This window comes from Caulobacter hibisci, assembly GCF_016135805.1.
Lineage (GTDB): Bacteria > Pseudomonadota > Alphaproteobacteria > Caulobacterales > Caulobacteraceae > Caulobacter > Caulobacter hibisci.
This window is the reverse complement of record NZ_JADWOX010000001.1, coordinates 221278-330021: the sequence shown is the minus strand read 5'-3', so window position 1 is coordinate 330021 and position 108744 is coordinate 221278. Positions and strand designations below refer to the sequence as shown.

Here is a 108744-nt window from a genome sequence, read left to right as displayed (position 1 = left end):
TCAGCGGGGCATTGTTGAGCGCGGTCGAGGTAGAGGTCTGAAACACTCGCGTCGCGTTGTTCCGCTGGAAGGAAATGCCGCTCGAAGACAGGCGGCCGGCGGCGAAGAACCCCGAGCCGTCCGTAGAGAGGCCCGCACCCGCGCCAGACACCGCCGCGTTGTTGATCCGGCCCGAGAAGGTATCCGACCCAGACCGGGGCGTCAGGGTGACGCCGTCCGTGCCATCGTACCAGCCGGCCGAAGCCGCCGCGACTTGAGCAGCGGTCAGCGACCATTCATCGACGTATGCGCTATTCTGAGCAAACGCGGGGGTGGTCGCCGTCGTCGGGTTGAAGCCGGTGTTCAGAGCGCCGGTGACGCCGTCGCCCTGGAAGCTCTTGTCCGCCGTCCAAGTAAGCGTGCCTTCTTCCGTCGCGTTGAAATTCGCGGACTTCCAGTTCAGGCGCGCGGCCTGCCGGTCGTGGGCGGCGAAGACATAATCGACGTCGCGCTTGGCCCAGATGTTCACGCCGCTGAACCAACCCACCTTCAGAGAGCGAATGCGGGCGTCGATCAGAGCCCGGCGGGCGGTGCTGGGGGCGACGGTCATGCGAGCGACGAGCGCGGCGGTTTCCGGCTGCTCGCCGAGCGTGCCGGCCAACGCGGCCAGGGCGACGGCCGATCCCATCGGGTGATAGCCCGAGCTGTTGGGGTGCAGCGTGTCGCGCATGAACCCGGCCGCATCGGCGACAGCGTGCGTCACCGGCCCCGCGCCCTTGATCGGGTTTAGCGCCGCGCGGAAATCGACCACGGGCAGGTTGCCGTTGGCGGCGGCCAAGGCGTTGATGTAACCGACGTAAAGGTCTTGTGTCGCCTGGGGGGCGCTGCCGATGGCGATGCCGTTTTCGATGCAAAGGATGACACTGCCGCCGGTCGCCTTGCCCGCGTTGATCATCGCCTGATAGCCAGCCTTGAAGGCGGCCTCGGAGGTCGGGACCTTCTCGTCGTTGATCTGGATACCAATGATCGTGAGGTCGGGCTGAAGATAGGTCGTGCTCACGGTCGGCGAGGTCGCGGGCGACGTCTGGTCATTCCAGTCGGCGACAGTCGATTGCGACCAACCAGCGTTGATGACGCGGATTTGACGAGCCGTCGTCTTGTACGGAATGAGAGCGAGGATCTTGACGCTGCCGCCGACGCCGTTGCGGGTCAGGGCGATCGAGTGCGAGCCGACAGCGCCGAGATTGAGCGTCGTCTTGGCCAAGCCGTTCGCGCCGGCAGTGTCGATCACAGTCGCCGCGCCGCCGTCTACACTGGCCGAGACCTGACCTGCCGCCGAGGCGGTCAGATAGACCACGTCGCACCGGTCACAGTCAGGCAGGGTCGCCGTGAACGTCGCCGTGTCGTTGTTGAAGAACGGACGACAGCCCGCCGTCTTCGTGCTCGTTTCGTTGAACCACGTCGCGCCCGCGACGACCATGTTGTTGTACTGGGGATAGTTGGTCAGGCAGTTGTTGTCGCCGCAGATGGCGTCCCAACGCGCCGGGTATCCATAGGCCGTCAGACGCTCGGCAAGGCGCGTGGGCCAGGACGCAGTCCGATCGTTCGCCGTGAACGTGGTGGACAGGGCCCCGTAACCCGCAACGACGCTTTCGCCGATCGCCATGACGATCGGGTCTTTCGTGCCAGCTTGCATGGCGGTCAGGGCGGACCTCCAGGCCGTTAGGGCGTCGTCGCCCCCCGCTGCCTTCGTCGCGGCGATCGTCGTGTCGTGCGGAGAGTTGGTCGCGCCGGCCAAGGTTTCGCGCAGCCTTACCGGCAGGGAGCCGGCGGCGGCTTGCGGGTAATTCACGCCGGCCAGGAGCTTCGTGCCTGCGCCGTTGACAGCGTAGACGTTCGACGTATCGCTCGGCGCGATCGTGATCGTCGAGCCGGCTGTCTTGCCGGTGATGTCGGCAAGTTCCGCGCCCGCGAGCGCTCCGTTCGCAAAGCTCGTGGCCGACAGCAGAAGGTCGGTCAGGGTCGGAAGAACACTGGCGGCCGTCACCACGATATCCTGGGTCACGCTGTAGAACGGGCTGGCGCGCTCGGCCTTGATGCGCGCGGTCTGGGTCGAACCCGCAGCGCCAGCGGCCTGGGACAGGACCAGGTCGTTGGACCCGTTCAAGGTGAAAGGGCCTGAAACCACGCTAAGGGCCGCGCCAGACACCGAGGTGAAGAGGCGCGCAACAACGGTTCCGATCGGAGCGTTCGCCGCGACGGTGGCTGAGGTGGGCAGGATGGCGCTATCGCCGCCGGCGAGCTGGACCGGCACGGAGTCGACCGGCTGGCCCACAGCGTTCGTGGCTACGGCGCCCGGAACCACCCTTACCGGCACGACATCCAGCGCTCGGCCGTCGGCCGTGGTGTAGGTCAGGTTCGAGACCACGAACACCGGATCGGCCATGGCGCGTCTTCCATCTCAGGGCATGCGGCGTCATCCGACGGCGCTTAGGTCAGGTATGCCGTGAGAGGGAGGGCTTGGCGAGGGGTCAGAGATTTTCCAAGGTGTAGCTTGACCCAAGGGCCACGATTTCGAAGGCACGCGACGTGCTGTCCGCGTCGTCGTCGTGCTTGGCGGTCGGGAACCCCTCCAGGGCGGTGAACCACTTCTCGTTCCACGGGCCGCGCAGCACATCGACGTTGCCGTGCTCGGCCTGGGAAGAGAACAGCGAGAAGCGGGTCACCTTGTCGCCGGTCTCAGTGGACGACTTCACGGTGTAGCCGCTGAGCATTTTGACCAGGCCCGCGACCTGGCTCTTGCCGGCCTGGCCGGGATCTTGCGGCAGCGAGATCGTGCACATCAGGCCGTCTTGCGAGGCGGTGTTCAGGATCAGCCGCTCGACGCCTGCGGGACTCAGCGCGTCGCTGTGATTGTCGACCACGATGTAGCGGCCATCCGGCGTGCGGCCGATCTTCGTGCTGCTGGTCTCGTCAGGGTCCGGGCTTTCGGCGGTGCGCGGCGTCGCGGCCAGGTCGTAGCCGCGGCCGAAAACGGTCCCGGCCGGAACGGCATCGACCACCCTGCACCACGATCGCTGGAAGTAGAGGCCGGCGGCGGGCCGGATCTTCCAGTTTCCCCCTAGTAGGCGCTCGCGCTCGACCAGCGGCAGGGCCAGCAGCGACGCCATGTAGGCAGGGTCCGCCGCCATCAGCGCCTTGTTGTCGGTCAGCTTGGCCGGGATGAAGGTGAGCGACTTCGCCGGGATCGGAACAGTGTCTCCGTCCTCGTTGACCATCGTGTAGATGGCAAGATCCTCCGGGCTGTTGGCCCACTTCAGGTCTTCGCCGACCCGGACGAACCAGCGAAGGACGCCGGAGCGCTCGGGGATCGGATACCCGGTGTCCTGGTCAATCCACCACTCGATCAGCGTGGCGACCCAGCTGTCGGCGTCAGGGTTGCAGGTGGCCCGGATGTAGGGTCGCACGCCGCACATGGAGCGGTTGCGGCTGACCATGTACCAGAACTGCACCGCCGTGAAATGCGTCAGCTCGTCGAACTTGATCAGGGGGATTTGCGACCCCTGCCAGTTGAAGCGGGTCTTATCGTGCTCCAGGTGGGCGAAACTGGACGTGGCGCCGCTGGGCCACTTCCATGACAGGACATGCTCCTTCGGCATACCCCCCACCAGCGGGTAGAGCTTGGCGCTTTCGTCCCAAAGTCCGCCCTCGTTGCGGATCTGGACGGTGGAGCGCCTGAACGTCACCGACCCGAACCCCGGATTGTCGATGTGGCGCAAGTCCTCCATCAGTAGGCCGAACGTCTTCCCGCCGCCGGCGCCGCCGCCGTAGATGGCGATGTCGGCTGGCGTTGCGAGGAAGGCGGTTTGCGGCCCGACCTGGGGAAGGATGGTTTGGCCTGGGACGATCTCGAGTTGCTTCTCAGCCCACGCGACGGCTGCGGCCATCAGTCCCGCCCGTTGCTCGGCAGGGCGAAGATCGCGACCGCGGACACCGGCGGCGCCATGGGCAGGTCTTTCCCGTCCTTGCCCGTCAGCTCGCGGCGGTTCGTGTAGGCGTTGCCCATCTCCTTGGCGATCTGCTCGTACAGCTGGGCGGCGACGACGACGTTGCCCTGGGTCTCTGCCCGCTGGGCCATGCGTTCAAGCGCCCTTAGCCGGACGGCCTTGTGACTGGCGCCGATCCGCGAGGTGTCCTCCAGGAAGGTCTTTCGCGTCTCCTCGAACAGGGCCCGCCACTTCGCCGACAGCTTTCGGCCGGCGCGCTTGGTCGGGTCGTAGGCTTCCACGCTCTGGGGCGTGATCTGCAGGCCGAATTCCTCCCTGACAGCCTTGGCCACGACGCCAGGTGGATCGAAACACGCCAGGGACGCCACGACATAGGCGCGGGCCTCTTCGGTCAGGGTGGGTTCTGGGCGTTTTGCCATCAGGTCAGTCTCAGGCCGCCCTCAGCATGCGACAGGTGCCGCACGCTTGGGCGATTTTCACCGAGGCGACTTCAGGGCGACGTGAGGCCGCATCGACCAGGGCCTGGGTCGCGCCGGCCGCCGGGCCTGCGCCATAGCGACGAACCACGCCGACGAACTCCTCGACGTCATGACCCTTGATCCCGAACTTGGGTCGTCCGTCCCTGGTGAACTTCGGGGCTCCGTAGATGTCTCGCTCCTGGGCGGCGTGGTAAAGCTCGTGCTCGATCAGGGCGCAGAACTCGGCGTCCTGGCAGATCGTGGCGTAGTTGGCGTCGATCGTGATCAGGAAGTCGGGCAGGCCGTCGAACCAGTCGGCGATCTGTTGCTCGGCACGGGCGCGTTGCCACTTCCCCATGGCCATCGGCGGCATGGACTCGCACTGGCCGGCGACCATGTTCCCTCCCCTGGAGTTGGAGACCGTCGTCCAGACGAAGCCAAGGGTGGCCCGGTTCAGGTGGTCGTGGTCCTCGTTCCAGAGCGTGGCGCCGTGCTCGATGAAGGTGGCGCGCGCCCATTCCTCAAGCTCTGGGCTCGGCATGAACTGAAGGTCCATGCTCTGCATCAGCTCGGGCGGCGGTAGCGGGCGCGGGAGGCCGGTCATAGGGTTGGGTATGCCTCTGCTTGGGGTGGTCGTCACGGGGAGGGTTGCAGGCGAACTGCGATTGCTTGGCTGGGTGGGGTCGGTGGGGGTGCATGGTGGCCTCTGTTGTTGAGGCCGAGATGATCGCCCGGGAGCGGACAGGCTTCGCGGCGGTTCGCGTGGCGTTACGATGTGTCGCGCGATCCGGTAGCGGAATCGACTTGACCGCGCAGACTCGACCATGGGTCTCGGTACGGCCCCTTGTCCTGGGCCGGGCGGTCGAAGGTCAGGACGGTCGCGCGGGGCGGCGGCGCGCTCCCGGCGGCGGGCGCCGCGGTGTGATCCGACCCCCATGGACTCCAGCAGCCGCTGCGCCATCTGCCGGCCGTAGTTGGCCTGGTCCTGGGCGTCAGTTCTTGGCGTGCCGCACAGGACGATCCTGTGCTTGGCCCCGTCGATCCCATTCACCACGACGAACGGGTGCTTTCCGCCATGGCCTGATTTCCACGTGAGGCCGGCGTCGTTCAGCACTTCGCCGATGGCCTGCAGGGCGAGGCGGTGGGACTGCTTCATGCCGCCCTCCCCTTATCCTGCTTCTGGGCAAGGTGGGCCCGCATGGCTGGCGTGACGCCGGTTTGGTCAGGCGCGCCGCTGGTGTCGGGCATGTCGGCGCGGCGTTGGGCCTTCTCGGCGGCCTTGCGGGCCTCGTCCTGCTGCGCGAACTCTCGCGCCCAGGCCTTTACCCGGGCGCGGTCTTCCTCCGACGGTTTGGGGGGCTTGGCGGTGACGATCGGCGGCAGGCCGACCTTGGGCTGTTCCGGCGGCCGGTCGGCAAGCTCTATGGCCTGACGGGCGCGGTCGAAGGCGCGGACGGCCCGGTTCTCCGTCAGCATGGCGATCTCTCGCAGCTTGGCGGGCTTGGGCAGGAACTCGATCTTCGGGTCGCGGATGATCGCGTCCATGGCCGCTTCCAGCGCTGAGGCCGGCACATCCTCGAGCACGGCCTTGTAGTCGGCCCAGAACATCGCCCACTCGCCGTCGCTGCGTTCGGGCTGGCGATAGGTGGCGAACTTGGCGCCGATGATCCGTTCGACGTCCTTCGGGCTGGCGGGCGCCTTGGCCCGAGCCTCGATCGCCGGCAGCGACGCCCTCACCTCCGCCAGCAGCGCCGGCGTCCTGGCGATCTCACCAACCGCCCTCAGATTGCTCGGCTCGAAGGCGAGTAGCGATTTCAGCCCCGGCGACAGCTCGCTCAAGGTTTGCCTGATGGCGTTGGAACTTGTCGTTTGCGTGAGGCCGGTCATGGCGCACCTGCGGGTGGTAGGTTTCGGGGGGGCGGGTTCGGGCGGCGTGGGCGCGGCCGATGGCCTCGGTGAAGAACTTCCAGGTCGACACGGGATCTGGCTCGGCGCGGTGGCCGTGGGCTCGCACCACCGGGACGACGTCGAGCTCCCAGCTCCAGCCTTGCTGGCGCCAGCGGGCCACCTCGCCCATCGACGTGATCAGGCCCGGCTTGCGATTGACGTCGATGTTGCGGTCCATCGTGGCCAGCCGGGCGGCGTGGTCGGTCGCGCTCTCGCCGGCCGGCCAGTCGTCCGCCTCGCGTACGCACGGAGTCACACCACCACGGGTATGGGTGGGTGGTTGGGGGGTCTGGGGGGAAGGAGGGAGGGAAAGGGCCTCAGCGTCACTCTGTGCGTCACCCGCGTCACAAGTGACGTCACATGGCGTCACATTGGCGTCACGGGCGCGCTTCCGAGCCATGCGCTCGGCCGATCCCGAGCGAACGCGGGCCGGCGCAGCAGCTTGCGCCGACTCCATGGCCTCAACAGCGATCGCGATCACCTCTGGCGACGCTCCCGCTTCCACGAGCCTACGGACGAGGTCGGTTATGCTCACGCGGCCTCCATCCAACCGGCCTGCTCAGCCACACGGCGCTCATGCGCCCGGATGCCGAAGAGGACCGTCGTGTGGTCGCGGTTGAGAAACCTGCCGATCATCGGCAGAGACAGGTGAGGAAGCCCGTTCATCAGCCACATGGCGTGCTGGCGAGCCAACGAGATCCGGCGTTGCCGCTTTGGCCCCCTCAGCTCTTCGACGCTGACGCCGTAAGCGCCGCTGACCGCCTCCAACACGATAGGCATTGTGATGCGGCCAACGCCTGTGATGGAGCCTTTCCAGAGCGAGAAGCTTCCAGGAACCGGAAGTTCGACCATCGGGATTGGCGGGGTTGGATAAGCCTTGGTCATGCGGCCTCTCCGTCAAGCAGCGGCGCGCCTGGCTTTCCGTTGAAGCGCTCCACGTCACCACGGTCTGTCAGACGTGCTTTAGTGCCCGGCGGTATCGGAAAGACGGCCGGTGGCCCTTCGGCGCCCTTTCGCCAGATGAACCAGGCGTAAGCAGTCGCGCTTGACGCGTCGGGGTCCCAGCGGCCCTTGACCATGGGAACGCGCTCGCTGAACGGCGCCACCACCGTCAGGGGGCAATCGACATGCAGCAAGCCATGACGGGCCTTTCCTTCCAGGAAGACGAGGCGCAGCAGCATGGCGACGCCACGCCGGGCGCGCTCGTAGGCAGCTCGGACGAAGGCATCGCCCAGCACAAACGGCGGGTTGGTGACGATCCAGTCGACCTCCGGCAGCGAGCGCGCCGCTTCCTCGGTCAGGAAGTCCACCACGAACTGCGGCGCGCCGCCCTCGTGCCGGTGGATGTCGGCCTCGATCACCTGGGCGAAGTACGGACGCAGGCCGTGAGCCATGTGGCCGCCGCCGGCCGCCGGCTCAAGCGCAGTCCAGTCGCCAGGATCCAGACGCGCGATCAGCTCGCCGCCGGCTCGGGCGGCCCAAGGCGGCGTGGGGAAGTAATCGAGGCTGTCGTCGGCTGGCGCGCGGCTGGCCATGACCGACGTGTGACCCGACGGACGAAGGTCTAGCTGCATGTCGCCCCCCCCCCGGTCGAGAAGTGGAGTGGCGCCCAGCGTCTTGTGACGTCGCGCCATGACGGCGGTGGAGTCCTGCTCGCTCACGCCGACACCATCACGCGGCCCAGCCCGCGCTCCCGGCTGATCTCGTGGAGCGCCAGGGCGACGCGGCGGACCTCGCCGTCCGTCCAGCGCTCCATCTGGTCGCGGGTGGGCCCTGCCTTGAGGATGGTGATGGAGCGGCGGCCCTCGCGCTTGATGACGCCGCGCTGCTCCAGCAGAACCAGGGCGGCGTGAACCGAGCTGACGCCGGCGCCGACATGGACGCCGATGTCGCGAACGCTGGGTGAGATCTCGTCTCGCGTCAGGTCGCGGATCGCGGCCAGGACGGAGGCTTGAAAGGGGGTCATCGAGCCCACCTCATGACGGATTTGATGAAGGCGGCGGGCAGAAGCACGCCGGTGCGGAAGGCCCTGCGCTGGTGCGTGGGGCAGTAGGGAGAAGGCTCGCCGTCGGGGCGCTTGCCCTTGCGGGCGCCGCAGAACCGCTCCTCGCCGTCGAACTCGACGATCCACCGGCAGTGGTGGTCGCGGACCTCGGCGATGGGCACGGGCCGGGCGTTCGGCAACGGCTCGCAGTGATAGCGGACGTGGCGCGGCGGCAGGATGGCGGCCTGGGCCTTGCGCTCCGGCTCGACAGGGTCGGCCGGCGCCGGCGGTGTGGCCTCGACCAGACGCGGACGCGGAACCGGCGGCGCAGGCGTGATCGCCACGGGCGCCGGCGCCATCATCAACTCCAGAAGGGCCGGGAGAGCGCTCATGCAGTGCGCTTTCCGCCGACGAGGCCGGCGGCGCGCTCGGCACGAAGGCGGGCGTGCAAGGCGTCCCGACGCTCGGCCTGGGTCAGGTCGGCTCGTTGCCGAGCCTCGGCGGCCTTACGCGCCATGACCTGTCCGGCCTCGTGAGCCGTCATGACCGGCCGCAGCCAGCGGATGGAGAACAACTCGCGGACTCGCGAGGTGAGGCTTCGCGACTTCATCGCGTGGCTCCGAAGAAGGATTGGACGACCCAGGCGAAGACGGCCCAGACGGCGACGCAGTAGAGAGACATCGCCAGCCAGACCTTGGCGCGCTGGCCGTTCGTGATGGGCTGGCGGCGCATGGCTCAGATCTCGCCGATGGCCGAGAGGTAGAGGTCGAGGATCGCGTCCTCTTCCTGGCGCTTGGCGCGGTCCTTGCGCCGCAGCGCGACCACCTTCTTCAGGATGGCCGGATCCAGCCCGTTGCCCTTGGCCTCGGCGTAGACCTCTTTGATCTGCTCGGCGATTTCCGCCTTCTCGACCTCGAGGCGCTCGACGCGCTCGATGATCGACTTCAGTTGGCCCTGGGCCTGCTGGTTCAGGACGTCCGCATTCGTGGTGGCGTCGTCGGCCATGTTCTGGTTCTCCCTGGCGCCGGTCGGGTTGCGCCCCGGCGCTTGGCGCGTGGGGTCAGCCGACGGCGCGCAGGTGGCGGGTCGGGGTCAGGCCGTTGGCCACGTCGTGGGCGCGATCGACCTGCTGCTTGAGGGCGGCGAAAGCAGCGCGCACCTCGTGGATCTCGCCGACGTCGCGGTGGCCGTCGGCCTCCATCTCATGGGTCGCGGCCAGGGCCTGGGTGGCCCGGTTCATGGTCTCGACCATGGCCGACAGGATGTCGCTCTCGGGGTCTTCCTTGATCGCCCGGCTGGCGGCGCCGGTGACGATGTCGGTCTGGGCGGCCGCCTGCAGGGTCAGGATCGCCATGAAGGGCATGACGTCGGGGTGGTTGGCGTTCTGATACTGCGACACCCGCTGGTGGCTTACGCCGAGCATGATGCCGGCCGGCACCACGCCGCCGACCGACGCGACCAGTTGGTGCGTCAGGGCCTTCACTTCTTCGACCGACAGGGCGCGGCTCATTGCACAGTTCCGATCTTTGCAAGGGGACGTGCGGCGATGCGTCGCGGCATGTTGCGCCGCACAACCGAGGGGATATCGAGTTGAGTGATTTCGAACTGGCCCTGAGCCACGCGGGCAAGGCCGCCGCGCTGCGCGAAGAGGCCGATGGCGCGCTGGCCCTGGCCGACTTCCATTCGGCGATCAGCCGTGCGCACCTGCGAGACTGGATGGCGCGGCAGGCGGTGGGGGGGAACCCGCCCGCCGCGCCGGTTCACCGCCCGGGGAGAGGCGGCGAAGCTCGTGGGTGAGGCATGACCAAGTCGAAGATCGAACAGGCCATCGTTTACGGCGCCAAGGCCGCGGCCCTGCGCCAGGAAGTCGACGCCACCGACCAGGTGACCGACGAGACCGAACACCTTGCCCTGGTGGGCGAGTTCTACGGTCTGCTGTCGGAGACCTTCGCCACCGAAGCGGGCGAGGAGGAAACGTGAGCGGGCCATTTCAGGCGGCCTGCGGCTGGTCTTCGACGTCCCGTGCGATCGTGGTCAGCTCAGAGATCGAAAGGTCGATCCCATGCTGAGCAGCGGCGGCGAGAATGCTGGCGTGGCGCCAGGCGGGGATTTGCCGCTTGGCGTGCCAGCTTTTGACGGTGGACGGCGGGACGTCGCCGAGCTTCGCGGCCATGGGCCGGATTCCGCCGAATTTCTGGAAGACGCTGGCCACGGGCCGCTCCATGCCGAGAACGATGTGCGATTTGCGCACCGTAATCGCACATCGCACGTGCGTCAATCGCACTCGTCGAAGCCGTGCGAACTTCGCATTATGTCGGGCATGACAGCCGAGCAAATCGTCGCCGAACTAAAGCGGCTCAAGGTGCCTCACGACACGATCGCGAACGCGATTGGCCGCGACCGCACCGCCGCGACCAAGATGCTCGCAGGCACTCGATCAGTGAAGTTCAACGAGATCCCGGTTCTGGCGCAGCTCGTCGCGGACCTGGGTGGCGCCACAACGCCGCAGTTGGCGCCGGTTACGACCTTTCCTGTCGCCCCCGCTCTGAAGGATGTGGTGAGGCGTATCCCGGTTGTCGGCGACGTCGAAGCTGGAGTGTGGCGAGAAACTGTGGCCCGAGAGACCTACGACATCAGCGATTTTTTGCCGCTGGACGTCCAGGGCTACGAGCAGGCCAAGCTTCGAGCCATGCGCGTGCTTGGGCCGTCCATGAACAGATTTTATCCGCCGGGCCGCTTTGTGGTCGTAGCTGACCCGGCCGAAGCGGGCCTGCACGACGGCGATCATGTCATCGTTGAGCGCCGTCGCGGCAGCATGACCGAAATCACGCTCAAGGAATACGTTGTGGAGCCCGGAGGGCGGATTGCCTTGTGGCCTCGCAGCGACCACCCCGATTTCCAAGAGCCGATCTATCTGCGCTCGAGCGACGAGAGCGACCAGGATGGCGCGGCTGTGACGGGCGTGGTGGTGGCGGATTATAGTCGGAGGTCACGCGGGCGGTGAGTGAGCGGGATGCTGAGATAGCCGATCTGAAGGCGCGGCTGGCGGCGCTGGAGTCGGCGTCTTCCAGGACCAGCGCCATAGCCGCTCCGCCGGCCTCCGTTAAGGACCACACGGTCCGAAACCGGTGGATCGGCATCGGCATCGTTCTAGGCATTATCTTGCTCCTGATGTCGCTTTGCCAGGTCCCAGACGACCCGGTCGCCAGGATCGAAGCGTCGTGCCGCCGCGAGTACGCGGACCGTGGCGAGGCGGCAGTCTTGGGCTGCAAAACCCAGCTTATGGTGGAAGAGCTAGAGCGGAGGGAATCGGCGAAGGCTGCGCGGGCGCGCGACGGAGCCAGGTAGATCGGCCCGCCAAACAGCACCGCACAAAGTGCGATTTGATGTGCGATTTTCATTTGACCTAAGTGCGATCATCGCACAATGTGCTCCTGTCACCGCACAGGAGCCACCCAGTGGTCACCCCCGCCGAATTCACCGTCCTGGCCGCGTTCGATATGCGCGATCCGGCCCAGCGCCAGGCGCTGCAAAGCCTGATCGCCATCCCGCCGAAGCGTAAGGCGGAGATCCGCCTCTCAGCCGCTTCGAACGCTCACCGCGACTACGCCATGGCGGCGATGTCCTTCGCGGCCGGGTTCGCCTACCTGCACAGCAAGGGCGCCCCGCTGCCGGCCGATCTCGCGCCGGTCCATGTCGAGCGCCTCGCAGCCCTGAAGGCCGAGGTCGAAGGTCTCCGTCAGGAGCTGCTGGCGTTCGATCGCCCCGCGGCCTCCAGCGCGAAGGCGGCCTGAGCCATGGCCGCCACCCGCCTAAACACCGTCGGCGAGAGCCTGCGCGCCCAGCTGCGCCCCCTCGCCCTCTCCGTAACGCCCGGCGTGAACGGATTCCGTGTCGCCTACGTGGGCGGCCAGTATTTCGAGACCGTTCAGACCGACGTCGATCCGTGCATCGCTGCTGACCTCCGCTCGGAGGCCCTCGGCGCCACCGCCGCGCTCATGGCGCGGGTGTTCGGGGAGCGGGCGTGATGGAGGATCAGCACACGCCAGGGCCGTGGAGCGTCAGCGCAGGCGATTTGATCCGTGTGAAGCCGAAAGCCTCCAACGAGGTTGTCGCCGGCGTGCATCGGATCGGCAAGCACAGCGGCAGGCCTGAGGCGGAGGCCCTCGCTAACGCCCGCCTGATCGCCGCGGCGCCCGAACTTCTGGCGGCTGCCCGCGAGTTCATGCCGAAGGGGCTGGCGATCGGCAACGGGAACGTTCCCGACGAGACCGTCATCCCGATAGACGTGACGATGGGGGAACTGCGGAAGTTCGAAGCCGCCATCGCCAAGGCCCTTGGCCAGGACGCGGAGGGCGTGTCGTGAGCATCCCGGCTCTCTTCACGGCTCGCGGCGGCGTGGTCCTCTTCCGCATGCGTCCGGTCCCTGACTGGGTCGTCGAAGATCTCCGCAAGGCCATCGTCCGCGAGGGGCTGAATGTCCCGATGCAGGGCGACGCCTTCGGGGTCTGGCAGGGCGCCCTCGAACAGCTGACTCAGGCCGACGATGCCGCCCAGAGCCAGCGCCGCCTCACCGACAACCCGCCGCCCCGCGCGGCCTGACCCAACCACCAGAGGAGCCCCACCATGGCCGTCGCCATCCCGCCGGACCTCTACGAGTCCGCCGCTTCCATTCTCGCCCAGGCCGGCCGCGTCGAGCGGACGTGCCAGCGGTTCACGTCGGAAACCCAGCTGCAGAACGCCCTTCGCGACCTCGCCACGATCAAGCACGAGGCCATGAAGGCCCGGCGCCACATCCGGGGCCTGATCGCCGAAGCGCGGGCCGAGGCCAAGCGCGTCGCCGCGCTCGCGCCGGCCATGGCCAACAGACCGTCGATGGAGATTGCCGCGTGAAGGCCCTTCGCTTCCTGGCCAAGCGCCGGTTCAACTACATCGACGCCGTCTATCTCGGGATCGTCGGCGGGCAGACAGCCGTCGGGCACTACGCCGTCGCGGCGATCACCTTCGGCGCTGGCATCCTGGTCTCCATCGCTCTTGAGGGCCTCGACGCGCGAGGTGACGCGTGACCGGCGCCCTCTCCACCGCCTGCATCGTCAACCGCATCGTGGCGCGCCACCTCGACGTCGACCCGTCCGACCTTGGGCCGGGCCTGATCTTCGCTGACGCCGGCGTCTGCGACCTCTCCATGATCGAAGTGCTGATGGAGGTGGAAGACCTCATCGACGCCGAGATCGGGGACGACCAGGCCGAGCAGGTCAAGACCGTCGGCGACCTCGTCCGGCTGGCCCAGCGCCTGACCGGCGACGTCCCTGCGGCCGCGTGAGCGAGGACGCGTTCGTGCAAGCCCTCGTCTCCCTCTGCGTCGGCCTGGCCCGGTCCACCGACGACCTCACCGCCTGGGGCAAGGCGAACGCCGCCGCCCTCCAGAGCCACCCCGAAACCCTTCCCGCCAACCGTGCCGCCTATGCCGCCCGGATGGCTGAGCTTCAGCAAGGAGCCGCCTCGTGACCGATGCCGTCGAAACCACCGACATGATCGCCCTGGTCGCTGAAAACCCGTCGGTCGTCCTGACCGATCCCAAGGCCTACGCGGCCTGGAAGGTCATGGTCGAGGCTGAAAGCGCCAAGGCTGGAACCGACGTCTCCACGGCCAAGGCCCGCGACGTGATCCGCGCCGCCGCCGCCAAGGTCGTGCGGTCCAAGACCGCCATCGACGCGGCCCGCAAAAGCCTGACCGAGGACTACCGGGCCAAGGTCAAGGCGATCAACGACGTCGGCGGCGCCATCGTCGAGGAGGTGGCGGAGATCGCCGCCCGCGTCCGCCAGCCTCTCACGGACTGGGAAGAGGCGGAGAAGGCGCGCGAGACCGCCGCCACCGACCTCTTCGCCCGCCTGAAGGCCGCCGCTCAGGTCAGCTTCGACGACACCGCCGCCGGCGTCTCAGCCCGGCTGGCTGAGGTCGAGGCCATCACGATCGACGCGGAGGCCTATGGCGACTTCACCGACGCCGCCCGCGAGGCCTGGAGCAAGACCACGGCTGACCTGACGGTCGCTGTCGAGCGCCTGACCCAGGCCGAAGCCGAACGGGCGGAGCTGGAACGGATGCGCGCCGCCGAGGCCGAACGCCTCGCCCAAGCCGAAGCCGCCCGGATGGAAGAGGAGCGCAAGGCGCGCGAAGCCGAAGAGGCCGCCGCCCGCGAGCGCGCCGCCGAAGAGGCCCGCTTGGCCGAGGCCGAGCGCGTGGCCCGCGCCGCTGAGCAGGCGCGGCAAGACGCCCTGGCCGAGGCCGAGCGCCAGCGGGTCGCCGCCGAAGAGTCCGCCGCCGCCGAGCGCCGCCGCATGGAAGAGGCCCACGCCGCCGAACTGCGCCGCGTCGAGCAGGAGGCCCAGGCCGAACGCGACCGTGTCGCCGCCGAGGAGCGCCGAAAGGCGGAGGAGGCCGCCGAGGCCGCCCGCGTCGAAGCGGCCCGGCAAGCCAACCGCGAGCACCGCTCCTCCGTCATGGGCGCCGCCAAGGTCGCCCTGATGGGGATCGAAGGCGTCGACGAGTTCGCCGCTGTCGCGATCGTCAAAGCCATCGTGGCGGGCTCGATCCCCGCCGTCACCCTGCAGTTCTGAGGACGCCATGACCGCTCAACCCGACCTCCTCGACGTCACCCCTACGGCGGCCGGCAAGCCAGAGCGCGCCCTGAGCGCCGCGCCCCGCCAGCAGTCCGCCCAGGTGATCAAGACCGACAGCGACACGCTGATGGCCGTGATCACCAAGGCGGCCAAAGACCCGGACATGGACGTCGACAAGCTGGACAAGCTGATCACGCTCTATGGCCGGATCACCGCCAACCAGGCCGAGCAGGATTTTGACGAGGCGATGAACGCCGCCCAGGCCGAGATCGGCGTGGTCGTCACCGACAAGGCCAACAGCCAGACCAGCAGCCGGTACGCCAGCTATCCCGCGCTCGATCGCGCGGTTCGGCCGATCTACACCCGCCACGGCTTCAGCCTGAGCTTCAGCACCGGCAAGGCCGAGCGACCCGACGACGTGCGGGTGATCTGCAAGGTCAGCCACAAGGGCGGCCACAAGTCCTTCCCCTATGTGGACATGCCCGCCGACGGCAAGGGCGCCAAGGGCGGCGAGGTGATGACCCGCATCCATGCGGCCGGGTCGGCCTATTCCTACGGCCAGCGCTATCTCCTGAAGCTGATCTTCAACATCGCCACCGGCGAGACCGATGACGACGGCAACGGCGCCAGCGGCGGCCGAGCCCTGGGCGCCGCCGCCCAGCGGGCCGTGGCGGACATCAACGCCTGCGCCAACGGCGCCGAGTTGAAGGCCTGGAAGGACCGCCACGCCGACGCCGTCGAGAAGCTGGTCACGCCCGCCGAGAACCGCGAGATCATCGCCCTGTGGAACCGCCGCGCCCGTGCCGAGCGCGAGAAGGCGGCCGCCCATGGCTGAGATCACCGCCCTCCGCATCATCGACTGCGACCAGGGCACGCCGGAGTGGCTGGAGGCCCGCCGTGGGCTTCCGACCGCCAGCATGTTCAAGGACATCATGTCGCCCGGCCGAGGCGCGGCGCCCAGCAAGCAGCGGCGCACCTACATGCTCAAGCTGGCGGCCGAGATCATCTCGGGCGAGCCCACCGAGGGCTTTTCGACGGTCCACACCGAGCGCGGACACGAGCAGGAAGCCGAAGCCCGCGAGTGGTACGCCTTCAAGCACGACGTGGATCCGCAGCAGGTCGGCTTGATCGTCAACGGCGTGGCCGGCTACTCGCCGGACTCGCTCATCGGCGCGCCCGGCGCCCTGGAGATCAAGACCAAGCTCGGCTTCATGGCGATCGACGCCATCCTGAACGACGAGTTCCTGGACGAGCATAAGCCCCAGTGCCAGGGCGGGCTCTGGGTCGCCAAGCGAGAATGGATCGACCTCACGGTCTGGAGCCGGGGCATTCCGCCGTTCGTGAAGCGCGCCGAGCGGGACGAGGTCTACATCGTCAAGCTGGAGCGTGCCGTCGTCGAGTTCACCGAAGAGCTGGCGGAGATGGTCGCCAAGGTGCGCGCCTACGGCCTGCCCAAGATCTCGGAGGCTGCATGATCGGCCCCACCATCATTCTGGAGAGCCGGACCCGCCGAGAACAGGCCCATCGGCTGATCGAGCAGGCTCCCGACGGCGCCGTGCTGGAGATCCGGCCGGCGACCCGCACCCTGCCCCAGAATTCGCGGCTGCACGCCATGATCACCGACGTCGCCCGTCAGGTGGAATGGCCGGTCGGCTCGGGCACCAAGCGCAACATCGAGGCGTGGAAGGACATCTTCACCGCCGCCCTGCGCAGCGCCAACCACGGCCTGGACGTCGTCCCCGGCCTGAACGGCGGCTTCGTGCTCCTCGGGATGCACACCAGCCGCATGACGAAGGACGAGCTCGGGGAGCTGATGGCCCTGATCGAGGCCTTTGGCGCCCAGCACGGCGTGACCTTCCACGAGCCGGATAGGAGCGCGGCATGAAAATCGCTCCGCACCATATCGCCGGCACACCGGAAGCGGCTCTGTCAGCCGCGCTCGGCACGCACGTGGACTATCACCCGATGTGCGGATGGCCGGACGACTGCATGGTCCAATGGGGCCACGGCATCATCCCCTCGACGCCGTTTTTTGAGGCGTTCCCGGCCGGCACTTTCATTCGCGGCGAAGGCGAGACCATCGAGGCGGCTGAGCGGCAGGCCTTTGCCAAGTGGGAAGCGGACCGCAACTGCGACCACCGGTGGGGGCGCGCTCGTAGCGCCGGGAACACCTACACCAACGGCGCCGGCTGGTGCCGCCGGTGCGGCGCCTTCCGCAGCAGCATGTTCGCACCGGTCGTCACCTTCGGCGCGCACCGAAAGCCGCTCGGCAAGTCGGAGTCCTGGCTGCTCAGCAGCATGGAGACCGACGCCGATATGAACGCGCGCATGGACGCGCGCTACCCCGCCGAGCGAGGCCGCCGCGCCAAGCAGAAGCGCATCCTCCAGATCCGCCGGAAGCTGTTCGGCGAGCGGAGCGACAAATGGTTTTGACCCGCTCCGCCGAGGACCGTGAAGTCCTCACCGCCGCCGCCGCTATCAAGCGCCGGGAGAACCGGGAAAAGCGCCTGGCCCGCAAGGAAGCCGCGCGCGACCACATCCGGGCCATCGTCGCCAGCCAGGCGCCGGGCAAGCGCCAGCCGCGGGAAGTCGATGCCGGCTTCATGTCCTGGCTTCACCAGGACGTCCCGTGCATCGCCTGCTTGATCGAGGGGCCGGGCCCCGCCGAGGCGCGTCACATCGAGGCCGCGCATCAGAAGCTCGCCATTGCCTCCAAGGGGTGGTCCATCGGCGGACTCGGCCCACGCGTCTCTGACGCCCGCTGCGTCGCGCTGTGCGCCTGGCATCATCGCCTCGCGCCGAACTCCTGCGACACCGGCGGCCAGCGGAAGTTCTGGGATCGCCTCGGCATTGGAGACGGCGTGGCCGATCTCTGTCGATCGCTCCATTCGGCCTTCCTCGCAGGTCAGGACGGCGCGCCGATCGTCCGACGCTTTGCGGAGGGACGCTGATGCCCGGCCAATGGCACGCCAACCGCTTTATTGAGGACGCCGCACGGCACCACTCGCCCTGCATCCGGTGCGGCCGCTCAATGTGGCTCCCAGCCAGCAAGCTTGGGATCTATGTGCGGTGCAGCCCGGAATGCAAAGCCGCGGCCGCGGCCGCTCAGGTCCGCGCGAGATCTCGTCCTTGCGAGACCTGCGGAGGCCTCTTCGCGCCCCGCCAAGTTCAACTGAACAACGGCGGCGGCCGCTTCTGCTCTCAGAAGTGCAATACGGCCGCCCGCGCAGCTTTGCAGGCGCCCGAGACCAAGCTGCTAGCCGCCCGGAGGCTGCGAGAGGACTGGGCAAGCGGAAAGCTGACTGCTGTGTCAGGCCCAGCCAAGCCGAACTGGAAAGGCGGAAAGGCAGCTCGAAAGGAACGGCTGCGAACACCTGAAGCGAGAGCCGCCCAGGCCGCCACTCTGCGCGCCTACCGAAAGGCCAATCCGGACAAGGTTCGTGAGTTCGTTCAGTCGCGCTCACGGCGCCAGCACGGCAAACTTCCGCGAGGCACCGTGAAGCGCCTTGGCGAAATGCAGGCCTGGCGGTGTGCGATCTGCCGGGTAGGCGTCAAGCGCGGCTTTCACCTCGACCACATCATGCCCCTCGCCCGTGGCGGCGAGCACGCCCCACGAAACCTGCAACTGCTCTGCGCGACCTGCAACGTCCGCAAGAGCAGCCGCGACCCCATAGAACACATGCAATCGCTAGGGAGGCTCCTTTGAGCGCCTACGACAACGCCGCCCGCTTCTATGCCGCCTTCCTGGCCGGCGAGCCTGCTGTTCGTCGGTTCGCCGCGGCTAATGATGGAGGGGTGAAGTGAGCACCGTCGCCGCCCTCTACGTCGAAACCGATGGCGCCTATGTCGGCCTGCCGGACGTCGATCCGTGGGACATCGTCCGCGACGCCCGGACCTACGCTGGTCCGCACCCGGTTGTTGCGCACCCGCCATGTCAGCGGTGGGGACGTTACAGCGAAGGCTCGCCGAGGAAGCCTCACCAGTACAAGACCGGCGATGACGACGGCTGCTTTGCCGCGGCGCTGGCGGCCGTTCGTCGCTGGGGGGGGGTGTTGGAGCACCCGGCCGACAGCAAGGCCTGGAACCCGGAGTGGTTCGATCTGAACAAGCCGGCCCGCGGCGGCGGTTGGGTCCGCGCCGACTGGCATCAAGGCTTCAACGGATGGACCTGCTACGTCGAGCAGGGCCAGTACGGCCACTTTTCCCGCAAGCCGACTTGGCTCTACGCGGCCGGCGTAGAGTTCCCGTCCCTCATCTGGGGTCAGGGCGCGCAGCAACTGCCGCAGTGGATGATCGATCGGTACGGCTACGCCAAGGCCCGCCGCATCGGACAGATGGCCATGGTGGGCGGCAAGGACAAAACCCGGATCCGCAACGCCACGCCGGCACCGTTCCGCGACCTGCTGCTCGAGATCGCTCGATCGGCCTACTCGGTCCGCGCCCACCTCTCCCAGCAAAGGCCTGCCGCATGAGCGACCAGAACAAGGGCTCATCCCAGAGCCAGCCCGTCTCCGCGCCCGAGAGCGCGGCCCGCAACTCCAGCGCCTCGATGGACATGAGCAAGACCACCACCCCTGACCTAGCCGCGCGAGTGGGGGAGGCCATCCGCAAGCTTAAAGCTGAACATATGGATGGATGCCCCTTGTATCCCGTGGACCGAGAAGCGACGGAACGTCTCTATCGGGACCTCCTCGACGCCTATGCAGAGCAGACCCGCGAAATCGCCGCGATCGGCGATCTTCAGAACGAGTGCGCCAACCTGACCGAGGCGGCGCTTCGAGATGCAGCCACCATCGCCGCCCTAACGGCAGAGGTGGAGCGGCTGAAGGGACAGGCGTCCCAGGCGAGCACGCTCATCCGCGTCGCCATGAACACCGAGGATGCTGACGCCAAGACGGCCCTCATTCACGCTGCTCTGGACTTCGCCAGCGACGACACCGAGGCGCTCGCTGAAGGCGCTAAGTGGGCGCCCGTTGATCTCACCGCCCAAGGCGAGGGCTAGGTCGATGGAAGAGCATCCGATCCAACAGCCGATCCGCGAAATCGACGTCTACCTCTCCGACGAGGGGTCCACCGTCTACACGGTTGGACGGCGCGGCGTCACTCGCATCGAGGCCTGCCAGAAGTCAGGACTGCACGCCAACATCCCCTATGTGCGCGTCTGGAAGGGTGACGTCTGCGAGGCGGAGTTCTGCCAGCACAACATCGTCGGCGTCTACTTCGAACCGCAGGCGGAGGCGTAACCATGGCCCTGTCACCCGCAGAATGGGCGATGATCGAAACTGAGATCAACGCCAAGAGGAACCGCTTTTCCCGTCCTTTGGAGGTCAGCGACCAGTGCGCCTGTCTGGAGTGGTGGGAGGTCGCGAACCTCATGGACGCCGCCCGCGCCCAAGGCCGCCAGCAAGCAACCACCAGCACCGGTGAGCTGCGCCCTCTGTCGCCGGCCAACGCCGCCGCCGTCGAAGCTGTGTTCGGCAAGCCCGTCATGCTCGACGAAGAGGGGGAGGACTGGAACGCCCTGCTCGACTATGTCCGCGCCCAAGGCCGCGCCTCCCTAGAGGAGAGGTGCGCCGCCCTGGAGGAAGGGCTTCGAACCGCCATCGACATCGGCGGGCTGCATTACCTTCAGCGCCTCCCGGCCAACGCCTGGTACTGCGACAAGGTCGATGAGATCCGCGCCCTTCTGGCCACCCCTGGGGAGCGGGAGAATGGGTAGTCGATATCCAGTGGCGACGTTCGGATGGAACCAGGCGCGTCTGTCGGAACACTCGATGGAAGACCTTCAGGCCCTCCGCCGGGCCGTCGAAGATGATCCCGCGAGCGCCAACCCTCAGCGCGCGGCTGGCCGGTCAATCTACCTCTTCACACCGGCCGCTCGTCGCAAGCTCGACGCGATCACATGGGCGATCACCACAAAGCTTAGAGAGCGTCGATGCGGCTCGTGTGCCGACTGGCGACAAGGCGGCTGCTGGTCTGGTGATCGCCTCGACGGCGACCTCTCCAAAGGACCGGCCGCAAACACCACGGCGAACCAGACCTGCGAGGCATGGCGCGCCCTCACCACTACGGAGCCCTCCGCATGAGCGCCGACATCGAAACCGTTCAGACGGTGAACCCAGACCGCTGGGAAGAGCTCGGTGACTTCGTAACCGCGTTGTTCGAGTGGGGCTGTGAGGACCCGAACGACATTGCCGACGAGGTGAAGCGCTTCCTCGTCTCTGATGACGGCCTTTGGCGCTACCGCGACCTCGAACAACAACCGATCGGAAGGGCCTGACATGACCCAGAACACCACCCTCAGCGAGCGCCTGGAGCCCTGTCCGTTCTGCGGCGGCGCGGCGAAGCTGATCAAGGACACCTACGGCTGTCATCTGCCTGATGAATACCCAGAAGGCGGCCGGTCGTGGGTCGTGTGCCCGCACCTTGGCTGTAAGTCTGGCCACAAATTCAACACGGCATCGCAAGCCGTCTCCGCTTGGAACCGCCGCGCCCCAATAGCGCCGGCCGAGCCGGTGGCGACGGACGACCCCCTCTTGGTCAGCTACGAACTGCTGAAGGATCGCGAGGGCGAGCTGATCAGCATCGGCATGCAGCTTGAAGCGGCCCTGCGCGTGGCTCGTGAGTACGTGCGGGACGCCTCTGCCCTTCGGCAAAAAGCTTCTGACGACCTGAAAACCATCGACGAGGCGCTCAGGAAAAAGCCACACGCCACCCCCGCCCAGCCCTCTACGGTCACGGCCATCAAAGACAAGGACATTCCGGCGCTGTTGAAGGCGGCGATCGTTCGCCTTGAGCGCTACGACGCGCCCTCGCGGCCCGCCATGCTCGACCTCGCGTCCCACCTTCGCGGCGTGCTGGAAATCCCGCACGAAGCAGAGGAGGCCGTGCGTCGCTGCGCCAGTATCGACAGCAACGGCTACATCGCCGAGAAGTCGGCCGTCATCGCGGCGCTGCGGGCCGGCGCCATCAACACCCCGCCCGCCCCCTCTCCGGTTACGCCCTCGCGGATCGAAATGGAGGCGGAAGTCTATCGCGAGATGCACGCCCTCGCGACCAAGACGCTCGGCTACGAGTGCATCCTGACGGCCCTGGAAGACCTCGCGCGCCTGAAGGAAGCGGCCTCTCCGGTTACGGGGGCTCTGGAAGACGGCGGCAGCACCGCAGACCCACAGCGCTGGGTCACGATGGACCGGCAGGGCATGATCGAGACCTTCCGTGGTTGGGCTGACGTCCTGATGGTGATCCACGACAGCAAAGTCACCACGACGGCGCAGAGCGAGCGCGACAAGGCGTTCTGGCGCGCCGACGCCCTGTACGAGGCCGCCGCCGAAATCGAAGAGGGCGCGTTCGACCCCGTCCGTCCGGTCGCCGCACAGAAAGCGGAGGGCTGAGCCGTGGGGACCTGGATCGAACTCAGGTGTGAGGATCGATGCGAAGCCGACCGCAAGAACTGCTGGTCAGACGTCAACGCTGGTCCGATGGACCTCGCGGAAGACACCCTGAAGGGGGCGGCGGCCGTCATTCGCAGCCTCTACGCCGACGCCAAAAAGGCAGGCTGGAAGCGGATCGAGGAAGGCTGGGTCTGTAAGAGCTGCGCCGCGCGCCGCGCCCAGGCCTCCGCCCTTGGTAGGGGGGGGGAGTAGATGGCCGTCGCCGCTTTCGAAGATGCCTGGCTTGAGGCCGCTTATCCCGACGAGGAGTGCGGCTGCCCAGTCGAGGAATGGGTGTGCTGCGGCGTCAGCCTCCAAATCCACTACGAGCCGGACGGGTCCATGGAAGTCTTCGCCGACACCGGCGATTGGGACCACACCTTCGCCCTGAAGGCCTCAACCATGGAAGCGGCCCGATCCGAAGCTTTCGCCTGGGCGCGAGGGCTTCCGTGTTCCGACGACATCACCGGAGGCCCTGCTAATGGCTAGAGAGAAGATGACCGATCTCCGACCCGGTCAACAGCGGATAATGAAACTGTTCTCTGGCTCGAACCACGACGTGGTGTTCATCCCGCACGACGTGTTTGATCTGCGCATCTGCAATGCCTTGGTGGAGCGCGGCATGCTCAGCCCGTTCGAGCATGAGGAGGGCTCCGGGTACGAGTTGACCGACGCCGGCCGCCAAGCCCTGGCTGAGGAGCAAAGTGATGGCTGAGGAAATTCTCACGCTGCGCTCAATTATGAGCACCATGAAAACAGTCCCGAAGTTTAGCGGACCCAGCGAGATAATCGAAACTGTTCACGCCCTGTCTGCTCCTCGCGAGGATTGGTCTGATTGCCGGTCAGTTTCGCGCTCCAAGCGTCGTCACGCTCAAGGCAAGCGCACTCGGATGAGGCTTGTACGAGACCCAGCCTGCTACGTGGCTGGTGATGCTATGTACGTCCATCCGGCGATCATGAAAAAGATGCGAAACCGAATGGCCGATGCCATACGCAGGAAAGAAGATGAGTTCTTCAGATCTGCGCTTTCCGGCAGCAGGCCGGAAATCAGTCTCCAATCGAAAGGCCCCAGCAATGGCGCTGAGTGAGCAAGAGATCGCCGGCATCATCCAAAAGCACGTGCGGCAGAACACCTGGCAGCAGGTGCTTCCGAACGGCCAGAAGATCGGGCCTGTTCACATGGGGCTTGGCCTAGTCGGCGTCGAGGGCGCTGCTTCTGAGATCCTAGCCGCCGTTCGCGCAGAGGGGTTTCTTGCAAAATCTGCAAACAACTTGGTCGGGGGGCAAATTGCAGAAAATGCAAAGTGCTCCAGCCCAGTAGTCAAGGAATCCTTGATCGCTGACCAGTCCGTAAGCCCGGCTGACCAACTGGCGGCGGAGGCGGGCCATGGCTGAGCCCGACGCGATCTCCGATGTTGAGGCCGCCGCGCGCCTGGGATTTCCCCTGCGCACTATTCGGCGGGTCATCGACCAGCACGCCCTCTGCATGCGCGCCGGCCGCCGCCGGCGCCTGACCCACACCCAGTACGAAGCCCTGAAGGAAGTCCTGACCCCGCAATGCCGCTCAATCTCTACCCCCGGCCGAACGGCATCTGGCACATCCGCGGCACGGTCCAAGGGCGACGTGTTGACCAGAGCTCTCGCACTCGCATCAAAGCCGAAGCCGAAGCAATCCGGGCGCAGCTCGAGGCCGACCTCTTCAAGCGCTCGGTCTACGGCGACAAGGCGGTAGCGACCTTCGCCGAGGCGGCCACGGTCTATATGGAGGCGGACAAGCCGACCGACCACCTGACGCCGCTGCTGGCTGAGATCGGCCTCACGAAGCTTTCCGACATCGACCAAAACTTCGTCGACCGTTTGGCCAAGCGCATGAAGCCAGGCGCCGCGCCCGCGACCATGATCCGGCAGGTCTACACCCCGATCTCCGCCGTCATGAACTTCTCGGCGCCCAAACTGTGCGACCCGGTCAAATTCGCCAAGCCCAAGGGCGCCGGCCAACGGGTCGACTACCTCACGCCGAGGGAGGCCGCGATACTGCTGGGCTTCCTCCCCGAGCACCTGGGGCGCCTGGTGACCTTCTATCTCGCCACCGGTTGCCGGGCGAGCGAGGCATTGGGCCTTGAGTGGCGCGACGTTTCTCCAGATGGCCACCGGGTCGTGTTCTGGGACACCAAGAAGGAATATCCCCGGGGTGTTGACCTGCAGCGTCGGGCCCGCACCATGCTCCCCGACCGACTGGACGAGGCCCAGGCCCTCGTTTTCCGCAACAAGGCCGGCGAGCCCTGGCACGAGTACGACGCCGTGAACCTCATGCTCAAGCGCCATTGCGCACGCCATAGCCCGACCGGCAAGCGGCTGACCAAGGCAGAAGTAGACGCCGGCGCGCTGACCTTCCGCCCGGTCCATTGCCACCTGTTTCGCCACACCTGGGCGACTTGGGCCTACGCCGTGACGCGCGATCTGACCTTCCTGATGAGCCAGGGCGGTTGGCGATCAGCGACGATGGTTCTCCGCTACGTCCATACCGCCAGCCCCGATTTGGCGAAAGCGGTCAAGCGAGCCGGTTGGGAGATTGATGGGAGGTCGATTTCCGGAGCGCGGCAATCCCTTACGGCGTAAGGGGTAGCAAGTTTCGATATCTACCTTGGTAAGGCTGAGGTCGGCAGTTCAATCCTGCCCGGCGGCACCATCGGGACCCAAGCCCTTGAAAGGCTTGGGTCCCGACCAGTCCCAGACATCGCGACGAGATATTACCTCTGCTCAGAGCGCGCCTTCGCGCGGCCTTACAGGCGCCCCGACTCGCCGGTCGGGACGGGTCCCTGCACGAACTCGATCAGGTTGCCGGCCAGGTCGCGGATGAAGCAGGCCGTGGCGTGCGGCATCACCTTCAGCCAGACGATGTCGGCCCCGCGGGCCTTCAGCTCCTCGGTCAGGGCGACGACGTCCGGTGCGACGAAGGCCACGTGCTTGACGCCGTGGGTGTGGACGTCGCGGTCGGGAATGCGGCGATCGTCCGGCAGGGGCGCGGCGCCGGGGACCTCGAACAGCTCGATCCGCAGGTCGCCGTTGGCGATCATCGCCACCTCGGCCGGGATGGTCGGGATCGGGAAGCGGCGCTCCAGCGAAAAGCCGAGAACGCGACCGTACCACTCGATGGCGGCGTCGAGGTCGGGGACGCTGATCCCGCCGTGGTGGAAGCCGTAGCTGAAGCCGCTCATCGAAGGATCGCCCGCTGAAAGTCGCTGGCATTGTCCGCAGGCGCGGGCCGGGCGCCACGCGTGATCACCGACCGATCGCACAGCGAACGATAGCCTCTACTCATCGTCATCCCGGCCGCAGCGCGCAGCGCGGAGAGCCGGGACCCAGAGGCCGGCGCAACGCGGGTCCCGGATAAGCCCTGCGGACTTTCCGGATGACGGCCTAAAAAATTGCCGCGCGGCGAGGGATCAGAACATGATCTTCCGCACGCCGACGCGGAACACGCGGCCCAGCGGGTCGAGATAGTCGGGTTGGTAGGTCAGCGGCAGGCTGCCGTCGCTGCTGGTCACCCGGGTGCGGGCGTCGAACAGGTTGGTGACCTCGGCGGTCACCCGCACGCCGCGCAGCCAGGGCTGCTTCTGCACCCACTCGCGCCGCTGGGAGAGGTCGGCGAACAGCCGCAGGTTCACGGTCGCCAGGTCGCCAAAGCGGTAGTCCGGGGTGGTCCCCTCGCCTTTCGTGACCGTGCCCGATTCCCACTTGGCGTTGACGAAGCCGCCGACGCCGCGCCGCGAGGCCCCGACCTGCAGCTTGACCTCGTGCTCGGGCTCGCCGCCGGAACCGGAGATCGAGTCGCCGTCCAACAGGTCGAGCACCGGCGAGCCGTCGCGGACCGTCACCTCGTCCTTCAGCCGCCAGGTGTGGGTCAGGGAGACGTTGAGCATGCCCTGGCCCGGCCGGATGTTCGCGGCCGGACGCCGACCGCCCGGACCGCCGCCGGGAGGCCCGCCGGGACCGCCCATGCCGGGCGGAGGCCCGCCGCCGTCGCCCGGAGGCGGACCGCCTCCCTCGCCTGGCGGAGGCCCGCCATCCGGGGGACCGCCGCCGGGCGGGCCAAAGCCCTGGCGCGGCGGGAACTGCATCGGCTTGCCGAAGGCCTGCGAGAAGGTGAAGCCCCAGGCGACCTCTTCCTTGACCTCGCGCGCGATGTTGATCGGGCGGGTGTCGATGCTGGTCAGGGTTCCGTCGAGGGCGCGGGTGAAGCGCTCGGGCAAGGCGTCTTCCAGGCCGGCCGTGACGCCAGTCAGGCTGGTGATCCCGTCGAGCACCTCGGTGCGGGTCCAGTTCAGGTTCATCTGCAGAGCGTGCTTGGACGTCGGGGTCCAATTGACGCCGAAGTGCAGGATGCGGTTCTCCGGCGCTTCCAGGTCGGCATTGCCGCCGCTGCGCTGGGTGACCGACACCGTCTTGCCGGTCAGATAGTCGAACACCGCGACATTAGGCGTGGTCTCGTCGGGATCGTTCAGCTGCGACAGGGTCGGGGCCGTGGTCTTGGTGGTGTAGTCGCCGGTGAACACCAGCTTCTCGACCGGGGTCCAGTTGAGGCCCGCGCCCAGGGTGCGCAGGGTTCCGAAGTCCGACACCTGGGCGGCGGCGAGGTTGAAGTTGGCCGACACCGCGCCGATCCGGTCGCCCAGGCCGTCGCCGGCGGCGGTCAGCGGCAGGTCGACGCTGGCCTGCACCGAACCCTGATCACGCGAGACCTCGCGCTTGGTGAGGTCGATGCTCTGGCTCTCCAGGCTGGAATGCTCGCCGCCGGCCTTCAGCGAGACCCGCAGCGAACCGGCTGGCAGCGACAGAAGCGCGCCGTTGGTGACGAGGTCGCCCTTGACGCTCTGGGCCACGGAAGAGGCGCGGGTCGGATCGGCCGAGGTCTCGCGATCGGTGGCGGAGTCGGTGTCGATCCGCTGATAGGCCAGGCTGCCGGTCCAGGCCCAGGCGCCGAGGAAGCCGTCGGCCAGGGCGCCGAGATCGGCCGTGGTGGTCTTGGTCTGCTTTTGCAGGGTGGCGGACAGGCCGTCCGCGCCGTCGCCCAGGCGGCTGACCTCATCCACCGACTTGAGGCCGCCGCTGACCGTCAGGCCGACCTTGTCGGTCAGGTCGCGCTTCATCACGCCTTGCAGCTGGGCCTGGCGGATACGGGGCGCCAGCGTGCGGCCGGCCGTGGTCTCGCCGGTCTCCGAGCGGTCGATGTCGCGCTCATCTTCATAGAGAGCCGACTGGTTCTTGAGGTCCAGGCCCAGCGACCAGCGATTGCCGCCCTGGATGCGCAGGGCGTTGGTCCGCGAGGTCCCGACCGTGCGCCCGCCGCCCTCCGGCCGCTCGGCGTCGACCTGCTCCGACAGCGAGCGGAAGCGCTCGCGCAGGATGATGTTCACCACCCGCTGGTCGGCGCTGTAGCCGTAGGACAGGGCCGTCTGCTCGGGCAGGATCTGGAACTGCTCGATGGCCTCGGTCGGCAGGCCGCGCAACTCCTGGAAGCCGGAGATCCGCCGGCCGTTGATCAGGAACACCGGCGAGCCGCCGCGGGCGCTGGTGGTCTGGGCCTCCAGCAGCTCGATCAGCTCGTCGACCGTGGCGGCCCCGAAGGCCTGGATCTGCAAGGGGTCGTAGGCCACCAGCGGCGCCTGGCCGCCAAGGGCCTCGCCACGCTTGGCGGCCGAGACCACGACGCCGGAAACGTCCGTAGGCGTCGCCGCTGTGTCGGCGGCCGGCGCGGCCATGGCGGCCAGAATGACAAGCGATGCGACGGCCATGGAGCCTCTTCGTCCAGGATGAGCGAAGGAGGGCTCCTAAGGTCAGAGTTGTGCAGCACCATCACCGGGCCGAAACAATCGCCGGGATCTTTCAGGCGCCTTGTGCGCCGGGCCGCCGGTCCTCGACGACGAAGCGGGCGAGGCTGGACGTCGTCGCATTTGGATCGGCCTGATCGGAGACCGCGCGCAGGTCGACCTCCAGCCGGTCGGGCCGGGCGTCGAGCAGCAGATAGCCGGACCGTTCGATGTCGGCGAACCGCAGTTGCGGGTTGCGGGAGCGGGCCTCGCCGTAGCGGGCGCGCGGCGCGTGGCTGGCGGCCAGGCAGGTGGTGACCAGCTCGGTGGCGACCACTGGCGTTTCCGGCCGTTCGGGCGTCGCATGCAGGTCGGCGACCAGGAAGGCGTGGATGTCGCCGCCCAGGGTCACGGGATTGCGGACGGCCGGCTGGGTCAGGGCGCCGATCAGCCGGCGGCGGGCGGCGGGATAGCCGTCCCACTGGTCGGACATCACACCCTCCGGAGTTTCGATCGGCGCGATCGGGGTCTGCTGGGCCAGCAGGGTCCAGCGGGCGGTCTCGCGTTTGAGGCCGTCGGCCAGCCAGGCCTCCTGGCCCGGGCCGAGCATGGTGCGGTCGGGGGCCTCGAGCTCGAGGCAGTCGCGACGCGGGCGGTTGCCGGCCTGGCGCGGGCCGTTGCAGGCCTGGGTCGAGCGATACTGGCGGCCGTCGAGGATCGGCAGGCTGACGAGGTCGCCCCAGGCCAGGCGGCGATAGAGCCTGGGCGCCCACAGGCTGGGCCGCACCGGCATGTGCTCGAAATAGGCCTGGTAGGCGGCCTGGCGGCGGCGCGCGAAGACGGGCGCCTCCAGCGCCTTCAGGTTGGCGAGATCCGCATAGTCGTTCTCGACCTCGTGGTCGTCCCAGGTCACCGCCCAGGGCAGCAGGCGATGGGCCTCGCGCAGGTCGGGGTCGGACTTGTAGAGCGCGTGGCGACGGCGATAGCCGGCCAGGTCCATGGGCTCGGGACCGTCGAAGATGCGGACCTTGGGAAACTGGGCGTAGCTGTTCTCGTAGATGTAGTCGCCCAGCTGGACGACGAGGTCCGGCGCGGCGGCGACGAGGTCGCGATAGGCGGTGAACCAGCCGAGCTCGAAGTGCTGGCACGAGGTCGCCGCGATACGTGCGTGGCTGGCCTGGCACGGGGCGGTGGCGGTGCGGCCGACCGGGCTGACCGCGCCCAGGGCGTGGAACCTGTACCAATAGGGCCGGCCGGGGCGCAGGCCGGCGATCTCGACGTGCACGGCGTGGGCCAGGGAGGGCGAGGCCGCCCGCCGGCCCTTGCGGACGATGCGGGCGAAGGCCTCGTCCTCGGCGACCTCGTAGGTCACCGGCACAGAGGGCGCATCCAGCGGCGCGCCATCGGCGCTGAGTCGGGTCCACAGCACGAAGCCGTCGAGACTCGGGTCGCCGCTGGCGACGCCGAGCGCGAAGGGATCGAGGCCCGCCTTGCGGTCCATCTCCAGCCCAAGCACGGCGTCGGCGCGCGCCAGGGCCAGGGCGGCCGAGGCGGCGACCAGGCCGCGGCGGGTGAGATGGGACATGGCGGGCCTCCTTTAGTTCACGACATCAGAAGTCGAACCGCGCGCCGACGCCCCAGGTGGCCGGGGCCCCCACGAGACGGGCCGCGCCGTTCAGCTCGGGGAAATAGACCTCGTCGGTGATGTTCTTGCCGTAGGCATAGAGCGTCCAGTTCGACGGGGTCGCCAGCTCCATCCGCAGATTGACCAGGGTGTAGGGCTGGGCGGTGTTGCCCGGCAGGGCGTTGAGGCGGTTGCTCTCCTCGCCGTGGTGGGTGACGCCCAGGCGGCTGCGAAGGTTCCAGCCGCCCTCCAGGAACAGCACGTGGTTCAGCGCCAGGGTGGCCGAGACGTCCGGCGCGCCCGGCAGCGGGTCGCCGACCGTCGCCAGCACGTCGGCCACACGGTTGGAGCTGAACGACAGCACCTCGGTGTCGAGCCAGGTGGCGTTGGCGTCTAGTTGCAGGCTCTGGCGCTCGCTGCGCAGGACCTGGACGTTGAGGCCGACCTCGACGCCCTCGCTGCTGGCCTTGCCGACATTGGCCCGGCCGTTGGTGTCGTTGGCCAGGCGCGTGGTGGCCTGCAGCTCGCTGAACCGGTAGCGGAAGGCGTCGAGCGACAGGCGCACGCGGCCGGTGGTCCAGCGAAGGCCGGCCTCGTAGGCCTTCACGGTCTCGGAGGCGAAGGGCTTGGTCTCGGCGACGGTGAAGATCGAGGTGCCGTCGAAGCCGCCGCCGCGATAGCCGGTGCCCGCCGAGACAAAGACGTTGAGGTCGTCGGTGACGTCGTACTTGGCGGTCAGGCGGCCCGAGACGTTGTCGTCGTTGAAGGTCTCGTCCCAGGCGAAGTTGGCCGTGGTGGCGAAGGTGGTCGTGAAGGTGCTGATGCCCCACGGATTGCGGTCCACGTTCTTGCCCTTGTAGTCGGCGTCGTCGCGCGTGTAGCGCAGGCCCGCCGAGATCTGCAGGCGCTCGATCGGCCGGTAGTCGACCTGGCCGAACAGGGCCAGGCTGGACCGCTGCTGCTTGTGCAGGTTGTCGTAGACGGTCAGGGCCGTGTAGCTGATCCAGTTGGTGTCGAACTGCACCTCGTCGGTGACGTAGAAGGCGCCGGCGATCCAGTCGACCTTGCCGCCGGTGTCGTCTGCCAGGCGCAGTTCCAGCGAGGCCTGGCTCAGCTTCTCGTCGGCGTCGAAATAGGAGGCCGGATAGGGCGAGCCGTCGCCGTTGCCCTGGATCGACCGCGTCGAGCCCTGCCAGCCGCCGACGGCGGTGAAGTTGAGGTTCTCCTTGACGCGATGGGCCAGGGTGGCCGAGCCGCCGTAGATGTCGATGCTCTGGGTCGGATAGCCGGTCGAGTAGAACTCGTAGGGGTCGGCGTTCTCGCCGGCGTTGGCGATGGTGGCGTCCTTGCTGCGGGCGATGCGGTCGTACTGGCGGGTGTCGCCACGATCGCGGCTGCCGAACAGCTTGACGGTCAGGTCGGTCTCGGGGGCCAGGGCGAGGTCGATGGTGGCGCGGGCGGCGAACAGGTCCTTGTCGCCGAAGCCTTCGCGGCGGCCGGGATCGGTCAGGGCCGGGACCTGGGTCTGGACCACGCCACGCACCGAGGGCTGGTAACCGGCCAGGGTTCCTGCCCCCGCGCCGGTCATGAACCCGCCGCCGTTCTGGGCCAGCACGGCGATGCGGACGCCGAGATTGTCGCTGACCGGACCGCCGGCCGAGGCCTCGAACTCGGTGTAGTCGTAGCTGCCGTATTCGACGCGGGCCGAGCCCTCGAGCTCCTTGCCGGGGCCGCGGGTGATGGCGTTGATCACGCCGGCCGTGGTGTTGCGGCCGTAGAGCGTGCCTTGCGGGCCCTTCAGCACCTCGACCCGGTCGAGATCGAACAGCGGCATGCCGAGATAGGCGTTGGAGGTCTGGTAGACGCCGTCGACATGCAGGGCGACGGACGGGTTGCCGTTGGGCTTGTAGTCGTCGGCCCCGCCGATGCCGCGGATGCTGATCAGGCCGTAGTTGGTGCCGCCGAAGGCGTAGTTCACCGACAGGCCGGCCACCTCGTCGACCAGGTCGGTGACGCTGGTGATGCCCCGGCGGGAAGCGTCGGCGCCCTCGACCACGGCGACGGCCATCGGCACGTCCTGGATGGCGGCCGAGCGCTTCTGGGCGGTGACGACCACCTCTTCCAGCTGGCTGATCTCGGCGCGCTCTTCGGCGGCGGCGGTGATGGTGAAGGTGCGCTCGCCGGTGGCGACGGCCTTCAGGCCCGTGCCGGCCAGCAGGCGCCCCAGGGCCTCGGCAGGCGTGCGGGCGCCGGCCACGGCCGCGCCGCGCTTGCCGCGCACCAGGGCGGGCGCATAGAGCAGCTGGACGTCGGCCTGGCGGGCCAGGGCCGGCAGGGCCAGCTCCAGCGGCTGGCTTTGCAGGCTCAGCGCCGCGACGCCGCCCGTCTGGGCCAGGGCCGGAGAGGCCAGGCCCGACGCCAGGCCCAGCGCGGCGACCGCGCCGCAGGCCAGCAGGTTGCGTCGAAGCGCGCGTGAAGTGAAGCTCGTCATGACTATGGTCCCAAACAGCCGCCGGCCCCTGACCGATCGACTCCAGGAACCGTCGCCGTGATCGAACCCTCATCCCGTCGTGAAAATTTCACGCAACGAACGGCGGTCTCTAGGTCGTGGAGGCCGCCGCGATCGACCAGGTCGAGGCCCCGACCTGACGGACGCTGAGACCGAAGGCCGCCTGCATGGCCTGGGCGAACTCGCGCGCGCCGTCGTAGCGGAACGAGCCGGAGATGCGGATCGAACCCAGCTCCGGCTGGGCCAGCACCAATTGGTCGCGGGAATAGCGGTTGAAGGCGGCGACCACGTCGTCGAGCGCCTCGTCGTCGAACACCAGCCGCCCGCTGCGCCAGGCGGTCAGGCCCTCGGCGTCCGTAGTGGTGGTCACAGCGGGAGCCAGGGCCGGACCGGAGAGCAGCTGGCCGGCGCGGATCGCCAGTGGACGGGCGCCGCCCGCCTCGGCGGCGACCTGCAAGGCCCCCTCCTCCAGCAGGATCTGCGCCCGCTCGCCGTCCAGCGAGACCTGGAAGCGGCCGCCGGCGCATTCGGCGACCTGCTCGCCGGCGATCAGCTTGAACGGCTTGCCCTGGCGGATCTCGAAATAGGCCTGGCCCTCGTCCAGCCGCGCGGCGCGCTTGGAGCCGCCATAGCCGACCCGCAGCTTCGACAGCGGCGCCAGGGTGACGCGCGAGCCGTCGGGCAGCGAAGTCGTCAGCCGCTCACCGAGGCCGGTGCGGATCGTGGCCTGGGCCGCGCCGGCCATCATCAGGCCGATGCCGCCGGCCGCCGCCGCGGCGGCGGCTCCACCGGCCATGCCGAAGATCGCCCGGCGGCTGGGACCGGAGGCCGTGCGCAGGGCGGCCGAGCGCATGCGCAGCAGCTCGCGGTCGCCGCCGGCCTCGCCCAGCGCTTCCCAGCCCTGTTCGAGTTCGTCGAAGGCCCGGGCGTTGTCGGCCTCGCCCAGCCAGTCGGCGAAGGCGCGCTGTTCGTCGGCCGTCAGCCGGCCGCCCTCGACCTTGGCGAACCAGCGGGCCGAGGCGTCGGGCGCTTTGGGGGAGCCGGCCATCAGACCTCCTCCCGCAAGGCGTCGCGCAGCACGATCATGGCCCGGGCCAGGTGCTTTTCGACGGCGCTGACCGAGATTCGCAGGCGGGCGGCGATCTCGGCGTGGGTCATGTCCTCGAACCGGCGCAGGATCACGATGGTCCGAGCGCGGGGCGGCAGCGACTTCAGGGCCGCGCGCAGCCGCGCCAGGTTCTGGCGGCCGCCGACCACCTGTTCGGCGCCGGGCAGGTCGTCGGCCGGATCCAGCGTCTGAAGGTCCACGGGGCCGCCGTCGAGCCGCGCCCGGTCGCGGCGGGCCTTGTCGCGCAGCAGGTTGGCGGCCGCCTCGAAGACGTAGCCGTCGACGTTTTCCAGCGCCATCAGACCCCGGCGGCGCAGCAGGCGCAGGAACAGGTCCTGGACCAGTTCCTCGGCGTCGAGGCGCGAGCCGGTGCGGCGGGTGAAGTAGCTGAGCAGCGGCGCACGCAGGCGGCGGGTCAGGGCCTCGAACCCCGCGCCTTGCGCTTCGCACGTCAGGTTGAGTGGTGGACCGCAGGTCGGAGCCGTTGAGCGCATGAGCGGCGCATGCCATCGGCGCGCGACAATCGCGTGACGGCCGGGCCTCATGACAGGCCGAAGCTCAGCGCCCGAAACGTCTCGCCGGTCAAGTTTCAAGCTTGAATGTGAACGTAAAATCTTGACCAAGCTTAAGCGAAAACATCCGAAATGTAGACTTCACGACATAGATAAACAGCAACTCAATGCGCTGTCCTGCCGCATTACGCGATTCAGCACCGCCCTATACATACTCATTAAGCATATTTTTTAACCACAACCATTCGGGAGCGTCGATGACGTTCGATTTCGCCCGCCAGGCCGTGAGCTTGGCGGCCCTCGCGATCTGCTGTCTGCTCGCCGCCCCGGCCGCCGCCCAGGTTCTGGAGATCGGTGACGAAGGCGAGGTCACGCGCTTCGAAGGCCCGGCGGTGTTCACCGACGGCGCCGTCGAGACGATCGCGCCGCCCAAGGCCGCCGTGGTGGAAACGCTGGCCAGCGAGGACGTGCGGCGCGAGCTGCACGCCGCCGCCGCCGACTACGCCCTGGACCCCAAGCTGGTCGAGGCCGTGGCCTGGCGCGAAAGCCGCTTTCGTCCCGCCGCCCGCTCGCGCCGCGGCGCCATGGGCGTGATGCAGCTGATGCCGGGCACGGCCCGCGACCTGGGCGTCGATCCGGCCGACATGGCCCAGAACATCAAGGGCGGGGCGATGTACCTGCGCCAGATGCTCAACCGCTTCGGCGGCGACGTGAAGCTGGCCCTGGCCGCCTACAACGCCGGCCCCGGCGCCGTCCTCAAGCACGGCGGCGTGCCGCCCTACGCCGAAACCCAAGCCTATGTCGCCTCGATCCTCGGCCGGATGGCCGTGGCCGGGCCGGCCCTCGCCCTTCCCGCCCTCGGAGCCCCGAACTGATGCGTAAGTTCCTCAACGCTCGCGCCGCCGCCCTGGCGACCGTCCTCGCCGCCGCCGCCAGCCAGGCTCACGCCCAGGTCGCGCAAGCCGACCCGCAAGGCTCTTCGGCCGTGCTGTCGGGCGTGCTGTGGCTGCAGGGCACGCTGATGGGCAACGTCGCCACCGCCGTGGCGGTGATGGCCGTGGCCGCCGTCGGCTTCATGATGCTGACCGGCCGGATGAACTGGCGCTACGGCGCGACCGTCATCGTCGGCTGCTTCATCCTGTTCGGCGCCACCACCATCGTCAGCGGCATCCGCACCGCCTCGGGCGCGTAAGCCCGATGGCCGCTCCCCTCGATCGCGACGTGGTGTTCGGGGCACTGACCCGGCCCCAGATGTTCGCCGGCGTGACCTACAGCTACTTCGTCGTCAACGGGGTGGTCACGACCGAGCTCTTCCTGATCACCAAGTCGTTCTGGGCCCTGCTGGCGGCCCTGGTGGTCCACGCGATCGGCTACGCGGCCTGCCTGCGCGAGCCGCGCATCTTCGACCTGTGGCTGACCAAGGTCAGCCGCTGCCCCCGTGTTCCCAACTTCCGGGCCTGGCGATGCAACAGCTACCAACCGTGAATCCGAAAAAGGAAGCGTCGGCCGGCAAGCGCCTGCCCTACGCCCGTCACCTGGACGAGCGGACGCTGGAAACCCGCGACGGCCTGCTGATCCAGGTGATCCACCTGGCCGGCCTGCCGTTCGAGACCGCCGACAGCGAGACGCTGAACTATCGCAAGGCGGTGCGCGACGTGATGCTGCGCGGCCTGGCCAGCTCGCGCTTCGCCGTCTACCACCATATCGTCCGCCGCGAGGCCCGCGTGGGCACCGAAGGCACGTTCGCCGACGCCTTCAGCGCGCAGGTGGACGCCGACTGGAGCGAGCGCCTCGCCGGCCGCAAGCTTTACGTCAACGACCTGTTCCTGACCCTGGTGCGGCGGCCGCTGCAAGGCCAGGGCGGCCTGATCGACAAGGCCCTGCGCCTGGCCAAGGGCTCGGCCCAGTCCGCCACCCAGAAGACCCAGGACCGCCGCGAGCTCGACGCCGCCCGCGACAGCCTGGTCTCGGCCCTGGCGCCCTACGGCGCGCGGGTGCTGGGCCAGTACGAGGGCGCGAACGGCAAGTGCTCCGAGCCGCTGGAATTCCTGTCCTGCCTCTATAACGGCGAGATGCGCCCGGTGCTGGCGCCGGAAGGCGACGCGGGCGAGTACCTGCCCTATCGCCGCGTCAGCTTCGGCCACGAGACGCTGGAACTGTCGCGGGCCGGCGCCCTGGCGCGCGGCTTCGCCTCGATCGTTTCGGTCAAGGACTACCCCGCCCAGACCACGCCGGGCATGCTGGACGACCTGCTGCGCCTGCCTTGCGAGATGGTGGTCACCCAGAGCTTCGGCTTCGTCGACCGCCAGCCGACGCTGGACAAGATGAACCTGTCCCTGCGCCGCATGCGCGCGGCCGACGACGACGGCGTCAGCCTCAAGGCCGATTTGCTCCGCGCCAAGGACGACGTGGTCAGCGGCCGCGCCGCCTTCGGCGAGCACCACCTGTCGGTGCTGGTGCGCGGCGAGAGCCTCGACGGCCTGGACCAATCGACCGCCGAAGTGCTGTCGGCCTTCACCGAGATGGGCGCCATCGCCGTGCGCGAGGACGTCAATCTGGAACCGGCCTTCTGGGCGCAGTTCCCCGGCAACTTCAAGGATATCGCCCGCCGGGCGATGATCTCGACCGCCAATTTCGCCGGCTTCGCCAGCGGCCACAACTTCCCGGTCGGCAAGGCCCTGGGCAACCACTGGGGTCCGGCGGTGACGCTGCTGGAGACCACCTCGGCCGGCCCCTACCACTTCAACTTCCACAAGGGCGACCTGGGCAACTTCACGATCATCGGCCCGTCGGGCTCGGGCAAGACCGTGGTGCTGAACTTCCTGCTGGCCCAGGCCCAGAAGTACAAGCCGCGCACCGTGTTCTTCGACAAGGATCGGGGCGCCGAGATCTTCCTGCGCGCCATCGGCGGCCGCTACGAGGTGCTGCGTCCGGGCCAAGCCACGGGCTTCAACCCGCTGGCCCTGGAAGACACCCCGGCCAACCGCCGCTTCGTCGCCGACTGGATCGCGCGCCTGGTCTGCCGTCCCGGGGAGACCCTGACGCCCGACGACCTGGCCCGCATCAAGGACGCCGTCGACGCCAATTACGACCAGGCGCCCAAGCTGCGCCGCCTGCGGTTCTTCGCCGAGCTGTTCAAGGGCTCGCGCCGTCCGGACTCCGCCGACCTGACCGCGCGCCTGGCGCCGTGGCACGGCAACGGCGAGCACGCCTGGCTGTTCGACAACGCCCAGGACGGCCTGGATCTGTCGGCCGCCACCCTGGGCTTCGACATGACCCAGCTGCTGGACGACCCGGCGCTGCGCACCCCGGCCATGATGTACCTGTTCCACCGCGTGGAGCAGCGCCTGGACGGCCACCCGACCCTGATCGTCGTCGATGAAGGCTGGAAGGCCCTGGACGACGACGTGTTCGTGGCCCGGATCAAGGACTGGGAAAAGACCCTGCGCAAGCGCAACGGCCTGGTTGGCTTCGCCACCCAGAGCGCCCAGGACGCCCTGGAAAGCCGCATCGCCAGCGCCATCGTCGAGCAGGCCGCCACCCAGATCTTCATGGCCAACCCCAAGGCTCAGATGAAGGACTACTGCGGGGGCTTCGGCCTGACCGAGCACGAGTTCGAGCTGGTTCGCAGCCTGCCCGACACCGCCCGCTGCTTCCTGATCAAGCACGGGACCGACAGCGTCGTCGCCCGCCTGAACCTGGCCGGCTCGCCCGAGCTGCTGACGGTGCTGTCGGGCCGCGAGAGCACTGTGCGCCAGCTGGACGCCCTGCGCGAACGGCTCGGCGACGCGCCCGAGGCCTGGATGGCCAAGCTGGTGAGGGACGCCGCATGACTCCGCTCGCTTGTCCCGCCGCCGACGCCCCGTTGGTTCAGGGCCTGATCGGCTCGGTCGACTGCCAGGTGCATGGCCTGGCCCAGGCCGGCTACGCCGCCCTGGCCGCGCCCGGCTCGCCGGTCTCGACCCTGCTGACGGTGCTGATGACCGTCTATGTCGCCTTCATGGGCTATCGGCTGGTACTGGGCCGCGGATCCTTGCGGATCGGCGACGCCACCATCGCCGTGGTCAAGATGGCCCCGGTCGTGGCCCTGGCCACCAACTGGGCGCTGCTGGAGACCCTGGCCTACGACGCCCTTTTCAAGGCTCCGGCCGAACTGGGCGGCCTGCTGCTGGGCAAGCTGGGCGGCGAGGCCGGCAAGGCCGATCCCTATCTGCGCCTGCAAGACGCCTACGACGCCCTTCAGACCGCGGCCCAACACTTCGCCAGCCGGGCCGGCGGGCGCGACTCCGCCCTGCAGGGCGGGCCGGGCTTCGCCGCCTTCGCGGCCAATATCGGCGGCCTGACCATGCTGCTCACCAGCCTCGGCGCGGTGCTGGCCTGCAAGGTGGTGCTGTCGGTGCTGCTGGCCCTGGCCCCGCTGGTCGCCGGCCTGCTGCTGTTCGAGACCACCCGCGGCCTCGTCGAGGGCTGGATCAAGGCCATGGTCGCCCTGGCCCTGCTGCCGATGATCGCCACCATCGGCCTGGCCCTGGAACTGGCGATGATGACCCCGTCGCTGAAGGCCCTGGCGGCCCTGAAGACGGCCCAGCAGTTCGCCCCGCTCGACATCGCCCCGGCGGTGACGGTGCTGGTGCTCAGCCTGGTCTTCGCCGTGGTCCTGACCGCCGCCGCCATCGCGGTGTCGGTGATGGCCGCCGGCCTGAAGCTGCCGCGTGAACAGCGCGCCGGTCAGGGCGCGGCCTCGTCCGCCGACGCCGGCCAGGCGGCCACGCAGGTGGAGCCGCTGTCGCGGGCCGCCCATGTCGCCGCCGCCGCCGCCGCCATGACCCGGCGCGAGGACCAGGCCGCCGCAGCCGCCGCGACCACGACGATCGGCCCCCGCCGCCTGGTGGTGGTGTCCGACCGCTCGGCCGCCACGCCGTCAACGACCTCGGCCCCGTCCACCGCCACGGCCGCCGCGCCGCTCGGCGCCAGCTATCGCCGCCCCGCCTCGCCCCGCCGCAGCGCCGCCGGCGCCCGGAGAGACCAGTGACCTTGCTTTCCCGTACCGGAGTTTCGCCCGTGAAGCGCTCGCTTCTCGCCCTGTCGCTCGCTCTCGGCGTCGCCGCACCGGCCCTGGCCCAGACGGTCGCTCCGGCGGTCGTGCATGCGGCGGCAGACCCGCACATCCGCACCTTCGCCTATGACCCCGACCGCGTGCAGCGCCTGACCGGCGTCATGGGCTTCCAGACCATGATCGAGTTCGGCCCGGACGAGCGCATCGAGAACGTCTCGATCGGCGACGCGCTGGGCTGGCAGGTGACGCCGAACAAGCGCGCCACCCTGCTGTTCCTCAAGCCCGTCGACCGCGCCCCGGCCACCAACATGACCGTGGTCACCGATCGCCGCCGCTACGTGTTCGAACTGTCGGTGGCCCCGGCCAAGGCTTCGACCGCCGACGCGGCCTATGTCGTGCGCTTCCGCTATCCGCCGGTCGCTGTCGAGGCCCCGCCGCCTCCGGCCAAGCCCGCCGCGCCGATCGCCCACAACAGCGCCTACAGCGTCCAGGGCGCGACCGGCCTGGCCCCGTCGCGGATCTTCGACGACGGCCGCGCCACCTATTTCGCCTGGCCGCAGCAGGCCGACCTGCCGGCCATCTTCGTCGTCGGCGCCGACGGGGCCGAGGGCCTGGCCAACGCCGTGGTCAAGGACGGCTACCTGGCCGTCGACCGCATCGCCCCGCGCTTCGTCCTGCGCAGCGACAAGGCCAGCGCCACCATCGTCAACGCCGGCTGGACCGCCCCTTCCGCGGAGATCGCCCGATGACCGATATCGATCCCCGCCAGCAGCCGGACGTCGTCGACGATCTGGCCGCCGCCGACGCCCAGGCCCGCCCGACCGTGGCGCGCGGCGCCGGCGTCTCGAACATCGCCATCCTGGCCGGCTTCGGCGTGCTGGGCCTGGGCGTCTTCGCCTGGCTGTCGGCCCACCGCGCCGACGCCCAGCCGCGTCCGACCGCGCCTGTCGCCGCCGTCGCCCGGCTGGCCGCGCCGCCGCCCGCCCCGGCCCTGCCGGCCGCCGTCCCGGCGCCGCAGTTCACGGTCGACAACAGCGTGCCCGACGCGCTGCCCCCGGCTATGGCCGCCCTGCCCGCGCCCGTCGCCACGGCTCAAGCCGTGCCCGTCGACCTGTCGGCCCGCCGCCGCGCGCCGACCCTGATCGTCGACCTGGGCGGCGATCGCCCGACGGCCAAGCCCGCCGTCATCGACAAGGACGGCAAGCCGGCGCCGATCAAGACCGCCGCCCTCTCGGCCGAGGAAAGCTTCGCCGACCGCGTCGGCCTGGACGAGGCCTCGCCGGCTCGCGCCACGGCCATGCAGGACCTGGACGCCATCGTGCCGCAGGGCGCGGTGATCCCGGCGGTCATGGAGACGGCGATCAATTCCGACCTGCCGGGCCTGGCCCGCGCCATGGTCACCCGCGACGTCAAGAGCTTCGACGGCTCGACCGTGCTGATCCCGCGAGGCAGCCGGGTGATCGGCCAGTACAAGTCGGGCCTGTCGCAAGGCGCCTCGCGCGTCTTCGTGATCTGGACCCGGGTGATCCGTCCCGACGGCGTGTCGATCCAGATCGGCTCGCCGGCCGCCGACCCGCTGGGTCGCGGCGGGATCGAGGGCAAGGTCGACAGCCACTTCTTCACGCGCTTCGGCGGCTCGATCCTGACCTCGGTGCTCAGCGCCGGCGTTGCGGCGGTCAGCAACACCCGGGCCAATTCGCAGATCTACATCGGCTCGGCCTCGGACATGGCCAACCTCGCCAGCAGCGCCAAGGCCAACACCACCTCGCCCACCATCAAGACGCCGCAGGGCGCGCCGGTGACGATCTTCGTCGCCCGCGACCTCGACTTCTCCGGCGTGCGGGCGGGCCGATGACCCACCACGCCCCGATGGGGGTCTATCTGGAGGCCTACCTGGCGCCGCTGGCGCCGTGGTTGGCCGATCCGGCGGTGACCGACCTCTATGTCAACGGCCCTGGCGAGCTGTGGGTCGAGCGGCTGGGCGGCGCGGTCGCCAAGGTCGCCGTGCCCGAGCTCGACGAGACCAACCTCTGGCGCCTGGCGCGCCAGGTGGCGGCCCTCGCCCACCAGGGCGTCAGCCGCGAGCACCCCCTGCTGTCGGCCGTGCTGCCGGACGGCGCCCGGGTGCAGGTGGTGGCCCCGCCCGCCACGCGCGGCGGGATCGTCATGGCCATCCGCAAGCACGTGGTCTCGGACCTGTCGCTCGACGACTACGCGTCGGCCGGCGCCTTCGACCAGGCGACCACCCCGCCGGTCCGTCCGGACGCGGCTCTGCGGGCCCTGCTCGACGCCGGCGACGTGCGCGGCTTCCTGTCGGCGGCCGTCCGCGCGGGCAAGAACATCGTGGTCAGCGGCGGCACCTCCACCGGCAAGACCACCTTCCTCAACGCCCTGCTGAAGGAAATCCCGCGCGATCAGCGGCTCGTCCTGATCGAGGACGCCCCGGAAATCCGCCTGGTGCATCCCAACGCCGTCGGCTTGGTGGCCGCCAAGGGCGATCAGGGCCAGGCGCGAGTCGGCACGGAGGACCTGCTTCAAGCCAGCCTGCGCCTGCGGCCCGACCGGATCATCCTGGGCGAGCTGCGCGGGGCCGAGGCCTTCAGCTTCCTGCGCGCCGTCTCCAGCGGCCATCCCGGCTCGATGACCACGGTGCACGCCGACGATCCGCGCGGCGCGGTCGAGCAGCTGGCGCTGATGGCCCTGCAGGCCGGCGCCAACCTGCGACGCCAGGACGTGGTCGACCACGTCGAACGCGTCGTTGACGTCTTCATCCAGCTCCATCGCCCGGACGGCGTCCGCGCCGTCCGGGAGATCCTGTTCATCGACCGATAGCGGCCGCCTCCAACCCTTTTTCTTTGTGTTCAGCACGCCCGTCCCGCGGGCGTGATCGGGGATCTTTTGTCATGCGTACCAGACTTCTAGCGTCGAGCGCCGGGATCGCCCTGGCTCTCATCCTCTCCGCCTGCGGCGGCGGTGGCGGCGGCGGTTCGTCGTCGTCCGAAAGCGGCTCGCCCACCACGCCGACCACGCCCACTCCGACGCCGACCACGCCCGTGGCGCCGGCGGTGATCACGGCGGCCGAGGCCTCGCGCCTGGCCAAACAGGCCAGCTTCGGACCGACCCCGGCCCTGATCGAGCAGATCGTCGCCGCCAAGAGCGCCTCGGCCTGGATCGACCAGCAGCTGGCGCTGAGCGACAGCACCTATGCCGACATCGCCGCCAAGCCGGTGAAGAGCACCCACTGCACCGACCAGAACCTGACCGGCACGGATCTCAGCTACTGCAACCGGGACAACTTCGGCGCCATGCCGGTGGCGATGCGGTTCTATTCGAACGCCATGGGCAAGGACGACCAACTGCGCCAGCGCGTGGCCTTCGCCCTGTCGCAGATCGTCGTGGCGTCCGACCTCGAGGTGCACACCACCGCGGGCCTGGCGACCTTCAACCAGATCCTGCTGGCCAACGCCTTCGGCAACTATCGCGACATCCTGGCCCAGGCGACCCTGAACCCGTTCATGGGCAACTACCTGGACATGGTCGACAGCAGCAAGTCGGCGCCCAACGAGAACTACGCCCGCGAGCTGATGCAGCTGTTCTCGGTCGGCACCGTGATGCTGAACATGGACGGCACGGCCAAGACCGGGTCGGACGGCGCGACCATCGCCACCTACAGCAACGCCGACGTCAAGGACGTGGCCCGCGCCCTCACCGGCTGGACCTATCCCAAGCTCGAGGCCGGCGGCGACTGGACGAAGATCGACTACTCCAAGCCGATGATCGTCATCAGCACGCGGTTCGACACCGGCGCCAAGACCTTCCTCGGCGCCACCATTCCGGCCGGCGCCACCCAGCAGGCCAATGTGGACGCCGTGGTCGATGCGGTGTTCAAGCACGCCAACACCGCGCCGTTCGTCTCCAAGCGCCTGATCCAGCAGCTGGTCACCGCCAACCCGTCGCCGGCCTATGTGGGCCGGGTCGCCGCCGTGTTCGCCGACAACGGCTCGGGCGTGCGCGGCGACATGAAGGCGGTGATCAAGGCGATCCTGACCGACACCGAGGCGCGCGGCTCGTCGACGACGCCGGGCAAGGTCAAGGAGCCGGTGCTGTTCCTGACCAGCCTGGCCCGCGGCATGGGCCTGAAGTCGGACGGCTACGCCTTCTATTATCGCGACACCACCCTGGGCCAGATGCCGTTCCGCTCGCCCTCGGTGTTCAACTTCTATCCGTACGACTTCCCGCTGCCGCTGGGCTCGGGCCAGGTCAGCCCGGTCAGCAAGCTGATGACCACCTCAACCATCATCGCCCGCCACAACCTGGCCTGGGACTGGACGATGGGCGGCGAGCAGACCCGCACCGAGTTCCAGGTGCAGTCGAGCATCTCCGGTTCGACCGGCCTGCAGACGGCCTGGACCGACTGGGACGCCCTGGCCGCCGACGAGAGCAAGCTGCTCGACCGTCTGGACCTGGTGTTCCTCAACGGCACCATGACCTCGGCCCAGCGCAGCGCGCTGTCGGCCGCCATGGCCACCGTCAAGAACACCGACGCCGCCGCCCAGGCGCACAAGCGCGCGCAGGTCGCCCTCTACATCGTCGCCACCGCCCCCAACTTCCAGGTCGACCGCTGATGACCCTCTCCCGTCGTGATTTCGGCCGGCTCCTCGCCGGCGCCTCCGCTACCGCCGCCCTCGCCCAGATCGGGATCTCGGCGGCCATCGCCGACACCTCGAGCTATCGGGCCATGGTCGGGGTCTTCCTGTTCGGCGGCAACGACGCCTGGAACATGGTCGTGCCCACCGACGACCGGTACACGGCCTATGCCAGCCAGCGCGCGGCCATCGCCCTGCAGAAGGACAGCCTGGTGCCCCTGAGCGGCACGGCCTTCGGTCTGCACGCCGCCATGGCGCCGCTGAAGGACGTCTGGGACGAAGGCGCGCTGAGCGTGGTGCTCAACAGCGGCACCCTGTTCCAGCCTCTGACCAAGACCCTGTACCAGAACCGCCCCGATCTGCGGCCGCTGAACCTGATGTCCCACGAGGACCAGCAGAACCAGTGGCAGGGCATGCGGACCCGCGAGAAGAACCTCGACGGCTACATGGGCCGCATCCTCGACCGCGCCGACGCGGCCGAGTCGCCGCCGCTGGTCTCGATCGCCGGCTCGCAGCTGGCCCTGATCGGCTCCAGCAAGTCGCCGCTGATCCTGCCCTCGACCGGCGGCATCGCGCGCAGTGGCTACAACGCCGCCAGCACCGACGCGGCCGTGATCGCCCGCCAATCGGCGCTGAACACCTTCTCGGACGCCACCGCGTTCGGGGCGGTGACCGACATGACCAGCCGCGGCATGTCGTCGGCCTACGCCCAGGCGGCGACGGCCAACACCATCATCACCTCGACGACGTCGACGGTGGACCAGTACTTCAAGAACCCGACCACGGGCGCGACCCTGACCAGCGACATCTCCCGCCAGTTGCTGCGGGCGGCGCGGATGATCGAGGCCCGCAACACCCTGGGCCACGCCAAGCAGACCTTCTTCGTCAGCCAGGGCGGCTACGACACCCACGCCAGCGAGCTGTCGACCCACGCGACCCTCTATGCCGACCTCGCCCTAGCCTTAGCGGCCTTCTATAAGGCGATGAAGGCGCTGGGCCTGGCCAACAACGTCACCGCCTTCACGATGTCGGACTTCGGCCGCGTCTACACGCCGAACGGCAACGCCGGCACCGACCACGCCTGGGGCAACAATCACCTGGTGATCGGCTCGGCCCTGGCCTCGCGCAAGGTCCACGGCCGCTATCCGGACACCACCCTGGGCGGGCCCGAAGACGCCTATACCGACGGCCGCTGGATCCCCAGCATCGCCGTCGAGGAATATATCGGCGCCATCGCCCAGTGGTACGGCGTCTCGGCGACCGACCTGCCCTACGTCTTCCCCAACTGGGCGACGTGGAACGGCGGCGGCCGAGGACCGGTGCCGCTGTTCGGCTAGGCTCCTTCTAATTCCACCAGACCCTGCGCGCGCGTGACGACCAGCTCATAGCCGAGCGTGGCGCGCGCCTTGGCGATGTTCAGCGTCACCTCGACCGCCGAGGTGGCGTACACCTGACGGCTGAGCGGACCCGTGATCCGCCCGCCGCTGAGGGCCGCGAGAGCGTCGCCGATCGTGGCGATCACCCGCAGCACGCCGCCCGGAACCGTCTTGTCCGGCGGCGTCAGGCCCTGGGTGGCCAGGAGCTGCGTGGCGAAGGTGCGGAACTCGACCGGCTCGCCGTCGGTGACGAAATAGGCCTGGCCGCCCTGCCCCCTGGCCAGGGCCAGGACCACGCCCTCGCAGAGATTGGCCACATGGGTGGTCGAGGTCGCGTAGCGGCCGCCGTCGATCCAGGCGAAGGCGCCCGAACGCACCGCTCCGGCCAGCTGCGGCAGGGCCGTGGTGTCGTCGCGCCCCCAGACGAAACGCGGCCGCACGGCCACGACCTCGAAGCCGGGTTCGCTCTGCGCCAGCGCCAGCCGCTCGGCCTCGCCCTTGGTGCGCGAATAGGCGCCCGCCGGATGGCGCGGATAGGGCTGGTCCTCGGTCGCGTCGTGCAGGGGAGCGCCGTCGAGCAGCACGGACTCCGTGCTGATCAGCACCACGCGCGACACGCCCGCCGTCCTCGCCGCCGCCAGCACGGCGCGGGTCCCCTCGACATTGATCCGCCGTAGCCGCGCCTGCACGCCCGCGCCGTGGTCGGTGTCGGCGGCGGCGTGGACCAGGGCCTGGCAGCCGGCCATGCCCTGCGCCAGGGCGGGATCGAACAGGTCGCCCGCGAAGGGCTCGGCGCCGAGGCCGCTGACCGTCGCGATCGTCTCGGGGCTGCGCGCCAGGGCCACCACCTGGACGCCGTCTGCGACGAAGCGGCGGATCAGGTTGCGGCCGACATAGCCGCTGCCGCCGGTGAGAAACAGGCGCGTGGGGGCGCGCCCGCCGGCGGCGGGTTCGATGGAAGTCATGGTCTGTGGTCCTAGTGGAGAGGTGTCAGGTCGCGGTCGGCGACGGCAGCGGCGCATCGCCGTCGGGCGCCGTCGTCGCCAGCCAGTTGATCTCGCGCAGGATCCGGGCGCGCTCGTCGTCCGGCCAGGCGTGGTAGTCGAGCGCCTCGAGCAGCTTAAGCCCCTCCAGCGCCAGATAGGCCAGCAGCGCGCCGCGCGGGCTGGCGGCGTTGGCGGTCAGGTCGGCGATGACCGTCCGCTGGTTCTCCTGGATGCGGCCGCGCAGGCCGGCGTCCTGGGCCAGGGCGGCGCAGAGATTGAGGGCCACGGCGCGGAAGTCGTCCGGCAGCGGCGCGGCGGCCGCCAGGATCCGTCCCTGGATCACCGCGTCCTGGCGCGGACCCAGGCTTTGCGTCATGGCGCGATTGAAGGCGTTGTCGCGATCGACGGCCCGCTGTACCACCGCGTCGATCAGCGCCGCCTTGGTCTTGAAGTCGTAGAGCACGGTGGCCTTGCCGATGCCGGCCTGCTCGGCCACGGCGTCGAGGGTCAGGCGCGCGGCGCCGTCCCGGGCCACGACGGCCTCGGCGGCGTCGAGCACGGCGTCACGATCGACGATGCGTTTGCGGCCCATGGCCAACCTCATTTATAACCGACCAGTCGGATATAAATGAGTCCTCGCCGCCCGGCAAGCCTCTCCGGAAACGACGACGCCCCGGAGCCTTGCAGCTCCGGGGCGCTCTTCAGTCAGAGGAGCAAGCGCCTCAGAACTGGATGTTGGCGCCGAAGAAGACGGTCCGACCGCTCTTGGTGTGGTTCCACAGGCGCTGGGCGCCGGGCTGGGTGACGTTGATCTTCTTGACCGTGTCGTAGACCCAGAAGCTGTTGTACTGGGCCTCGCGCTCGTCGGTGAGGTTCACGCCGTCCAGGGTCAGACGCACGCGCGGCGACAGCTGATAGAAGGCCGCCGCGTCGACATAGGTCGTCGCCTCGAAGCCGCCGTTGTCGATCGTGTAGTCAGAGCGATAGTTCGACGACACCCGGCCGCCCCACTTGGCGGTCTCGTAATAGACCGTGATGTTCGAGTTCAGGTCGGACATCCCGTAGATCTCGCCCTTGATGTCGAGGCCGTTGATCCTGTTGACCGTCTCGGAGTCGATCAGCGTCAGGTTGGCGACCACGCCCATGTTCTTAAACGGACCCGGCAGGAAGAAGAAGTCGCTCTGGGCGCTCAGTTCCAGGCCGGTCAGCGTCGCCTCGTTGAGGTTCACCTGGCGGGTATAGGCCGCGACGCTGGTCGTGCCGGTGACGCCCGGATAGAGCCCTTCGGCCAGGCCCGTGCTCGAATAGGGCACGTTGTTGACGGTCTGGCTGCTGACCAGGCCGTCGATCTTCTTGTGGAACACGCCGGCCGTCAGCATGCCGACGCTGCCGAAGTACCATTCGGCCGACAGGTCGAACTCGTCCGAGGTGTAGGGGTCGAGGTCCGGATTGCCGGTCGACACCGTCACCGTCGAGCCGTCGACGCTGATCGTGCCGTTCATGGCGTAGGCGGCCAGGGCCGGGCGGTTGATGTTCTGGGCGGCGGCGGCGCGGATCTGGAACTGGTCGGAGACCTCGAGCACCGCGTTGAAGGACGGCAGGACGCCGGAGTAGCTCTTCCTGACCGTCGCCGGGACGTTGTAGGAGACGCCCCCGGTCAGCCGGGTCGTCACGCCCGAGGAGGTCAGCTCGGTGTCGTAGGCGCGCGCGCCGACATTGCCGCGCAGCGACATGCCCGCCAGTTCGGTCTTCCAGTCCAGCTGCACGTAGCCGGCCTTGGTCTCTTCCTCGACCTCGTAGATGGACTTGGGCGCGCTGAGGGTGCGGGTGACGTTGTACTGGGCCAGGGCCTTGTCCCAATCGACGATCAGCCAGGACTGGTCCTTATGCTGGCTGAAGATCTTGTAGTAGTTGGTGACCCGATCATCGAGCGTGCCCTTTTCCCAGGCCGTCTTGTTCACGTCGTCATTGGTCTGGGTGTAGCCCGAGTTCTTGAAGCCGCGGAACGACAGGCCGCCCTTGAGGACCACGTCGTCGGTGAACTTGTAGGCCCCATTGAACTCGGCGTTCTTCAGCTCGGTCGTCTGATAGGTGGCCGAGAAGTCGATCTCGTGGGCGCGGTAGTTGTTCGGGTCGGTGGTGTTCCAGCCATAGGTGTTCTTGGCCGTCTTGCCGCGGTAGTCGGTGATCAGGTCGCCGAACGCCTCGGTGTAGAACTTGTCCGAGATCGGGATGTCGTAGTCCGAGGTCTCCTGGCCGATGTGGCCGTCGAACTTCAGCTTGTCGGTGACCGCCCATTCGCCGGTCAGGACCAGTTGCTTGAAGGTGTTCTCGGTCTCCTGGCGCCGGGTCTCGGTGGCGAACACCGTGTTGGCGACGTCAGCGTAGAGGATGGTGCTGTACTGGTCGTACTGGATCGAGCGCAAAACCGGGGCGGCGGTCGACGTGCCCGAGTGGGTCGTGGCCGCGCCGAGGATGGTCGAGCCGACGCTGGCGCGGGTGGCCAGATGGTTCTCGCTGCGGTCGTTGGAGAACTTACCGTACAGGGCGTCCAGCGTGAGGGTCACCGTCTCGATCGGACGCCACTGCAGCGCGGTCGTCACGCCCAGGCGCTCGTTGTCGGCGCCCCAGACCGACAGGCGGTTGCCGCGCTGGAAGATCAGTTCGCCATTGGTCGCCTTGAGCGCGTCGGCGGCGCTGAGATTGACGACGTTGGCGGCGTTGGCCTTCTGCTGGCCCGCGCCATAGGTGTTGTAGCCCTGCTCCTCGACCTTGCGCTTGGAATAGGCCACCGAGACCAGGACGCCGAACTTGTCGTCCCAGTTCTGGCTGAGCATGCCGGCCACGCGCGGCTGGAAGTCTTTGGTGGCGCTGTTGGTGCCGCCCTGCAGCGACAGCGCGGCCTTGCGGCCGCCATACTCTAACGGCTTGGCGGTGTAGAGGCCGACGGTGCCGGCCATGCCGCCCTCGTCCTGCTCGGCCGAGAACGACTTGCGCACGTCGATCTTCGAGAACAGCTCCGAGGCGAAGATGTTGAAGTCGAAGGCGCGGTCACGCGAGGTCTGGCCGCGGCTGTCCATTGGCGAGTCGACATTGCCCAGCACTTCCATGCCGTTCAGCTGGACGCGGGTGAAGTCGGGACCCAGGCCGCGCAGGCTGACCCGGCGACCTTCGCCGGCCTCGCGGTTGATGGCCACGCCCGGCAGGCGCTGCAGCGACTCGGCGAGGTTGAGGTCGGGGAACTTGGCCATGTCCTCGGCGACGATGACGTCGGCGACGATGCTGCTGTCGCGCTTGGCCTGACGGGCCACGCCCAGCGACTTGCGGAAGCCCTGGACGACGATGGCCTCGACCTCGGACGCGTCGGCGTCGGGCGCGGTGGCGATCGGCGCGTCGGCCGACAGATCGGCGGCGTAGGCCGGCGCGGCGATCATGGCGAAGGCCAGGACGGCCGAGGCGGCGCCGAGCGACAGCGCCTTCTTGTTGGTGGACATAAAACCCCCTGCAACTGGATCGCCAGGGGTCCCAAAGCGGACACCGGCGGCTGGCGCGGCGGTTAGGGCGAAATTGTGACAGCGTGTTGCAGTCTTGATAACAACCAGATGAAGCCGAACATCGAAAGCTCGACCGCCCTCGGATTATTGCCAACCGGTCGCGAGGCGGGGCCGTGGCACTGACGTCGAACCGTCATGCGGCGTCGCTAGAGAGGCCGCTTGTTATGACGGAGCGTGACGGATGCTGGGCTTGATGGCGGTTGTGGCGATGGCGGCGGCGCCGGAAGCGGCCGCGCCGCTGCGGATGAACGACCTGCTCGCCGTGGGCACCCACAATTCCTACAAGCAGGCCATTCCCGCCGACGAGCTGGCGGCCATGGTCGCCGCCCGCGGCCAGCCGGTGCTGGCCCTCGACTACGCCCACCGCCCCCTGGCCGAGCAACTGGACGCCGGCGCCCGGCAGTTGGAGATCGACGTCGTCAACGATCCTGCCGGCGGCCTCTACGCCAGGCCGCTGACGGCTTTGGGCAAGGGCGCGGTGCTGCCGCCCCGCGTGGCGCAGGCCCTGGCCAAGCCGGGCTTCAAGACCCTGCACATGCCCGATATCGACTTCCGCAGCTCGTGCGTGACCTTCGTCGAATGCCTGTCGCAGGTCCGCGCCTGGTCGGACGCCCATCGCGACCACGCGCCGATCCTGATCATGCTCAACGCCAAGGAAGGCGCGGCCACCGTGCCGGGCGGCGTCACGCCCCTGGCCTTCGACGACAAGGCGTTCGACGCCCTGGACGCCGAGATTCGCAGCGTGTTCGGCCCCGACCGGCTGATCGATCCCGACACGGTGCGCGGCAAGAAGCCGACCCTGCGCGAGGCAGTGCTGGCCGGCGGCTGGCCGACGCTGGAGGCCGCGCGCGGCAAGGTGTTCTTCGCCCTCGACGAGGGCCCCGAGAAGGTGGCGCTCTATCGCGGCAAGCGCGCCTCGCTGGAAGGCCGGGCGATGTTCGTCAACACCGACGAGGCCTCGCCGGCCGCCGCCTACCTGACGCTCAACGATCCCGTCGCGCAGAAGGACCGCATCGCCGCCGCCGTGAAGGCCGGCTTCATCGTCCGCACCCGCGCCGACGCCGACACCTGGGCCGCCCGCGCCGCCGACGTGACCCAGCGCACGGCCGCCCTGACCAGCGGCGCGCAATATGTCTCGACCGACTATCTGTGGGCCGACTCGCGCCTGGCGGGGAACTACACCGTCCGCCTGCCCGGCGGCGAGGCGGCGGCCTGCAACCCCGTCCGCGCGCCCAAGGGCTGCGAAGGCGCGCTGGAGCTGACGGCCGGCGCCTCGGCCACGGGCTATCTGGCTCCGGCCCAGCGCCCGGACCTGACCAAGGTGCTGGCCGCCCCGCCGGCCCAGGGCTCGCCCCGCGCCCTCTCGGACGCGGCGATCTTCGACGCCAGCCGCGCCCTGAAGGACACGCCGCGCTGGGCTCTGGCGACTTCGGATGTCAGCGGCTCGATGTTAGACCATTTCGCCGACGCCCTGGGCGTGCGCCTGACCCCGCAGGAGGCCCCGATCCTGGCCGCCCTGCTTGACCGGGCCGGCGACGACCGCTCGGTGGTCGGCGTCGCCAAGACCTTCTGGGGGACCAAGCGGCCCTATATCGGCAAGGACGCCGCGCCGATCTGCGAGGCCAGGACGGCGCACCTGGCCGGCAATCCCGACTATCCCTCCGGCCACTCGGCCCATGGCGAGCACGTGGCGATGATCCTGGCCGAGGTCGCGCCCTCGCGCGCCGACGCCCTCTACGCGCGCGGCCGCGACTATGCCGAGAGCCGCTGGATCTGCGGCTCGCACACGGTCAGCGCCACCGAGGCCGGCTTGCAGGCGGGCGCGGTGATCTACGCCGCCGAGCACCGCTCGGCCGCCTTCCGCTTCGACATCGACATGGCCCGCGCCGAGGTCGCCGCCGCCCTGGCCAAGGCAGGCGCCAAATAGCCGAACCCAAGTCGGCGAACACCGCTTGCTAAAACGATAGTTATAGCTAGCATCCTCCTCGTACGGACATGCGGGGGGTTGTAGTGCGCAAGCTGCAAGTGTTCGCCGGGGTCGCCAGCGTCGCCTTGATGGCGGCGGCGAGCTCTTCCTGGGCCCAGACGGCTGACAATGCCGCCGTGGCTCTCGACGAGATCGTCGTCACGGCCCAAAAACGGGCTGAGAACCTGCAGGACGTGCCGGTCTCGGTGACCGCCATGACCGGCGCCCAGCTCCAGAACCAGCGGGTCGGCGACGTGCTGGCCCTGTCGGGCCTGGCGCCGGGCCTTCAGATCAAGACCGACGACAACGCCGCCAATCCGCGGATGTTCATCCGCGGCATCGGGGTCAACGACTTCAACCCCGGCACGGCCAGCGCCGTCGGGGTCTATGTCGACGGGGTCTATATCGCCTCGCCCCTGGCCCAACTGGCCGGCTTCTACGACCTGGAGCAGGTCGAGGTGCTGCGCGGGCCGCAGGGCACGCTCTATGGCCGCAACACCACCGGCGGCGCGATCAACATCACGACGAAGAAGCCGTCGGGTACGCCGGGCGGCGACCTGGCCGTCGAGTACGGTCGCTTCAACGCCGTCAACGCCCAGGGCGGCTTCGGCGGGCCGATCGTCGGCGACACGCTGTCGTTCCGGATCAGCGGCCTCTACGACAAGAACGATGGCTATACGACCAATCGCCTGACCGGGAACAAGGGCAACGACGCCGACCGCTGGGCGCTGCGCGCGGCCCTGCGCTGGAAGCCCGACGACAAGCTGACCGCCGACCTGTCGCTGAGCCTGAACCAGTCACGCGGCGGCTCGATCTGGACCTACAACCGCTCGATCCTGCCCCAGACGGCCGAGGCGGCCGGCGCCGATGGTTTCTGCAAGGCCGGGTTCTACACCTCGGGCCAGTGCACCAACGTGCTGGGCTACGCCAACACCAGCAAGAACCTCTACGAGGGCGACTACCGGTTCGAGGGCCAGGACATCGTCAAGCTGTTCGGCGCGACGGCCAGCCTGTCCTACGACCTGGGCGACATGACCCTCTATTCGATCACCAGCTACCAGCGCGCCGCCCGGGACGACTGGGAGGACACCGACGCCAACCCGTTGCAGGTGATCAGCGCCCGCTACGTCGCCCTGCAGGAGACGACCAGCCAGGAGCTCCGGCTGCAGTCGAACGGCCAGGGGCCGACCCGCTGGGTGGCCGGCCTCTACTGGGCCAAGGACGACCTGGCCAACGACAGCCACTACGACGTGCTGGCCGACGCCCGCCAGCCGACGCCGGACAATCCGACCGGCATGGATCCTGCCGGCAGCATCGGCGTGTTCGGCTGGCCCCTGACCCTGAAGTCGCGCAGTTGGGCGGTGTTCGGGCAGTTCGACCACGACCTGACCGACCGCCTGACCTTCACCGGCGGCCTGCGCTATTCGGTCGACGACAAGAGCATCCACTACCTCAGCGACGTCGATTACGGCCTGCTGACGCTGTTCGAGTACGACGGCGACAAGAGCTTCAAGTCGCTGTCGGGGCGCCTGGGCCTGCGCTACGCCCTGAGCGACGACGCCAACCTCTATGCGACCTATAATCGCGGCTACAAGAGCGGCGGCTTCTTCACCGGCCAGACCGCCTCGATCGAGGATCTGGAGCCCTATGACGACGAGACCGTCGACGCCTACGAGGTGGGGGCCAAGAGCGAGTTCCTCGACCGCCGCCTGCGCCTGAACGCGGCGGCCTTCTACTACGACTACAAGGACTTGCAGGTCTATACGACGATCCAGCGCGGCCTGCTGACCGTGCAGTACTTCACCAACGCCTCGGCCGCCCGGGTCTATGGCGCGGAGGCCGAGGTCGAGGCTAGGCCGGTGCGGGGTTTGTCCCTGACCCTGGGCGCGGCGCTGCTCAGCGCCGAGTACAAGGACTTCGTCTCGGTGGGCGACGACTATTCGGGCAACCGCCTGCCCTCGGCCCCGAAGCTCAGCGTCAACGGCGCGGTGCGCTACGAGCACCCGCTGCCGGTCGGCGATTTCGCCGGCCAGCTGGACTTCACCCACCGCTCCAAGGTGTTCTTCGACACCGCAAACACCGGCCGGCTCAGCGACGAGGCCAGCACCTTCGTCAACGGCCAGCTGGGCTGGAAGCTGGACGGCGGCCGCTACGAGCTGGGCGTCTGGGGCAAGAACCTGTTCGACGAGACCAACATCCTCGACATCACCGCCATCGAGGGCCTGGGCTTCGACGCCTTCAGCATGGGGCCGCCGCGCACCTATGGCGTCTATCTGCGGGCCCGCTATTGAGCGGCGAGGCCTCACCGCCGCTGACCTGGATCGGTCCGGCGCCGAGCCTGACGCAGCGGCTGTCGGTGCTGTGGATCGGCGTCGTGGGCGTTCTGTTTCCCGGCGTCGGGCCGCTGTTGCTGGGCGGGCTGGAGAAGGCCGGGCGCCTCTCGGCCATGGAGATCGGCCTGGCCGGCATGGCCGAGCTGGCGGCCATGGGCATCGGGGCGGCCCTGCTCGGCCCGGCCTTCGGCGCCAAGAGGCTGCGGCCGGCGGCGATCGCCTGCGGCTGTTTCCTGGCGGCGCTGAACCTGTTTTCCGTCCAGGCCGAGGGCGTGGCGCTGGTGCTGATCCGCGCCGCCGCGGGCCTGCCGGCCGGGGCGCTGATCTGGGTGGTGACCGGCATGATCGTCCGCTCGCCGCGTCCGGACCGCTGGTCGGGGATCTATCTGACCGTCCAGACCCTGGCCCAGCTGGCCGTCGTGGCGGCGCTGAGCGTCTTCGTCGTCGACCGGTTCGGACCCAGCGGCGGCTTCGTCGCCCTGGCCGGCCTCGCCGCCTCGGCCGCCCTGGCCGGCTTCCTGTCGCCCCGCGCCTGGAGCGCCCTGCCCCAGGCCGATGATGCGTCCCCCAAGGCGGACAAGGGCGGTCTGCCCAGCCGGCGCGGCTGGGTGGCCCTGCTGGCGATCTTCTGCTTCCAGGCCTTCATCCTGGCCCTATGGATCTATGCCGAGCCGCTGTCGCGCCAGTCCGGACACGCGCCGGGCGTGGCGGGCCTGGCCTTCTCGATCTCGCTGGCCGCCCAGGTGGCGGGCGGGTCTGCGGCGACGGCCCTGGCGGGACGGGTCTCGTGGTTCGTCTCCCTGGCCGTGGGCGTGATCGCGGCGGCCGCCTGCCTCTTGGTGTTCGCCGCCCTGCCGTCGGGGCCGGCCTTCATCGCCGCCTCGGGCCTGTTCGGCTTCGCCTGGCTGTTCGCCTCGCCGTTCCTGACGCCCCTGGCCATCGAGGCCGACCCCAGCCGGCGCGCGGCCCTGCTCGGCCCTGGCGCCAGCCTGCTGGGCTGCGCGACCGGCCCGCTGCTGGCCGCCCTGATCGTTGGCGAGCGCGACGTGCGCCCGGCCGTCTGGCTGGCCGGCGGCCTGGCGCTCGCCACCCTGGCCCTGATCGCCGGCCTGCACCTGACCCGCCCCGACGCGAAACGGCGCGAGGAACTCCGGGCTTAGCGGCTCCGTTGGCTTTGCGACCGGCGCCCCGCAACGCGCCGGCCAGGAGCCGCCATGACCGAGCCGACGCCCCAACCCCACAAGGTGGAGCCCAGAAAGGGCATGCCCAGCCCCCGGCTGGACGAGGCGACGTTCCGCCAACGGTTCCTCTCCCGCTATGTCGATCCGGCTTTCGAACCGCTTCAGGCCGAACTCGCCAGGATCGCCGACGCCGCCTGGGACGCCTATGACAACCACCGCAAGTCGCCCCATACCCGCAAGGCCGGTCCGGGCTATCACGACGCCGACTACGACCTGGCCGTCGACTGGCTGCGGGCCAAGGCCGACATCGAGGCCGCGCAGGCCCGCCACGACGACAAGGACGGCCCCTGCCGGGTGCTGATCGTCAACGCCTCGTCGCGCAGCGAGCACACCTGCCCGGGCGAGATGTCCAAGTCGTTCCGGCTGGCGGAACTGGCCCAGGACGTGTTCGAGGCCGACGACATCAGCGTCGAGATCCTCGACCTCTCCCGCCTGACCTCGGAGTTCGGCCGGACGATCCATCCGTGCAAGGCCTGCTTCTCGACCGCCGCCCCGCTCTGCCACTGGCCGTGCTCGTGCTACCCGAACTATTCGCTGGGCCAGGTCGACGACTGGATGAACGCCATCTATCCGCTGTGGGTCGAGGCCCACGGGGTGATGATCATCACCCCCGTCAACTGGTACCAGGTCTCCTCGCCGCTGAAGCTGATGATGGACCGGCTGGTCTGCGCCGACGGCGGCAATCCCGACCCGACCCTGACCCACGGCAAGACGGCGGACGAGGCCAAGACCGTCGAGCTGGCCGGCTGGGACTATCCCAAGCACCTGGACGGCCGGGTGTTCTCGGTGATCGTCCACGGCGACGTCGAGGGGGCCGAGAACGTGCGTCGCAGCCTGTCGGACTGGCTGAGGTTCATGGACCTGGTCCCGGCCGGGGTGAACGCCGAACTCGACCGCTACATCGGCTACTGGCAGCCCTACGCCACCAACCACGAAGCGCTCGACACCGACCACGCCATGCAGGAGGAGGTGCGCAACGCCGCCCGCACCCTGGCCGAAGCCGCCCACGCCAACCATGCCGGAACCCTGCTGATGGCGGGGCGCGCGCTCAAACCGCCACGCCAGAAGTGAAGGTTGGGGAAGAGGCAAGTTGACCATTGCGAGCACGCCCGCCGTCTGATAGCCATCCGCCTCTTCGCCGACGCAACCTTGTGTCGACCCGGTGGCCCGGTGGCGGAGTGGTGACGCAGCGGACTGCAAATCCGTGCACCCCGGTTCGATTCCGGGCCGGGCCTCCACCCTTTCTTCCTTCTTCAGTTCAGCGCGGCGGAGCGCTTCCCATGCATCCTTCTTCCTGAGGGAGAAGGTGGCGCGAAGCGCCGGATGAGGGGTTAGGGACTGTAGACGGCGTGCCGGCACGCCGTTTGGCGGCGTACGCCCTCACCCTCCCACCGCTTCGCGGCGGGCCCCTCCCTCTCCCCACGGGAGAGGGAAATTACCGCTAAACCACCACCTCGTAGAACAGCGGGTCCTCGGTGATGCGGGGGCCGGTGACGCCGTTTTCGTCGGCGCGGACGAGGCCTTCCTTGGCCTGCTCGCGCAGGGCCGCCTCCAGGGACGGCAGGGGGATGTGATCCCAGCGCTTCTTGCCGGCCATCACCTCGTCGACGGGATTGAGGGCGATGCGCAGCCGCTCCATCGACAGCAGATAGTCCTTGAGCGTGGCGTTGTGGCTGCCGTGGTGGCCGACCTTGTAGACGATGGTGCGGCGTACGAGATCCAGGCCCTCGACGTCGGCCTCGCCTTCCGGCTTGGTCCACTTAACGCCCTTCCATGACAGCCAGTTGCCGACCTGGGCGTCGGCGGCGAACAGCAGGACGTCGCGACCCGGGTCGCTGCTGACGCTGTCGCCGTCGAGCTCGATGGCCAGGACGAGGCTGGTGTTGTTGGTGTCGTTGTCGAGCTTGATGGCGAAGTCGAGCGCGCTGGAGGCGACGTCGTCGATGCCGCGCCAGCCGGCCTCGCCCGACTGGTTCCAGTAGCGATCCTGGAAGAACGGCAGGGTTTGAGCCACGTCCAGCGGCAGGGTGAACAGCGGCGAGAACGGCCGGCCCTCGACGCCCGGCGGCGGCGATCCCTGCGGGGCGTCGGCGGCCATGTCGAAGGTCTCGGGGGCCTTGGTGCTGGGCGTCGACTTGCGGATCAGGTCGTGATCGCGCGGCGGCCCCAGGACCATGATCCGAGCCTTGGCGCCCGGCGGCCGGTAGGGATCCTGGCCGGGCTTGCAGTAGACGAGCTTGCCCTCGGGGGCGAGTTCGCGGGCCACCTGCACGGCGTCTTCCGTCGTGGCCCGGCTGCCCGCCGCCCCGAACGGCACGTCGTCGATCCCGAAGAAGTCCATCAGCCCGGCGATGCGCTCGCCGGCCGCCGCGTCGCCCGCCGCCTGCATGTCGCCGGCGACGGCCTGAAGGGCGTCGACCGCCCGCCGCTTGCCGCCGCCGTCGAGCAGCGACTTGGCGAAGCTGTCGGTCGGATCCTCGGTCCAGGCCATCCACACCTGGCCGACCTCGAGCTTGCGGAAGATCGGCTCGGCCTGGAGGAAGCCCGAGACGTGGTCGCCATGGGCGTGGGTCACCACCAGGAGGTCGATGACGTTGCCTGTCTCGGCGACGACGTTCTCCATCACCCGGTTGATCTTGGCGCGGGCGTCGCTGGTGCCGAGGATGACGCCGCAGTCGATCAGGATGTTGAAGTCCCGGTCGCCGTCGCGGGCCAGGCGGACGAGCAGGCAGTCGCCCAGTCCGTGGCGATACATCCTGACCTTGGCGCGGTGCTCGGTCATCGCCCCTCCCCCTCTCAACAGCAGTCGTGAAGCATGGCGAAGGGCTCGCGAGCGCCCATGACGCCGAAATAGGCGCTGCGAGCCTTGCCGGGAGAGCGTGGCGGCGGGGCGGCGGCGGTCTCTGCCCAGGCCTGGGCCAGGTTGGCCACCCGCTTCCGGATCAGGTAGCGCGCCTGGTAGCTTTCCAGGTCGAACAGCACGGTGCAGCCGCCCCGGCGGGTGATCCCGCCGCTGTCGGTCCATTTCTGGGTGATCTCGACGACGATGTCGCTGACGGTGACGCCGTCGGGACCGGTGCGCCGGGCCGGCCGCACCGAGTGGACCTCGATCTTGCCGATCTCGACCTCCTCGTGGAAGGTCTCGCCGTTCTCGACATAGTCGATCGTTCGCGGCCCCGGCTCGCGATAGAGGCCGAAGGCCTTGAGCTCCAGGTCGGTGGCCTGCTCGTCTGCCGGCAAGGCGACCCAGGCCCCGCCGTCCCAGCGGCGGCCCGACAGCCAGGCATGCAGTTCGCGGGCGTTCTGGCGCGACAGCTCCCAGGACTGGCGGCGCTTGTTGCGCAGGTTCCAGCCCAGGTCGAGCCTGGGCAGCAGCTTGGCGGCCGTGGTGATGACCGGCGGCGGGGCTTCCCAGACCAGGCTGCCCGGCGACAGGTGCGGCACGTTCTGCGGGAAGATGCCGCGCTTGGCGAAACCGCCGATCAGGGCCAGGCGATAGCCGCGCACGTCGTTGGGCGCCACGTCGCGGTCGGCGGTGATGATCGCCCGCAGATAGTCGCCGAAGGTGGCGTCGACCGGCGGGCAGTAGTCCAGCGCCCGGATGCAGATGGTCAGCAGCTGGCCGGCCAGCTTGCTGGCGGCGCGGGCCAGGGCCTTGACGAGAGGCTGGGGCAGCCGGCCCTCGGACAGCACGCCGCTGCCGCCGGTGGCCAGCACGACCAGCTCTTCCTGGCGGGCGGCGTAGAGGGTCAGGAAGGCGTCGAACACCGAGGCCACCAGCATGGCCCCACGATCGTGGGCCTCCATCGGCAGCTCGGGCGCGACGCCCTGCAGCTGCGTCAGCTTCTCCTGCGACAGGTTGTCGACGGCCTCGCGCAGGGCCTTCTGGAACTGGCCCTCGCGGCTGTTGGCGCGGCCGAACTCGACGGCCAGCTGCACCAGCGGGCCGCCGCCGGCCAGGTCGCCACGGCTGCGGGCGATCTGGTGCTCCAGGGCCTCGGGCAGGGTGAAGTGCTGGAACAGGGCGACGATGTCGGAGAAGGCCTCGTGCAGGGCCATGGCGTCGGGGTGGGTCGATTCCCGATAGCGCGGATGCAGGCCGTCGAGCAGGGCGTGCGAGGTCTCGTGGGCGACGATGTCGTGCGACAGGCAGCTGAAGGTCATCTGGCCGGCCGGGGTGTCGCGCCAGTCGCCGCCGGCGGCGGGGAAATAGCCGAACAGCAGCGCCTTGCGGTCGGGGCTGTAATAGGCGTTCGCCCCCCGGAAGGCGTGGGGATAGATGCGCAGGCGCTGGACGTATTCCTCGCGGTCGCGGCGCTTGGCCGGCTTGCCGGGATCGTCGCCGACGGTCTCCGTCGGCTTGTCGCCTTCGGACAAGCGGCGCGAGGCCCATTGCGCGGTGCGTCCCAGGGCCCGCTCGAAGTGGCCGATGGTCTTCATCGCCACCGCATAGACCATCTGCTGGTGGAAGCGCGGGTCGGCGGGGGTGGGCGACAGGCCGTCCTGGCTGAGCAGGTGCGGATGGTTGAGGTCGACCGGCGCATAGGCCGCGTCGCTGACCGGATCGATGTCGATGACCTCGAGATATTCGCCGACCGGCCCGGGCTTCAGATTGGCGTCCCAGGGCACTTCCAGCCGGGCGACATTGATCGCGGCGGTGTCCTGCGAGGCGCTGAACGACGGGTCGAAGGCGTAGACGCGCAGGCGGCGGGCCGGCGGCTCGCGTACGGTCGGGGCCTTGGCGTGCTCCAGGTGGAGCTGGTCCATGTCGCCGCGCGAGGCCGAGGGAGGCGGCGGGGCGGCGGGCTTGGCCGGCGGCTGCACGGTGCGATCGGCGCGCAGGAAGCTCTTCAGGCGACGCGACGCATTGGGCTGGTCGGCCAGGGCTTCGCGCAGCTTGCGGCGGCCGGTCTCGGTTTCCGGCGGATCCTCCGGATCGGGCATGATTGCCTCGATCGCGGCCGACTGCGACAGCTGCAGGATCTCCAGCTCCAGCATCCGCTGCTCGGCCGGGCTCAAGCGCGGCAGGCCGGCCGCGCCTAGGCCGGCGGCCAGGCGGATCAGGGCGAAGGCGGCGTCGTCCTCGGGCGACTTGCGCAGGGTGTTGGCGGCGGCGGGCTTGATCCCCAGGGCCTTGTCGGCGCGCAGCAGGCCGGCGCCGAAGGTGCTCCGCGCCCCGGGCCGAGCGCTGGAGAACAGCGCCTTGCGCACGGCCTCCACCCGCATCCAGCCCTCGGGATAGGCGTCGACCTTGGCGCGGTTCTCGGCGATCCACAGGGCGGCGGCGGCGGCGACCTGGGGCGTGGCGCACGAGGTGCCCTGGCCGCTCCAGTCGACCAGCCCCTCGCAGCCGCCCACCGCCCAGGGGAGGTTCGGCGTGCAGGCCGACAGGGCCGCGACCATCTTGCTGTCGGGGCCGTAGTTGCCGGCCATCCGGCCGGGGCCCAGATCGGCATAGGCCGAGCCATCGGCCATCACCCCGCAGGCGGCGACCACGCGATTGAAGCGGGCCGGATAGACGACGTTGCGGGTGGGAAAGCCGTTCTCGTTGTTGCCGGCGGCGGTGACGATGAACACCCCGGCCTCGTACAGCCGGTTGACCGCCTCGGCCCAGGCCTGGGAGGCCAGACCGCCCATGCTCATGGTGATGACGTCGATCCGCGTGCGGGGATCGCCGCGCAGGCCGTAGACGTAGTCCAGGGCCTTGGCGAAGGTGCTGGAGCGGAACAGCACCACCCGGTCGGCGATGCGGATCGGCACGACCTCGGCCCCGGGCGCGCCGCCATACTGCGCGCTGGCCAGGATGCCGATGGTGCCCATGCCATGGCCGTCCTGCACGAACAGGCCCTCGGAGCGGTCGCTGGCGTCGCCCGGATGGCCGCGATCGACGAAGTTGCGCTGCAGGTCCAGCCGCAGATGCTTGGGCAGGGCCTGGTGGGTCGGGTCGTAGCCGGTGTCGATATGGGCGATGCGGGCGCCGGCCCCGGTCTGGTGGGTCTCGCCGAAGCCCGAATGGGCGCCGTTGCGGAACCACAGATTGTCGCCGTCGATATGCGGGAAGTTGCGCCGCTGCGGGGTCGGCTGGGGCCGGCAGGCCGGGGCGGCCGCGCCGAACTGCGGCGGCGGGGCCGGATAGGTCCACTGCTGCTCCAGGTCGGGCTCGGCGAAGGCGACGCCGGCGTCGCCCGCCGCGCCCAAGCCCGTGCCGCCCTGGCTGGCCAGGGCGTGGCACAGGTCCCACAGGCTGCGGTCGTCGCCCTGTTCGAGGGTCAGCTTCTGCCACTCGGCTCCAGCGCCGGCCTCGCCGGTGACGCCCAGGTCGCCGCTGGACTGGGGTTCGATGTTCTCGAACAGCGGCTCGGCCTTCAGCCGGACGGGCGCGGCGCCCAAGCCGCCGGCGAGGCGCAGGCTCTGCGCCTTCAGCGGCTGGGCCTTGATCAGGACGGCGGGGGAGCGATCGGTCGCCATGGCGCCCTCAGGGCTTGGTCTGGATGTGGGCCCGGAACAGGCGCAGGTAGAAGGTGAAGATGATCCCCGCCCAGACGTAGTCGAACACGGCGAACCACAGGAAGCCGCCGCCGCAGAACACCCAGACCGTGCCCATCCAGATCCGGCCGAGGATGCCGATCAGGTTGGGCGCGCGCTTGTGGACCGGCTCCAGCAGGCCAGGCACGTAGAGGGCGGTGACCAGGATCAGGGTCGCGCCCCAGCCGCGCGTCCAGCCGGCGACGTTCGGCGCGTCCAGGCCGACCGTCTGCGACACGAAGTTGGGGGCGAACATGCACAGCAGGCCGACCACCAGGTGCAGGAACATGTTGAAGCCGAGCACGGCGCGATAGACGTCGCGCGCGCGCTTCTCCTGCTCGTTCGACCAGCCGATGCTGAGGCCGTCGCTCATGGTCGCTCCCCCTTCAGAAAGTCAGCAGATAGGCCAGCAGGTCGGCCTTCTGGTCGGGCGTCAGCCCGACGCCGTAGACGTGTCCGCCGTTGCCGTTGCCGGCCAGGGCCGTGTCGTAGCAGGCCGTCCCGCGCGGGGTCGGCTGGCCGGGCGTGCAGGGCGTGGCGCGGAAGCCGCCATTGACCGGATCGACCACGTCCTGGCCCTGGCCGCGCAGGAAGGCCCTGGGCCGCTCGGCCGGAGGCTTCAGCAGGTCGGCCAGGGTCGGCACCGAGCCGTTGTGCAGATAGGGCCCGCGCAGCCACAGGCCGTCGAGCGGCTGGTTGGCGTAGCCGTCGGTCTTGCGGAAATGGCGGAACTGGTAGGGCGTGCCGGCGAACATCTTGTCCAACTGCTGGGCCCGGAACTCCTTGGTGTAGGAGTCCAGTCGCGCGCGGTCGGTGCCGATCAGGGCGATCGGCGTGACCTTGCCCAGCTTGGCGCCCTTGAAGACGTAGCCGGAAGCCTCCTGCGTCCCATGGCAGGCGGCGCATTCGGCGGCGTAGGTCTGCTTGCCGCGGGCGACGGCGCCCAGGTCGGGATAGTTGGGGCTCTCGGGGGCCGGCAGGTCCATCAGCCAGCCGGCGACGCGGCGGAGCGAGGCGTGGTCGACCGTCTTGGGCGTGACCCCGGCGCCGATGGCGGCCGACAGGTTGCGCTCCTGCAGCGAGGTGTTGTTGCCGTCCCAGTGCAGTTCCATGCCCTCGCGCGGGCGCTGGTTGAAGATCGCCGGGAAGTCGGAGACGCCGTGCACCTCGGCCTCGGTCAGGCTGGCGGCCGGGGTGCCGAACTGGATCAGCTTGTAGGGGTTGAAGGTGTCCACCCGGCCCGGGCCCCAGGGCGACTGGCGCTTGAGCAGCGGATCGAGGCGGCCGCGCACCCGGATCAGGCCCTCGCGGAAGCGCGGCATGACGGCGGCCTGCCAGACCAGGCGGTCGAACCAGTCCAGATGCGCCCCGGCCTTCTCCATCGGCCCGAACAGGTCGGCCGGCTCCAGCCGTTCGTCGGCGGCGGCGACCAGCAGCACCGATACGAAGCGGTGGAAATCGAGATTGTTGGACGGCATGCCCGGCACGACATGCACGGGACCACCGGCCGAGGCCCGCCAGGTGCCGGTGTGGCAGGTGGCGCAGTTGAGCCAGACCACGTCGACGCCGTTGACCTGGCGCTTGGAGACGCCGATCGGCAGGTCCTTGCGATGGCCCTGCGCGTCGGTCTCGTAGAGGAAGCCGAAGGCGGTGTAGTCGTTGCGGCCCTCGAACTGGGCCGGATACAGCGCCGGCAGGGCCTTCCAGACGGCGTAGGGCACGCCGCTCTGGGGCTCCGAGCCGATCGAGCCGTACTTGAAGTGATCGACGTCGGAGGCGTAGCGCGGCGTCGCCGAGCCCGACAGCCGCAGGGCCGCGCACAGGCCGACGCCCAGCACGACCACGGCGAATGCGATCAGCAGGGCGACCACCGCCACGCCCAGCCGCAACTGCCAGCGCGTCGCCGCAAGATGGGCCTCGACCGCCGTCACCGCTTGCTTGGCCGCCATCCTACAGCTCCCCGGCCAGGGGGATGCGCATGTCGGGGCGCGGCTTGTAGACGCTCATGATCTCGTCGATCATCGCCTCGCGCGACGGGAAGCGGGCCTCTTCGTAGCAGCCCATCGGGTTCTTCGGCGCGTTGGCCAGGCACTTGTTGCAGTAGGTGCAGGGCCTTTCCGGCAGGTCGGCGCCGGCCGCCCACTGCTGGACCAGATCCTTGTTGGCCATCAGCGAGCGGGCGATCGAGACGCCGTCGACCACGCCTTCAGAGATGGCGTCGCGCACGAACGAGGCGGTCTGGAAGCCGCCGGTGCACAGCACCGGCACGTTCACCGCCGCCTTGATCGCCCGGGCTTCCTCGAGGCTGACGCCCTCGATCGGATGGCCCTTCTTCATGCGGAACCAGATCCAGTGGAAGATCGGCCGCAGCAGCGGATAGCGGAACAGCAGGAAGTTGCGGAAGCCGTAGACGCCCGAGCTGATCATGGCGTCGTAGGTCACCGCCAGGATGTCGATCGGCAGGTCGCCCGGCGGGTTCAGCGGGTGCGGGAACAGCGAGCCGGACGAGACGTGGATGGCGTCGGCCCCGGCCGCCTCGACCCACTTGGCCACCTGCACCGTGTCGGCCAGGGTGTTGCCCTTCTTCTCCCACGGGATGACGTTGTTGCGGTCGATGGCGCTGAGCTTGACCTGCAGGTGGAAGTCGCGCCCCACCCGCGAGCGTATGGCGCTGATCACGTCGAGCAGGAAGCGGGCGCGGTTCTGCAGGGCGCCGCCATATTCGTCGGTGCGGTCGTTGATCCCCGAGCTCAGGAACTGGGTGAACAGGTAGCCGTTGGCGGCGTGCAGCTCGACCCCGTCCAGCCCCGCCTCGCGAGCGCGCCAGGCGCCGGCGGCGAAAGCCTCGATGGTGTGCTCGATGTCGCCCTTGGTCATGGCCCGGCACAGGAAGCCGTGCAGGGTTTCCCGGTTGCTGGTCGAGGTCAGGCTCGGGCGCATCTGGTTGTGCACGCCGGGCAGGTCCATCTGTCGGCCCGAATGGCTGAGCTGCATGATGTACTTGGCGTCGAAGCTGTGGATCGCCTCGCCCAGCTTGGCCCACAGCGGGATGAACTCGTCGCGGTGGACGGTGGCGTAGCCGGCGATGATCCGGCCTTCCATCAGCACCGGCACGTAGGACGAGATGATCGCCCCCACGCCGCCCTTGGCGAACTTGCTCTCCCAGTTGATCCGCGTCTGGGTCAGCGAGCCGTCCTGGTTGTCGAAGATGCCCGAGATGTTGGAGCGGAAGATCCGGTTCTTGACGGTCAGGTTGCGGAAATGCAGCGGCTGGAAGATCGGGTCGCCCGCCGCCGCCGCATCGGCGGGGGTGCGGATGATCGGACCGGCGGCGCGCGGCGGCAGGACGTCGGTCATGGCCGGCCTCCCGGAGCAGAGGCGCCAGCCTTGGCCTCGCGCCAGACCGCGCCGAGCAGCGAGGCGGTCCAGTGGTGGGCGGGGCAGCGGCTCCAGCTGTCGGTCATGAACACGATCTGGTGGCTGGGGCTGCGATAGCGGGCCGCATCGAGCTGCAAGAGCGTGATGGCCCCGGCCTCGACCTCGCCCCACAGGGTGCTGGCCGGCGACTTCCACTGGCGCAGCACGGTGGCCGGCGCGACGGCGCATTGGCAGATCACCGCCTCGTCGGTCAGGCTTTCGCGGGCAAAAGGCTGCCTCCAGAGACCGCGCATGATCTTCAGCCCGCGCACCAGGTTGTGCACGGCGACACCGGTGGCGTGGACGGCGGCCGGATCATTGTCGACCGGAGACGCCAGCGTCTTGCGGGCCCGGTCGACGGCCCCGGTCAGGCCCCACCACAAGAGTTGCAGCGGGTTGAACGAGCGTGGCGCGGCGTCCAGCGTGCGAGCCGCGTTCCAGCGGTCCTTGCTCGCCGCGTAGCCCGGCGCGAACAGCTCGCCGACGGCGGCCTGGGCGGTGGGGCCGAGCACGCCCTCGCCCTTCTCGCCGCGCACATAGGCGGCCAGGATGGCGCGCTGCTCGGCGGTGCCCAGCTGGGCGTTCTGCAGCTTCTGCTCCAGCAGGGCCTGGAGGCGAGCGCGGTCGGGCGCCTCGCGCGGGGCCACAGCCGGCAGCGGGTGCGAACCGACCCGCAGGATCCTGCGGATGCGCCCGGCCAGCAGCCGGTTGATCAGCGGCCCTTCCTTCTTGAAGTCGCGATCCAGGCGCGGGTCGGCGACGATCGTCTGGATGGCCGCCGGCTCGTCGAGCCGGATGACGTCGACGAGGCCGGGAATGCGGATCCGGCTGCTCATCCGGCCGTCCCCTTGGCCCAGGGGAAGAACATGCTGCGGGCGTCGGCGAAGTGAGGCGCCAGGCCCGGGACGTGGCGCTCCATCACCTGGCGCAGGCCGTTGTCGCGCACCCAGGCGAAGCCCGCCGGGGTGTAGACCTTCTCGTTGAAGTCCTCGCCGTAGAAACGGTCGCTCTTCAGGCGGCGGGTGGCCATCAGGATGAAGATCCGGAAGGCGGTGTCGGAGAAGCCGAAGCCCGGCGGGGTGCCGTTGCGGCTGCACTGGCTTTCGGCAAGCGTGCCGACCAGCAGATCGACCTTCTCGACGTCGCCGTAGATCTCCTCCAGCTCCTTCTGCCAGTCCTTGTTGTCGGTCAGTTCGGCGAAGGTCTTGGGGGCGCGCATGCTCATGTGGCGCCGGAACTCGCAGTAGCGCGGCACGCCGCGCTCGCGGTCGCGCAGGATGTCGGTGGCGGCCAGGTCGGTCAGCACGTCGTTGTCGCGCTTGGGCGGCAGGTTGCGCAGGGTGTTGGGATAGTTGTGCAGGCACAGCGCCCCGGGGTGGCTGGTGGCCAGCGAGTAGACGACGTCGTCGAAGGTGGCGTGCTCGTAGACGCTGGAGGCCTGGCCGCGGGCCACGCCGATCAGGTCGCGCTGCAGCAGTTCCCTGTCGTTGACGTGGCTGCGGAACGAGTAGTCGTCCGGCATCAGCGGGTGCATGCGGTAGCAGGCCGCGAATTCCTCGGTCATGGCGTAGGGCGCGGCATGGTGCTCGACCGGCGAGCCGGCCACCCCGAACAGGATCTCGCTCTCGCCGCGACGCCCGAAGGCCCGGTGGAAGGTCTCCCCGGCCAGGCCCCACCAGTTGGCGCGCATGGCCAGGCGCCCCTCCGGGCTGTTCATCAGGGCCGGGGTCCATTCAACGGTGTGGATCTTGGCCAGCAGGGCCGAGACCACCAGCCGGGCCTTCTGGAACAGCCATTCGCCAGAAGCCTCGGGAAAGTCGATCTTCAGCCGGTCGACCACCGAATTGTGCTCGCGCACGAAGACGGTGTGCATCACCGACAGGCCGATCCACCAGTTGCCGTTGACCCCGGCCAGCTCCAGGCCCGGGATCTTGGCGCGCTCGTCGAGCGGCAGGTGGCCGTTGGGCTGCAGGCCCAGCTTGCCGTCGGTCAGGAACTGGCCGGTGGTCGGGTCGGTGCGGATGCGGACCTGCCGCGCCAGCGACGAGCCGTAGATCTGCGAGCCGTCCCACCAGTGGGTCTCGACATTGGTGTAGGCCTGGGGCCGCCCGACGTCGCCCGAGCGATCGGGGTCGCGCAGGGTCTTGAGAATCTCCATCACCCCGCCCGGCCAGCTGTCGCCGTCGGGGATCGGCACGTAGAACTTGTCGTTGGGGTCGTTCTCGCCGTGGCTCAGCCAGTCGTGGACCATGAACTGCAGCCAGGCGCCGGCCAGGGCGTTGAGGTGCGGGACCGGCACGAATTCCTTGCGCGCCAGCAGCCGGTTGCTGATCACCCGGGGATTGGGCGTCATCAGGGCCGGCTCTTCCTCGCCGAAGGTGCGCTCGATCGGCATATTGCGGCCGAAGCGGGCGCCGGTCATGCCCATCCAGGGCTTGGCCAGGTCGTTGTAGCTGCCGTCGGCGGTGCGAGCCTCGCGCACGTCCAGCGACCCGGGGAGCGCCCCGGCCGCCGGCTCGGGCGCGGCGATCCGGGGCTCCATCTCGCAGTCGAACAGGTTCTCTTCGCGCATGTTGACGCGCAGACCCGCCAGGGTCGGCACCGCCAGCATGGTCGGATATTTGTGCCACGGCTGGAACCGGCTCAGCACCCGCGCCGCGCCGCCCAACAGACTTCCCAGTAACGAAGTCGCCACTCGTCGCCCTCCCCGCAGGCCACGCCCGATATCTTTGCAACTCCGAGCTAAACATGGATTCGGTGCAACCGCGAGGAGAATATCAATGTTCGACGAATGGATATTTCAGTTCCCGGATTGACCGGTTGAACAGCCCGGCCGCGGCGCTGGACGGGCGGTGAAATTGCCCTCGGCGCCACCAGCGGGCGAACGCGAGACGGTTCAGCCTGAGGGTGCTTGTGCGCGCCCCGACCGGGCCTCAGTCTCAAGGCGAAGCTGGAACCCCGCGATGCGTCCCACGTCGACGTCGCCTTCCGCCAACACCGGCGCCGCCCGTCTCGACATCCTGAACCGGCGGCTGGAGGGCCTGCGCGCCCTGGCCGAAATCCAGGCCCTGCTGGCCCGCAGCGACGTCGATGTCGACGAGTTCATGCGCATCGTCGTCGACAGCGTCCATCGGCTGCTGGGCGGGCGCGGCACCGTGGTCGAGCTCGTCGATGGCGACGAGATGGTCTATCGCGCCGTCAGCCAGGACTACGCCCGGCACCTGGGCCTGCGCCTGCCGCGCGCCGGCAGCCTGTCGGGCCTGTGCGTCGAGCAGGCGGCGATCCTGGTCTGCGAGGACAGCGAGGCCGACTCCCGCGTCGACCGCGAGGCCTGCCGCCGGGTCGGGCTGCGGTCGATGGTCTGCGCGCCGCTGTTCGACGGCGACCACGCGGTGGGCGTGCTGAAGGCCATGGCCGACGAGCCCGCCGCCTTCCATGTCGAAGAGATCGAGCTGCTGCGGCACATGAGCCAGACCCTGGGGGCGGCGATCACCAAGCAGGCCAGCGCCAGCGCCCTGCGCCGGCTGCTGCAGGAGCGTACGGCGGCGCTGGAGCGGGTGGAGCGGCGCAACCGCCAGCTGGCCGTGCTGACCGGCGAACTGGCCGAGGCCAAGCGCGGGGCCGAGGCCGCCAATCGCGCCAAGTCGGAATTCCTGGCGGCCATGAGCCACGAGCTGCGCACGCCCCTGAACGGGGTGGTCGGCTTTTCCGAACTGCTGGCGCGCGACGACCTGTCGGGCGAGCAGCGCGGGCGCTATCGCGGCTTCGTGCGCGACGCGGCCAGGGCCCTGCTCGCCATCGTCGACGACATCCTCGACCTGTCGCGGGTCGAGGCCGGCAAGCTGGTGCTGGAGGACGGGGTGGTCGAGCCGGCCCGGCTGGTCGAGAGCTGCGCGGCCATGGCCCGCGCCGACGCGCAGGCCAAGGGCCTGGAGCTGCGCGTCGAGATCGCGCCGGAGACGGCCGAGGCGATCGCCGGCGATCCCACCCGCCTGCGCCAGGTGGTGCTGAACCTGCTGACCAACGCCGTGAAGTTCACCGCGCAGGGCGGCGTGGTCCTGGCCGTCGCGCCGGTCGCAGACCGCCTGCGCATGACGGTCGCCGACACCGGCCCGGGCATAGCGCCGGAGGCCAGGGCGCAGCTGTTCCAGGCCTTCGCCCAGGTCGATTCCAGCATCCACCGCCGCTATGGCGGCACGGGATTGGGGCTGGCGATCTGCAAGCGGCTGGTCGGGCTGATGGGCGGCGAGATCGGCGTCGACAGCATCCTCGGCAAGGGCTCGACCTTCTGGTTCGAGATCCCGGCCAGGCCCGCCGTCGTCGAGGTCGAGGACGAGCCGCCGTTGATCGCCGCCAACGAGGCGCTGCGCATCCTGGTGGTCGACGACGCCGAGATGAACCGCGCCCTGGCCCAGGCCGTGCTGTGCTCGGCCGGGCACGCGGTGGACTGCGTCGACGGCGGGGCCGCCGGGATCGACGCCGTGCGCGACGGCGACTTCGACCTGGTGCTGATAGACGTGCGCATGCCGGGCATGGACGGGCTGGCGGCGACGCGCGGCATCCGCGCCCTGCCCTTCCCCGCCTCTGGCATCCCGATCCTGGCCCTGACGGCCAATGCGGTGAAGACCGAGATCGAGGCCTGCCTGGCGGCCGGCATGGACGGCCACGTGGCCAAGCCGATAGACATCGCCACCCTGCTGACTAGGGTGCGGGACGCGGCGGGTCTGCGGCGGGTTCAGGAGGCTTCGGCTTGACCCTCAGGCGAGCCGGCGAGGGAACGCCCATTTCCCCTAAATCCGTCCTTCCCCGCGAAGGCGGGGATCCAAGCTGGCTTTCAGGAGGAGGCGCGGCCTTAATTCATCACCAGACTCGGCTTGGATCCCCGCCTTCGCGGGGATGCTCGGTGAGAAAATGCGGGGGCGCTGAACGCCTCAGTCCCCAATAAACCGATACCCGACGCCCGGCTCGGTCAGCAGGATCTTCGGGTGGGCCGGGTCGGCCTCCAGCTTCTGGCGCAGCTGGCCGACGAAGACCCGCAGGTACTGGGTGTCGTGCATGTGGGCCGGGCCCCAGACCGAAGTCAGCAGCTCCTTGTGGGTCAGCACCTTGCCGCGGCCCAGGGCCAGGCGGGCCAGGACCTCGTATTCGCGCGGCGAGACCTTCACCACCGTCCCGTCGCGGGTGACCAGGCGCTTTTCGAGATCGAGCTCGACGGCCCCGGCCCGGATCGGACCGGCCGGCGCCTGGGTGGCCGCCCGCTGGCGCAGGGCCACGCGCAGCCGGGCCAGGAGTTCGCCGACCCCGAACGGCTTTTCGACATAGTCGTTAGCGCCCTTGTCCAGCGCGTCGATCTTCTCGATCTCGCGGTCGCGGGCCGACAGGATCAGGATCGGGCCGTCATAGAAGGCGCGGGCCTTTTCCAGCACCTCCTTGCCGTCCATGTCGGGCAAACCCAGGTCGAGGACGACGGCGTCGGGCGACCACAGGGCGATGCCGCGCAGGCCCTCCTGGCCGCCGTCGGCGCGCAGCGGGTCGTAGCCGGCCGCGTCGAGCGCGGGGGCGAGGAACCGGTGGATCTGCGGCTCGTCGTCGATGACCAGGATGCGGGGTCGAAGCGCGCTCATGATCCCGTCATAGCAGATGGTGGGGCGTGGCGACGCCCTTGGGCAGGCTGATCAGCATCCGCGTGCCCTTGCCGTCGTGGATCGGGCTGGCGGCGGCGATGCGGCCGCCCATGGCCTCGACGAAGCCCTTGGCGATGGCCAGACCCAGGCCCACGCCCTGGCTGGCGTTGGCCGAGCGGTCGCTGGGGTCCTGCAGGCGGCGGAACTTCTCGAACACCCGCTCCAGGTCGGCGGGGGGAATGCCCCGGCCCTCGTCCTCGATGCTGATGACGACGTGGGCGCGGTCCTCGTAGGCGGCGACCTCAATGCGCGCCCCCGGCGGGCTATAGGCGATGGCGTTCTCCAGGATGTTGACCGCCACCTGCTCCAAGAGGCTGGGGTCGGCCTGGACGAGGCTGAGATGCTCGGGGAAATCGCGCACCAGCACCCGGCCGTCGAGGCGGCGGGCCACGCGGTCGGCGGCGGCGGCCAGCACGTCGCGCACGTCGATCCAGTCGGTGCGCAGCTTCAGGCCTCCGCCCTCGATGCGGGTCATGTCCAGCAGGTTGGCGACGTAGCCGTTGAGGCGCTCGGCCTCTTCCTTGATCCCAACGGCGAGGTCGGCGCGGGCCGGCGGGGCCAGCTTGTCGCCATAGTCGATCAGGGTGGTGGCCGCGCCCAGCACCGTGGTCAGCGGCGTGCGCAGGTCGTGGCTGATGGAGTTCAGCAGGGCGTTGCGGAAGCGGTCGGAGCGGCGCAGGGCCTCGGCCTCGACGGCCCCGGCGGCGAGGTCGGCGCGCTGCAGGGCCACCGCGCCCTGGTCGAGCAGGGCCAGCAGCAGACGCTCCTCGTCGGAGCCGGAGACCAGGGTCCCGGCCTCGATCCCGGCGACCCCCGCGCGGGCGCCCAGGCCCTCCAGCGGCCAGAAAGTCCAGGCGGCCTGCGGCAGGGTGCCGGTGCCTGCGCCGGCCGGCTCGCCCTTCTCCCAGGCCCAGCGGGCGGCGGCCATGGGGGCGGTCCCGAGATCGATGAGATCGGGCGCGCCGGCGGCGGGGGCCAGCTCGCCGTCTATCGGCAGGAAGACCACGGCCCGCGCGCCGGACGCGGCCGCCGCCTGCTCGGCCAGGGCCTTGGCCACGGCGGCCTTGCCCGAGGCGGCCGACAGGGTACGGCTGGCGGCCAGCAGGGTGGTGACCCCGGCCGCCCGCTTCTGCGAGCCCAGGGCCTGATCGCGCACCCGCCCCGCGAGGCCGCCGGTCGCCAGGGCCACGGCCCAGAACACGATCAGGGTCAGCACGTCGGTCGGCGAGCCGATGGCCAGGCTGTAGCGCGGGGCCAGGAAGAAATAGTTGTAGACGAGGAAGGCCGCCGTCGCCGCCGCCAGGGCCGGACGCAGGCCGTGCATGACCCCCGCCGCCAGCACCGCGGCCAGGTAGATCATTCCCAGCTCGACCCGGTCGAAGGCCGTATCGAGCGCCCAGGCCACCAGGCTGGCGGCGACCACGAAGCCGCCGCCGGTCAGGTAGGCGGGCCAGTCGAAGCGGCGCGGACGCGCGGCCGGCGGCTCGGCTGTCCCCTCCCCGGCCGCGCCGGTGACCACGTGGATCGCCTCACCCCGCGCCTCGCGCAGCAGGGCCGCGGCCAGGGAGCGGCCGGTAAGCTGCTTCCAGCGCGAGTCCGTGGATTTGCCGATGACGATCTGGGTGACGTTGTTGCGCCGCGCCCAGGCCATGACCGTGGCCACGACGTCGGTCCCGGTCAGGACCACGGTCGAGCCGCCCAGCTGCTCGGCCAGCTTCAGTGCCTCGCGGGTACGGGCCGCCGAGGTCTCGGGCGGCGGCGGACGGTCGGGACGCTCGACATGGGCCAGGGTCCAGGGCGCGTCCATCATCATGTCGGACAGTCGCCGGCCGGCGCGCACCAGGGTCGAGGCCATGGCGTCGCCGCCGGCCAGGACGAGGATCCGCTCGCCCGCCGCCCACGGCCCCTCGACGCCCTTCTCGCGCATGGCCGCGACCAGCTGGTCATCGACCGTCTGGGCCGCGCGGCGCAAGGCCAGTTCGCGCAGGGCGGTGAGGTTCTCGACCTTGAAGAAGTTCTCCGAGGCCAGGCGCGCGGTCTCGGGCACATAGACCTTGCCCGCCGCCATCCGCTCGCGCAGCTCGTCGGGGGTGATGTCGATCAGCTCGATGTCGTCGGCGCGGGCGAGCGCGCTGTCGGGCACGGTCTCGCGCTGGCGGGCGCCGGTGATGCGCAGGACGACGTCGACCAGGCTTTCCAGGTGCTGGACGTTCAGCGTCGTCCAGACGTCGATGCCGGCCGCCAGGATCTCCTCGACGTCCTGCCAGCGCTTGGGATGGCGCGAGCCGGGGGCGTTGGAGTGGGCGTACTCGTCGACCAGCAGGAGCTTGGGCCGCCGCTCCAGGGCCGCGTCGAGGTCGAACTCCAGATAGCTGCGCCCCCAGTTCTCGACCGGGCGGCGGGGCAGCACCTCGAGCCCGCGCAGCAGGCTCTCGGTCTCGCGGCGGCCGTGGGTCTCGACGACGCCGACCAGCAGGTCCTGCCCCTCGGCCTTGCGGCGGCGGGCGGCGCGCAGCATCTCGTAGGTCTTGCCCACGCCGGGCGCCATGCCCAGGAACACCTTGAGGCGCCCCCGGCGGGCCTTGTTGGCGGCCGCCAGAAGCGCCTCGGGGTCGGGGCGGCCCCTTTCGGGGTATGCAGAGGAGTCGCCCGCCAACGACTAGCCGACCATCGGGAAGCGCTCGTCCAGGGCGCGGTTGAGCTCGAGCACGTTGACGCGCGGCTGGCCGATGAAGCCGAGCAGCGGCGGCTTCACGGCGGCGTCGATCATGGCCAGCACCTCGCCGCGCGGGGCGTTGCGGGCGGCGGCGATGCGCGGGGCCTGCAGGCGGGCATAGGCCGGCGAGACGTCCGGATCCAGGCCCGAGCCCGAGGTCGTGACCGCGTCGGCCGGAATGACCGCGCCGGGAAACTCGGCCCGCAAGGCGTCCGCGTCGGTCTTCTCGCGCGCGATCAGCTTGTCGTTCAGCGAGCCCATGTTGGAGCCGCTCGAAGCCGACGCGTCGTAGCCGTCGCCGGCGGCCGAGGGGCGGCCGTGCAGATACTCGGCCTTGACGAAGACCTGGCCGATCAGCGCCGAGCCGACGATCTGGCCATTGCGATCATGGACCAGCGAGCCGTTGGCCTGGGCCGGGAAAGCCGCCTGGGCCGCGCCCGTGATCGCCAGCGGATAGGCCAGGCCCAGAAGGACCGTGAACAGGCCCATCGAGACGAGGGCCGGACGAAGATGGGAGAGCATGAGGGGTGAGTCTCCTAGAACTAGAGCTTAGGCCAGGCCGAGGGCCGAGACGACCATGTCGATCAGCTTGATGCCGACGAACGGGGCGAGCAGGCCGCCCAGGCCGTAGATCAAGAGGTTGCGCGACAGCAGCTTGCCGGCGCCGATGGCGCGGTACTTCACGCCCTTCAGGGCCAGGGGGATCAGGGCGACGATCACCAGGGCGTTGAAGATCACCGCCGACAGGATGGCGCTCTGCGGGCTGTGCAGCTTCATGATGTTCAGCCCGCCCAGGGCCGGCAGGGCGATCACGAACATCGCCGGGATGATGGCGAAGTACTTGGCCACGTCGTTGGCGATCGAGAAGGTGGTCAGGGCGCCGCGGGTGATCAGCATCTGCTTTCCGACCTCGACGATCTCGATGACTTTCGTCGGGTCGCTGTCGAGATCGACCATGTTGCCGGCCTCGCGGGCGGCCTGGGCGCCGGTCTGCATGGCCACCCCGACATCGGCCTGGGCGAGCGCGGGCGCGTCGTTGGCACCGTCGCCGCACATGGCCACCAGCCGTCCCTTGGCCTGCTCGGCGCGGATCAGGCGCAGCTTGTCCTCGGGGGTGGCCTCGGCGAGGAAGTCGTCGACGCCGGCCTCCGAAGCGATGGCCGCGGCGGTCACCGGGTTGTCGCCGGTGATCATCACCGTGCGCAGGCCCATGCGGCGGAGATCCGCGAAGCGGGCCTTCACGCCGGGCTTGACCACGTCCTTCAGGTGGATGACGCCGACCAGGGCGCCGTCCTCGCTGACCGCCAGCGGCGTGCCGCCCGAACGGGCGATACGGTCGACGGCGGCGGCGACTTCACCGGGGATGCGCGCGGGATCGATGGCCAGGCTGCGATAGACCGCGTCGACCGCGCCCTTGCGCCAGGACTGGCCGGCGAAGTCGAGGCCCGACTGGCGGGTCGTGGCGCTGAAGGCGATCGAGGTCGCGCCGGCGGGCGCCTCCAGGGCCAGGCCCTGCTGGCGACCCAGTTCGACGATCGAGCGGCCTTCCGGCGTCTCGTCGGCCAGCGAGGCCATGACGGCCGCGCGCAGGGCCGCGTCGGGGCGCACGCCGGGGGCGGCGATCACCTCGGTGGCCATGCGGTTGCCGAAGGTGATGGTGCCGGTCTTGTCGAGCAGCAGGGTGTCGACGTCGCCGGCGGCTTCCACGGCCCGCCCCGAGGTGGCCAGGACGTTGACCTTCAGCAGGCGGTCCATGCCGGCGATGCCGACCGCCGAAAGGAGCCCGCCGATCGTTGTGGGAATGAGGGTGATGAACAGGGCACCCAGCACCAGCGGGTCGAGCGCCACGCCCGAGAACTTGCCCAGGCCCAGCAGGGTGACCACCGCGATCAGGAAGATCAGGGTCAGGCCCGCCAGCAGCACGGCCAGGGCGATCTCGTTGGGCGTCTTGCGGCGGTCGGCGCCCTCGACCATGGCGATCATGCGGTCGAGGAAGGTCGAGCCGGGGGCGGCCGTGACCCGCACCTTGATCCAGTCGGAGACGACCGTGGTGCCGCCGGTGACGGCCGAGCGGTCGCCGCCGCTTTCGCGGATCACCGGGGCGCTCTCGCCGGTGATGGCGGCCTCGTTGACGCTGGCCATGCCTTCGACGATCTCGCCGTCGGTGGGGACGACGTCGCCGGCCTCCACCAGGACGATCTCGCCGGGGACCAGCTTGTGGGCGGGGGTCGGGATCACCGTGCCGGCCTGGTCGTCGATGATCAGCTTGGCCTTGGTGGTGACGCGGGCGGCGCGCAGGCTGTCGGCGGCGGCCTTGCCCCGGCCCTCGGCCACGCTCTCGGCCAGGTTGGCGAAGAGGACGGTGGCCCAGAGCCACAGCGAGACCTGCACGGCGAAGCCGGCCGACTGCTGGGCGACGATGGCGGCCACGGCCGAGACCGTCGACAGCAGCGCCACGATCCAGGTCGCGAAGATCACCGGATTGCCGGTCAGCTTGCGCGGGTCGAGTTTGAGGAAGGCGTCCTTGGCGGCGCGCGCCAGGATCGGGGTGGAGAGGCCGCCGGCCAGGCTGGCCGGCTTGCGCCGGCCGCCCTCGCCCGCAGCGGTTTCATAGGTGGTCATGTGTGTCGCTTTCGATCAGCGGCTGGAAGCGACGAAGGCGAGCGCCTGGAAGTGCTCGACGATCGGCCCCAGCGCCAGAGCGGGGAAGAACTGCAGGCCGCCGAGGATCAGGATCACCCCGATCAGCAGGCCGACGAAAAGGCCGCCGTCGGTCGGCATGGCGCCGGCCGTGGGGGCGAGCTTGGGCTTGGCCGCCAGGGCGCCGGCGATGGCCAGCACCGCGACGATGGGGGCGAAGCGCCCGAACATCATCGCCAGGCCCAGGGTGACGTTCCACCAGGGCGCGTTGGCCGTGAGCCCGCCGAAGGCCGAGCCGTTGTTGGCCGTGCCGGAGACGTAGGCGTAGAGGATCTCCGACAAACCGTGCGGTCCGGCGTGCATCAGGCCCTTCAAGGCTTCGGGCAGGATGGCGGCGACGGCGGCGAAGCCCAGCATGAACAGCGGGATCACCAGCACGGCCAGCATGGCGAACTGGATTTCGCGGGCCTCGATCTTCTTGCCCAGATATTCCGGCGTGCGGCCCACCATCAGCCCGGCGACGAACACCGCCAGCAGGGCCATGACGACCATGATCGCCACGCCCGATCCGATGCCGCCCGGCAGGATCTCGCCCAGCTGCATCAGGAACATGGTGATCCCGCCGCCCAGGGGCATCAGGCTGGAGTGCATGCCGTTGACCGAGCCGTTGGAGGCGCCGGTGGTCATGGCGGCCCAGGCGGCGGTCGAGGGCGCGCCGAAGCGGACCTCCTTGCCTTCCATGTTGACGCTGGCGTCGACATGAGCCGCGACCTGGGCCGGAGGGGCCTGGGTCTCGGTGACGTAGATACCGACCGCGCCGGCGCTGAGCAGCACCATGGCGGCCACGACCAGGGCGCGGACGTCCTTGCGAGCCAGGACGCTGCGGCCGAAGGCGAAGAAGGCGGCCCAGCCCAGCACGTTGATCGACACCGCCGTGATCAGGTTGGTCAGCGGGGTGGGGTTCTCGAACGGGTGGGCGGAGTTGACGTTGAAGATGCCGCCGCCGTTGATGCCCAACTGCTTGACGGCCAGCTGGCTGGCGGTGGCGAACAGCGAGATCTTCTGCTCGCCGCCCTCCAGCGTGTGGGCGGTGACGCCGGCGGCCAGGGTCTGGGGCACGCCCAGGGCCACGAGCACGATGGCCACGACCACGCACAGCGGCAGCAGCACCCACAGCGTCGTGCGGATGACGTCGCTCCAGAAGTTGCCGACGTCGTCGCCCTTGTTGGCCAGGAAGCCGCGCGCCAGGGCCGCGGCGATGGCCGCGCCGGTCGAGGCCGAGACGAAGTTCTGCACCGTCAGCACCAGCATCTGGCTGAGCGTCGACATGGTGGTCTCGCCGCCATAGCTCTGCCAGTTGGTGTTGGTCACGAAGCTGACGGCGGTGTTGAACGCCAGGTGCGGCGACAGCCCGCCAAAGCCCTGCGGGTTCAGCGGCAGCACGCCTTGCAGCCGCAACACGCCGTAGACGAGGAAGAAGCCGACGGCGTTGAAGGCCAGCAGCGCGCCGGCATAGCCGATCCAGGTCTGGCCCTTGCGCGGGTCGATCCCGCCGGCGGCGTAGAACAATCGCTCGACCGGCGCCAGCAGCGGATCGAGCCAGGTGCGCTCGCCGTTCCAGACGCGCGACATGTAAACGCCCAGCGGCCAGCCCAAGCCGACCGCCAGGCCAAGCGTCAGGGCGATTTCCGCCCAGCCTTGCCAGTTCATTTTGCGATTATCCGAAGAGCGTCAGAAACGGTCCGGCCGCATCAGGGCCGTGACCATGTAGGCCGCGACGACGATCGCCCCGGCCCCCCACAGCGCGTTCACGAACAGGGTCATGCGCGCCTCAATGCAATGGCGAACAGGCCGAAGGCCGCAAACAGCCCTCCGCCCAGCGCCAGGAATATGATGTCAGCCACCTTGGGCCTCCTTCCGGTTCGGACGGAAAGGACCACGGCGCCGCGTAAGGGCTCCATTCGGGAGGCGTATGGGCGGCATAAGGGCGGTATAAGGATTGGCGCAGAGACCCTCCCCCTGAAGGGGGAGGTGGCCCTAAGGGCCGGAGGGGGAAGCGGCTGCTGAAACGCCGCGTTCACTTCCCCCTCAGTCGCTCCGCGACAGCTCCCCCTTCAGGGGGAGCATCTTGAGCCCTACGACTCCAGCTCGATGTCCCAGTAGAGGTAATCGAGCCAGCTGGCGTGCAGGTGGCCGGGCGGAAACTTGCGGCCGCGATCCTGGAGTTCGTGCATCGAGGGCCGGCGCGCGGTGTGGAACGGGTGCATGCCCGCTTCGCGCGGCGTGCGGCCGCCCTTGGCGAGGTTGCAGGGCGCGCAGGCGGTGACGATGTTCTCCCAGGTGGTGCGGCCGCCGCGCGAGCGGGGGATCACGTGGTCAAAGGTCAGGTCGTCCGGCGAGGCGCAGTACTGGCAGCTGAAGCTGTCGCGCAGGAACAGGTTGAAGCGGGTGAAGGCCGGCGGCCGCTCCTGCGGCACGTACTGCTTCAGCGACACCACGCTGGGCAGCTTCATCTCGAAGGACGGCGAATGGACCACGTGGTCGTAGGTCGAGACGACGTCGACGCGGTCGAGGAACACCGCCTTGATCACCTCCTGCCAGGGCCAGAGGGACAGCGGATAATAGCTCAAGGGCCGATAGTCGGCGTTGAGCACCAGGGCCGGCATGCCGGACGGGGGACGGGTCAGCACCTGCATCAGGGCCTCCCGCTCATGGAACCGACGAGGTCCCTATGGGGCTGGTACGCGGTCGGACTGAAGACGGGCCTCCTTCCTACGCAAATCAGGGAATCGGCATTCATTCCCGGACGCATCCAAAGGATGATCCCAATTGGCGACAGAACCAAGACGCAGTTAGGCCTCTTCTAACGAAGCTGCGGCAACCTCCTCCGAAGATTGCAGAGGTCGCCATGCTCGCCACAACTATCGCCACGCTGAAGACCGCCGGCCGGGTGACCGAAGCCGACGTCGTCGCCCTGCGCGGGCTGGTCTATCCGGACATGGTGCTGTCGCGGGCCGAGGCGCAGGCGCTGCTGGCGCTGGACGAGGCGGTCGAGGAAGCCAGCACGCCCTGGCGGCATCTGCTGACCGAGGCCATCGTCGACCATCTGGTGCATCAGGCGCGGCCGGCCGGCTATGTCGACGCCGAGGCGGCGGACTGGCTGATCGCGGCGGTGTCGCGCGACGGCCTGGTCAAGTCGGCGACCGAGCTGGAAGTGCTGATCCGGGTGCTGGAGACCGCCAGCGAGGTTCCCGAGGCCCTGGTCGCCTTCACCCTGGCCCAGGTCAAGGCAGCCGTGCTGCACGGCCAGGGTCCCCTGGCTCAAGGACGCATGGAGCGCGGCCGGGTGACCGACGGCGAGGCCGCCCTGCTGCGCCGGGTGCTCTACGCCCAGGCCGGCGACGAGAACATCGCCATCACCCGGGCCGAGGCCGAAATCCTGTTCGACATCAACGACGCCAGCGTCGGGGCCCGCAACGCGTCGGACTGGACCGAGCTGTTCGCCAAGGCCGTGGCCGCCAGCGTCATGACCGTCTCGCACTACCGCGCCCCGTCGCGGCAGGAGGCCGCGCGTCACGAGGCGTGGCTGGCCCAGCCGGCGGACGTGCCGGGCTTTCTTGCGCGGATGTTCCAGGGCGCGCCGGGCGTCTGGCGCACGATCGACAACGCCGAGGCGCTGAACAGGATCATGAATCCCGACCGCGAGATCCATGACGCCTGGGAAGCCCGCAACCGCGAGCAGGCGGCCGTGGCCCTGGCCGCCGAGACCATCGACGCTGAAGAGGCCGCCTGGCTGGTCGAGCGGCTGGAGCGCGACGGCGTGTTGGACGCCGCCGAGAGCGCCCTGCTGGCCTTCATCGCGCGGGAGTCGCCGCAGGTGCACCCCGCCCTCGCCGCGGTGATCGCCCGGGCCAAGGCCCAGGCCGAAGCCCGATCGCCTAAGCCGTTCGGCCGTCGAGGCTGATCTCGCCGCGCCGCACGCCGCCGTAGCAGGCCCACAGTAGGTGGGCGGCGACGCCCCGATAGGGCTTCCAGGCCTCGGCCCGGACATAGGCGGCCTTCTCGTTGGGACGCACCTCCAGGCCGTCGGCCCAGCGCATGGCCTCCTGCAAGGCGACGTCACCGCCGGGGAAGACGTCGATGCGGCCCTCGCAGAACATCAGGAAGGTCTCGGCGGTCCAGCGGCCGACGCCCTTGATGGCGACCAGGGCGGCGACGGCCTCGGCGTCGGGCAGAGCTTTCAGGGCGTCGAAATCGCAGGCGCCGGACAGGTGCGCCCCGGCGATCTCGCGCAGGTAGCGCACCTTGGGTCGGGAGAGGCCGAAGCCTTGCAGCGCCGGATCGTCAAGGGCCATCAGGGCGTCGGGCGTCATGTCGGGCAGTCCGGCCTGCACCCGCGCCCAGATCGAGGCGGCGGCGGCGACCGAGATCTGCTGCTCGACGATCATCCGGGCCAGACCCGGAAAGCCGCCGGGCCGCAATCGCCATTCGAAGATCGGGGTCACGGCTTCCAACCGCCCGAACAGCGGGTCGGTCGCGGCCAGGTGGGCGCGGGCGGCGGCGATCAGGTCGGGAGTGGGAGCAGAAGCGGAAATCACGCCGGCGAGGAAGCCCTCGCCGAGCATCCCTGGCAATCCGAAACTTGCTGAGCCCTTAGGCGATGGCGACGATCTCGACCTCGCCGCCGGCCACCACGGCCGTGTCGCCGACGCTCTTGCCCATCAGGGCGCGGGCCAGCGGCGAGACGTAGGAGACCGAGCCCTTGGCCGGGTCGGCCTCGTCCTCGCCGACGATGCGGAAGGTCTGGGTGCGGCCGTCCTCGCGGTCGAAGGTGACCGTGTCGCCGAACTGCACGCTGGTGCGGCTCTCGTCACGCTCGACCGGCTGGGCGGTGCCGCGACGGGCCGACCAGTAGCGCAGGTCGCGGGTGGCGCGGGCCATGGCGGTGCGATCTTCGGCGACCCCGCCGGCGGCCTGGGCCGCGGCATAGGCGGCGCGGGCGGCGGCGAACTCGGCCTTGATCATCGCCAGGCCTTCGGCCGTGACGAGATTGGGCTGGGTCGAGATCGGACGATCGGGAAGGTCGGCGGCGAAGGCCTCGGCGTCGCCTTCCTTGGTGAAGGCCACGCTCATCGGGCGTCTCGCGGACTTTGGGACAAGAGGATCATCAGACGGAAACCCGAGGTGTCGCGGGTCGTTCCGCCAGCCCGGCTATGGCCGAGCGGAGCGCCGGTTTCAAGTCGGGGCGACGCACCCCGGCGACCGCCCCCGGAAGAACCGGAGCGGCCGCATCGGACAATTCGTCCTTACAGCGCGATCGCCAGCACGGCGCCGGCGACGCCGAGCGCGGCCACCAGGAAATAGCCGATGGCGACGCGGTCGAAGAGGTTTTCGAAGGCTTCGAAGCTACGGTTGGTCATGACACACATCCTTGAAGTTGGGTTCGCGCCGACCCCCTCGGCCAGCGTGGTCCAGCGGCGGTCTCTTGAATGGCCGATCCATCTGAACGACGCTTAGATAACATCAATCTGAGCGCCGTCAAGATATCTTGACAATGTTTGGATGAATTTTCCCTACGTAAGGGATAGAGTGGCTTTCGATGACTCTCGCCACGCCCGAAGCCGCCCGCCCCTATCACCACGGCGACCTCAGCCGCGCCCTCGTCGACGCCGCCCGGCGGATCCTGGAGACCGATGGTCCGGCGGCCCTGTCGCTACGCGCCGTGGCCCGCGAGGCCGGGGTCAGCCCGGCCGCGCCCTACCACCACTTCAAGGACAAGAGCCAGCTGCTCGAGGCCGTGGCCCACGAAGGCTGGGTGGCCCTGGACGCGGCCCTGATGAAGGCCCGCCAGGACAGCGACGACGACCGCCAGCGGATGACCAATCTGGGCGTGGCCTATGTCAGCTTCGCCCGCGACAACCCCGCCCTCTATCGGGTGATGTACGACCGCTCGCGCGACAAGGACGCCCTTCCCGACCAGATGAAGGAGGAAGGGGCCTACTGCCAGGTGCGCAACACCATCGCCCACGCGGCGGGATCGGGCGTGTCGGAGATCGACCTGGAGCTGGCGACCATCGCCGCCTGGTGCGCCGCCCACGGCCTGGCCGAAATGAGCGGCTTCAAGCAGTTCACCCAGCTCAAGGCGCTGCTCGGCGGCGAGGAAGCCTTCCTCAAGGCGGTGTTCGACCACCTGGGCATGTTCGCCAAGCTCGATCGGGGATGAACTGGCGATCACCACTCCTCCCCCGCCACGCGGGGGAGGGGGACCGCGAAGCGGTGGAGGGGGCGACGGCGCGCACGGCGCTTCAACTCGCCCCCTCCGTCACGCCGCGTGTCCGCAGCGCGCCACCTCCCCCGCTGCGCGAGGGAGGAGCTTGATGCCCCCCTTCGCCACCCGCTTCGCCCCCTCTCCCACCGGCTTCCTGCATCGCGGCCATGCCTTCTCGGCCCTGACCGCCTTTGACGCCGCGCGGGCTGCGGGCGGCCGCTTCGTGCTGCGGATCGAGGACATCGACGCCATCCGTAGCCGACCGGAATACGAAGCCGGGATCCTGGAAGACCTGGCCTGGCTGGGCCTCGAGTGGGAACAGCCGCTCCGCCGCCAGTCCGAGCACCTGGCCGACTATCACGCCGCCATCGAGACCCTGCGCGAGCGGGGCCTGGTCTATCGCTGCTTCAAGACCCGCCGGGAGCTGGACATCGGCCGCGCCCCGCACGAGCCGGCCGTCCCCTATCGCGGCGCGCCCCTGCCGGAGCGCGAGGAGGCCGAACGCCTGGCGCGGGGCGACGCCTTCGCCTGGCGGCTGTCGCTGGACGCGGCCGCGCGAACGCTAGGCGGCTTCGAGGACTTGAGCTTCGTCGAGGAGGGCGCGGGTCCCGACGTCGAGACGGGTCTGATCCGCGCCTGCCCGGAAACGGCCGGCGACATCGTCCTGGCCCGCAAGGACGTCGGCGTCGCCTACCACCTAGCCGTGGTGCTGGACGACGCCTTGCAGGGCATCACCCACGTGATCCGCGGCCAGGATCTGTTCGAGGCGGCCCACATCCAGCGGCTGCTCCAGGCCCTGCTGGACCTGCCGACCCCAACCTATCGCCACCACGGCCTGCTGGTGGGGTCGGACGGCAAGCGCTACGCCAAGCGCGACAACGCCCAGACCCTGCGCGAACTGCGCGCGGCCGGGGCGACGCCGCAGGCGCTGCGGGCGGAGATGGGCCTCTAGCTTCCGCCCGCCTGCTCGACCAGCTGCCCCATGGCCTTCAGGTAGCGGGCGAAGGCCGCGCGGCCGGTATCGGTGAGGCGCACGCGGGTCAGGGGCTTGCGACCGACGAAGCTCTTGTCGATCGAGACGTAGTCGGCCTCCTCCAGCTTGCGCAGGTGGATCGAGAGGTTGCCCTGGGTGACGTCGAGCAGGTTTTTCAGCTCGGTGAAGTCGGCCACCTCGGCGCTGGCCAAATAGGCGACGACGCCCAGCCGCACGCGACCGTGGATGACGTCGTCGAGCCCGCTGATGTCGAACCTTGCCGTCACGATCGTCTCAGGCGGCCGAATAGACGGGCTGGCGCTGGGCCTGGCGCATCATGAAGAAGCCGGGGACCATCATGAAGGCGAAGAGGCCGAAACCCGCGATCAGCAGGTAGAGGTCGGCGCGGTCGACCAGCAGACCCAGGGCGACGCCCGAGGCCAGCCAGCCCAGCGAGACGACCAGCATCCAGGCGCGCTTGCGCAGGGCGAAGACCGCATACCAGACCGCGCCCTGCATCACGAACACCACGGCGGGGTGGAACAGCCAGTAGCGGAAGTCGTGATTGCGGGCGGCGGCCACGGCAAAGACGATGATCAGCGCCAAGTTGGCCAAGCCTGCCCCGGCGAAGGCGGCGTTGACGGCCCGGCTGGCGACGCCGCCCTTGGGCCGCTTGCGCTCGACGACGATGACGATGGTCATCAGCACCACGAAGATCAGGGTCGGCAGCCAAGCCAGGATCAGGTTGCCCAGTCCCCCCAGGCGCACCAGCCCCTTCTCCTGGGCAAAATAGACCAGGGTCTGGATCCCGTAGAGCAGGCCGGCCGAACCGTACAGCGCGCCGCCGGCGACGCCGAAGCCGGCCCGCTCTGCGCCGCCCTCGGCGAGGCCGCGCAGGAACGCCAGGTCGTCCTGCACCGTCTTCAGCTTGTCGTTCATGGGCCCGGCTCCATCGGCGGCATCATGCAGGGTCACAGGATTCGTCCCAACAGCGGCATGCGGCGCAGAGCCATGGTCAGCAGCCAGCTCAGCGCCGTCGCCCCGACGAACACCGCCGCGGCCTTGGCCAGGCCGCCCCACTGTTGCGGCAGCAGCATCCAGGCCAGCCACGAGGTGAAGACGTAGTGCAGCAGGTACATGCCGTAAGCGTTGGCCTGCAGGCTGGCGCCGATCGGTCCGGTTCTGCGGGCAAAGCGCAGGAAGGTCGCCAGGGCGGCGAACGACAGGGCCGCGCAGCCCAGGGCGAACATCAGGCCGCCGAACAGGTCGAGGAACGGCCGGGGCGGCGGATTGGGCGAGAAGGCGACGATCAGGGTGGCCACCCCGCCGACGATCGGCGCGATCGGGGCCAGCTGCCAAACCCACCAGCGCTTGGCGAGCTTGCCGTCGGGATCGGTAAGCCCCTGGCCGACGCCGGCCGCGCCGACGGCGACGCCGGCCAGGAAGTAGACGAGGTAGTGCCCGATGCGGGCGGTCTGCACCGTGAACGGCCCGATCATCGTCCAGTGGCCGAACGGCGTGGTCATCGACAGCGGCAGGTAGGCCGCCAGGCTGACGGCGACGAGGGCGAGGAAGAACCGACCGGGCCTGGCCTCCGCTCCCTTTGCCAGCCGCCCCAGGGCGTCGATCGATCCGGGGACCAGGGCGTGTAGCGCCGTAACGACTGCGCCGAAGGCCAGCAGCACCCACAGGAACCAAGCCGGGCCGGCGGGCCAGAACGGCAGGCGCGTCCAGGCCTCGGCGAAGGCCGACACCGAGGGCGCGCCGCCGGCTTGCAGCCAGGCGGGGTAGTAGGCCAGCGGGGCCAGCAGGGCGGCGCCGATCACGAACGGTATCCCCAGGCGCAGGGCGCGGCCCTTCAGGAAACCGCCCCTGCCCTTCGCTTTCAGCCCCTGGGCGACGAACAGGCCGGAGATGAAGAACATCAGCGACATGAAGAACATGTCGTTGACCAGGGCCAGGATGCCGAACGCCCCGACCTTCTGCGGATCGACGACCGGGAAGGCCGTCCACAGGATCGGCGGAGCCTCGAACGCCTTCGGGGCCGGCGCGTAGGGGTGGTAGGTCATCGCCGTGTGGTGGGCGATCACCAGCAGGGTGACGAAGGCGCGCAGGGCGCCGATCGGGGCGTTGCGACCGTCGGCGGCGGTCGATCTTTCCAGGGCCTTGAGCGGCGCGTGCATGGGCTTCCTCCCCAGTTGCGAGGTTGGCCGCACGATGGATCAACTAGTTTGTTTTGTAAACTAGTTAGAGAACGACGATCGAAACGGGAGCCGCACGAGTGCGAAATCTTCAAACCCCGTCACCCCGGGCGAAGGGCCGCGCAGCGGTCCGCAGACCCGGGACCCAGGAGGACTGGGCGCCGCGGCTGGGTCGGCCGTCTTCGATGTTGAAAGGCCTTGCGTACGGCCCCTGGGTCCCGGCTCTCGCTGCGCTTCGGCCGGGACAACAATGTAGAGAGGCGACGCCCCCTAAGCCGCCTGAGCCGCCCGCGTCGCGCGGGCCGCGCGCAGCAGGCCAATGGCCCGCAGGGCCATTTCCAGGCGGGAGACGGCGAACAGGCCCACGCCCAGCACCACGAAACCGTCGGTCAGCAGCACGGCGTTGATGTGCCAGGCCTGGGCCTCGGTTTCGAGGAAGGCCTTCAGGGCGAAGCGCACGGCGAAGATGGCCAGCAGGAACAGCAGGGCCGCCGGCGAGGGCTTGGTGTTGAGCTCGTGGGTGTCGGGATCGATGGCGATCGGGATCAGCTTGCCGCGCCACCAGCCGATCGTCGCGCCCACGGCGAAGATCGCCGCCAGCCACAGCCAGTCGGTCCCGTGCGGCGTGAACTGCATGAACAGGAAGACCAGCGAGGCGACCATGATCGCCGGCAGGATCCACATGAACTCCAGCTTCAGTCGTCGCTCCTTGCTCATGGCGCGAAAGCGCAGGGCGAAGACGATGGCCACGACCGCCGCCGTGACGCCGTAGCTGATCAGTTTCTGGTTGCCGTGATCCACGACGCTTCCCCCAAACACGCAAGGCGGCCACGCGCCGCTTCCCCGGACGGGATCAGCAACCCAAACCGGGGCGCTCGTCAATCGTGGGCGGGCCTGGTCCAGTAGCGATAGCGGTAGGCGGTCGAAAAACCGCGCGCCGCGTAGAGGGCGATGGCCGGCGCGTTGGCGGCCTCGACCTGCAGATAGGCGGTGCGCGCGCCCAGCGTGGCGGCCTCGACCAGCAACGAGTCGAGAAGCCGGCGAGCCAGGCCTCGGCGGCGGAAGTCGGGGTCGGTGCGCATGCCGAAGATGCCCACCGCCTCGCCATCGACCGCGCAGGCGCCGAGGGCGGCGGGGCGACCGTCCACGTCCAGCCGAGCGAATCGCGCCGGGGCCGGGATGCGGGCCAGGCCCTCCAGCCGCTCGCGGGCGTCAGCCAGGTTTCCCTTGGCCGAGGCGACCAGCACCGTCTGGAAGGCCGGGTCGGGCGCGATCGACAGGGTCACGTCCGGATCGGCGAGGCCGGTGACGGCGCCAGTCACCACCAGGGTTTCGCCGTGAGGCTCGTAGCCCCGACGGGCCAGGCGTTCGGCCAGGTCGGCCGGCGCCGTCGCGCCTTCGGTCAGCTTGAAGCGCACCAGCAGGCCACGCGCGGCGTAGAAGGCCTCGACCGCGTCGATGGCGGCTTCCGGATCGCGATCGGGCTCGCCCAGGGGCCAGCAGGCGTTGATGCGCAGCGAGAAGCCGTCGGCAGCGTTCAGCCGCCAGCCGCCCAGGCGCTCGCGATCGCGGGCCGGCCAGGCGGCGTCGGCGATCGGTTCGAGGAGCTCGGGGCTCATTTCTCTTTCAGCAGGGCTTCGACCAGGCCGCGGGCCTCGGGGCTGGACCAGTCGGCCTCGCCGGAGATGCGGGCCCGCTCCTGGCCCTTCTTGTCGTAGATCACCGTGGTCGGATAACCGGCGGCGCGCGGCTCCAGGTCAAACGACAGCTTGTAGGACTTGTCGCGGAAGGTGACGAGCGGCGGGTTCTTGGCCATCTCGGCCTGGATCAGGTTGAGGTCGCTATCGCGATCGACGCTGATAGGCAGCACCTTGACCGGCTGGGTGGCGTAGGCGCCCGCCAGCTTGGCCAGGGTGGGCATCTCCTTCTTGCAGGGCGCGCACCAGGTGGCCCACAGGTTCATCACCACCACCTGGCCCTTGAAGTCGGCCAGGGTATGGGGTTTTCCGGCCATGTCGGTGAAGACGGTGGCCGGCGGCGCCCGCGGCGTCTTGGGCACATCCAGCTTAGCTAGGGACGCCTTCTTGAATTCCGTGAGGTCGGCGGCTTCTGCGGGTTTGAACGAAGCCTGGGCGATGACGTATAGGACGCCGACGACGCCGACGAGCATGACGGCGCCGATGGCCCATTTCAGGGGGCCGGGCTTCGGCTTGGTCACCACGTTCGACTGGACTTCGCTCATATGACCGACACCGCCTCCAAAACGCCCGCCGCGAACGGCCAGGGCCAAGCCATGTGGGGCGGACGGTTCTCGGCCAAGCCGGCGGAACTGATGCAGGCGATCAACGTCTCCATCGGCTTCGACAAGCGCCTCTGGGCGCAGGACCTGGCGGGCAGCCGCGCCCACGCGCGGATGTTGATCACCCAAGGCGTCATTGCAAGCAGCGACGGCGAGGAAATCCTCGAAGGCCTGGCCAAGATCGAGGACGAACTGGCTACCGGGACCTTCCCGTTCCGCGACGAGTACGAAGACATCCACATGAACATCGAGGCGCGGCTGCGCGAGCTGATCGGCCCGACGGCCGGCCGGCTGCACACCGCCCGCTCGCGCAACGACCAGGTGGCCGTCGATTTCCGCCTGTGGGTGCGTGACGCAGCCGACCGTTCCGCCGCTCAGCTGGTCGAGCTCCAGAAGGCGCTGCTGGCCCAGGCCGAGACCTATGCCGACGCCCTGATGCCGGGCTTCACCCACCTGCAGCCGGCCCAGCCGGTGACCTTCGGCCACCACCTGATGGCCTATGTCGAGATGTTCGGCCGCGACGCCAGCCGCTTCCGCGACGCCCGCGCCCGCATGAACGAGTGCCCGCTGGGCGCGGCCGCCCTGGCCGGCTCCCCCTTCCCGATCGACCGCCACCAGACGGCGGCGACCCTGGGCTTCGACCGTCCGACCGCCAACTCGCTGGACAGCGTCTCGTCGCGCGACTTCGCCCTGGAGGCCCTGTCGGCCGCCTCGATCACCGCCACGCACCTGTCGCGCCTGGCCGAGGAGATCGTGCTGTGGACGACGCCGATGTTCGGCTTCATCAAGCTGACCGACGCCTTCACGACCGGCAGCTCGATCATGCCGCAGAAGAAGAACCCCGACGCGGCCGAGCTGATCCGCGCCAAGGTCGGCCGCATCCTGGGCAGCCTGACCACCCTGACGGTGGTCATGAAGGGCCTGCCGCTGGCCTATTCGAAGGACATGCAGGAGGACAAGGTCCCGACCTTCGAGGCCTTCGACGCGCTGGAACTGAGCCTGCTGGCCATGGCCGGCATGATCGCCGATCTGACCCCCAACACCGAGAAGATGGCCGCCGCCGCAGGCGCGGGCTTCTCGACCGCCACCGATCTGGCCGACTGGCTGGTGCGCGAGCTGAACATGCCTTTCCGCGACGCCCACCACGTGACAGGCTCGGCCGTGAAGGCGGCCGAGACCCAAGGCCTGGACCTGTCGGACCTGTCGTTGGCGCAATTCCAGGCCATCGAGCCGCGGATCACCGACGGGGTCTACGACGTCCTCACACCGGCCGCCTCGGCGGCCAGCCGCATGAGCTATGGCGGGACCGCCCCCGCCCAGGTCCGCGCCCAGATCGCGCGTTGGAAGGAAGCCCTCGCATGATCCGTCCCGCCACCCTGCTCGCCATCGCCGCCCTGGGCCTGACCGGCGCCGCCCTCACCGCCTGCGGCAAGCAGGCCGAGCTTCAGCGCCCCGCGCCGCTGTGGGGTCCGGAGAAGAAGGCCGCCGAAGCCTCCAAGCGCCGTGAGGCCTCGGCCCAGGCCAACCAGCCGGCCCGCCCGAACGGCGTGCAGGAAAACGCCGACCCGGCCTCGAGCAACCGCACGATCAAGGCCGCCCCGCTGCGGGGGACGCCGTCCAACCCGTTCGGCGGTCCCTCCGCCGCCGGTTTCCCGTCCTCGACGCCGAACTGATCTCCCTGAAAGCGCTGCAGTGAACCACTTCGAATACGGCCCCGAGGGCCTAGCCTGCGAAGGCGTCCCCCTGGCCAGGATCGCGGCCGAGGTCGGCACGCCGGTCTATGTCTATTCCCGCGCCACCCTGGAGCGGCACTTCACGGTGTTCCGCGACGCCCTGGTCCAGGCCGGGGTCGTCGACCCGCTGGTGGCCTATGCGGTGAAGGCCAATTCGAACGTGGCCGTGCTGAAGGTGCTGGGCGACCTGGGCGCCGGCGCCGACACGGTGTCGGAAGGCGAGGTCCGCCGGGCGCTCGCCGCCGGCATCCCCGGCGAGCGCATCGTGTTCTCGGGCGTCGGCAAGAAGCGCGAGGAGATCGCCTTCGCCCTGAAGGCCGGGGTCGCCGAGATCAACGTCGAGTCCGAGCCGGAGATGGAGCTGATCGCCCAGGTCGCCGCCGAGCTGGGCGTGCGGGCCAAGATCGCCTTCCGGGTCAATCCCGACGTCGCGGCCGGCGGCCACGCCAAGATCGCCACCGGCAAGTCGGAGAACAAGTTCGGCGTCTCGTTCGCCGAGGCCGCCCGTCTCTACGCCAATGCGAGCAACAACGCCGCGCTGGAGCCGATCGGGGTCGCCTGTCACATCGGCAGCCAGATCACCGACCTGGAGCCGATGCGCGCGGCCTTCACCAAGATGCGGGGCCTGGTCGAGCAGCTGTTGGGCGAAGGCCTGTCGGTCGAGCGCCTGGACCTGGGCGGCGGCCTGGGCGTACCCTATTTCAACCACCCCGAACCGCCCTCGCCCGCCGAGTTTGGCGCTATGGTGGCGGAAGTGACCAAGGGCCTGCCGGTGAAGCTGGCCTTCGAGCCCGGCCGCGTCATCGCCGCCAACGCCGGGATCATGATCTCGGAGGTCATCCACGTTCACGAGCGTCCGGAAGGCCGCAAGTTCCTGGTCATCGACGCGGCCATGAACGACCTGGTGCGTCCGGCCATGTACGACGCCTTCCACGACATCCGCCCCGTCACCAAGCGTGACGGCGAGACCGTCTACGACGTGGTCGGCCCGGTCTGCGAGACCGGCGACACCTTCACTCGCGATCGCGCCCTGCCACCGTTCGGGCCTGGCGATCTCGTGGCCTTCATGTCGGCGGGCGCCTACGGCTCGGCCATGGCCAGCGAGTACAACACCCGCCCGTTGGTGCCCGAAGTGCTGGTCGACGGCGACCGCTACGCCGTGATCCGCAAGCGCCCGAGCTATGATGAGATGCTGGCCCGGGACCTGGTTCCGGACTGGGTCTAGACGCGGCAGGCGGCGGCAAATTCTTGCGCGTCGCCGCCCTGCCCGCTCCCCGCCCGCAAAGTCTCGCCCCACAAAGCCGTTTCGGCTAGAAGCCTCGCCATGTCGCACAACACCTTCGGTCACCTGTTCCGCGTCACCACCTGGGGCGAGAGCCACGGGCCCGCCCTCGGCTGCGTCGTCGATGGCGTGCCGCCAGGCATCCTGCTGACGGCCGAAATGATCCAGGGCTTCCTCGACAAGCGCCGGCCGGGCAACGGCAAGTTCGTCACCCAGCGCCAGGAGCCGGACGCCGTGCGCATCCTGTCGGGGGTGTTCGAGGACGAGCGCACCGGCGGCCAACGCACGACGGGCACGCCGATCAGCCTGATGATCGAGAACACCGACCAGCGGTCCAAGGACTATGGCGAGATCGCCCAGGCCTTCCGCCCCGGCCACGCCGACTATCCCTATTTCGCCAAGTACGGCGTGCGCGACTATCGCGGCGGCGGGCGCAGCTCGGCGCGGGAGACGGCCGCGCGGGTCGCCGCCGGAGCGGTGGCGCGACTGGTGATCCCGGGCGTCACGGTGCGCGCGGCCCTGGTGCAGATCGGGCCGCACAAGATCGATCGCGGCAACTGGGATTGGGCGCAGACCGGCGAGAACCCCTACTGGTCGCCGGACGCCGCGATCATTCCGGTGTGGGAAGAACACCTGGAAAAGATCCGCAAGGCGGGCTCCTCGACCGGGGCCGTCGTCGAGGTCGAGGCGACCGGCGTGCCGGCCGGCTGGGGCGCGCCGCTGTACGGCAAGCTCGACGCCGAACTGGCGGCGGCCCTGATGTCGATCAATGCCGCCAAGGGCGTGGAGATCGGAGAAGGCTTTGACAGCGCCGCCCTCACCGGCGAGGACAACGCCGACATGATGCGGCTGGGACCGAACGGCGAGCCGGAGTTCCTGTCCAACCACGCCGGCGGCGTGCTGGGCGGCCTCTCCACCGGACAGCCGGTGGTGGCTCGCGTTGCCTTCAAGCCGACCTCGTCGATCCTGATCCCGCGCCAGACCCTCAACGAGGCCGGCGAGGAGATCGACCTGCGCACCAAGGGTCGCCACGACCCGTGCGTCGGCATCCGCGGCGTGCCGGTGGTCGAGGCGATGACGGCCTGCGTGCTGGCTGATGCGTTCCTGCGCCATCGGGCGCAGACGGGCGGCGGCGCGTTCCTGCCGGGCGGCGGCGGGGAGCGCGTCTGAAATCCTTCTCCCCTTGCGGGAGAAGGTGTCGGCGTAGCCGAAGGATGAGGGGTCGAAAGGCCTTTCGGCTCGTTTTGAGAGACCCCTCACCCGACCCGCTTCGCGGGCCACCCTCTCCCGCAAGGGGAGAGGGATAACTGGTCACCCCTCGCGCCGCCGGATCTCCGGCCATTCTTCCGGGCGCATGATCATCGACGGGCGCAGGAACGGCGACTGGACGCGGTCGTAGTCGGCGACGTCAAGATCTCGACACAATCTGGCAAGCAGTTCTTCGCCGCTGACGTCAGGGATCGGCTCGCCGTGTAGCTCTCGCCACAACGCCTGGGCCTCCTGTTTGATCATGTCTTCGCGGCGGGGCATGGTTCAAGTCTCTTACATTCGACAAACCAACCGTCGAACTTTGAGTCTCGTTCCTGGATTTTTCGTTTACAAATCGTAATCAAGCTGCGCCGACGCAAATTTGCCACAAGAACTGTCGGCGTACAGACTCCAATACAGTTTAAAGTCGGCCAGACGACAGCGTCCATCGGACGCGGAGATCGTAAACCTTGTCTGCGCTAGAAACGGCCAACCCCAGTTTCGCGAGTTTCCTTGCCATGCGCGTTTCCCGCCTGCTTCTCGTTCCCGCCCTGCTGGCCGTCGCGGTCGGCGCCCAGGGCTGCCTGGCCGGCGCCGTCGCCGGCGCGGCCGTCGGCACGGCGGGCGCCGTGGTCGGCACGACCGGCAAGGTCGTGGTTGCCACCGGCAAGGCGGTGATCCCCGGCGAAAGCAAGAAGGACCGCGAAAAGCGCGAGTTCCGCGAGTGGAAGAAAGCCCAGCGCGACCGCTAAGCGCTTCGCGCTCCCCCTCCGGCCCTTCGGGCCACCTCCCCCAGAGGGGGAGGACCTACTCCGCCGCCTGCGGAAGCTGGTCGCCGACGGCCAGGCCTTCGAGATAGAGCGACAGCGGGCGGATCTCGTAGGCGCCGGTCGGATTGGCCTCACCCAGCGCCCGGGCGACGTCGAGGGCCTCGTCCATCGACGCGCAGTCGACGATGTAGAAGCCGAGCATGGCCTCCTTGGTCTCGGCGTAGGGACCATCCATCACGATCGGCGGCTCCTGGCCCTTGACCAGGGTCTTGGCCGAGCCGGTGAAGCCCAGGCGCCCGGCCGGCCCCAACTTGCCCTCGGCGTAGAGCCGGTCATGCACGACCGACAGCTTCTCCATCACCGCCGCGTCCTCGGCCGGGGTCCAGTTCGAGACCAAGTCCTGGTCGTTGTAGCAGAGAATGGCGTAGAGCACGGCGAGGTCTCCCGAGGCGCTTATCGGCGCAAGGGGTAGCCCGACCGGCGTTCTCTGGAAAGAGGCGTCAGGCCTCGGGCGGCGCCTCGACGACCGCTTCCGTCGTATCCACGTCCGCCTCCGCCGCATCGGGCGTCGCCGGGCGCGGACGACCCAGGCGGACGATCTTTTCCTCGGCGGTGCGGACCATGCGGGTCTGGTCGTTGAACTGCAGCAGCTGGGCGCAGACGGGGAAGAAGCCGCCAGGCATGCGGGTGTCGATCCCCTCGCTCAGCGTCATCAGATAGACGCCCGCCGATTGCAGCTTGCCGATGACCTGCAACAGATCGACGAGGTGGGCGGCGAAGGCGTGCAGGCTGGGAATCACCAGCAGGTCGCCCGGCCTCGCCGAGGCGATGGCCGCGTCCAGGCCCGGCTTGTGTACGGCCAGGGCGTAGCAGGCGTCGTGGTGCAGCGCCTCGCAGCCGGCGGCGCTGAGCTTGTCCGCCAGGGGTCCGTCGAAGGTCGCGCCCCGTACGGGCGGAACCCGAAAGTAGCCGATCATGCGCATGGGCGCGTGTTTGGCGAACTCCGCGCCGCCGCGCCAGGGGGCGGCGGCGTCAAAGTCGGGGATAAGCCGCGTTCACCCAGGCAGCCCCATACCCTCTTTCAAAAGTCATCGCCCGCTTCATGCGGGCGATCCAAGCCGAGCTGGCCCGAGCTTCATTGGAAACTCAGCTTGGGTCGCCCGGACAAGCCGGGCGATGACTTCTATTTTGAGAGCCCATTCCGCGTGGAAGGGGCGCACGCCTACAGACTGAGCGCGCAGCTCTCGCCGATGGTCGGGCGCGACAGCACCACGCGCGACAGGCCGGGGAACTGCGGCTTCAGGCGCTCGGCGAAATAGAGGCAGATCCGCTCCAGGGTCGGGCTTTCCAGGCCGGGGCGGTCGTTGAGCAGGCCGTGGTCGAGCTCGGTGGCGACCGCCTTGAGGGCGACGTCCAGGCTTTCCAGGTCGGCGACCCAGCCAGCGGCCTGCATGGAGCCCTTGACGCTGGCCTCGACGCGGAACGAGTGGCCGTGCAGCCGGCGATAGCGGTGATCGCCGGGGCCTTGCTCAATGTAGTGGGCCGCATCGAAATGCGCGGCCTTCGTGATCTCGAAGACGGGTTCGGACATGGACTTCTTTTATGACTAGGCCTGGGAGGCTCTAGCGCAACGGTCCTGTCACCAAACCGAGCGCCTTATCCGTCAGGGCAGGCCGAGATACTTGTGTGTCTGGACGCTTAAACGCCATTGAGGGTGGGAAAGGCAATAGGCGACGGCCAATTGCGTGTTTCGGTCGCGCTCCGGACCGTCCATCGGCTGGAGATAGAAACGCTCGAAATCCAGGCTCTCGAAGCGTTCCGGCATGGCCTTTTCCTGCGGGAAGACGAGCTTCAGCTCCTGGCCGCGGGTCTGCACGACCGGCGCGTCGGCCTTCGGGCTGATGCACACCCAGTCGATGCCCTCGGGCGCCACGACGGTGCCGTTGCTCTCGCAGGCGATCTGGAAGCCGCGGGCGTGCAGGGCGGCGATGGCGGCTTCGTCGAGCTGAAGCAACGGCTCGCCGCCGGTGCAGACCACCAGCCGGTCGTTCGGTCCGCCCGTCCAGGCGGCCTCGACGGCGTCGGCCAGGGCGTCGGCCGTGGCGAACTTGCCGCCGCCCTCCCCGTCCGTGCCGACGAAGTCGGTGTCGCAGAAGGTGCAGACGGCCTTGTGGCGGTCCTGCTCGCGGCCGGTCCACAGGTTGCAGCCGGCGAAACGGCAGAACACCGCCGCCTTGCCCGCCTGGCCGCCTTCACCTTGCAGGGTGAGGAAGATTTCTTTGACGGTGTAGGTCACGGGACCAGGACCTCGCGACCGGCCGCGTCCCACTCGGCATAGCCCTTTTCGCGCAGCTCGCAGGCCGGGCATTCGCCGCAGCCGTGACCCCACGGATGCAGCTCGCCCCGTTCGCCCTGGTAGCAGGTGTGGCTCTCGACCACGATCAGGTCGACCAGATCCTCGCCGCCCAGGGTCTTGGCCAGGGCCCAGGTCTGGGCCTTCGTCAGGTACATCAGGGGCGTCTCGACGCGGAAGCCGCGGTCCATGCCTAGGTTGAGCGCGGTCTGCATGGCGTCCAGCGTGTCGCGGCGGCAGTCGGGATAGCCCGAGAAGTCGGTCTCGCACATGCCGCCGACCAGGGCCTCGATGCCTCGACGGTCGGCCAGGGCCGCGGCGTAGATCAGGAACACCAGGTTGCGGCCGGGCACGAAGGTCGACGGCAGGCCGCGCTCGGTCATCTCGATGGCGCGGTCGGCAGTCAGGGCCGACTCGGCGACGGCGCCGAAGCTGCGGATATCCAGGACGTGGTCTTCGCCCAGGCGCTCGGCCCAATGCGGAAAGCGGGCGGCGACCTGGTGACGGACGGCCTGGCGGGCCTCCATCTCGATCGAATGGCGTTGGCCGTAGTCGAAGCCCAGGGTCTCGACGCGCGCATAGCGCTCGAGCGCCCAGGCCAGGCAGACGCTGGAATCCTGGCCGCCGGAGAACAGTACCAGGGCGGCGCCCGAGGGCGCGGAAGGCCCCGAAGGAGAAGAAGGCAGAGAGGATGCGGACATGCCGCTCCTCTACACGACCTTGCCCCGCGCTGGAACGGCGGCGCGCGCGGAGACATTTCAGCGAACCACGTTTTGCGCTGTACCTTTTACGGGAATAGGCCAAGATACCGCCCACGGGGCAGCGGATTTCCTCCCTGTTTTCAGCAGGCCTGCACGCTTGACGTTGCGTCAGGTGACACACTCACTTTTCTAAATTCACCTGAAACAGGAATTACTGGCGTCGAAGTGACGTTGCGTAAAGTTAAAAGGCGTAACCTATCGCCGTTTACTTACCGTCCCGCCAGTTGACAGTCAGAGAACGCAAGTATGCAATCCTGCAATGCCGTTGCAGGTCTGCCGGACACCTGCGCGCCGGTCTCCGGAAAGGAGATACGACAATGAAAACGTGCGGTGCCGAGGAAACAACAGGACGCGGATAGGGGCCGTCAACAAGGCGTCATCGCGTCCAGGGAGGGATTTCGAATGACCCAGACCCCGCGCTTGCGGCGACTCTTCGCTATGGGCGTTTCGGCCGTCGCGCTGACCGCAGCCGCCGCCCCCGCTTTCGCTCAGACCCCGACGCCGGTCCCGGCCAAACCGGCCCAGGACAACGTGATCGAGGAACTGGTCGTCACGGCCCAGAAGAAGGAAGAAGCCCTTCAGGACGTGCCGATCGCGGTCTCGGCCTTCAGCCAGGACAGCCTGGAAGTCCAGAAGATCGACGGCGGCCCGAACCTGCAGCTGGCCATTCCGAACGTCAGCTTCGGCAAGAGCAACTTCACCAACAGCTTCAACTTCCAGATCCGCGGCATCGGCTCCAAGGGCGTCGGCGTCTCGGCCGACAACGGCGTCGGCGTGCACGTCAACAACGCGCCCCTTCAGGCCTCCAACCTGTTCGAGGCCGAGTTCTACGACGTCGAGCGGGTGGAAGTGCTGCGCGGCCCGCAGGGCACGCTGTACGGCCGCAACGCCACCGGCGGCGTCGTCAATATCATCACCGCCAAGCCTGCCGACCAGTTCGAGGCCATGGCCCGCGCCGAGTACGGCAACTACGGCACGACCAAGCTGCGCGGAATGGTCAACATCCCCATCGTCGAGGAGAAGATGGCGCTGCGCATCGCGGCCGCCTCGGTCAAGCGCGACGGCTTCGTCACCAACACCTTCAACAACCACAAGGTCGACGATCGCGACCTGTGGTCCAGCCGCATCAGCCTGCAGGTCAATCCGAACGAGCGCCTGCGCGTCAACCTGATGTGGGAGCACTTCAACGAGGACGACAACCGCGCCCGCATCGGCAAGCAGCTCTGCACCAAGGATCCGGGCCCGGCCACGGTCGGCGGGGTCGCTACCGGCACGTCCCGACGATACCTGACCCAGGGCTGCGCGTCGGCCAGCCTCTACAGCGAGGCCGCCTACGGCACGGTCAACACCTCGGGCACGCTGTACGGCGTTCTGGGGAACCTGGTGGGCTTCACCAGCGGCGACCTCAACGCCGGCGACACGGTCAGCAAGGACCTGCGCGAGATCGAGACGCTGTTCGACCCGATCTACAAGTCGACCTCGGACGTCTACCAGTTCAACTTCGCCTACGACATCACCGACAGCCTGACCTTCACCTCGCTGACCTCGCTGAGCGACGGCAGCATCTATTCGAAGCAGGACTACTTCCGGAACATCTCGCCGGGCACGTTCAACAGCACGGCCCTGACCCCAGGCGGCAACTTCACCGATCCGCAGACCGGCACGTCCAACACCTTCCTGACCTACGACATCTCCAAGTCGACCAACAAGCAGCTGAGCCAGGAGTTCCGCCTGCAGTCGGCCTTCGACGGCCCGATCAACTTCAATGTCGGCGGCATCTATTTCGACTATCAGGGCATCACCGACTACCTGGTGATCAGCAACGGCCTGACGATCTCGGCCCTGGCGCTGAACTTCCAGAACACCGGCAACCCGGCCTGCAACCCGGCCACGACGGCCAACTGCATCGGCATCGACACCTCGGCCACGCCCACCGGCCAGGGCCACAACTACTTCGACAACCACACGCCCTATCATCTGCGCGCGACCGCCCTGTTCGGCGAGGTCTACTGGCAGGCCAACGAGGACCTGAAGTTCACGCTGGGCCTGCGCCGCACCCAGGACAAGAAGAAGTCCGACTACTATCCGACCCCGCTGCTGACCTCGGGCTACGGCCTGAACCAGGGCACGCCGGCCGCGCAGTATTCCGACTTCAAGGAACTGACCGGGCGCCTCGGCTTCGACTACAAGGCCAACCTGCCGTTCACCGACGAGAGCCTGCTCTACGCCTTCTATTCCAAGGGCTACAAGGGCGGCGGCGCCAACCCGCCGGGGGCGATCGGCCTGGCCGGCACGGCGGCGACCTACCAGCCGGAATTCGTCAACGCCTATGAGGTCGGAGCCAAGAACACCCTGCTGGGCGGCAGCCTGCTGCTGAACGCCACCGGCTTCTACTACGACTACCAGGGCTACCAGATCTCCAAGATCGTCAACCGCACCTCGGTGAACGAGAACATCGACGCCAAGGTCTGGGGCGTGGAGCTGGAGACCCTGTGGCAGCCGGTGCACAACCTGCGCCTCAACGCCAATGTCGGCTATCTGCACACCAAGATCGGCGACGGCGTCAGCTCGATCGACACCATGAACCGCACCCAGAGCGACGCGGCCCTGACCCTGGTCAAGGCCGCGCGTCCGACCGCGGCGCTGGGCAGCAACTGCGTGCTGACCACCGCGGGCGTGGCGACGATCATCGGGGCGGGCCTTGGCGGCACCCTGCCCCTGGCCTGCGCCGGTCCCGGCACCAGCGCCAGCAGCTACTACAGCAACCTGACCAACACCCTGCTGACCCTGGCCACGACCAGCGGCGGGGCCGGCCTGACCGCCGCGCAAGCCGCCGGCGTCCAGACCATCCTGGCGGCGGCCGGCGGCCCGTCGGCGGGAGCCAGCACCCTGGTCGGGGCCCTGATGTCCCAGGGCTTCACCGCCACCCAGGCCACCGGCTTGGTGACCGTGGCCCTGACCGCCAACACCCTGGCCAACGGCACCGGGCTCTACAACTACGCCGCCGGAGCCTCGATCGACGGCCGCGCCGCCGACCTGTCGGGCAACGAGCTGCCCAACTCGCCGCACTGGACCCTGTCGCTGGGCGCCCAGTACACCTGGGACCTGCCGTCCGGCTGGGCCGCCACCCTGCGCGGCGACTACTATCGCCAGAGCGAGCAGTACGCCCGCATCTACAACACCGAGTACGACCGCCTGAAATCGTGGGAGAACGTCAATCTGACGCTCAAGATCGAGAAGCCGGAGCTGGGCCTGTCGTTCGACGCCTACGTCAAGAACCTGCTCAACGACACCCCGATCACCGACGCCTACACCACCGACGACACCTCGGGCCTGTTCACCAACGTCTACACGCTGGAGCCGCGCCTCTACGGCATCAGCATCACCAAGACTTGGTGATCCGACGCCGACCAGGCGAACAAAGTTCTATGAAAAACAAGGGGCGGCGGATGCAAATCCGCCGCCCTCGCTGCTTTCAAGGCTGTGACTTAACGACTCTGCAAGGCCAAGTCGTCCAATCTGTGAATTCAACGACGCCCAGCCCCCGGCCGCATGGAAACGCTCGCACGCCTCATCGATCGCCGTGACCCGGTCGATCCCCAGACGTCCTGCCGGACGGTGCTGGAGATTTTCGCGAGCGAACCGCTTCTGGCGGCCCTGGCGATCACGCAAGCCGGCGCGCCGATCGGGCTGGTGTATCGCGACGTCTTCGTGGGCCAGATGCTGGTCGCCGCCGACCACCTCAACGAGCGCCCGGTGTCGGAGGTCATGGACCCCGAGCCCCGCAGCGTGCGCGTCTCCATGGATCCCGGCGTCTTCGTCGACGCCCTGGCCACCAGCGCCACCCCAGTCTTTCGCACCGCCTTCGTCGCCGTAGACGAGCACGGCGGCTATGTCGGTGTCGGGGGCCTGGCCTCGCTGCTGGCCTCGCACCGCCGCAAGCAGCGCGAAGCCCGCGAGGCCATGGGTCTGGTCGAGCGCATGGCCCGCGACATCGGTCAGCACCTGGACGGCGTCCAGGCCTTCACCGACCGCCTGGAACATCAGCGCCTGGCGCCGGACGCCGCCGCCTGCGTGCGCGCCATCAGCGACACCAGCCGCGACATGAGCGACATCCTCGGCCGCGCCATGGACCTGCACCGCGCCGCCACCGGAGGCCTGGCCCTGTCGCCGGAGCCGACCCGCCTGCGCGACCTGGCCGACGCGGTCGAGGCCCGCTGGGCCCCGCGCGCCGCCGAGGGCGGTTCGACCCTGCTGTTCTCCTATGACGGCGAGCCCGAGGCCGCCGCCCTGATCGATCCCTCGCGCCTGCTGCAGGTGTTCGACGCCTTGATCGACGGCGCCCTGGCCCACGGCCGCGGCGTCATCGAAGCCAGCCTGCGGGCCCGCCTCGACGGCGACCGCCTGCACCTGGAAGGCGATGTCCGCGACAACGCCGCCGCCGTCACCGCCGAGGAACGACTGGCCCGCGTGTTCGACCCGCTGGGCGAAGGCCGCATGGACGACCGCGCCGAGATGGCCCTGGGCGTGGGCATGGCGCTGGCCCACCGCGTGGTGCGCGAGATGGGCGGCCAGGTGCGCGCCGAGCCGAACCGCGGCGCTGGCCTGACCCTGCGCTTCGCCCTCTCCGCCCCCGCCGCCGAGGCGATCCTGGACGACGCCGAGGAGGTGACCGTCTCGGCCCGCCCCGCCCACATCCTGATCGTCGACGACAACGCCACCAACCGCATGGTCGCCGAGGCCCTGTGCGAGATGTTCGACTGCACCTCCGAGCAGGTCGTCGACGGCGTCGAAGCGGTCGAGGCCGCCCGTACCGGCCGGTTCGACCTGATCCTGATGGACATCAAGATGCCGCGCATGGACGGGGTGGCCGCCACCCGCGCCATCCGCGACCTGACCGGTCCCGCCAGCGTGGTCCCGATCGTGGCCCTGACCGCCAACGCCGGTCCAGAGGACGTCGCCGTCTATCTGGCCGCCGGCATGCAGGACGTGGTCGAAAAGCCGATCAAGCCCGAGCGCCTGGCCGTCGTGCTGAGCGCCCTGCTGGCCGGCGAGGACGAACAGGAAGCCGCCTGATCGCCCGCCAAGACTTCGAGGGTCACAACTTTTACGGTTGCAGATTCACTAGAAGTTGTCTCAAGATTTGTCTTGAGTAGAGCCCGCGACAGATCGCCGCCCGCCACTGGCATACGCGCCAAAGTAGCTCTAAGTTGTTCATGGAGCGGGAGGCGCGAGCGCGTGTTGAATTCGGCCGAACAGCAGGCCTGGGATTTCCTGAGCAAGGCGCCGCACTACGGCGCGCCAAGCGAGGTCGAGGACCACTTCGGTCGCGCCCTGGCCGCGTTCGGCTACGATCGCTTCGCCGCCACCCTGGTCAACGCCGAGCGCTACGGCAAGGAACCGCCGGCTCTGTCGCGCCAGGACTTCGACGCCTGGGACAGCCGCTATTGGGGCGAACGCTACGTCGTCCATGACCCCTGCGTTAAGCTGCTGCTGAAATCGAGCAAGTCGTTCGCCTGGAGCGACGCCAAGCCCCTGGGCGACCAGCGCGCCCACGCCATGTGGGGCGAGGCCTCGGAGTTCGGCATGAACGACGGCTACGTCGTGCGCGTGTTCGGCCCGGCCGGCCACGAGGTGCTGATCCGCATGTCGACCGCCGCGAACACGCCTGACATCGATCCAGCCGACCGCGCCGTGGTCGAAAGCCTGGCCACGGTGTTTGGCACCATCATGCTCAAGCACTGGGAGCTGCAGGACGACAATCCCGACTACGGGGTGATCTCCGAGCGCCAGGCCCAATGCCTCTATTGGGCCAGCCGCGGCAAGACCGACTGGGAGATCGGGGCGATCCTCGAGCTCTCGCCGCGCACCGTCCATCACCACATCGAGGCGGCCAAGAAGCGCCTGGGCGTCGTCAAGCGGCAGGAAGCGGTGATGAAGGCCGGTGAGTTGGGCCTGCTGAAGGCCAGCTGAAAGTCCGATCGACTGCACGCATTGCGCGCATAACGTCGGTACGTGAAATTACACAACCTTGAATATCACTCGATGATCTGTTAGGTCTTCGACATATCGCTTGGCGCGTGTGTGGGCTTGCTCCACCAAACCCTTTTCCGCCAGGGTGTGCGCCAGCGCACAGATGCCTTACCCCCGATAATCTGAAATGGCCTCACGGATTGAGGCGGCGCGCGTATAGGCCGTTTGGCCTATCGGCGATTGGGCGGATCATGTCGCCTAATGCAGCTGTCCAGAACGGGGGACAGCCATGATCCACATCATCACCTGCGAAAACCGTCACCTCTACGGCCCCCAGCTTTGGGCCATGCACGAAGAACGCCGCAAGCAATGCGTCGAGAAGAACGGCTGGGTCGACCTGGTCGTGCTCGACGGCGGCGAGGTCGACGACTACGACGACGCGCGCGCCATCTACCTGCTCGGCTTCGACGACGACATGCAGCTCGAGGTCGGCCTGCGCCTGCGGCCCACCGACGACCGCTGCATGCTGGCCGACAAGTTCGCCCACCTGATCGCCCCGGGCGAACTGCCCAAGAAGGGCGCCGACGTCTGGGAAGCCAGCCGGCTCTTCACCACCGAGGCCTATCGCGCCAAGAAGGGTCCGGGTCGCGGCGCCCGGGTGTTCGAGGCCTGGGCCGCGGCGATGGAACTGGCGCTGGTCAACAACATCAGCCGCTTCGTCGGCATGATCGACATGGCGCTCTATCCGGGCATCATGAACTCGCCGATCGACACGCGCCTGGTCGGTCTGCCGCGTCCCTACGAGTACGGCGTCGTCGCCGGCTCGGAAATTCTCCTGTCGCGAGAATTGCTTCACAGGGTTCGCGAATCGATCGCCATCGAATCGACCATCGGCTATCACGTCGACGAACAAGACCTGCGGGCCTTCGGCGACCTGGCCGCGGTGCAGCGCCAGGTGCTGCGGGCGATGACGCCTCAGATTCTTCCGGGTTCGGAGCGCGACGAAACCCTTTCCGCCGAAGCGCTTTTCCGTCTGCACGACGCCAGCGGCAAGGCTCGGAGGATTTGGAGCGATCGCGGCCAGAAACCGGAGTTTCAGCTTAACGCTTAGGGGAGTCTTAAACTCCACCTCAGCGACGTAGCGCCGCACCTGGCCAAGCTCGACTTTCGCCAACGCCCCGGTCGTGTCATTTTACACAAACAACCGTTGGAGGCGAAAAAGTTGAGTGAAGAAACCGAAGGCCGGCGACCCAATCCGGTCGATCTGCACGTCGGCGGTCGAGTCCGTATGCGTCGCAAACTCCTCGGCGTGAGCCAGGAGCAACTGGCTGATTCCCTGGGCCTGACCTTCCAGCAGGTCCAGAAGTATGAGCGCGGAGCCAACCGCGTCAGCGCTTCGAAACTGTATGAAATCGCCCGCACCCTGCAGGTGCCGGTGTCCTTCTTCTTCGACGGCCTGGCCGATCCGATGAACGGCGCCGAAGAGGACGAAGTCGGTCACCACGCCGAACGCGTTGTTCAGGAATTCCTGACCACGCCGGAAGGCCTGGAACTGGCCGAGGTGTTCCCGAAGATCAACCGCGGCCGCGTACGTCGCCAAGTGCTGGACCTCGTCCGCGCCATGGCCGAGGAAGCCGCCCGGGCCGACGCCTGATCCCACGGATCATCGAGTACGCTTAGAAGAGCCTCGCCTCCCGCCAGGCGAGGCTTTTTCTTTGCCTGTCTCAGAGGGGGCTCAGCCTGCGTCGGCGCGGCTCTGGGCGGCCGCCCAGATGCGCTTGGCCGTCTGCACCCCCGCCGGGGCCAGGCCTCGCAGGTCGGTGCTGCGCAGGAAGATCAGGCCCAGTTCCCGATCCTTGCGCCAGGCCACCTTCACGTCATGGGCGAGGCCGCCGACCAGGTCGACCAGTTGGGCGCTGACCGGGGGCGAGGATCCCGCCAGCATCTGCACCCGGGCCCCGCCGTCGGAGACGTCGCGGATCACGCAGTCCCAGGCGAAGGCGCCGCACAACAGCTTGCCCGACCGGTTCGTGGACAGGCGCGGCGACGTGCGCCGCTCGGCCCCCGAACGTGAATCGAACATAGACATGACCTGAAGAACGCACGGCGCGGTTAATCGGCCGTCTGTTGTGAAGGTTTTTCGAAGATTTACCTAAAATCCGGCCGCGCGGATCAGGCCGGGTCGCGCTCGCCGTCCGGCCGCCAGCCGTTGCCCAGGAGGTCGATCGCCATCAAGTGCGCCAGCTCCAGGACCTGGCCCTCCAGGCTGTCGAGCAGCTCCAACCGTCGCGCGGGCGAGGCGGTGTGGGCGTATAGGGCGCAAAGGACCTGCAGGCGCGCGCGGATGCTGGGCGGCTGGAAGGTCGAGTGCAGCAGCGAGGGTTCGGCCCGTTCGGCCGCCGAGGCGCCGCGGCAGCCGAAGGATCGCGTCGGGAAGTCCTCGGACGCGGTCCCGAGCCCCGGCCAAGACTGCGCCTGGATCGACTGCATGGACATGATGGAACTGTGCTTTCCTGGCTTGGGGTTGAAGATCGTCAGGCCACGAGGGCCGGGGCGCCGCAGCGCATGCCGTTGGTGCGGACGTCGGCCTCGCCCAGGCCCACGCCCAGCAGGCCGGTCAGGCTGTTGATCACCTGATCGAGCGGCGCGGCCGCGGCCGACAGCACCGGCGTCAGGGCGGTCAGCACCGCCGACTTGCCCAGCCCCAGCTGCAGGCCCAGCAGCTCGACATCGAGCGTCAAGCCGGTGACCAGGGTGGCCACGGTCGTGCCGGCCAGGTCGTTGGTCTTCACCGTCTTGACCGTGCCGGCCTTCACGTCGGCGTTGCTGAACACCACGTTGCGGAACGATCCGCCGCCCAGGTCCACCTTCGACGCGCCGTCCACCGTGAACAGCGGCGCCTGGACGATGCGGGCCTTGGACGGGCTGAGCGCCTGCTTGAAGTCCGACAGCTTGCCGGTGTCGATCTGGCCGATGGTCAGCGAGCCGACGCTGGGCTTGACCGCCAGGGTGGTGGTGCGGGTCGCGCAGTCCAGCGCCGCCAGCTTGGCCTCGCCCGAGGCCAGTTCGACCAGCAGCGGGACCTTGACCTGGGCCGCGCCAGCCAGAAGGCCGGAGCCGAGCAACTTGGCCTCGACATAGAGCCGCGCCTGGGCCGTGCGAACGACGACGGACTTGTCCTGGGTGACGGTCATGAACGGCGTGCTGTTCATCGGCTCGCCGATCGCCAGCCAGCCGTCGACGTCGGCCAGGCCCGGCACGGCGCTGCCGAGGTCCAGCTGCACCTGTCGGGAGCCGTTGCTCAGCGTCAGCATGGCGTTGGCCAGCAGCATGGCGTCGATGCCGATCGCTGCGCCAGCCCCGCCGGCGACCCGGTCCTGGCGACCATAGGGGCCCGGATCTATCAGGGCGCTGAGCTTGACGGTCTGGTTGGCGGCGGTGGCCGAGGCCAGAACCTTGGCGGCCCCGGCGGCGCGGGTCTTCCCCTCCGTCGAGAGCACGTCGGACAGCACCGACAGGGCCTTGCTGGTCTTGACGTTGGTCTTCAGCAAATCATCGTAGCTGGCCGCCTGGATCCCCAACTTGGTGTCGAGGGCGTCGAGATAGCCGAACAGCTCGACATCCGCGTCGACCAGGGACTGGTAGTCCATCACCGACAGGTTCACCGAGCTGCCCGTCAGGCCGCTGAGCAGGGCGTTGGCGACGCCGCCGTCCAGACTGGCTAGGCGCGTGCCGATCGAGAAGCTGGCCAGGTCTGCGCGGGCGGCGGTGGCCTGCCGACGGATCGGAATGCTCGGCTTGCCCAGCAGGGCCTGAGCGAAGAACAGGTCGACCTGGCCTTCCACGGTGACGCGGGCGGCGTCGGCGCCGTTCTCGCCGGCCTGGAAGCGCTGCGGCGGGGCCGCCTGCTGGGCGTCGTAGCGGCCCTTGGCCACCTTCACCGCCACCGTCCCGCCGACCGGATTGACCTCGACCGTGGCGTTGGCCGCGCGGTCGGCGCGAGTCAGGTCGGCGGCCGCGGAAAGGGCCGCCAGGTCGGCGACGCCCTGCAGGCGCCGCGACTGCAGATAGACCGAGCCCAGGTCGACGGCCAGGGCCGCCAGGCCGACGCCGCCGGTCAGGGCCGCCGCGGCGAAGATCGCCACGCCGCCGCGCTCATTCGAAAGCCAGTTGCGCATCGCTCAATAGCCTCCGAGACGCACCGAGGCCTGGCGGGTGATCAGGCTGGACGGCATGGGCGTGATGCTGGCGAAGGCGAAGATCGGGCTGTTGGAAGCGTCGTAGGCGACCGAGACCACCGCCCGGTCGCCGCGGTCCGAGACCGTGGTCTTCAGCTTGGTGGGATCGAGCCCGGCATAGTCGACGACGCCCGCGGCGGCCGCTTCGCTGGCCAGTTGGCTGCGCTCGGCGGTGTTGAGGCCGGCCACGGCCGCCCGGGCGGCGTCATTGGCCACCTGCTGCACCGAATGGGCCATCCAGAAGTAGGCGCCCCAGCCGAGCATGCCGACCACCAGGACCAGCAGCATCGGGACGACCAGGGCGAACTCGACAAGGGCGGTTCCTTGCCGGTCGGCGCCGAACTTCGAAAGCGAACGATGTTTCCTCATACGCGCCTCACACGCCCTTCTGGTTGTGAGGCAAGATTAGATCGACCTTGGCTGTCTCCTCGTTCGTGCGGGTAATACGTACTTTATGAACTTCACGGACATGGAACCCTCAACCTCTGCGACGTTCTGCCGCCCCCTGCACGCCGTTGCCCCCTCACTCGCCCGACGGTAACTTTAGCGCGCAACCGACCAACCATTCCGAGAGTTTGTTTCGGTGAATGCGTAGCGTCCGGATTCCACGCAAATCTGGAGTAGCGACATGAAGTCGCGCGACATCCCGCCCGCCCGGATGACCGCGGGGGAAATCAGCCGCAATTTCGGCCAGTGGCAGGACGTGGCTCTATCGGGGCCTGTGATCGTCACCCATCACGGCCGTCCACGCGTGGTGATGATCTCAGCCGAGCACTACGCCGCCGCCGGATTTGAAGAGGGGCCCGTCGGCTACGACAACGACTCCGCCCTCCAGACGGCCGAAACGGCGCGCTCGGCGATCCTGGGCCACATGAACGAGGCGTTCGTGGCCCTGGATCCGGACCTGCGCATCACCGCCGTCAATGCCGTGTTCGAGGACCTCAAGGGCGCCAGCGCCTCGCAGTTGGTGGGCGCGGCCTGGAACGAGGTGTTCAACGCCCCCGCCCAGGCCCTGATCGGCGAACAGTTCCGTCGCGTGCTGCGCACCGGCGAGACCCTGGAATTCGAATCCGAATCGACGGTCCAGCCCGGCCGCAGCTTCGGCGTGCGCGTCTTCCCCTATCCGGGCGGCGTGGCGGCGCTGTTCGTCAACCGCACCGAGGAGCGCGACCTGCGCGCTCGCCTGGACCGCGCCGCGGCCCTGGAGGCCGCCCTCGCCGTCCTGCCGGACCTGGCCACGGCGCGGCTGAACATCCGCGGGGTGCTGGCCGGCATGGACGCCGACTTCCTGCGCCTGACGGGCTTTTCCGAACCCGAGCTACGCGACTGCCGCCTCAGCGACATCGTCCGCCCGGCCGAGCGTCGCGGCCTGACCATGGCGGTCGAACGCGCCCTGCAGGGCGAGGCTCCGAGCCGCCTGCCGGTCACCCTTCTGGTCAAGGACGGGGCCGAGCGCACGGTCGAACTGAGCTTGGCGACGATCCGGCGCGACGGCATACCGGACGGCGTCCTGGTGGCGTTCGCGGCCTGAGCCGCCGAGCCAACTTGACCGTAAGGAATATTCCACCGAACGACGTTCGTTAAGCTCTTGTTTTTTCGACGCTCCCGAGGCAAACCCGAAATGTTGGTTTTCGTATACGGGAGGGCGTCATGGCGGGCTCGCCTATTCCCCATCCAGTCGACAGGCATGTCGGCGCGTTGATCCGCGCCCATCGTCGCGCGGCCGGCGTTTCGCAGGAAGATCTGGCCAAGGCGATCGGCCTGACCTTCCAGCAGGTGCAGAAGTACGAGACCGGCGAAAACCGGATCAGCGCCTCCAAGCTGGTGGAGGTGGCCCGCACGCTCGACGTGCCGATCGCGGCCCTTTTCGACGGCCTGGACGCGACCACCGAGGGGGGCGACAGCCTGATCGCGCGCTTCACCGCCCTGCGCGATTCCAACCCGTTCATGCAGGCCGCCGTCGACCTCCCCGAGCCGATCCGCGCCGAGCTTTTCCGGCTGGCGACGGTCTATGCGACGGAAGACACGACGGCGCCCTGAGGCAAAAGCTGTTTATTTGTCAGGATTTGATCCGCCCGCGAAGCGAAGGTGGTGGCTGGGGGCGGGATCGAACCGCCGACCTGTGGGTTATGAATCCACCGCTCTAACCATCTGAGCTACCCAGCCGCCGAAGCGGAGCGGGCTTATAAGCGCAAACCGGGGAGGTCTTCAAGCCCGGTTTGCGATCTCATCCACAACCGCGCCGAGGCGCTTGGCCAGGCTTTCCGGACCGTAGTCGGCGAGCACCGCCGCGCGCGCCTTCTGGCCCAAGGCGACCGCGCTGGGCGGATCGGCGATCAGGCCGGCCAGGGCGTCCGCCAGGGCGAGCGCGTCGCCCGGGGACGTCAGGCGGCCGCTGACGCCCTCGACGATCATCTCGTCCGGCCCCGGAATGGCGCTGGCGGCGACCGGCAGGCCGGCGGCCATGGCCTCCAGCAGCACCAGCGGGAATCCCTCCTGGTAGGAGGGGAAGGC

The 108744-nt window shown here is 69.0% G+C and carries 115 protein-coding genes, 2 tRNA genes and 3 pseudogenes (2 of these 120 cut by a window edge); 62 read left to right on the top strand and 58 right to left on the bottom strand.

From position 1 onward, the window contains the following. The 14 genes from I4Q42_RS01635 to I4Q42_RS01575 form a co-directional block, all read right to left on the bottom strand. A protein-coding gene (locus I4Q42_RS01635; protein WP_198574321.1) for an SGNH/GDSL hydrolase family protein crosses the window boundary here: on the bottom strand, positions 1 to 2425 show its 5' portion. Its footprint begins 146 nt before the window's first position; only the first 2425 of its 2571 coding nucleotides appear in the window; the start codon lies at positions 2423 to 2425; its stop codon lies beyond the left edge, outside the window. A gap of 85 nt (positions 2426 to 2510) precedes the next feature. Continuing rightward, positions 2511 to 3926 carry a phage terminase large subunit gene (terL, locus tag I4Q42_RS01630; RefSeq protein ID WP_198574320.1) on the bottom strand — a complete coding sequence of 472 codons (1416 nt, stop codon included), beginning with the start codon at positions 3924 to 3926 and terminating at the stop codon, positions 2511 to 2513. Then, a complete protein-coding gene (locus tag I4Q42_RS01625) occupies positions 3926 to 4405 on the bottom strand; it encodes a DUF2280 domain-containing protein (RefSeq protein WP_198574319.1) in 480 nt (159 codons plus the stop codon). Before I4Q42_RS01625 ends, terL begins: the two co-directional genes overlap by 1 nt. A 10-nt stretch (positions 4406 to 4415) precedes the next feature. Continuing rightward, on the bottom strand, positions 4416 to 5048 hold the full coding sequence (locus I4Q42_RS01620; RefSeq protein ID WP_198574318.1) for a putative metallopeptidase: 633 nt from the start codon (positions 5046 to 5048) through the stop codon (positions 4416 to 4418). Positions 5049 to 5596: 548 nt separating this feature from the next. Next, entirely contained in the window at positions 5597 to 6181 is a 585-nt protein-coding gene (locus tag I4Q42_RS01615) for a hypothetical protein (RefSeq protein WP_198574317.1), read from the bottom strand. Between the two features lie 31 nt (positions 6182 to 6212). Beyond that, a complete protein-coding gene (locus I4Q42_RS01610) occupies positions 6213 to 6569 on the bottom strand; it encodes a hypothetical protein (RefSeq protein ID WP_198574316.1) in 357 nt (118 codons plus the stop codon). 353 nt (positions 6570 to 6922) lie between these two features. Next, the gene (locus I4Q42_RS01605) at positions 6923 to 7276 is read right to left on the bottom strand and encodes a helix-turn-helix domain-containing protein (protein ID WP_198574315.1); all 354 of its coding nucleotides are present in this window, start codon (positions 7274 to 7276) and stop codon (positions 6923 to 6925) included. Next, complete coding sequence (locus tag I4Q42_RS01600; protein ID WP_198574314.1) at positions 7273 to 7965, bottom strand: hypothetical protein; 693 nt, start codon at positions 7963 to 7965, stop codon at positions 7273 to 7275. The genes I4Q42_RS01605 and I4Q42_RS01600 overlap by 4 nt, the downstream gene beginning before the upstream one ends. An 83-nt stretch (positions 7966 to 8048) precedes the next feature. Continuing rightward, positions 8049 to 8357 (bottom strand): LexA family protein, encoded by a 309-nt coding sequence (locus tag I4Q42_RS01595; protein ID WP_198574313.1) that lies wholly within the window; start codon positions 8355 to 8357, stop codon positions 8049 to 8051. Beyond that, the gene (locus I4Q42_RS01590; RefSeq protein ID WP_198574312.1) at positions 8354 to 8767 is read right to left on the bottom strand and encodes a GcrA family cell cycle regulator; all 414 of its coding nucleotides are present in this window, start codon (positions 8765 to 8767) and stop codon (positions 8354 to 8356) included. The genes I4Q42_RS01595 and I4Q42_RS01590 overlap by 4 nt, the downstream gene beginning before the upstream one ends. Then, positions 8764 to 8985, bottom strand: coding sequence for a hypothetical protein (locus I4Q42_RS01585; RefSeq protein ID WP_198574311.1), 222 nt, complete (start codon positions 8983 to 8985; stop codon positions 8764 to 8766). Before I4Q42_RS01585 ends, I4Q42_RS01590 begins: the two co-directional genes overlap by 4 nt. Next, positions 8982 to 9107, bottom strand: coding sequence for a hypothetical protein (locus I4Q42_RS26275; RefSeq protein ID WP_269816434.1), 126 nt, complete (start codon positions 9105 to 9107; stop codon positions 8982 to 8984). The genes I4Q42_RS01585 and I4Q42_RS26275 overlap by 4 nt, the downstream gene beginning before the upstream one ends. 3 nt (positions 9108 to 9110) lie before the next feature. Then, entirely contained in the window at positions 9111 to 9380 is a 270-nt protein-coding gene (gene gapR, locus I4Q42_RS01580; RefSeq protein WP_198574310.1) for a nucleoid-associated protein GapR, read from the bottom strand. 55 nt (positions 9381 to 9435) lie between these two features. Beyond that, positions 9436 to 9885, bottom strand: coding sequence for a hypothetical protein (locus I4Q42_RS01575; RefSeq protein ID WP_198574309.1), 450 nt, complete (start codon positions 9883 to 9885; stop codon positions 9436 to 9438). An 80-nt stretch (positions 9886 to 9965) separates the two neighbouring features. Here I4Q42_RS01575 and I4Q42_RS01570 point away from each other — a divergent pair, with 80 nt between their 5' ends. Together I4Q42_RS01570 and I4Q42_RS01565 are read left to right on the top strand one after the other, a co-directional pair. Continuing rightward, on the top strand, positions 9966 to 10172 hold the full coding sequence (locus I4Q42_RS01570; protein ID WP_198574308.1) for a hypothetical protein: 207 nt from the start codon (positions 9966 to 9968) through the stop codon (positions 10170 to 10172). 3 nt (positions 10173 to 10175) lie between these two features. Next, positions 10176 to 10355, top strand: coding sequence for a hypothetical protein (locus tag I4Q42_RS01565; protein WP_198574307.1), 180 nt, complete (start codon positions 10176 to 10178; stop codon positions 10353 to 10355). A 10-nt stretch (positions 10356 to 10365) separates the two neighbouring features. On the opposite strand, the gene I4Q42_RS01560 is transcribed toward I4Q42_RS01565, so the two are convergent. Next, positions 10366 to 10587: a carph-isopro domain-containing protein gene (locus tag I4Q42_RS01560; RefSeq protein WP_198574306.1), complete on the bottom strand. Its 222-nt coding sequence runs from the start codon at positions 10585 to 10587 to the stop codon at positions 10366 to 10368. A 99-nt stretch (positions 10588 to 10686) separates the two neighbouring features. Between I4Q42_RS01560 and I4Q42_RS01555 the strand changes: the two genes are divergently transcribed. The 26 genes from I4Q42_RS01555 (at position 10687) to I4Q42_RS01430 (ending at position 25047) form a co-directional block, all read left to right on the top strand. Beyond that, positions 10687 to 11379, top strand: a complete 693-nt coding sequence (locus I4Q42_RS01555; protein WP_198574305.1) for a LexA family protein — start codon at positions 10687 to 10689, stop codon at positions 11377 to 11379. A 454-nt stretch (positions 11380 to 11833) separates the two neighbouring features. Beyond that, positions 11834 to 12169: a hypothetical protein gene (locus I4Q42_RS01550; protein ID WP_198574304.1), complete on the top strand. Its 336-nt coding sequence runs from the start codon at positions 11834 to 11836 to the stop codon at positions 12167 to 12169. 3 nt (positions 12170 to 12172) lie between these two features. Then, positions 12173 to 12403, top strand: coding sequence for a hypothetical protein (locus I4Q42_RS01545; protein ID WP_198574303.1), 231 nt, complete (start codon positions 12173 to 12175; stop codon positions 12401 to 12403). Then, positions 12403 to 12741: a hypothetical protein gene (locus tag I4Q42_RS01540; RefSeq protein WP_198574302.1), complete on the top strand. Its 339-nt coding sequence runs from the start codon at positions 12403 to 12405 to the stop codon at positions 12739 to 12741. The genes I4Q42_RS01545 and I4Q42_RS01540 overlap by 1 nt, the downstream gene beginning before the upstream one ends. Further along, a complete protein-coding gene (locus I4Q42_RS01535; protein ID WP_198574301.1) occupies positions 12738 to 12977 on the top strand; it encodes a hypothetical protein in 240 nt (79 codons plus the stop codon). Before I4Q42_RS01540 ends, I4Q42_RS01535 begins: the two co-directional genes overlap by 4 nt. A gap of 24 nt (positions 12978 to 13001) precedes the next feature. Beyond that, positions 13002 to 13268, top strand: coding sequence for a hypothetical protein (locus I4Q42_RS01530; RefSeq protein ID WP_198574300.1), 267 nt, complete (start codon positions 13002 to 13004; stop codon positions 13266 to 13268). Beyond that, positions 13265 to 13441 (top strand): hypothetical protein, encoded by a 177-nt coding sequence (locus I4Q42_RS01525; protein ID WP_198574299.1) that lies wholly within the window; start codon positions 13265 to 13267, stop codon positions 13439 to 13441. The genes I4Q42_RS01530 and I4Q42_RS01525 overlap by 4 nt, the downstream gene beginning before the upstream one ends. Next, complete coding sequence (locus tag I4Q42_RS01520) at positions 13438 to 13698, top strand: phosphopantetheine-binding protein (protein WP_198574298.1); 261 nt, start codon at positions 13438 to 13440, stop codon at positions 13696 to 13698. The genes I4Q42_RS01525 and I4Q42_RS01520 overlap by 4 nt, the downstream gene beginning before the upstream one ends. Positions 13699 to 13712: 14 nt before the next feature. Beyond that, positions 13713 to 13883, top strand: a complete 171-nt coding sequence (locus tag I4Q42_RS01515; RefSeq protein ID WP_198574297.1) for a hypothetical protein — start codon at positions 13713 to 13715, stop codon at positions 13881 to 13883. After that, positions 13880 to 14992, top strand: a complete 1113-nt coding sequence (locus I4Q42_RS01510) for a coiled-coil domain-containing protein (protein WP_198574296.1) — start codon at positions 13880 to 13882, stop codon at positions 14990 to 14992. The genes I4Q42_RS01515 and I4Q42_RS01510 overlap by 4 nt, the downstream gene beginning before the upstream one ends. 7 nt (positions 14993 to 14999) lie before the next feature. Continuing rightward, positions 15000 to 15830 (top strand): ERF family protein, encoded by an 831-nt coding sequence (locus I4Q42_RS01505; protein ID WP_198574295.1) that lies wholly within the window; start codon positions 15000 to 15002, stop codon positions 15828 to 15830. Next, complete coding sequence (locus I4Q42_RS01500; RefSeq protein WP_198574294.1) at positions 15823 to 16470, top strand: lambda exonuclease family protein; 648 nt, start codon at positions 15823 to 15825, stop codon at positions 16468 to 16470. The genes I4Q42_RS01505 and I4Q42_RS01500 overlap by 8 nt, the downstream gene beginning before the upstream one ends. Then, on the top strand, positions 16467 to 16880 hold the full coding sequence (locus I4Q42_RS01495) for a recombination protein NinB (RefSeq protein ID WP_198574293.1): 414 nt from the start codon (positions 16467 to 16469) through the stop codon (positions 16878 to 16880). The genes I4Q42_RS01500 and I4Q42_RS01495 overlap by 4 nt, the downstream gene beginning before the upstream one ends. Continuing rightward, complete coding sequence (locus I4Q42_RS01490) at positions 16877 to 17428, top strand: hypothetical protein (RefSeq protein WP_198574292.1); 552 nt, start codon at positions 16877 to 16879, stop codon at positions 17426 to 17428. The genes I4Q42_RS01495 and I4Q42_RS01490 overlap by 4 nt, the downstream gene beginning before the upstream one ends. Then, positions 17419 to 17946: a hypothetical protein gene (locus I4Q42_RS01485; RefSeq protein ID WP_198574291.1), complete on the top strand. Its 528-nt coding sequence runs from the start codon at positions 17419 to 17421 to the stop codon at positions 17944 to 17946. The genes I4Q42_RS01490 and I4Q42_RS01485 overlap by 10 nt, the downstream gene beginning before the upstream one ends. Further along, positions 17946 to 18701: an HNH endonuclease gene (locus I4Q42_RS26535; RefSeq protein WP_198574290.1), complete on the top strand. Its 756-nt coding sequence runs from the start codon at positions 17946 to 17948 to the stop codon at positions 18699 to 18701. Before I4Q42_RS01485 ends, I4Q42_RS26535 begins: the two co-directional genes overlap by 1 nt. Before the next feature lie 94 nt (positions 18702 to 18795). Then, positions 18796 to 19467, top strand: coding sequence for a hypothetical protein (locus I4Q42_RS01475; RefSeq protein ID WP_198574289.1), 672 nt, complete (start codon positions 18796 to 18798; stop codon positions 19465 to 19467). After that, the gene (locus I4Q42_RS01470) at positions 19464 to 19997 is read left to right on the top strand and encodes a hypothetical protein (protein WP_198574288.1); all 534 of its coding nucleotides are present in this window, start codon (positions 19464 to 19466) and stop codon (positions 19995 to 19997) included. Before I4Q42_RS01475 ends, I4Q42_RS01470 begins: the two co-directional genes overlap by 4 nt. Before the next feature lie 4 nt (positions 19998 to 20001). After that, entirely contained in the window at positions 20002 to 20238 is a 237-nt protein-coding gene (locus I4Q42_RS01465; protein ID WP_198574287.1) for a hypothetical protein, read from the top strand. A 2-nt stretch (positions 20239 to 20240) separates the two neighbouring features. Next, positions 20241 to 20714 carry a hypothetical protein gene (locus I4Q42_RS01460; RefSeq protein WP_198574286.1) on the top strand — a complete coding sequence of 158 codons (474 nt, stop codon included), beginning with the start codon at positions 20241 to 20243 and terminating at the stop codon, positions 20712 to 20714. Positions 20715 to 21077: 363 nt separating this feature from the next. Then, positions 21078 to 21275, top strand: coding sequence for a hypothetical protein (locus I4Q42_RS01455; protein WP_198574285.1), 198 nt, complete (start codon positions 21078 to 21080; stop codon positions 21273 to 21275). Position 21276: 1 nt separating this feature from the next. Beyond that, positions 21277 to 22389, top strand: coding sequence for a Lar family restriction alleviation protein (locus I4Q42_RS01450; RefSeq protein WP_198574284.1), 1113 nt, complete (start codon positions 21277 to 21279; stop codon positions 22387 to 22389). A gap of 252 nt (positions 22390 to 22641) precedes the next feature. Beyond that, positions 22642 to 22917: a hypothetical protein gene (locus I4Q42_RS01445; protein ID WP_198574283.1), complete on the top strand. Its 276-nt coding sequence runs from the start codon at positions 22642 to 22644 to the stop codon at positions 22915 to 22917. A 7-nt stretch (positions 22918 to 22924) separates the two neighbouring features. Then, a complete protein-coding gene (locus I4Q42_RS01440; RefSeq protein ID WP_198574282.1) occupies positions 22925 to 23143 on the top strand; it encodes a hypothetical protein in 219 nt (72 codons plus the stop codon). 290 nt (positions 23144 to 23433) lie between these two features. Continuing rightward, positions 23434 to 23823: a hypothetical protein gene (locus tag I4Q42_RS01435; protein ID WP_198574281.1), complete on the top strand. Its 390-nt coding sequence runs from the start codon at positions 23434 to 23436 to the stop codon at positions 23821 to 23823. 162 nt (positions 23824 to 23985) lie between these two features. Next, complete coding sequence (locus I4Q42_RS01430) at positions 23986 to 25047, top strand: tyrosine-type recombinase/integrase (protein ID WP_198574280.1); 1062 nt, start codon at positions 23986 to 23988, stop codon at positions 25045 to 25047. A 164-nt stretch (positions 25048 to 25211) separates the two neighbouring features. On the opposite strand, the gene I4Q42_RS01425 is transcribed toward I4Q42_RS01430, so the two are convergent. The 6 genes from I4Q42_RS01425 to I4Q42_RS01400 all read right to left on the bottom strand — a co-directional run bounded on the left by I4Q42_RS01425 (position 25212) and on the right by I4Q42_RS01400 (position 33973). After that, positions 25212 to 25646: a VOC family protein gene (locus I4Q42_RS01425; RefSeq protein ID WP_198574279.1), complete on the bottom strand. Its 435-nt coding sequence runs from the start codon at positions 25644 to 25646 to the stop codon at positions 25212 to 25214. 228 nt (positions 25647 to 25874) lie between these two features. Then, positions 25875 to 28223, bottom strand: coding sequence for a TonB-dependent receptor (locus tag I4Q42_RS01420; RefSeq protein WP_198574278.1), 2349 nt, complete (start codon positions 28221 to 28223; stop codon positions 25875 to 25877). Between the two features lie 91 nt (positions 28224 to 28314). Beyond that, complete coding sequence (locus I4Q42_RS01415) at positions 28315 to 29823, bottom strand: alkaline phosphatase D family protein (protein ID WP_198574277.1); 1509 nt, start codon at positions 29821 to 29823, stop codon at positions 28315 to 28317. Between the two features lie 25 nt (positions 29824 to 29848). Then, complete coding sequence (locus tag I4Q42_RS01410) at positions 29849 to 32353, bottom strand: TonB-dependent receptor domain-containing protein (protein ID WP_198574276.1); 2505 nt, start codon at positions 32351 to 32353, stop codon at positions 29849 to 29851. Positions 32354 to 32462: 109 nt separating this feature from the next. Continuing rightward, on the bottom strand, positions 32463 to 33419 hold the full coding sequence (locus I4Q42_RS01405; protein WP_198574275.1) for a FecR family protein: 957 nt from the start codon (positions 33417 to 33419) through the stop codon (positions 32463 to 32465). Beyond that, entirely contained in the window at positions 33419 to 33973 is a 555-nt protein-coding gene (locus I4Q42_RS01400; protein ID WP_198574274.1) for an RNA polymerase sigma factor, read from the bottom strand. Before I4Q42_RS01400 ends, I4Q42_RS01405 begins: the two co-directional genes overlap by 1 nt. A 275-nt stretch (positions 33974 to 34248) precedes the next feature. Between I4Q42_RS01400 and I4Q42_RS01395 the strand changes: the two genes are divergently transcribed. From I4Q42_RS01395 to I4Q42_RS01350, 10 genes are all read left to right on the top strand, one after another. Then, entirely contained in the window at positions 34249 to 34866 is a 618-nt protein-coding gene (locus I4Q42_RS01395) for a lytic transglycosylase domain-containing protein (protein WP_198574273.1), read from the top strand. After that, positions 34866 to 35183, top strand: coding sequence for a TrbC/VirB2 family protein (locus I4Q42_RS01390; protein ID WP_198574272.1), 318 nt, complete (start codon positions 34866 to 34868; stop codon positions 35181 to 35183). Before I4Q42_RS01395 ends, I4Q42_RS01390 begins: the two co-directional genes overlap by 1 nt. Before the next feature lie 5 nt (positions 35184 to 35188). Continuing rightward, positions 35189 to 35476, top strand: coding sequence for a type IV secretion system protein VirB3 (locus I4Q42_RS01385; protein WP_198574271.1), 288 nt, complete (start codon positions 35189 to 35191; stop codon positions 35474 to 35476). Continuing rightward, positions 35473 to 37824 carry a VirB4 family type IV secretion/conjugal transfer ATPase gene (locus I4Q42_RS01380; RefSeq protein WP_332872996.1) on the top strand — a complete coding sequence of 784 codons (2352 nt, stop codon included), beginning with the start codon at positions 35473 to 35475 and terminating at the stop codon, positions 37822 to 37824. The genes I4Q42_RS01385 and I4Q42_RS01380 overlap by 4 nt, the downstream gene beginning before the upstream one ends. Next, positions 37821 to 39023, top strand: coding sequence for a type IV secretion system protein (locus I4Q42_RS01375; RefSeq protein ID WP_198574269.1), 1203 nt, complete (start codon positions 37821 to 37823; stop codon positions 39021 to 39023). Before I4Q42_RS01380 ends, I4Q42_RS01375 begins: the two co-directional genes overlap by 4 nt. 29 nt (positions 39024 to 39052) lie before the next feature. Then, positions 39053 to 39796: a TrbG/VirB9 family P-type conjugative transfer protein gene (locus I4Q42_RS01370; protein ID WP_198574268.1), complete on the top strand. Its 744-nt coding sequence runs from the start codon at positions 39053 to 39055 to the stop codon at positions 39794 to 39796. Next, complete coding sequence (locus I4Q42_RS01365) at positions 39793 to 40902, top strand: TrbI/VirB10 family protein (RefSeq protein ID WP_198574267.1); 1110 nt, start codon at positions 39793 to 39795, stop codon at positions 40900 to 40902. The genes I4Q42_RS01370 and I4Q42_RS01365 overlap by 4 nt, the downstream gene beginning before the upstream one ends. After that, a complete protein-coding gene (gene virB11, locus I4Q42_RS01360) occupies positions 40899 to 41879 on the top strand; it encodes a P-type DNA transfer ATPase VirB11 (protein ID WP_232792769.1) in 981 nt (326 codons plus the stop codon). The genes I4Q42_RS01365 and virB11 overlap by 4 nt, the downstream gene beginning before the upstream one ends. A gap of 71 nt (positions 41880 to 41950) precedes the next feature. Beyond that, positions 41951 to 43672 carry a DUF1800 domain-containing protein gene (locus I4Q42_RS01355; RefSeq protein ID WP_198574266.1) on the top strand — a complete coding sequence of 574 codons (1722 nt, stop codon included), beginning with the start codon at positions 41951 to 41953 and terminating at the stop codon, positions 43670 to 43672. Beyond that, positions 43672 to 45030 (top strand): DUF1501 domain-containing protein, encoded by a 1359-nt coding sequence (locus tag I4Q42_RS01350; RefSeq protein ID WP_198574265.1) that lies wholly within the window; start codon positions 43672 to 43674, stop codon positions 45028 to 45030. The genes I4Q42_RS01355 and I4Q42_RS01350 overlap by 1 nt, the downstream gene beginning before the upstream one ends. Here I4Q42_RS01350 and I4Q42_RS01345 read toward each other — a convergent pair. From I4Q42_RS01345 to I4Q42_RS01335, 3 genes are all read right to left on the bottom strand, one after another. Continuing rightward, positions 45027 to 46034 carry an NAD-dependent epimerase/dehydratase family protein gene (locus I4Q42_RS01345; protein WP_198574264.1) on the bottom strand — a complete coding sequence of 336 codons (1008 nt, stop codon included), beginning with the start codon at positions 46032 to 46034 and terminating at the stop codon, positions 45027 to 45029. The two genes, I4Q42_RS01350 and I4Q42_RS01345, sit on opposite strands and share 4 nt — an antisense overlap. Before the next feature lie 25 nt (positions 46035 to 46059). Beyond that, positions 46060 to 46647 (bottom strand): TetR/AcrR family transcriptional regulator, encoded by a 588-nt coding sequence (locus tag I4Q42_RS01340; RefSeq protein WP_198574263.1) that lies wholly within the window; start codon positions 46645 to 46647, stop codon positions 46060 to 46062. 130 nt (positions 46648 to 46777) lie between these two features. Next, positions 46778 to 49549, bottom strand: a complete 2772-nt coding sequence (locus I4Q42_RS01335; RefSeq protein ID WP_198574262.1) for a TonB-dependent receptor — start codon at positions 49547 to 49549, stop codon at positions 46778 to 46780. A 241-nt stretch (positions 49550 to 49790) separates the two neighbouring features. Between I4Q42_RS01335 and I4Q42_RS25845 the strand changes: the two are divergent. From I4Q42_RS25845 to I4Q42_RS25840, 7 genes and pseudogenes are all read left to right on the top strand, one after another. Further along, a pseudogene (locus tag I4Q42_RS25845) lies at positions 49791 to 50858 on the top strand (phosphatidylinositol-specific phospholipase C1-like protein); the annotation flags it as partial. Between the two features lie 198 nt (positions 50859 to 51056). After that, complete coding sequence (locus I4Q42_RS26460) at positions 51057 to 51536, top strand: phosphatase PAP2 family protein (RefSeq protein ID WP_332873004.1); 480 nt, start codon at positions 51057 to 51059, stop codon at positions 51534 to 51536. 83 nt (positions 51537 to 51619) lie between these two features. Beyond that, positions 51620 to 53866, top strand: coding sequence for a TonB-dependent receptor (locus I4Q42_RS01325; RefSeq protein ID WP_198574260.1), 2247 nt, complete (start codon positions 51620 to 51622; stop codon positions 53864 to 53866). Further along, entirely contained in the window at positions 53863 to 55068 is a 1206-nt protein-coding gene (locus I4Q42_RS01320) for an MFS transporter (protein WP_198574259.1), read from the top strand. Before I4Q42_RS01325 ends, I4Q42_RS01320 begins: the two co-directional genes overlap by 4 nt. A 54-nt stretch (positions 55069 to 55122) precedes the next feature. After that, positions 55123 to 56220 (top strand): flavodoxin family protein, encoded by a 1098-nt coding sequence (locus tag I4Q42_RS01315; protein ID WP_232792768.1) that lies wholly within the window; start codon positions 55123 to 55125, stop codon positions 56218 to 56220. A 93-nt stretch (positions 56221 to 56313) separates the two neighbouring features. Then, positions 56314 to 56387 (top strand) — tRNA-Cys (locus I4Q42_RS01310). A 104-nt stretch (positions 56388 to 56491) separates the two neighbouring features. Beyond that, positions 56492 to 56587 (top strand): annotated as a pseudogene (locus I4Q42_RS25840) (hypothetical protein); the annotation flags it as partial. 3 nt (positions 56588 to 56590) lie between these two features. Here the strand turns inward: I4Q42_RS25840 and I4Q42_RS01305 are convergent. Genes I4Q42_RS01305 through I4Q42_RS01275 form a run of 7 tightly spaced genes read right to left on the bottom strand, consistent with a single transcriptional unit; the run spans position 56591 to position 67786 of the window. Next, positions 56591 to 57931, bottom strand: coding sequence for an MBL fold metallo-hydrolase (locus tag I4Q42_RS01305; RefSeq protein ID WP_198574258.1), 1341 nt, complete (start codon positions 57929 to 57931; stop codon positions 56591 to 56593). A 14-nt stretch (positions 57932 to 57945) separates the two neighbouring features. Then, positions 57946 to 61617, bottom strand: coding sequence for a S8 family serine peptidase (locus I4Q42_RS01300; RefSeq protein ID WP_198574257.1), 3672 nt, complete (start codon positions 61615 to 61617; stop codon positions 57946 to 57948). Positions 61618 to 61624: 7 nt separating this feature from the next. Further along, on the bottom strand, positions 61625 to 62047 hold the full coding sequence (locus tag I4Q42_RS01295) for a hypothetical protein (RefSeq protein ID WP_198574256.1): 423 nt from the start codon (positions 62045 to 62047) through the stop codon (positions 61625 to 61627). Between the two features lie 13 nt (positions 62048 to 62060). Further along, positions 62061 to 63623: a c-type cytochrome gene (locus tag I4Q42_RS01290; RefSeq protein ID WP_198574255.1), complete on the bottom strand. Its 1563-nt coding sequence runs from the start codon at positions 63621 to 63623 to the stop codon at positions 62061 to 62063. Position 63624: 1 nt separating this feature from the next. Next, positions 63625 to 65031: an NADH:flavin oxidoreductase gene (locus I4Q42_RS01285; RefSeq protein WP_198574254.1), complete on the bottom strand. Its 1407-nt coding sequence runs from the start codon at positions 65029 to 65031 to the stop codon at positions 63625 to 63627. Continuing rightward, on the bottom strand, positions 65028 to 65927 hold the full coding sequence (locus I4Q42_RS01280) for a hypothetical protein (RefSeq protein ID WP_198574253.1): 900 nt from the start codon (positions 65925 to 65927) through the stop codon (positions 65028 to 65030). The genes I4Q42_RS01285 and I4Q42_RS01280 overlap by 4 nt, the downstream gene beginning before the upstream one ends. After that, positions 65924 to 67786 (bottom strand): peroxidase family protein, encoded by a 1863-nt coding sequence (locus I4Q42_RS01275; RefSeq protein ID WP_198574252.1) that lies wholly within the window; start codon positions 67784 to 67786, stop codon positions 65924 to 65926. Before I4Q42_RS01275 ends, I4Q42_RS01280 begins: the two co-directional genes overlap by 4 nt. Before the next feature lie 268 nt (positions 67787 to 68054). Here I4Q42_RS01275 and I4Q42_RS01270 point away from each other — a divergent pair, with 268 nt between their 5' ends. Then, on the top strand, positions 68055 to 69845 hold the full coding sequence (locus I4Q42_RS01270) for an ATP-binding protein (RefSeq protein WP_198574251.1): 1791 nt from the start codon (positions 68055 to 68057) through the stop codon (positions 69843 to 69845). Positions 69846 to 70022: 177 nt separating this feature from the next. Here the strand turns inward: I4Q42_RS01270 and I4Q42_RS01265 are convergent, their stop codons facing one another. The 6 genes from I4Q42_RS01265 to I4Q42_RS01240 form a co-directional block, all read right to left on the bottom strand. Then, a complete protein-coding gene (locus I4Q42_RS01265) occupies positions 70023 to 70715 on the bottom strand; it encodes a response regulator (RefSeq protein ID WP_110117872.1) in 693 nt (230 codons plus the stop codon). A 7-nt stretch (positions 70716 to 70722) separates the two neighbouring features. Beyond that, positions 70723 to 73323: an ATP-binding protein gene (locus tag I4Q42_RS01260; RefSeq protein ID WP_232792809.1), complete on the bottom strand. Its 2601-nt coding sequence runs from the start codon at positions 73321 to 73323 to the stop codon at positions 70723 to 70725. Between the two features lie 111 nt (positions 73324 to 73434). After that, entirely contained in the window at positions 73435 to 74013 is a 579-nt protein-coding gene (gene kdpC / locus I4Q42_RS01255) for a potassium-transporting ATPase subunit KdpC (protein WP_198574249.1), read from the bottom strand. 27 nt (positions 74014 to 74040) lie between these two features. Further along, positions 74041 to 76113, bottom strand: a complete 2073-nt coding sequence (gene kdpB / locus I4Q42_RS01250) for a potassium-transporting ATPase subunit KdpB (RefSeq protein WP_198574248.1) — start codon at positions 76111 to 76113, stop codon at positions 74041 to 74043. A gap of 15 nt (positions 76114 to 76128) precedes the next feature. Continuing rightward, entirely contained in the window at positions 76129 to 77841 is a 1713-nt protein-coding gene (gene kdpA, locus I4Q42_RS01245) for a potassium-transporting ATPase subunit KdpA (RefSeq protein WP_198574247.1), read from the bottom strand. 425 nt (positions 77842 to 78266) lie between these two features. Next, entirely contained in the window at positions 78267 to 78830 is a 564-nt protein-coding gene (locus I4Q42_RS01240) for an HNH endonuclease (protein ID WP_198574616.1), read from the bottom strand. A gap of 209 nt (positions 78831 to 79039) precedes the next feature. On the opposite strand from I4Q42_RS01240, the gene I4Q42_RS01235 reads away from it, so the two are divergent. Beyond that, positions 79040 to 80095, top strand: a complete 1056-nt coding sequence (locus I4Q42_RS01235; protein ID WP_198574246.1) for a hypothetical protein — start codon at positions 79040 to 79042, stop codon at positions 80093 to 80095. On the opposite strand, the gene I4Q42_RS01230 is transcribed toward I4Q42_RS01235, so the two are convergent. The 3 genes from I4Q42_RS01230 to I4Q42_RS25835 form a co-directional block, all read right to left on the bottom strand. Next, positions 80070 to 80756, bottom strand: coding sequence for a DNA-3-methyladenine glycosylase family protein (locus I4Q42_RS01230; protein WP_198574245.1), 687 nt, complete (start codon positions 80754 to 80756; stop codon positions 80070 to 80072). The genes I4Q42_RS01235 and I4Q42_RS01230 overlap by 26 nt on opposite strands. Positions 80757 to 80784: 28 nt before the next feature. Beyond that, on the bottom strand, positions 80785 to 81264 hold the full coding sequence (gene greA, locus I4Q42_RS01225) for a transcription elongation factor GreA (protein WP_198574244.1): 480 nt from the start codon (positions 81262 to 81264) through the stop codon (positions 80785 to 80787). A gap of 173 nt (positions 81265 to 81437) precedes the next feature. Next, positions 81438 to 81551 carry a hypothetical protein gene (locus I4Q42_RS25835; protein WP_232792767.1) on the bottom strand — a complete coding sequence of 38 codons (114 nt, stop codon included), beginning with the start codon at positions 81549 to 81551 and terminating at the stop codon, positions 81438 to 81440. A gap of 179 nt (positions 81552 to 81730) precedes the next feature. On the opposite strand from I4Q42_RS25835, the gene I4Q42_RS01220 reads away from it, so the two are divergent. The 3 genes and pseudogenes from I4Q42_RS01220 (at position 81731) to gluQRS (ending at position 83351) form a co-directional block, all read left to right on the top strand. After that, positions 81731 to 82354 (top strand): TetR/AcrR family transcriptional regulator, encoded by a 624-nt coding sequence (locus tag I4Q42_RS01220; protein ID WP_198574243.1) that lies wholly within the window; start codon positions 81731 to 81733, stop codon positions 82352 to 82354. Next, positions 82351 to 82504: pseudogene (locus tag I4Q42_RS26530) on the top strand (hypothetical protein); the annotation flags it as partial. The gene I4Q42_RS01220 and the pseudogene I4Q42_RS26530, both read left to right, overlap by 4 nt. A gap of 4 nt (positions 82505 to 82508) precedes the next feature. Next, on the top strand, positions 82509 to 83351 hold the full coding sequence (gluQRS, locus tag I4Q42_RS01215; protein WP_198574242.1) for a tRNA glutamyl-Q(34) synthetase GluQRS: 843 nt from the start codon (positions 82509 to 82511) through the stop codon (positions 83349 to 83351). On the opposite strand, the gene I4Q42_RS01210 is transcribed toward gluQRS, so the two are convergent. The 6 genes from I4Q42_RS01210 to I4Q42_RS01185 all read right to left on the bottom strand — a co-directional run bounded on the left by I4Q42_RS01210 (position 83348) and on the right by I4Q42_RS01185 (position 87815). Next, positions 83348 to 83659 carry a winged helix-turn-helix domain-containing protein gene (locus tag I4Q42_RS01210; protein ID WP_198574241.1) on the bottom strand — a complete coding sequence of 104 codons (312 nt, stop codon included), beginning with the start codon at positions 83657 to 83659 and terminating at the stop codon, positions 83348 to 83350. The genes gluQRS and I4Q42_RS01210 overlap by 4 nt on opposite strands. 7 nt (positions 83660 to 83666) lie before the next feature. Beyond that, complete coding sequence (locus I4Q42_RS01205; protein ID WP_198574240.1) at positions 83667 to 84311, bottom strand: hypothetical protein; 645 nt, start codon at positions 84309 to 84311, stop codon at positions 83667 to 83669. Positions 84312 to 84343: 32 nt separating this feature from the next. Beyond that, complete coding sequence (locus I4Q42_RS01200) at positions 84344 to 85555, bottom strand: acyltransferase family protein (protein ID WP_198574239.1); 1212 nt, start codon at positions 85553 to 85555, stop codon at positions 84344 to 84346. A 288-nt stretch (positions 85556 to 85843) separates the two neighbouring features. After that, positions 85844 to 86374, bottom strand: a complete 531-nt coding sequence (locus I4Q42_RS01195; protein WP_198574238.1) for a CcdC protein domain-containing protein — start codon at positions 86372 to 86374, stop codon at positions 85844 to 85846. A gap of 77 nt (positions 86375 to 86451) precedes the next feature. Beyond that, positions 86452 to 87192 (bottom strand): GNAT family N-acetyltransferase, encoded by a 741-nt coding sequence (locus tag I4Q42_RS01190; protein WP_198574237.1) that lies wholly within the window; start codon positions 87190 to 87192, stop codon positions 86452 to 86454. Beyond that, entirely contained in the window at positions 87189 to 87815 is a 627-nt protein-coding gene (locus tag I4Q42_RS01185) for a TlpA family protein disulfide reductase (protein WP_198574236.1), read from the bottom strand. Before I4Q42_RS01185 ends, I4Q42_RS01190 begins: the two co-directional genes overlap by 4 nt. On the opposite strand from I4Q42_RS01185, the gene argH reads away from it, so the two are divergent. The 4 genes from argH to aroC all read left to right on the top strand — a co-directional run bounded on the left by argH (position 87816) and on the right by aroC (position 92057). Beyond that, a complete protein-coding gene (gene argH, locus I4Q42_RS01180; RefSeq protein WP_198574235.1) occupies positions 87816 to 89234 on the top strand; it encodes an argininosuccinate lyase in 1419 nt (472 codons plus the stop codon). It abuts the gene before it with no gap. After that, positions 89231 to 89545, top strand: coding sequence for a hypothetical protein (locus I4Q42_RS01175; RefSeq protein WP_198574234.1), 315 nt, complete (start codon positions 89231 to 89233; stop codon positions 89543 to 89545). The genes argH and I4Q42_RS01175 overlap by 4 nt, the downstream gene beginning before the upstream one ends. Before the next feature lie 19 nt (positions 89546 to 89564). After that, positions 89565 to 90830 (top strand): diaminopimelate decarboxylase, encoded by a 1266-nt coding sequence (gene lysA, locus I4Q42_RS01170; RefSeq protein ID WP_198574233.1) that lies wholly within the window; start codon positions 89565 to 89567, stop codon positions 90828 to 90830. 99 nt (positions 90831 to 90929) lie between these two features. After that, positions 90930 to 92057, top strand: coding sequence for a chorismate synthase (gene aroC, locus I4Q42_RS01165; RefSeq protein ID WP_198574232.1), 1128 nt, complete (start codon positions 90930 to 90932; stop codon positions 92055 to 92057). A 141-nt stretch (positions 92058 to 92198) separates the two neighbouring features. On the opposite strand, the gene I4Q42_RS01160 is transcribed toward aroC, so the two are convergent. Beyond that, the gene (locus I4Q42_RS01160) at positions 92199 to 92417 is read right to left on the bottom strand and encodes a hypothetical protein (protein WP_198574231.1); all 219 of its coding nucleotides are present in this window, start codon (positions 92415 to 92417) and stop codon (positions 92199 to 92201) included. Positions 92418 to 92653: 236 nt separating this feature from the next. On the opposite strand from I4Q42_RS01160, the gene I4Q42_RS01155 reads away from it, so the two are divergent. After that, the gene (locus I4Q42_RS01155) at positions 92654 to 92887 is read left to right on the top strand and encodes a hypothetical protein (protein ID WP_198574230.1); all 234 of its coding nucleotides are present in this window, start codon (positions 92654 to 92656) and stop codon (positions 92885 to 92887) included. Positions 92888 to 92942: 55 nt separating this feature from the next. Here the strand turns inward: I4Q42_RS01155 and I4Q42_RS01150 are convergent, their stop codons facing one another. The 5 genes from I4Q42_RS01150 to queC all read right to left on the bottom strand — a co-directional run bounded on the left by I4Q42_RS01150 (position 92943) and on the right by queC (position 95959). After that, positions 92943 to 93338, bottom strand: coding sequence for a YciI family protein (locus I4Q42_RS01150; RefSeq protein WP_198574229.1), 396 nt, complete (start codon positions 93336 to 93338; stop codon positions 92943 to 92945). A 67-nt stretch (positions 93339 to 93405) separates the two neighbouring features. After that, positions 93406 to 93882: a recombinase family protein gene (locus I4Q42_RS01145; RefSeq protein ID WP_198574228.1), complete on the bottom strand. Its 477-nt coding sequence runs from the start codon at positions 93880 to 93882 to the stop codon at positions 93406 to 93408. Positions 93883 to 94127: 245 nt separating this feature from the next. Next, entirely contained in the window at positions 94128 to 94496 is a 369-nt protein-coding gene (locus I4Q42_RS01140) for a 6-pyruvoyl trahydropterin synthase family protein (RefSeq protein WP_198574227.1), read from the bottom strand. Positions 94497 to 94568: 72 nt separating this feature from the next. Beyond that, positions 94569 to 95201 carry a 7-carboxy-7-deazaguanine synthase gene (queE, locus tag I4Q42_RS01135; protein WP_198574226.1) on the bottom strand — a complete coding sequence of 211 codons (633 nt, stop codon included), beginning with the start codon at positions 95199 to 95201 and terminating at the stop codon, positions 94569 to 94571. Continuing rightward, entirely contained in the window at positions 95198 to 95959 is a 762-nt protein-coding gene (queC, locus tag I4Q42_RS01130) for a 7-cyano-7-deazaguanine synthase QueC (RefSeq protein ID WP_198574225.1), read from the bottom strand. Before queC ends, queE begins: the two co-directional genes overlap by 4 nt. Positions 95960 to 96421: 462 nt before the next feature. On the opposite strand from queC, the gene I4Q42_RS01125 reads away from it, so the two are divergent. The 5 genes from I4Q42_RS01125 (at position 96422) to I4Q42_RS01105 (ending at position 103646) form a co-directional block, all read left to right on the top strand. Further along, positions 96422 to 99418, top strand: coding sequence for a TonB-dependent receptor (locus I4Q42_RS01125; protein WP_198574224.1), 2997 nt, complete (start codon positions 96422 to 96424; stop codon positions 99416 to 99418). 153 nt (positions 99419 to 99571) lie between these two features. Further along, positions 99572 to 101095, top strand: a complete 1524-nt coding sequence (locus tag I4Q42_RS01120) for an ATP-binding response regulator (RefSeq protein ID WP_198574223.1) — start codon at positions 99572 to 99574, stop codon at positions 101093 to 101095. Positions 101096 to 101257: 162 nt separating this feature from the next. Next, positions 101258 to 101992 (top strand): helix-turn-helix transcriptional regulator, encoded by a 735-nt coding sequence (locus I4Q42_RS01115; RefSeq protein WP_198574222.1) that lies wholly within the window; start codon positions 101258 to 101260, stop codon positions 101990 to 101992. A 289-nt stretch (positions 101993 to 102281) separates the two neighbouring features. Continuing rightward, on the top strand, positions 102282 to 103103 hold the full coding sequence (locus I4Q42_RS01110) for an acyl-homoserine-lactone synthase (protein WP_198574221.1): 822 nt from the start codon (positions 102282 to 102284) through the stop codon (positions 103101 to 103103). 111 nt (positions 103104 to 103214) lie between these two features. Further along, positions 103215 to 103646, top strand: a complete 432-nt coding sequence (locus I4Q42_RS01105) for a helix-turn-helix domain-containing protein (RefSeq protein WP_110119520.1) — start codon at positions 103215 to 103217, stop codon at positions 103644 to 103646. Positions 103647 to 103727: 81 nt separating this feature from the next. On the opposite strand, the gene I4Q42_RS01100 is transcribed toward I4Q42_RS01105, so the two are convergent. The 4 genes from I4Q42_RS01100 to I4Q42_RS01085 form a co-directional block, all read right to left on the bottom strand. Beyond that, positions 103728 to 104075: a PilZ domain-containing protein gene (locus I4Q42_RS01100; protein WP_332872995.1), complete on the bottom strand. Its 348-nt coding sequence runs from the start codon at positions 104073 to 104075 to the stop codon at positions 103728 to 103730. A gap of 89 nt (positions 104076 to 104164) precedes the next feature. Continuing rightward, a complete protein-coding gene (locus I4Q42_RS01095) occupies positions 104165 to 104488 on the bottom strand; it encodes a hypothetical protein (RefSeq protein WP_232792765.1) in 324 nt (107 codons plus the stop codon). Positions 104489 to 104526: 38 nt separating this feature from the next. Next, on the bottom strand, positions 104527 to 106170 hold the full coding sequence (locus tag I4Q42_RS01090) for a pilus assembly protein TadG-related protein (protein WP_232792764.1): 1644 nt from the start codon (positions 106168 to 106170) through the stop codon (positions 104527 to 104529). Between the two features lie 3 nt (positions 106171 to 106173). Beyond that, entirely contained in the window at positions 106174 to 106599 is a 426-nt protein-coding gene (locus I4Q42_RS01085) for a TadE/TadG family type IV pilus assembly protein (RefSeq protein WP_198574219.1), read from the bottom strand. 259 nt (positions 106600 to 106858) lie between these two features. On the opposite strand from I4Q42_RS01085, the gene I4Q42_RS01080 reads away from it, so the two are divergent. Together I4Q42_RS01080 and I4Q42_RS01075 are read left to right on the top strand one after the other, a co-directional pair. Beyond that, the gene (locus I4Q42_RS01080; RefSeq protein WP_232792763.1) at positions 106859 to 107761 is read left to right on the top strand and encodes a PAS domain-containing protein; all 903 of its coding nucleotides are present in this window, start codon (positions 106859 to 106861) and stop codon (positions 107759 to 107761) included. Between the two features lie 119 nt (positions 107762 to 107880). After that, a complete protein-coding gene (locus I4Q42_RS01075; RefSeq protein WP_198574218.1) occupies positions 107881 to 108270 on the top strand; it encodes a helix-turn-helix domain-containing protein in 390 nt (129 codons plus the stop codon). Positions 108271 to 108319: 49 nt separating this feature from the next. On the opposite strand, the gene I4Q42_RS01070 is transcribed toward I4Q42_RS01075, so the two are convergent. Together I4Q42_RS01070 and I4Q42_RS01065 are read right to left on the bottom strand one after the other, a co-directional pair. Then, a tRNA-Met gene (locus tag I4Q42_RS01070) sits at positions 108320 to 108396 on the bottom strand. Between the two features lie 42 nt (positions 108397 to 108438). Then, positions 108439 to 108744: the 3' end of a glycosyltransferase gene (locus I4Q42_RS01065; RefSeq protein ID WP_198574217.1), read on the bottom strand. It continues 744 nt past the right edge of the window; 306 of the gene's 1050 nt are visible here — the last part of the coding sequence; its start codon lies off the right edge, out of view; the stop codon is at positions 108439 to 108441.

Coding starts and splice junctions, on each gene's coding strand:
- terL (WP_198574320.1), bottom strand. CDS start 3,926: ATGGCCGCAGCCGTCGCGTGGGCTGAGAAGCAACTCGAGATCGTCCCA.
- I4Q42_RS01625 (WP_198574319.1), bottom strand. CDS start 4,405: ATGGCAAAACGCCCAGAACCCACCCTGACCGAAGAGGCCCGCGCCTAT.
- I4Q42_RS01620 (WP_198574318.1), bottom strand. CDS start 5,048: ATGACCGGCCTCCCGCGCCCGCTACCGCCGCCCGAGCTGATGCAGAGC.
- I4Q42_RS01610 (WP_198574316.1), bottom strand. CDS start 6,569: ATGGACCGCAACATCGACGTCAATCGCAAGCCGGGCCTGATCACGTCG.
- I4Q42_RS01605 (WP_198574315.1), bottom strand. CDS start 7,276: ATGACCAAGGCTTATCCAACCCCGCCAATCCCGATGGTCGAACTTCCG.
- I4Q42_RS01600 (WP_198574314.1), bottom strand. CDS start 7,965: ATGCAGCTAGACCTTCGTCCGTCGGGTCACACGTCGGTCATGGCCAGC.
- I4Q42_RS01595 (WP_198574313.1), bottom strand. CDS start 8,357: ATGACCCCCTTTCAAGCCTCCGTCCTGGCCGCGATCCGCGACCTGACG.
- I4Q42_RS01590 (WP_198574312.1), bottom strand. CDS start 8,767: ATGAGCGCTCTCCCGGCCCTTCTGGAGTTGATGATGGCGCCGGCGCCC.
- I4Q42_RS01585 (WP_198574311.1), bottom strand. CDS start 8,985: ATGAAGTCGCGAAGCCTCACCTCGCGAGTCCGCGAGTTGTTCTCCATC.
- I4Q42_RS26275 (WP_269816434.1), bottom strand. CDS start 9,107: ATGCGCCGCCAGCCCATCACGAACGGCCAGCGCGCCAAGGTCTGGCTG.
- gapR (WP_198574310.1), bottom strand. CDS start 9,380: ATGGCCGACGACGCCACCACGAATGCGGACGTCCTGAACCAGCAGGCC.
- I4Q42_RS01575 (WP_198574309.1), bottom strand. CDS start 9,885: ATGAGCCGCGCCCTGTCGGTCGAAGAAGTGAAGGCCCTGACGCACCAA.
- I4Q42_RS01565 (WP_198574307.1), top strand. CDS start 10,176: ATGACCAAGTCGAAGATCGAACAGGCCATCGTTTACGGCGCCAAGGCC.
- I4Q42_RS01555 (WP_198574305.1), top strand. CDS start 10,687: ATGTCGGGCATGACAGCCGAGCAAATCGTCGCCGAACTAAAGCGGCTC.
- I4Q42_RS01545 (WP_198574303.1), top strand. CDS start 12,173: ATGGCCGCCACCCGCCTAAACACCGTCGGCGAGAGCCTGCGCGCCCAG.
- I4Q42_RS01540 (WP_198574302.1), top strand. CDS start 12,403: ATGGAGGATCAGCACACGCCAGGGCCGTGGAGCGTCAGCGCAGGCGAT.
- I4Q42_RS01530 (WP_198574300.1), top strand. CDS start 13,002: ATGGCCGTCGCCATCCCGCCGGACCTCTACGAGTCCGCCGCTTCCATT.
- I4Q42_RS01505 (WP_198574295.1), top strand. CDS start 15,000: ATGACCGCTCAACCCGACCTCCTCGACGTCACCCCTACGGCGGCCGGC.
- I4Q42_RS01500 (WP_198574294.1), top strand. CDS start 15,823: ATGGCTGAGATCACCGCCCTCCGCATCATCGACTGCGACCAGGGCACG.
- I4Q42_RS01495 (WP_198574293.1), top strand. CDS start 16,467: ATGATCGGCCCCACCATCATTCTGGAGAGCCGGACCCGCCGAGAACAG.
- I4Q42_RS01490 (WP_198574292.1), top strand. CDS start 16,877: ATGAAAATCGCTCCGCACCATATCGCCGGCACACCGGAAGCGGCTCTG.
- I4Q42_RS01485 (WP_198574291.1), top strand. CDS start 17,419: ATGGTTTTGACCCGCTCCGCCGAGGACCGTGAAGTCCTCACCGCCGCC.
- I4Q42_RS26535 (WP_198574290.1), top strand. CDS start 17,946: ATGCCCGGCCAATGGCACGCCAACCGCTTTATTGAGGACGCCGCACGG.
- I4Q42_RS01470 (WP_198574288.1), top strand. CDS start 19,464: ATGAGCGACCAGAACAAGGGCTCATCCCAGAGCCAGCCCGTCTCCGCG.
- I4Q42_RS01465 (WP_198574287.1), top strand. CDS start 20,002: ATGGAAGAGCATCCGATCCAACAGCCGATCCGCGAAATCGACGTCTAC.
- I4Q42_RS01460 (WP_198574286.1), top strand. CDS start 20,241: ATGGCCCTGTCACCCGCAGAATGGGCGATGATCGAAACTGAGATCAAC.
- I4Q42_RS01455 (WP_198574285.1), top strand. CDS start 21,078: ATGAGCGCCGACATCGAAACCGTTCAGACGGTGAACCCAGACCGCTGG.
- I4Q42_RS01450 (WP_198574284.1), top strand. CDS start 21,277: ATGACCCAGAACACCACCCTCAGCGAGCGCCTGGAGCCCTGTCCGTTC.
- I4Q42_RS01445 (WP_198574283.1), top strand. CDS start 22,642: ATGGCCGTCGCCGCTTTCGAAGATGCCTGGCTTGAGGCCGCTTATCCC.
- I4Q42_RS01440 (WP_198574282.1), top strand. CDS start 22,925: ATGACCGATCTCCGACCCGGTCAACAGCGGATAATGAAACTGTTCTCT.
- I4Q42_RS01435 (WP_198574281.1), top strand. CDS start 23,434: ATGAGTTCTTCAGATCTGCGCTTTCCGGCAGCAGGCCGGAAATCAGTC.
- I4Q42_RS01430 (WP_198574280.1), top strand. CDS start 23,986: ATGCCGCTCAATCTCTACCCCCGGCCGAACGGCATCTGGCACATCCGC.
- I4Q42_RS01425 (WP_198574279.1), bottom strand. CDS start 25,646: ATGAGCGGCTTCAGCTACGGCTTCCACCACGGCGGGATCAGCGTCCCC.
- I4Q42_RS01420 (WP_198574278.1), bottom strand. CDS start 28,223: ATGGCCGTCGCATCGCTTGTCATTCTGGCCGCCATGGCCGCGCCGGCC.
- I4Q42_RS01415 (WP_198574277.1), bottom strand. CDS start 29,823: ATGTCCCATCTCACCCGCCGCGGCCTGGTCGCCGCCTCGGCCGCCCTG.
- I4Q42_RS01410 (WP_198574276.1), bottom strand. CDS start 32,353: ATGACGAGCTTCACTTCACGCGCGCTTCGACGCAACCTGCTGGCCTGC.
- I4Q42_RS01405 (WP_198574275.1), bottom strand. CDS start 33,419: ATGGCCGGCTCCCCCAAAGCGCCCGACGCCTCGGCCCGCTGGTTCGCC.
- I4Q42_RS01400 (WP_198574274.1), bottom strand. CDS start 33,973: ATGCGCTCAACGGCTCCGACCTGCGGTCCACCACTCAACCTGACGTGC.
- I4Q42_RS01395 (WP_198574273.1), top strand. CDS start 34,249: ATGACGTTCGATTTCGCCCGCCAGGCCGTGAGCTTGGCGGCCCTCGCG.
- I4Q42_RS01390 (WP_198574272.1), top strand. CDS start 34,866: ATGCGTAAGTTCCTCAACGCTCGCGCCGCCGCCCTGGCGACCGTCCTC.
- I4Q42_RS01385 (WP_198574271.1), top strand. CDS start 35,189: ATGGCCGCTCCCCTCGATCGCGACGTGGTGTTCGGGGCACTGACCCGG.
- I4Q42_RS01375 (WP_198574269.1), top strand. CDS start 37,821: ATGACTCCGCTCGCTTGTCCCGCCGCCGACGCCCCGTTGGTTCAGGGC.
- I4Q42_RS01365 (WP_198574267.1), top strand. CDS start 39,793: ATGACCGATATCGATCCCCGCCAGCAGCCGGACGTCGTCGACGATCTG.
- virB11 (WP_232792769.1), top strand. CDS start 40,899: ATGACCCACCACGCCCCGATGGGGGTCTATCTGGAGGCCTACCTGGCG.
- I4Q42_RS01355 (WP_198574266.1), top strand. CDS start 41,951: ATGCGTACCAGACTTCTAGCGTCGAGCGCCGGGATCGCCCTGGCTCTC.
- I4Q42_RS01350 (WP_198574265.1), top strand. CDS start 43,672: ATGACCCTCTCCCGTCGTGATTTCGGCCGGCTCCTCGCCGGCGCCTCC.
- I4Q42_RS01345 (WP_198574264.1), bottom strand. CDS start 46,034: ATGACTTCCATCGAACCCGCCGCCGGCGGGCGCGCCCCCACGCGCCTG.
- I4Q42_RS01340 (WP_198574263.1), bottom strand. CDS start 46,647: ATGGGCCGCAAACGCATCGTCGATCGTGACGCCGTGCTCGACGCCGCC.
- I4Q42_RS01335 (WP_198574262.1), bottom strand. CDS start 49,549: ATGTCCACCAACAAGAAGGCGCTGTCGCTCGGCGCCGCCTCGGCCGTC.
- I4Q42_RS26460 (WP_332873004.1), top strand. CDS start 51,057: ATGTTAGACCATTTCGCCGACGCCCTGGGCGTGCGCCTGACCCCGCAG.
- I4Q42_RS01315 (WP_232792768.1), top strand. CDS start 55,123: ATGACCGAGCCGACGCCCCAACCCCACAAGGTGGAGCCCAGAAAGGGC.
- I4Q42_RS01305 (WP_198574258.1), bottom strand. CDS start 57,931: ATGACCGAGCACCGCGCCAAGGTCAGGATGTATCGCCACGGACTGGGC.
- I4Q42_RS01300 (WP_198574257.1), bottom strand. CDS start 61,617: ATGGCGACCGATCGCTCCCCCGCCGTCCTGATCAAGGCCCAGCCGCTG.
- I4Q42_RS01295 (WP_198574256.1), bottom strand. CDS start 62,047: ATGAGCGACGGCCTCAGCATCGGCTGGTCGAACGAGCAGGAGAAGCGC.
- I4Q42_RS01290 (WP_198574255.1), bottom strand. CDS start 63,623: ATGGCGGCCAAGCAAGCGGTGACGGCGGTCGAGGCCCATCTTGCGGCG.
- I4Q42_RS01285 (WP_198574254.1), bottom strand. CDS start 65,031: ATGACCGACGTCCTGCCGCCGCGCGCCGCCGGTCCGATCATCCGCACC.
- I4Q42_RS01280 (WP_198574253.1), bottom strand. CDS start 65,927: ATGAGCAGCCGGATCCGCATTCCCGGCCTCGTCGACGTCATCCGGCTC.
- I4Q42_RS01270 (WP_198574251.1), top strand. CDS start 68,055: ATGCGTCCCACGTCGACGTCGCCTTCCGCCAACACCGGCGCCGCCCGT.
- I4Q42_RS01265 (WP_110117872.1), bottom strand. CDS start 70,715: ATGAGCGCGCTTCGACCCCGCATCCTGGTCATCGACGACGAGCCGCAG.
- I4Q42_RS01260 (WP_232792809.1), bottom strand. CDS start 73,323: ATGGCGCCCGGCGTGGGCAAGACCTACGAGATGCTGCGCGCCGCCCGC.
- kdpC (WP_198574249.1), bottom strand. CDS start 74,013: ATGCTCTCCCATCTTCGTCCGGCCCTCGTCTCGATGGGCCTGTTCACG.
- kdpB (WP_198574248.1), bottom strand. CDS start 76,113: ATGACCACCTATGAAACCGCTGCGGGCGAGGGCGGCCGGCGCAAGCCG.
- kdpA (WP_198574247.1), bottom strand. CDS start 77,841: ATGAACTGGCAAGGCTGGGCGGAAATCGCCCTGACGCTTGGCCTGGCG.
- I4Q42_RS01235 (WP_198574246.1), top strand. CDS start 79,040: ATGCTCGCCACAACTATCGCCACGCTGAAGACCGCCGGCCGGGTGACC.
- I4Q42_RS01230 (WP_198574245.1), bottom strand. CDS start 80,756: ATGCTCGGCGAGGGCTTCCTCGCCGGCGTGATTTCCGCTTCTGCTCCC.
- greA (WP_198574244.1), bottom strand. CDS start 81,264: ATGAGCGTGGCCTTCACCAAGGAAGGCGACGCCGAGGCCTTCGCCGCC.
- I4Q42_RS25835 (WP_232792767.1), bottom strand. CDS start 81,551: ATGACCAACCGTAGCTTCGAAGCCTTCGAAAACCTCTTCGACCGCGTC.
- I4Q42_RS01220 (WP_198574243.1), top strand. CDS start 81,731: ATGACTCTCGCCACGCCCGAAGCCGCCCGCCCCTATCACCACGGCGAC.
- gluQRS (WP_198574242.1), top strand. CDS start 82,509: ATGCCCCCCTTCGCCACCCGCTTCGCCCCCTCTCCCACCGGCTTCCTG.
- I4Q42_RS01205 (WP_198574240.1), bottom strand. CDS start 84,311: ATGAACGACAAGCTGAAGACGGTGCAGGACGACCTGGCGTTCCTGCGC.
- I4Q42_RS01200 (WP_198574239.1), bottom strand. CDS start 85,555: ATGCACGCGCCGCTCAAGGCCCTGGAAAGATCGACCGCCGCCGACGGT.
- I4Q42_RS01190 (WP_198574237.1), bottom strand. CDS start 87,192: ATGAGCCCCGAGCTCCTCGAACCGATCGCCGACGCCGCCTGGCCGGCC.
- I4Q42_RS01185 (WP_198574236.1), bottom strand. CDS start 87,815: ATGAGCGAAGTCCAGTCGAACGTGGTGACCAAGCCGAAGCCCGGCCCC.
- argH (WP_198574235.1), top strand. CDS start 87,816: ATGACCGACACCGCCTCCAAAACGCCCGCCGCGAACGGCCAGGGCCAA.
- I4Q42_RS01175 (WP_198574234.1), top strand. CDS start 89,231: ATGATCCGTCCCGCCACCCTGCTCGCCATCGCCGCCCTGGGCCTGACC.
- aroC (WP_198574232.1), top strand. CDS start 90,930: ATGTCGCACAACACCTTCGGTCACCTGTTCCGCGTCACCACCTGGGGC.
- I4Q42_RS01160 (WP_198574231.1), bottom strand. CDS start 92,417: ATGCCCCGCCGCGAAGACATGATCAAACAGGAGGCCCAGGCGTTGTGG.
- I4Q42_RS01155 (WP_198574230.1), top strand. CDS start 92,654: ATGCGCGTTTCCCGCCTGCTTCTCGTTCCCGCCCTGCTGGCCGTCGCG.
- I4Q42_RS01145 (WP_198574228.1), bottom strand. CDS start 93,882: ATGATCGGCTACTTTCGGGTTCCGCCCGTACGGGGCGCGACCTTCGAC.
- I4Q42_RS01140 (WP_198574227.1), bottom strand. CDS start 94,496: ATGTCCGAACCCGTCTTCGAGATCACGAAGGCCGCGCATTTCGATGCG.
- queC (WP_198574225.1), bottom strand. CDS start 95,959: ATGTCCGCATCCTCTCTGCCTTCTTCTCCTTCGGGGCCTTCCGCGCCC.
- I4Q42_RS01125 (WP_198574224.1), top strand. CDS start 96,422: ATGACCCAGACCCCGCGCTTGCGGCGACTCTTCGCTATGGGCGTTTCG.
- I4Q42_RS01120 (WP_198574223.1), top strand. CDS start 99,572: ATGGAAACGCTCGCACGCCTCATCGATCGCCGTGACCCGGTCGATCCC.
- I4Q42_RS01110 (WP_198574221.1), top strand. CDS start 102,282: ATGATCCACATCATCACCTGCGAAAACCGTCACCTCTACGGCCCCCAG.
- I4Q42_RS01100 (WP_332872995.1), bottom strand. CDS start 104,075: ATGTTCGATTCACGTTCGGGGGCCGAGCGGCGCACGTCGCCGCGCCTG.
- I4Q42_RS01095 (WP_232792765.1), bottom strand. CDS start 104,488: ATGTCCATGCAGTCGATCCAGGCGCAGTCTTGGCCGGGGCTCGGGACC.
- I4Q42_RS01090 (WP_232792764.1), bottom strand. CDS start 106,170: ATGCGCAACTGGCTTTCGAATGAGCGCGGCGGCGTGGCGATCTTCGCC.
- I4Q42_RS01085 (WP_198574219.1), bottom strand. CDS start 106,599: ATGAGGAAACATCGTTCGCTTTCGAAGTTCGGCGCCGACCGGCAAGGA.
- I4Q42_RS01080 (WP_232792763.1), top strand. CDS start 106,859: ATGAAGTCGCGCGACATCCCGCCCGCCCGGATGACCGCGGGGGAAATC.
- I4Q42_RS01075 (WP_198574218.1), top strand. CDS start 107,881: ATGGCGGGCTCGCCTATTCCCCATCCAGTCGACAGGCATGTCGGCGCG.